We start from the raw sequence: 115,343 nt of genomic DNA on the forward strand, positions 1-115,343 counted from the left end.
AGTGGGCTATGCCACCACCGTATTATCCGTAAGGACGGTACGCTGATCGCCCAAGCAGATTTAACGTTTGTGCTATTGGAGCTAAAGGCTAATAAGGCCGCCGCTATTGAGGGTGATGTGCGTGAAACGCTGAGCGCATTAACGATCACAAAAGAGGCATTTAGCCTCTAAAAGGCTTTGCTGGGCTCTCTGGCTGCCCTTGGTGCTTTTGCGGTGGTATGATGGGGAATATTTGCGCGCCCAGATGCTGTGCCTTCATGGGCGGTATTTTTAAGCGCTTTCAACTCTCGCAGTGCCAAGGATCTGACTTTCATGGGTGACATCGCCAGAGAAATCTTGCCCGTCAATATTGAAGACGAGCTCAAACAGTCGTATCTCGACTATGCGATGAGTGTCATTATCGGTCGCGCGTTACCCGACGTACGTGACGGCCTGAAACCGGTTCACCGGCGTGTGCTGTTTGCCATGCATGAGCTAGGTAATGAGTGGAATAAACCGTATAAGAAGTCGGCGCGTGTCGTTGGCGATGTTATCGGTAAATACCACCCGCACGGTGATAGCGCGGTTTATGACACCATCGTTCGTATGGCTCAGCACTTTTCAATGCGTCATGTGCTGGTCGACGGTCAGGGTAACTTCGGTTCTATTGATGGGGATAACGCGGCTGCAATGCGTTATACCGAAGTGCGTATGTCGCGCCTTGCCCATGAACTACTGGCTGATCTTGAAAAAGATACCGTTGATTGGGTAGATAACTACGATGGCACCGAGCGTATCCCCGCCGTGCTGCCCACCAAAGTACCTAATCTGCTGATCAACGGCTCGTCTGGTATCGCTGTAGGCATGGCGACCAATATTCCACCGCATAACATGCGTGAAGTGATCGCCGGCTGTTTGGCGCTCATTGATGACTACACGCTGTCGGTGGATGACCTGATGGAGTACATCCCTGGTCCTGATTTCCCCACCGGCGCGATTATCAATGGCCGTGCGGGCATTTTGTCTGCGTACCGTACTGGCCGCGGGCGCATTTACGTGCGCGCCTGCCATACGATTGAGCATCACGATAAAACCGGTCGCGACCACATTATCATCACCGAGTTGCCGTATCAGGTGAACAAGGCGCGGTTGATTGAAAAAATCGCCGAGCTGGTGAAAGAGAAAAAAATTGAAGGCATCGCTGAGCTGCGCGATGAATCGGATAAAGACGGCCTGCGCGTGGTGATTGAAATCAAGCGCGGCGAGTCCGGCGAAGTAGTGGTCAATAACCTGTTCGCCCAGACGCAGTTACAAAACGTGTTCGGGATTAACATGGTGGCGCTTGAAAACGGCCAGCCGCGCACGCTGAATCTCAAAGAGATGCTTGAAGCCTTTATTCGCCACCGCCGCGAAGTGGTGACTCGGCGTACGCTTTATGAATTGAAAAAAGCGCGTGAGCGTGGCCATCTGCTTGAAGGTTTGGCTGTCGCTATCTCTAATATTGATGAAGTAATTGAGCTGATTAAGGCCTCGACCAACGCTGCAGAAGCGCGTGAAAAGCTGCTGGCTAAAACCTGGCCGCCTGGCCAGGTAACCGCGATGCTTGAGCGGGCGGGCGCTACGTCATGCAAGCCAGAAGAGCTAGACGAAGGGTTCGGCTTAAACACGGCAGCCACGTCGTATCGTCTGTCGCCTGCCCAGGCCCAGGCCATCCTTGAGCTGCGCCTGCATCGTTTGACGGGTCTTGAGACAGAGAAACTCCTTGATGAGTACCTGTCTATTCTGTCGAAAATTGCTGAGCTGACCGAGATTTTGGCCTCGGCAGATCGCTTGATGGAAGTTATTCGTGAAGAGCTGCACGCCGTACGTGATCAGTTTGCTGACGACCGTCGGACTGAAATTCAGGCCAGTCATCTAGATCTTTCGATTGAAGATTTGATTGCCGAAGAGGACATGGTTGTCACCGTGTCGCGCTCTGGCTATGCCAAGACGCAGCCGCTGTCTGATTATCAGGCGCAGCGTCGTGGTGGTCGCGGTAAGTCCGCAACGGCGATGAAAGATGAAGATGTCATCGAGCACCTGCTGGTGGCATCGACGCACGATACCGTGCTGCTGTTCTCTAACCGCGGCAAAGTGTATTGGCTGAAAGTGTACGAAATGCCGAATGCTAGCCGTGGTTCACGCGGTAAACCGCTGGTGAACATGCTGCCGCTAGAAGAAGGCGAGGCGGTAAACGCTATTCTGCCGGTGCGTGACTACGATCCCGAGCACTATATTTTCTTCGCGACGGCCAAAGGCACCGTGAAGCGCACGAGCCTTGAACAGTTCTCACGTCCGCGCAGCGTCGGTCTTATTGCGATTGATCTGGAAGAAGGTGATCGCCTTGTCGGTGCGGCAATTACCACGGGTGATGATCATGCCATGCTGTTGTCGTCTAATGGCAAGGCTATTCGCTTTGAAGAGGGCAATGCCCGCGCTATGGGTCGTACCGCACGTGGTGTACGCGGCATGCGCTTGGCGGGTGATGCGGAAGTCATCAGCCTGATTATTCCGAAGAGTCAGCAGATTGATGCTGAAGCAGATGCCGAAGGCGAAACGCAAGACGCTTCAGTTGAGAGCGCTGCGGCCGAAACCGCCGACGGTCAGATCTATATCATGACCGCCAGTGAAAATGGCTACGGCAAGCGTACGCGCCTTGAAGAGTTTCCGCTGCGTGGCCGCGGTGGTCAGGGTGTTATCGCCATGCAAACCAGCGAGCGTAATGGAGCACTAGTGGCGGCGATGCAGGTTTATGACAGCGATGAAATGATGCTGATCACAGACCGTGGAACGCTAGTGCGTACCCGCGTAGAAGAAGTTTCTACCACGTCGCGTAATACCCAGGGCGTGATGCTGATTCGCTTGGGTAAAGAAGAGAAGCTGGTCAAGACAGTCCGCGTTGATGAGCCGGAAGAAATCGGTGAGTCGGAAGAAGCTGATGAGCTTGGTGCTCTTGTCGAGGACGGTCTTGAACAAAACAGCCTTGAGCGTGCCGAGGCAGGCGAATCATCCGATGATGCACAGGAAACGGGGACTGATGACACGTCATTATAATTTCTGCGCAGGGCCCGCGGCCCTGCCAGTAGCCGTGCTTGAACGGGCGCGTGAAGAGCTGCTGGATTACCAAGGTCGTGGCCTTTCTGTTATGGAAATGAGCCACCGCAGCGATGAGTTTATTGCCATTGCAGAGCGTGCTGAGGCCGATTTTCGTCAGCTGCTGAATGTGCCTGAGAACTATAAAGTACTGTTTTTGCAAGGTGGCGCTAGCATGCAGTTTGCCATGCTGCCGATGAACTTGTTGGGCCAGGGCGGTAGCGCCAACTTTATTCAGACGGGTATCTGGGGCAAAAAAGCACTCTCTGAGGCTAAGCGCCTTGGTTTCGACTGCCATGTGTCGGCCAGCAGTGAGCTCAATGGACATACGGCGGTGCCCGCACGCGATAGCATCAAGCTGAGTGACGACGTAGGCTATCTGCATTACACCTCTAACGAAACAATTGGTGGCCTGGAGTTTGACTATACGCCTGACACGCAGCGGGCTGATGGCCGTCATGTGCCGTTGGTCTGCGATATGTCATCGAATATTCTCTCGGGGCCCATCGACGTTAGCGAGTTTGGCGTTATCTACGCCGGGGCACAGAAAAATATTGGTCCTGCCGGATTAACGCTCGCGGTCGTTCGTGACGATCTACTAGGCCAAGCTCAGGCGAATATTCCCTCTCTGTTTGACTATAAAATGCTGGCTGAAGCAGGGTCGATGGTGAATACCCCGCCGACCTACGCATGGTACTTGGCCGGTTTAGTTTTTCAGTGGCTTAAAGATGATGTTGGCGGTTTGGCCGCTATGGATGCTATGAACCAGCGTAAAGCCGACAAGCTATATGCTGCGATTGACGCCAGCGATTTTTATAGCAATCCCATTGCTAAGGCCAATCGCTCGCGGATGAATGTGCCTTTTGTATTGGCCGATGCAGCGCTGGATAAGGCGTTCTTACAACAAGCCGACACCGCAGGTTTGCTGAATTTAAAAGGCCACCGTAGCGTCGGTGGTATGCGTGCCAGCCTGTATAACGCGGTGCCTGAGTCTGCAGTAGATGCATTAATTGCATTTATGGCTGATTTCGAACAAACAAGGGGCTAAATCACCATGTCCAATTCGTCGATCAACTTAGACGAGTTTCGCCAGCGTATCGATCAGCTTGATAGCGAGATTCTAACGCTGATCAGCGAGCGCGCTAGCTGCGCTCAGCAGGTAGCCAACGTTAAGCTGGCTGAAGACAAGGACGCGGTGTTTTATCGCCCTGAGCGAGAGGCTCAGGTGCTGCGCCGCATTATGGCTTTGAACAAAGGGCCGCTCGATTCCGAAGAAATGGCGCGTCTGTTTCGCGAAATTATGTCGGCCTGCTTGGCATTAGAGCAGCCGGTTAAAGTGGCGTATTTAGGTCCTGAGGGTACGTTTACACAGCAGGCGGCACTTAAGCACTTTGGTGAAAGCGCCGTTAGTCTGCCAATGGCGGCTATCGATGAGGTGTTTCGCGAGGTAGAGGCGGGCGCCGTTCATTATGGCGTTGTGCCCGTGGAGAATTCCACTGAAGGTGTGGTCAACCACACCCTTGATACTTTTATGGACTCCTCGATCAAAATTTGTGGTGAGGTGGTGCTGCGTATTCATCATCACCTGCTGGTCAGTGAAACGACCCGCCGTGACAAAGTCTCGCGCATCTATTCACACCCCCAGTCATTCGGCCAGTGCCGTAAATGGCTGGATGCCCACTATCCCCATGCTGAGCGTGTGCCGGTGTCTTCTAATGCTGAAGCGGCAAAGCTGGTGAAAACTGAGTGGCACAGCGCGGCGATTGCTGGCGACATGGCGGCTAAACTTTATGGCCTAGAGCATATCGCCGAGAAGATTGAAGACCGCCCTGATAACTCCACGCGGTTTTTGATTATTGGTAATCAGGATGTGCCGATGGCTGGCGAGGACAAAACCTCCATTGTGGTTGCTATGCGCAACCAGCCGGGTACGTTGCACGCGCTGCTAGAGCCGTTCCATCGCCATCAAATTGACTTAACCCGCCTTGAAACGCGTCCTTCGCGTACTGGTGTTTGGAATTACGTCTTTTTCATTGATTTTAAAGGCCATCGTGATGAGCCACGCGTTGCCGCGGTGCTTGAAGAAGTACGGCTGCGTGCGGCTGACTTGCGGGTGCTAGGTTCTTATCCCATAGGCGTGCTGTGACATTGATGGCATCGGAACATCTCTGTCAGTCTGCATCTCATGAGTCGCGGTTGTTAATTGTTGGCTTAGGGTTAATTGGCGGTTCATTGGCATCCGCGCTTCGCGTGGCGGGTTTTCAGGGGCAGATAGTTGCCTGCGATCCTGATGAGCATGAGATCGCTCGCGGGATTGAAATGGGCTTGATCGATTCAGGTGGCACTTGTCTTGCTGAACAGGTGGAAGGGGCCTCTATGATCGTGCTGGCAGTGCCGGTGCTGGCCATGGAGAGCGTTATGGCTAACCTAGCCGATGCGCTGCCAAGGGCTGCCCCGAATGTCGTTATGACGGATGTCGGCAGTACTAAGGCAACCATTCGGGCCTGCGCGCTGCGTGTGTTTGGCAGAGTGCCGACTAACTTGGTGTTAGGCCACCCGATTGCAGGTTCAGAAAAAAGCGGTGTAGCAGCCGCAAACCCACAATTATATGTGGATCATAAAGTAATTCTGACACCAGAGCCTGACGTTGACCGCGATGCTTTGGATCGAGTCCGCAGGCTATGGCAAGACTGCGGTGCCGAGGTGGTGGAGATGGACGTTGAGCGCCATGACCAGGTATTGGCACGGACCAGCCACTTGCCGCATTTATTGGCATTTTCGCTAGTTGATACGCTTGCTCGTCAGGATGAGCGACTCGATATTTTTCGCTATGCGGCGGGTGGTTTTCGTGATTTTACGCGGATTGCGGGTAGCGATCCGGTCATGTGGCGAGATATTTTTATCGCCAATAAACACGCGGTATTGGCATCGCTAGATGATTTTGAAGCAGGGCTTGGGCGCCTTCGTCATGCGGTAGAGTCCGGTGATAGCGATGCGCTGATTGCCACCTTTGATCGCGCCAGCCATGCCCGGCACTATTTCGACTCTTTATTGAATAAAACCAGCTATCAGGCGGAATATCATATGCAACCACAAGGTAAGGTGACCTACCGTGTGCGGCCAGGCGGCCAAGCAAAAGGGCATTTGCGCGTGCCGGGCGATAAGTCTATGTCTCATCGCTCTATAATGCTGGGTGCGCTGGCGGAAGGTGTGACTGAAGTTAAAGGCTTTTTAGAGGGCGAAGATAGCTTAGCGACGCTGCAGGCATTTCGTGAAATGGGCGTGGCGATTGAGGGGCCGCAGCAGGGGAGAGTTACTATTCATGGCGTAGGCCTGCACGGTCTAAAGGCGCCTGCTGGGCCGCTATACGTGGGTAATTCCGGCACCGCTATGCGACTTTTTTCTGGTCTGCTGGCCGGTCAGGCATTCGACAGCGAGCTAACCGGCGATGAATCGCTAACTAAGCGGCCGATGGGGCGCGTAGCCGATCCGCTGCGCCTAATGGGAGCGACGATCGATACCGCTGAGGGCGGACGTCCGCCGCTCAAAATTCGCGGTGCCGCTGCGCTGAAAGGCATTCATTACGATATGCCTATGGCCAGTGCGCAGGTGAAGTCTTGCCTATTGTTAGCCGGATTGTACGCACAGGGCGAAACGCGAGTGCGTGAGCCTGCCCCCACGCGTGATCACACTGAGCGCATGCTTAACGGTTTCGGCTATGCGGTTTCTCGTGATGGCGATACGTGCTGGCTTCAGGGCGGCGGCAAGCTGTCCGCAGCTCCTATCGACGTGCCATCGGATATCTCTTCAGCGACGTTTTTCTTAGTCGCGGCGGCGATTACCCCAGAGGCTGATATTACCCTTGAGCACGTGGGCATTAACCCAACGCGCATAGGTGTGATTAATATCCTTACCTTGATGGGCGCTAATTTGCTGCTAGAGAATGAGCGCGAAGTGGGCGGCGAGCCGGTGGCGGATATACGCATTCGCTACGCACCGCTAAAGGGAATCGATATCCCCGTTGATCAAGTGCCGCTGGCGATTGACGAGTTTCCTGCGCTGTTTATTGCCGCTGCAAATGCAGAGGGCATAACGCGGCTTAGAGGGGCAGAAGAGCTGCGCGTTAAAGAATCAGATCGTATTCAGGCAATGGCGGATGGCCTTGCTACTCTAGGCGTTCAGCACACCGTAGTAGAAGACGGCATCGATATTACCGGTAATGGTAATGCGCAGGTCGCCAGCTATGGCGGTGGGCGCATTGATAGCCTGGGTGACCATCGTATTGCTATGGCCTTTGCGATCGCTTCGCTGCGCGCTGGTGATGACATTGTCATTGAAGACTGTGCCAACGTGGCCACCTCTTTCCCGGATTTTGTTGAGTTAGCCACGCGTATAGGCATGGGCATCAGCGTGGAGGGCGCGCATGAATGACCGTGTCCCCGTTCTGACGATTGATGGCCCCGGCGGTGCCGGTAAAGGCACTATCAGCTGTTTAGTAGCAGAGAGGTTGGGCTGGCATCTGCTAGATAGCGGTGCGCTTTATCGGTTAACGGCGCAGGCGGCCATTAATCATGATGTGGCCGCAGACGATGAAATTGCTTTAGCGCGTTTAGCTGAGCAGTTGGATGTTGCGTTCCCGATTGAGGATGGCCGGCCGCGAACAATGCTTGAAGGTGATGATGTCGGCCAAGTCATTCGCACCGAAGACGCCGGTGAGCGTGCTTCGCGGGTGGCCGCTTTGCCATTAGTGCGCCAAGCTCTCTTGCAACGCCAGCGTGATTTTTGTCAAGCGCCGGGGCTTGTGGCGGACGGTCGCGATATGGGAACGGTGGTCTTTCCTGATGCCCCGCTGAAGATTTTTTTAACGGCGAGCGCCGACGAACGCGCTCGCCGGCGCTATCTGCAGTTGCAGGAAGCCGGGGTGGATGCTAGTCTTCCGAGTCTTTTAAAGGAGATTCAGGCACGCGATGCACGTGATATGCAGCGCAGCGTGGCACCTCTCAAGCCGGCAGATGATGCCATAACGCTTGATACCACGCGTCTGAGCATACCGGAAGTGGTTGATCGACTGACCGAACTGCTAGCCCAACGTGGGCTTGTAAGCGGCGTGTGATTCTCCCTTGCGGCGCTTTTGGATAGGTGTCACGACGTGGCAGGGCACTAAACTCACATCGGTGAGCCCGGTCAGGTCTAACCAGCGTTAACACCCCCGAAGGCTGAGTGACATTAGGCCCGCACTTGCTGGTGGTGCGGAGAAGGCATTTATGCCTCAACAACGTAATTACGTAGGAACACCATGAGCGAAAGCTTTGCTGAGCTGTTTGAACAGTCTCTTAACGACATCAACATGGAGCCAGGCGCTATTGTCGCCGCTCAAGTTGTCGACATTGACGGTGACTGGGTTACTGTCAACGCTGGTCTGAAATCTGAAGGTCAGATCCCTGCATCACAGTTCCGCGATGAACACGGTAATCTGAACATCGCTATCGGTGACGACGTACATGTTGCACTTGAAGCCGTTGAAGATGGTTTCGGTGAAACGCGTCTGTCCCGTGAAAAAGCCAAGCGTGCAGAAGCTTGGAAGATTCTGGAAGCAGCCTTCGAGAAAGACGAAATCATCAAGGGCGTTATTAACGGTAAGGTTAAAGGCGGCTTTACGGTCGAAGTTGACTCTATCCGTGCCTTCTTGCCGGGTTCGTTGGTTGACGTTCGTCCAGTTCGCGATACTGCGCACCTGGAAAATAAAGAGCTAGACTTTAAAGTCATCAAGCTCGATCCGAAACGTAACAACGTTGTTGTATCTCGTCGTGCGGTTCTGGAAGCAGAGAACAGTGCTGAGCGCGAAGCGCTTCTGGCCACTCTGCAAGAAGGTCAGCAGATTAAAGGTATCGTTAAAAACCTGACAGACTACGGCGCTTTCGTAGACCTAGGTGGTGTTGACGGCCTGCTGCACATTACTGACATGGCGTGGAAGCGTATTAAGCACCCGTCTGAGATCGTTGCTGTTGGTGACGAGATTAACGTCAAAGTTCTGAAGTTTGACCGTGAGCGTAATCGCGTTTCACTGGGTCTGAAGCAGTTGGGCGAAGATCCGTGGGTCAATATCAAAGAGCGTTATCCGGAAAGCATGAAAGTGCACGCGGTCGTCACTAATCTGACTGACTACGGCTGCTTTGCTGAGCTGGAAGAAGGCGTTGAAGGTTTAGTTCACGTTTCTGAAATGGACTGGACTAACAAAAACATCCATCCGTCTAAAGTCGTTCAAGTGGGCGATGATGTTGACGTCATGGTGTTGGATATCGACGAAGAGCGTCGTCGTATTTCTCTGGGTATCAAGCAGTGTACTGCTAACCCGTGGGAAACTTTCAACACTGATTACAACAAGGGCGACCGTGTTTCAGGTACCATCAAGTCAATCACTGACTTCGGTATCTTCATCGGCCTTGAAGGTGGTATCGACGGTCTAGTTCACCTGTCTGATATTTCTTGGACTGATACTGGCGAAGAAGCCGTACGCAGCTTTAAGAAAGGCGACGAAGCTGAAGCCGTTATTTTGTCTATTGATCCAGAGCGTGAGCGTATCTCGCTGGGTATCAAGCAGATGGATTCAGACCCCGTTGCTGAGTATCTGTCAGTTAACGATAAGGGCAGCATCGTAACCGGTCGCGTCATTGAAGTTGATGCTAAAGAAGCTCAGGTTGAGCTGGCGACTGACGTTATTGCTGTGCTGAAGGCTTCTGAAATCAGTGCTGATCGCGTTGAAGATGCGCGTAATGTATTGAATGAAGGTGACAGCGTCGAAGCACGTATTGTTAGCGTTGATCGTAAGAGCCGTCAGATTAATCTGTCGGTTAAAGCGAAGGACCAAGACGATACGCGTCAGAACCTTAAAAAACTGCGTGATCAAGAGCCGGAAACTGCAGGTGGTCCGACCACTATCGGTGATCTAATCAAGCAGCAAATGGGCCAAGACTAATAGTATATTAGTTATTGGTTTGTAAAAGCGCCGCCCTTATGGGCGGCGCTTTTGTTTGTAATATATGAATTGTCGGGCTTTCATATTGATTGAAACTGGTTAGGGTTCAAGCTGATTAAAATGCTATAAGTTTTAAAAACGAATAGTAATTGAGTAAAAATCAACTAGACTGTTGTCAGTTAGCTATTTTACAGGAATAATGTCCTAGCATTCTGAACTAGTGGGTGCCAGTGTTGTAAAGTCTGCACCTAAGCCAGTTGGACCCTGTTCAGTTGGATATGATACTAAAGGAACCCCGATGTCATTACTTAACGAATATATTCAAAAAGAACAACAGCTAAAACAGCTGCAGGAAGACCTTCAGCGTCTAGAGGGCGATCAGCGGCTAAAAAGCGAATTAGAGTTCAAAGCTAAACTTGAAGCTCTGATGACAGAATTTGGAAAGCGCCCGAGTGACGTTATTGCATTGTTAGATCCTGCTGCTGAGCAACGTGGTGGTGCTAAAGTCACCGCAAGTGGCAATGCGCGTCGTAAGCGTCGTCTTAAAATTTATAAAAATCCTAAGACGGGCGAAGTAATCGAAACGCGTGGCGGCAATCACAAAGGCCTGCGTAGCTGGAAAGATGAGCATGGCGATGAAGCCGTTGAATCTTGGCTGGTACGCATGGAAGACTAAGCTATTTAGTCACCGGCATTTCTTTATAGAAATGCCGGTTTTTTATTGGCAACATACATGTTTATGCTTCAACCTCGTAAGAGTTATTCTAATCGCGCGTTAACTGTTTGCATCCAGCATGTATAGCTCAGTGCCAGCTGTGCCTCAATAGCTGTTTGTCAGTCTCTATGTAGAATGTTCTCCCGTGAAGGCTTTTTTGGGGGAGGGGGCGAAGGCTTTGTTACTGTGTGCGACGAGTGATCTATGGCGCGGTAAGGCATACAGCCGTTGTGAGTAGTGACTGGGTCTGAACTGTTTTTGACACCGCTTGAACTATGCAAAATAAGCATGGTCTTTGTCCCTACGGCGTAACTCATTTACGCTATATTAATGAGGTAAATGGCAGCAATATGGCGGTATGCGATAGCTGTATTTATCTTTTCTGTAAAGTACTTTGCTAGTGGTCGTTCTTATCGCTTTGGAAAATATGGCGATCATATCGTCATCCAGGCAAGTAGATGGTAATTAAATATTGCCTAATCGTTTCACGTGTTTGATATCTGCTTTAAAGAAAATGCTGCGTTGGTAGTCATATCAATCATTTCAAGCAAGGTGTAAATGAAACATCGATGAAATATCAAAAGGTTCAAAAGCAGTTAGATGAGCGCGATAAGCTGCGTAAATTTCGTGAGTTAGACGATGCTTTTGCGCAAGCATTGCGCCAGTTAGATGACCCCGATAGTGATTTCGATATTCCTACAGGGCCACCGGTACGATCGCTTGCAACGCTTGAACAAGATGATTTGGACGCGAAGCAGGAAGAGCAACAGCATGAGCAGGGGCGTATTTTTCAGCAGCGCTTTGAAGCATTGTTAAGCGAATATGATTTTACGCATTATGATTTAGCAGAACTGTCTGAGACGCTACTTTCCCATGGATTATGGCAACGAGACACGGTGCCTAGCGGTGAGCAGTCTTAAGTAAGGCGTGGGGAGTTACCCTGCGCTACCTGTAGCGATAAACGCGTATGCTCGGTAGAAATATTTCCTGTTCTATTTTCTCATCACGACGTCGAGCGCGAGTACGGGTTGTGGGGGGGTGTAGCGCAGGTAGATTAATGTGTGGCAGCCGCTGATTGTTATCGGGTACAAATATGGGCATAGCGGCATTTAATGCTTGTCTTGAATGTCCGTCTGCAAGCGGTTCGGTAAAAAATAAGTTTGCACGCATCAGCGGTGCCTGTGTTTGTACCTGAGCAAGGATCTCACTGCTTGGGATGCCCGCTAGTTGACGCAATTGGATGCGGATATGAGAGGCATCGGTATCTAGCTGTAATAGCTTATGTTCTGCTTCTTGTACCGTTAGTCGCTTAATGGAACGGCCGCTGCTATACCACGCAAAACGAACGCGTGAAACAGGTGCCTGTGCGATAGGTAGCTGCCGCCAACTTTGCTTAAGATGCAAGCGTGCTAGCCCGTTGCGTTGAAGCACCGCATCAACATGCGGGTGGCGCTTAGGTAGGCGGTTTTTAGCATCGCTGAGAGACTGTGGGTGAGCTTCTTTCGTGCGCTGTAGCAGTTCGCTAAATATTTTTTTAGCTTGATTGATAGCGCCTATCGCGGCAAGCAGCTCATCGTTCGCTGCCACTATAGAAATGTAATTGCGTGTTTCACGACCATCTTGATCCTGCCCATGCCACATATCGAACAGTGCTTCCCGCAGCCAGTGATGCGAAGGCGTCGTTTGATGAAAGACCCAAGTCGCCGGTGATTGTTGCTCGTATAGCGAGGCAGCGGTATCTATGGTGGCGAGTAAATAGTCAAACTGCTGCTCTAGTTTGAGCAGCAGTTGATAGGCGGCGGGTGACGCTGATCCTGGTTTATTGGTAGTCATGGTTAGTTACGTGGCTCGCTAAGGCCGCTTTGATTGACGTTTTTGTCTAAGAAAGGGGCGCATCTTTATCCGCTTGCGCTAACAGTGTTTCGATATCAGCTTCATCCATCGCCGATTCACCTGATATACGGTGTGATTCGTCGGCCCAGGCGCCTAAATCTAACAGCTGACAGCGTTTGCTGCAGAAAGGGCGATACGTACTTTCTGGTAGCCACTGAACGGGCTTGGCGCACTGTGGGCAGTTAACCTCGAGTGGGGAATCATTTGCAGGGCTAGCCATAAAAACTCCGTTTGCGGTAACAAATGCGATGGATCAGCAGTTAAGTAGCTGCCGGTAGGATGCATCAAGTCGTGCCACTTGCTTTCTCATGCTCGCGTGGTCACCACTGTTATCAATCACATCATCTGCCTTTGCTAGCCGTTGGTCGCGTGTAAGTTGGGCCGCGAGAATAGCACGCACCTGGCTTTCACTCACCCCATCTCGCATTAGCGTCCTGGATAGTTGCAGCGCTTGGGGCACATCAACAACGATGCAGCGGCTGACCAGCTCGCTTTGACCCGATTCAAACAGTAGCGGCGACACTAGCAGAACATACGGCGCGCCCTGGGATTTAAGCCGCTTCAAGTGCTCTAGAATACGCTCGCGTATTTTGGGGTGCGTGACTGATTCTAGCCACAGCCGTTGTTCTGGATCTTTAAATACAATGTCACGTAAAACGGCGCGATTGAGCGTGCCATCATCTTGGCAAATGATATGAGCACCAAAGCGATTTTTAATCGCGATCAGCGCGGGCTCCCCGGCGGCAACTACGTCTCTAGCAACATCGTCGGCATCAATCCAGGCGGCGCCAAACGTTTCAAAGGCACGAGCAACGGTAGACTTACCTGATCCAATCCCCCCGGTTAATCCGATAATCATTAGCGCCTCATATAGTGAAGTGTCAAATGGCTAAGTTTTAAATGGCTAAGTGTTAAATAATCATACTGACATATAGCGACATAAGCTCATCACCGACTAATAATGCTACCCAGCCCGCGAGCGCTAGGAATGGGCCGAAGGGTAGTGGCTTCCCACGCAAATGTGGCAAACAGGCTTGTGCGATGAGCCCTACCATAGCTCCAAGCCCTGCGGAAAGGATTAGCAACAGTGGTAAAAAGCTCCATCCCAGCCAAGCGCCAAGTGCTGCGAGTAGCTTGAAGTCGCCAAAGCCCATACCTTCTTTACCAGTGAGCAGTTTGAATAGCCAATAAAAACTCCACAGGATTAAGTAACCTGCCATTGCGCCAATGACGGCATCCGATAGCATAAACGGTTGGAAGATAAGCTGGAACAGCAACCCTGCCCATAGCAAGGGGATGGTGATTACGTCGGGTAGCAGCTGAGTGCGAAAGTCGATCACGGCGAGCGCCAGCAGCATCAGGCAGGCGGCATAAATAAACGCTGATTGTGCGTTTAGTCCGTGAAGCGATAACACCGCTAGGGCTAGTAGGCCGCCGGCTATTTCCACTAGGGGATATTGTAAGCTAATGCCGATTTTACACTCTGCGCAGCGCCCACGACGCTTTACCCAGCCGATAACAGGCAGATTGTCGTGCCAAGCAATAGGGGTTTCGCAGCGTGGACACATAGAGCCAGGTGTTGCTAAGTTAAAGCGCGTTGATTGTTCTTCATCTAGTTCAAGAGCTGCGCGAGCCTCGCTGCGCCAATGATGCATTAACATCACAGGCAGGCGTGTAATCACGATGTTGAGAAAACTACCCAGGCACAGCCCAACCATTAAAGTCAGTAGCCATACGATAAGCGAAGGGTGGTACATATCGCTCCTTAGCATTTTGAAATGATAGAACTTAGAGAGCAGAACCTAACTCGAAGATAGGTAAATACATCGAGACCACAACGCCACCTACCACAGCACCTAATATAACAATGATAATGGGTTCCATGAGCGACGTTAGCGCATCGACTTTATTATCGACGTCTTCCTCATAATAATCGGCGATACGATTAAGCATGGCGTCTAATGAGCCAGCCTCTTCCCCGACCCCTATCATTTGAATAGCAATAGGTGGAAAGCAGTTTGTCATACGCATAGAAAAATGTAACGGATGCCCGGTGGCGACATCCCGACGTGTTTGTAGCACCGCACGCTCATACACCTTATTGCCTGTGGCTCCGGCGCTTATATCTAGACCCTCGACCAGGGGGATGCCAGAAGCGAACGTCGTTGCTAAAGTGCGTGAAAAGCGCGCCAGGGCGGATTTGTGTGCAATATCGCCTATCACGGGTAAGTGAAGCAGCACTGTATGCATGCGGTAGGCAGCTCTTGGGGAACGCTGAATACTTATTTTGAGTAGCAGCACAGCGATACCCATCACGGCCAGCACTGCGAGCCAGTAGCGCTGAGCAAGCTCGGACAAATTCACTGTCATCTGCGTTAGTGCCGGTAGCTCCGCGCCAAAATTATGAAACATAGCCTCGAACTCGGGCACAACTTTGATTAACAGCAGCATGGTCACTGCAGTGCCAATCGCCAAAACGGTGCAGGGATACCACAGCGCTTTTTTAACACGCGCTTTCAACGACGCCACTTTTTCCTTGTAGGTGGCAACACGATCGAGCATTTGATCCAGCGCACCAGATTGTTCACCTGCATTTATTAAGTTAACAAACAGCCGATCAAAGTATTTTGGATGATGGGCTAAGGCGTCAGAAAAGCTAGAGCCTGACGAAATATCACTCATCAGCCGTTGCATGACGGCCACCATGGCAGGTTTCTTCAAGCTTTCAGTGACCACTTGAAGCGCTTGCAGTAAGGGAATGCCCGCTCGAATCATTGTTGCCATCTGGCGGGCAAATAGCGTGATGTCACTAGCGTTAATGCGGCTACTGCCGACTACGTTGCTTTTCTTGCTGATGCGCCTGATAACGATATCTTGCTTGCGCAATGCTGCGGCTATTTCAGCCTTATTGCTTCCTATCATTTCACCACTTAATGACCTGTCTTGAGGCCCTTTGCCGATCCATTTCCAGCGCGAAAGCTTAGTGGCACGAGTTGGGCGCAGGCGTGTCGTGTTGGCCATGCCTTACTCCTTGCTCACTCGGTGGATCTCTTCAAGGCTAGTAACACCCTGCATTACTTTTAATAAGCCGTTGCGATGAAGGCTGAGAAAGCCTTCTCGACGGGCCTGTTGATCGATATCCAGCGCGTTAGCATCACGCAGTATTAGCTGGCGAATGGCATCGGTGATAGGCACCACTTCATAAAGGCCGATACGACCTTTATAACCTTGCGTGCAGTGGCTGCAGCTGGCAGCTTTGTAGATAGGCGAGTGAAGAATTTCGTCATCACAGAAGCCTTGTTTACGTAATATCTCATGAGGAATTTCCGCAGGCTCTTTGCAATGTGGGCAAAGCTTGCGCGCCAAGCGTTGTGCAATGATGAGCGTAACCGCGCTAGCGATGTTAAATGATGAAATACCCATTTGAGCAAGCCGTGTGAGCGTTTCAGCAGCTGAGTTAGTGTGCACCGTCGATAGCACCAAGTGGCCTGTCTGCGCTGCTTTGACAGCAATATCAGCTGTTTCAAGATCTCGAATTTCACCGACCATGATTACGTCCGGATCTTGGCGCAAAAATGCCCGTAGGGAGCTTGCAAAATCAAGGCCTATTTTTGGTAGCACGCTTACCTGGTTGATACCGGGCACCTTGATTTCAACAGGGTCTTCTGCAGTACAAATATTGCGCTCAACTTTATTGAGAATATTAATACCGGTATAGAGCGAAACGGTTTTACCACTACCGGTAGGCCCTGTTACTAGGATCATGCCTTGAGGCTGGCTTAACGCTTGCTGATAGTGGTCACGCTGTTCATCGGCAAAGCCTAGCTGTTCGATGCTTAGCTGGGCGGTGTTGGGATCTAGAATTCGAAGCACTATCTTTTCACCATAGACCGTGGGCAGCGAATTAATCCTGAAGTCGAGAGCTCGCGTGCGCGACATATTGATTTTTAGTGAGCCATCCTGCGGCAGCCGTCGTTCTGAGATGTCTAAGCGCGCCATGACTTTTAAACGAGCAGCAATCCTTTTGCACAATGCTAGCGGAGGCTGTGCAACTTCAACGAGCAGTCCGTCTATGCGAAAGCGTACGCGATAAAGTGTTTCATAGGGCTCAAAATGAATGTCGGACGCGCCACGACGAACCGCATCCGACACGATGTTATTAACAAATCTTACAACGGGCGCATCATCACTGTCCTGAAAGGACTTTTCTAGGGGCCTTTCGTGATCCATGTGCTGCCTAGCCACAGTGTTTAAGTCGTTAATAGCTGCATCAATAGTATCCAGTTCATTTAGCGTGTCATCTTCATGCTCATCTAAACAAAGATAGCGATTAAGAGATGCAGAGATTTGATCTGCAGGTGCGAGTATGCATTCAATATTAAGTCCCGTGGCTATTTGCAGTTCATCCAGCGTTGTCAATGTCGATGGATAAGCGACCGCCACGATTAAATGCTGGCCATGGCGCGACAATGGAAAAGCTTGAAGGCGCTGCAGTAGCTTAGCTGGGCATTCAGATGCTGGTGGTAAGCTATTAATATTAACGTCATCAAGATTGATGATGGGAAGCCTATGCTCATAGCCCGCTATTACCGCTGCTTCGGCATTGTCAACCAGTCCGCTATCAATAACATGCTGAAAATAAGATATTTTTAGATTGTTTGCCTCTATTTCCATCGCGTCTGCTTGTGACTCCGTCAATAGCCCATGATGGACAAGGCGGCGTTTAGTATTAAAAGCGTCAGCGTTAGGCATAGAATGGCTTACCGTAGGCTTAATATATGACTGACTCATCTGAAAACCTATGTTAGATAGGCGTAAACGGATGCTTGTATCTTTCTTGGGCAGCTTAATCTGCCAGCTTAGCGCGATTTTTGATGATAATAATAGAGTGGTTTTAAATTAATTATCAGTTGTTTCTAGCTTGTAATATTAAATAAAATGAGCTATTTTTAATTTTTATAGCTCATTATAATTAGTTGTATATTTAATTTTATTAAAAAATATCAGGAGCTTAACTGTGCCATTATCATTAAGAGAAATGCGGGTAATCCGATGCAGTAATCAGCGCGGCTTCACGCTGATCGAACTGATGATCGTTGTGGCTATTATTGGGGTTTTGGCGTCCTTCGCGGTGCCCCAGTATCAGAACTATGTAGGGCGTGCGCAGGTGGGTGAGGCCTTGAGTTTAATGTCGCCTGTCAAAGCAGCTCTTTCTGAGTACCGTATAACGCACGGTGAATTTCCTGATGATAATGAGCAAGCAGGGCTCTCTGCGCCAGACCAGCTCTCGGGCAGATATGTTGCGCGTATTGATGTTTCACCAGAAGAGCCGGGCGTAACAGTAATCACAATGCAAGATAATTCGGTTGTTAGTGACTTAGCAGGTGGCACGCTAGTTTTTGATCCTAATGGGGAAGGTGGTGAGGGTATTAATTGGGAGTGCAGAGTGGGTGGTGACAACGAGATCGATCCTAAATTTTTGCCTTCTGAATGTCGTTGAATTCTTGAATTAAGGGTTAACACGATGGGTATAACGTTACGCTCAGATAAGAGGGGCTAGTCCGCGCTAAATATATTCATTAAAAGCTGATGCGACTCGAAAATTATCCCTTGTCAGCTTATGGTGTGTAGTTATATCCATTAGTCATCCTAAATAGGAGATTCAATGACTGACCACACGCTATCGTCGCGGCTCAAAATCGCCATTTCCATTGCTGAAGAAGCCGGCCAGATGATTGTTCGCGCTCGTGAGCAACAAGGTTTTTCACGGCGGATGAAAAAAGACAATGAACTGGTAACGGATGTTGATGTTGCCGTTGATCAACTTATTAGTAAGCGGTTAGAAGAGCACTTTCCAAGCGAAGCACGAATGAGTGAAGAACTCGCCCCAGAAAGCGCTGTGCATGTGGAAGCATCACATCTTTGGGTCGTAGATCCCATCGATGGCACGGTCAATTTTGCCCAGGGATTGCGTCACGTAGCAGTCTCAATAGGGTGGATGGAAGAGGGTATTGCCAAAGTGGGCGTTGTTCATGCGCCATTTTTAGGCGAAACCTTTAGTGCTGTAGAAGGTGGAGGCGCTTTTTGCAATGGTCAACCCATTCAGCCGAGCAATGCAGACTCGCTGATGCATACCTTGGTCGGTACAGGCTTTCCTTATCGTCATGAGTCGCGTAAACAGCTGCTAAAGCGTTTAGAAGCAGTGCTAATGCACTGCCAAGATCTTCGTCGCAATGGTGCGGCCGCGCTAGATTTATGCGATGTTGCCTGTGGACGCTTAGATGCCTATTACGAAAGTGTTTCGCCCTGGGATTTTGTTGCAGGATGGGTAATAGCACGAGAAGCGGGCGCACGAGTAGGGCACTTATACGAAGTGCCGTCAGCGGTGCCAGCTGATCTCTACTCAGAGCATTTGCTCGTGGCCGCGCCTGGCGTGTATGACGCCATGGCGTATCTTCTGCTTGAAGCTGATCAACGCGAGTGAAGAGGGTATGAAAGGTAACAGTGGGGTGTGACAAATACTTGAAAAGAAACGCTATAAGGGCTTTTCATTTGTTCACGAACCGGCTAGTATACGCACCGTCTTGAGGCAAAGATGTAAAGTCCAATAAAGACAGCGGAGCGTGGCGCAGCTTGGTAGCGCGTTGCAATGGGGTTGCAAAGGTCGCAGGTTCGAATCCTGTCGCTCCGACCAAATATTTTGAAAAACGCCGCTTAGGTTAAAACCGAGCGGCGTTTTTTTGTGTGTTTCGTATGGTCCGGAGCGAGTGCATTAGACCAGCCATTAGCTATTCATTAATGGTGAATACAGGAATCCGCATCAACGTTGCAAGCTGAGAGCGGTCTTGCAATAAGTCGGCAAGGGTATATTGATCTAATACGCTAAGAAATGCCGATAGCGCATCCGCCAATATGGGCCTCAATCGGCATGAGGGCGTTATCACACAGCTGTTATCGTCACGAAAACACTCGACCAACGCCATCTCGCTCTCAGTGTCACGAATCAACGCCCCTAAAGAAATTGTTTCTGGCTGTCGGCAAAGCAGCAACCCGCCATTTTTACCGCGTATTGCGGTGAGATACCCTTTTTGATTGAGCTCCTGGACGATTTTCATTAGATGATTGCTTGAGATGGAAAATGCCTCAGCAATTTCTTTGATCGTCGACCGTTCTTCTCCCTTAACCGCGAGATATAGCAGTACGCGAATTGAGTAATCGGTATAGCGAGTTAGGTGCATATACAAGCCATCAGCGCAAGAAAGGGCTCATTGTACGGCGTGCCAAGGCATGCTGAAACGATATTCACGATATGTTTACGCCTTGAGGAAAACTTGGTACCTTAAAGATGTATTTAAAATATATCTTATGAGGTGCTTATGTTGACTCCTGCGCAAGAAGGCATTATTCAAATGACTGCTCCTGTAGTGGCTGAGCATCTGAACGCCATTGCTCAGCGCTTTTATCCGCTTATGTTTGAACGCTACCCTCAGGTAAAACCATTATTTAACTCGACGCATCAAAAAAATGGCGGCCAGCCGCGCGCGCTAGCAGGCATGATCTTGGCCTATGTTCAACTGCGCCAGTCGCCGCAGAAAGCGCGTGAAACGTTAGAGATAGTGGTCAATAAACATGTAGCCTTGGATATTCAACCGGGTCAGTATCCAATTGTCGGTGAGTGTTTAATGGCGGCCATTGGAGAAGTACTCGGAGATGCCATTACGCCCGAAATAGCCGATGCATGGAGTGGGTTGTATCAGGAGCTGGCGAGTATCTTGATAGACATGGAAAAACAGCGCTATAACAGCTTTGAGCAACAGCCCGGTGGCTGGCGTGGCACGCGTCGTTTTCGTATTGCGCAAACCAAGCAGGAAAGCAGCGTTATTCGTTCGTTTATTCTAGAACCTGAAGACGGTCAGGAAGTCGCCGCCCATCTACCTGGGCAGTATATTGGTGTGAAGCTGTCTATCGACGGGGAGCCGGTTTATCGGCACTACAGCCTCTCAGATGTACCCAATGGCCACTCTTATCGGCTTTCCATAAAGCGCGAAGATTATGGTGTTGCTAGTCGACACTTTCACGATCAGCTGAGCGTCGGTGACATTATTGAGCTGCTGCCTCCCGCCGGTGAGTTGATCTTGGCCGGTGAGAACGAGCCGCTGCTTTTGATTAGCGGCGGCGTTGGTCAAACGCCCTTGCTGCCAATGGTTAAACAGGCGCTTAAGCAAGGAAGAAACGTCACCTACCTACATGCCGCATTAGATATTGAACATCACGCGTTTGCCGATGCTCTGGTTGAGCTGCGCACGTCCTACCCTGAGCAGCTAAATACGGTCATTATTTACGAAAACCAGGCGGGCGGTGATCATCAAGGTCGAATCAACAACGCGCTGCTAGCTAACTATTTGTCACCACAGGCTCGCTGCTATTTCGTTGGGCCGCATGCCTTTATGGCGCTGGTAAATCAAGAGTTAGAGCGGCTAGGTGTGCCGGCATCAATGCGCCACTTTGAACACTTTGGACCGGCTGAAGCGTTAAATGCGGCTTAAGTAACAAATGTTATGCCGCTGAGGTTAGTCAAATTAAGCCCTTTCTAGATAAGAAGTGATGCTTGCAGTGGCCATATTGCCGCTGCCCTTTGTCAGCACGTCCCAATAAATGTCCACGAAATGCCGCACTGAAGAAGGACTGGCAAACCCATGGAGGATGGCTTGTGTCGAAGAGACATTATATTGTTTAAAGTATGCAAACGGTTCACTAAAAAAACCAAGGGGTAGTGGTGAGTAGCGCTTTCCGTTAAGCTCCTCAGCAATTTTATCTGATGTTTTGAGGTGATTGTATGTGGAGCCTTGTCAGGCTGTCTGCCATATCACTATCGTTGTTGATGATAGCTGGTTGCTCAGATCCAAAAATTGATACTAGCTCCATGCCTGCGTCAGTCGTTTCTGTCGAAAACGTGCGTGAATCACTGCCTGTTTATAAACGAAACGATTTTGATAAAGCGCTGATCATCATTGCTACCGCGACCTTTGGTGGCATCGATATTCTTAATCCGCAGCGTATGAATGCCGCTGAGATTGCCGAGTTGGCTAATGCTCAAATGCATGGGCTGACGGGAGACGAAGTCATTAAGCGTGCTGATGAGATACTGCGAGAACGGCGCTCAAGAGAGCGCGAGCAAGCCATTCGAACATTGTCCCGCCTTCAAGAAAAGCAGGCGAAAGCAGCAAGCGATAAAGAGCAGCTAGCGCGTTTTAGCATTGATGAAGCTCGATTTTATATCAGCGAGAGTCCTTATGGCGCTCCCGAACCTGTTATTGAGCTTAAAATGACCAATGATACCGGCCAGGCCTTATCGCAGCTTTTCCTGAGGGGGGTGGTGATGAGTCCTGGCCGGGAAACGCCCTGGGTTGATGAAACCTTCTATTACATCATTGCCGGTGGCATTGAGGCGGGGGAGACCCAGTCGCTGAGTCTTGCGCCCAACCGGTTTGGGCCATGGGGAAACGTGGAGATTCCTGAAAGCGCGACGCTAACGATTAGCGTGGAAGGCGTGCGCGGCCAAGACGATCAGGCACTGTGGGATTCATCCGATTTGACGGATAGTGAAATAGACAGACTAGAGCGTTTGCGCGATCAATATGGAGATGCCATGGCATCCTCAGCAAAGTAGCGACTGAAAAAAATGCCAAAACGTTAAAAGCGCTATCGGTTGCCCGGTAGCGCTTTTTTTGATTGGTTAGAGCCTACATGCCGCCGTTACTTTCCTTCCATTTGATCCGCTAAAGCTGCGGCCATTGCCTCTTTCCATTCACCTTCGCTAAGACCCCAATGGGCCATTTCTGCTTGGTCTGCCTGCCCTTCAACAGCATTACGAAGTTTGTCGGTAGAGCTGCTTTCATAGCAATGTTTTGCGAAGTCTTTCGTTTTGCCACTATTAAGTTGATCAATCATCGGCATCGTGAATTCCTTTCAGCAGTGAATGAGTGAGTCGTACGCTCTTTAAGTCATTACGTTAGGGCTGATTTTTATAAATTGGTTCCCCTGCATGCCTGAACGCCCCGCGTTGGCACTATCGGATGACCAAGGTATCTACAAAAATTTTGCATGCGATGGCGGCAAGAAGCAGCATGATAAGGTTGTCAAACCAACGGTGAGGCAGACGTTTACCTAAGCTGGCGCCAAACGGCATAGTGATTAGCAGCACCATCAAGGCGATCATGCTGAGCATGAAACGTTCCCATGTGAGAATGCCAGTGGCAATGAGTGCCGGCAGTTGCACGCTGGTAATCGCGACAAAGAAAACCGATATTGAGCCAATAAACACGCGTCGTTCAAGCTGCATCGCATTAAGAAAAGTCACCGAAGCCGGTGCCGACATGCCTGCTGCTCCTTGAAGAATGCCTGCCATTAGCCCTGCAGGAATAACCACGCGTTTAGCTGTTTCAAAAGAGAGCGTGAAGTGGCGTCTGGTCAATTTAATGACCAGATACATGACAATCGCACAAGCCACCCCGAGTGACAGCATGTCGGGCGATAATATTACGAGCCCCCAGGTTCCCAATAGAATGCCCAGGCCGCCAGCGATAGAAAAAACGGCTAAAAAGCGAAGTGGCAATAAATCATGACGGTACTGCCATATCTGTAAGGCGTTACTAAACAGGTTTGGTGCAATCAGAATCGCGATAGCGAGCTGCACGTCGTACAGCATCGTGAGAATAGGTACGACAATAACCGGGACACCTGACCCTATCGCGCCTTTGACGATTCCAGCAATTAACAACGTAATAAACGCAATTAGCATGGGCGGGTCCGGTGATAGCTAAAAAGTCAGCCGCCTTACCTAGGCGGCTGAATGGTGAGTAGGCGGCAATTTGATTACACGCCCGGCTATTTCAACACATAGCAGGGCGTGTAGGGCTGCCCATCAAGCTTCATACGACCCTGAGCGACGAAGGAGGTCAATAGCTCATCTAGGCGGTGCATCAACTCAGGTTCAGCCGTCAGCTCGAAGGGGCCGTGGGCTTTAATTGCACGAATACCGGGTTCTTTTACGTTGCCGGCGACAATCCCTGAAAAAGCACGGCGTAGATTAGCCGCCAGCTCGTGAGTTGGCTGTTGGCGATGCAGTGCCAGGGCGCGCATTGCTTCATGGGTCGGTTCGAAGGGCGCTTGAAAGTCACGTGCAATCGTCAGGCGCCAGTTGTAGTAGAAAGCGTCCTGATGCGCGCGCCGGAATTCAGCAATCTCATCGATACCTTGACGCATGCTACGTGCAACGGCTACCGGATCACCGGTAATAATGGTGTAGTAGCGACGAATATCCTCGCCAAGGGTATAAACTAAAAACTCGTCTATTTTTTGGAAGTAGGCTGCCGAATCAGCCGGGCCGCTAAAAATTAGCGGGAAAGGAATATCTTTGTTGCTAGGATGCAGCAAAATGCCCAGCAAATAGAGAATCTCCTCTGCGGTACCCACGCCGCCAGGAAAAACGATTATGCCATGCCCTAAACGCACAAAGGCCTCTAAGCGCTTTTCAATATCCGGCATAACGACTAGTTCATTGACGATAGGATTAGGCGCTTCGGCCGCAATTATGCCGGGCTCTGAAATGCCTAAATAACGCCCTTCTTTACGTCGCTGTTTAGCATGAGCAACGTTTGCGCCTTTCATCGGCCCTTTCATGGCGCCAGGTCCGCAGCCGGTACAAATATCTAAATCGCGTAGGCCCAGGTGGTAACCGACATCTTTAGTGTATTCGTACTCTTCCCGCGAAATGGAGTGGCCGCCCCAGCAGACGACTAAACTTGGGTCGCGACCGGGCTTTAACGTGCCCGCTTTGCGTAGAATATGAAAAACCGCATTAGTGGTACCTTCCCCAGTGCTCAGGTCGAAGCGGTTATGGTGGTGAATCTCATTATAAACGTACACAATATCGCGAATGATCGACGACAGATGCTCACGAATGCCACGAATCATTCGGCCGTCGACAAATGCTTCTGCTGGTGCGTTAGTCAGCTTTAGGCGAATGCCGCGATCTTGTTGCAATACCTCAATATCGAAATCTTTGTAGGCTTCTAAAATAGCGAGGCTATCGTCGGTGGGATTGCCGCAATTCAGCACTGCCAGTGCACAGCGTCTTAGCAGGTCATGCAGACCGTTTTGAGACGTGTTATGGAGTCGATTTACTTCATGTTGAGAAAGTACTTCGAGGCTTCCCTCAGGGGAAATGATGCTCGAAAGGGTGGCGCGAGGTTGAACGTTTGCGGTCATTAGTGAGGCTGTCCATGATCGTTTGATAACTGCTTTATGCATACTATCACGCTCAAGCAGTGGGTACAGCGCAGCGGGAGCGTATCGCAGCTGTGCTATTATAAGCGTTATAAAGTGATGGCGACTAAAGAGCCTCTTGCTTAGTAAGGCTGTTTCGTAGAGGCCGTTTGTATAGATTTTTTTAAACACTGCCTTGTCAAAACTGTCTCAAAAAACTGTTCCCCCAAAACTGCTCCAAAAGACTGTTCCCAAGGCCATGGCGATTAACTATGTTTAATGCCCAGTATTTTCGTACCTTTATCACGCTTGTAGAAACAGGGAGTTTTACACGCACCGCGCACCGCTTAGAGATGACTCAGCCTGGCGTAAGCCAGCATGTTCGTAAGTTGGAGCGATACTTAAATAAAGAGCTGCTGGAACGTAAGGGGCGTAGCTTTACGCTCACCGAAACGGGCCGCCGAGCCTACGACTATGCCTTGAAGCTGTTTGCCGATCACGAGCAGTTCCGCCATGGTCTGGACGATGACTCTTTAGACAGCGGCGATTGCCGGATAGCATCCCCTGGAAGTGTCGGTCTGATGTTTTATCCGTTTATCTTAGGGCAGCAGCAAATGCATCCTAACTTAACGGTCAATTACAGCTTTGCCTTTAATCATGAAATTGTGAATGACCTTCTTGATGGGCGTTACGACATAGGGATTGTGACTGAGGCAATGAGCCATTCTGAGCTTGATTGCTCGCTTTGGCACCAGGAGCCGCTGTGCTTAGTCGTACCCGCTGATTTTGCTGGCAGTACCTTGTCAGATTTAATGGGTATTGGCTTTCTGAATTATTACGATGGCATCAACCATGCTAACGCGCTGCTACGCGCGAATTATCCGGATGAGTTTCGTTCGATGACGCATTTCCGGCATCAGGGTTTTACCAATGAAGTGAGCATGGTGTTAGATGCGGTCGCCAGGGGGCTGGGATTTACGGTGGTATCGAGGCTGGTGCTAGAAACCTCGCCCTGGCAGCGTCAGGTTAAAGAGCTTAATTTGCCAAATGCGGTCAATGAAGTGCTGTATCTATTACGTCGGCGTGACTCCGTTTTGCCAAAGCGCTATGAGAAGCTGTTGAACGGATTTCATGCTCAACGTTTGCAAGAAAAAACGCCCCTGTTGCCGTTGAATATCTCGGCATCAGAGGCGTTGTGATTAATCGACGTTACGACTCGCGGTATTCGTCGATGCTTGGGCAAGAGCAAATCAACTGGCGATCGCCAAAGACATTGTCGACGCGGTTAACGGCAGGCCAGTATTTAGCCGCCTGAACAGCAGGTGTCGGAAACGCTGCTAACTGGCGGTCATAAGGCCGCTGCCAGTCGTTATCCATAAGGTCCGCCTGCGTATGCGGTGCATTCACAAGCGGGTTATTATCCTGCGGCCACTCGCCACGCTCGACACGCGCAATCTCTTCCCGAATAGCAATCATCGCATCGCAGAAACGGTCGATTTCATACAGCGACTCAGACTCTGTCGGCTCAATCATCAGCGTGCCAGGCACAGGGAAAGACATAGTCGGTGCGTGGAAGCCATAGTCCATTAAGCGCTTAGCGATATCTTCTTCGCTAATCCCAGAGGCGCCTTTAAGCGGACGAATATCAATGATGCATTCGTGTGCCACTGTGCCATTCTTTCCGCGATAAAGAATAGGAAAGGATGTTTCTAAGCGCTTGGCAATGTAGTTGGCGTTGAGGATGGCAAGTTCGGTTGCTTCCCGCAGCCCGCGAGCGCCCATCATCTTAATATAAGCCCAGGAAATGGGCAGAATAGACGCGCTGCCGAAGGCTGCCGCGGAGACGGCGCCGCTATCCGCATTAACGCCGCTGATGGGCGTTACGACGTGGTTAGAGACATAGGGCGCAAGGTGCGCTTTAACGCCAATAGGCCCCATGCCCGGGCCGCCGCCACCGTGAGGAATACAGAAGGTTTTATGCAGGTTGAGGTGGGAAACATCGCCACCAAAATCACCGGGTCGCGTTAAACCTACTTGGGCATTCATGTTGGCGCCATCGATATACACCTGGCCACCGTTGTCATGAACAACGTCGCAGGCTTCCCGTACGCTCGTTTCAAACACGCCGTGCGTAGAAGGGTAGGTCAGCATAATGGCTGATAGCTGGTCGCGGTGTTGCTCGGCTTTAGCGCGCAGGTCCGCCATATCAATGTTGCCATTTTGGTCGCATTCAACCACCACCACCTTCATCTGCACCATGGCCGCTGAGGCAGGGTTGGTGCCGTGGGCAGAGCTAGGAATTAAGCAGACATCGCGATGGCTTTCACCCTGTGCGGCCTGGTAACGGCGAATGGCTACTAACCCTGCATATTCGCCCTGTGCACCGGAGTTTGGCTGCATCGAAAGATGGTCGTAGCCTGTCACTTCAACCAGGAAAGCCGAGAGTTCGTCGATCATCTGATGGTAGCCCGCCACTTGGTCGCGAGGCGCAAACGGGTGCAGGTGCGCAAACGATGGCCAGGAGACGGGGATCATTTCGCTGGTGGCGTTAAGCTTCATGGTGCAAGAGCCGAGCGGGATCATCGCGTGTGCTAGCGATAGATCCTTATTCTCAAGGCGCTTTAAGTAGCGAAGCATTTCAGTTTCACTGCGGTAGCGGCTAAACGTCGGGTGACTCAAAAAGTCACTTTCACGCTGGCAGCTAGAGGGAATGCCCGATAGGCCGCTTGCAATGACCTGCTCGTCTAGCACTGCGACAGAAAGGCCGTGCTCATCACCTAGCAAAACATCAAACAGCGTTGCTATATCGTGGGCCGTGGTTGTTTCATCCAGGCTGATGCCCACATCGCCATTGGCAAAGTAGTGTAGGTTAATGTCATGGGTCATGGCGCTGCCATGAATCTTGCCTGCATCAACGCCGGTTAAGCACAGCGTATCAAACCAGCTGCCATGGGCGAGCGACACACCGGCATGCTTAAGACCTTCGGCAAGTAACGTTGCCAAGCGGTGAACGCGACCGGCAATTTTACGTAGGCCTTCAGCACCGTGATAAGTGGCGTAGAAACCGGCGATATTGGCCAGCAGCGCCTGGGCAGTACAAATATTAGACGTTGCCTTTTCGCGACGAATATGCTGCTCGCGCGTTTGCATGGCCATGCGCAGTGCCGTATTACCACGGCTATCTTTAGACACTCCGATAATGCGTCCAGGAATGGAGCGTTTAAGTTTGTCGGAGGTGGCGAAGAACGCTGCGTGTGGGCCGCCAAAACCCATCGGCACGCCAAAGCGCTGTGAGTTGCCAACGACGATGTCGGCACCCAGCTGGCCGGGCTCTTTCAGCACCACAAGACTCAATAGATCGGTGGCAACGCAGGTCATAATATTGCGTTCAGCGGCCTGACTTATCAGCGGCGCAAGATCACGCACCTGACCACTTGCTGAGGGGTATTGAACCAATGCGCCGAACACATCATGCTGGGCTAAGTCTTCAGCGGCACCAACAATGAGTTCAAAGCCAAAAAACTCGGCGCGTGTTTTGACGACATCAAGCGTTTGTGGGAAAACGTCGTCGGCCACGAAAAAAGCGTTGGACTTGCTTTTTTTATTGCCACGTTTGCAAAGCGCCATGGCTTCGGCAGCGGCGGTTGCTTCGTCTAGTAGTGAAGCATTGGCAAGCTCCATGCCGGTTAAATCCATCACGACCTGCTGGAAATTTAGCAAGCCTTCAAGACGGCCTTGGGAGATCTCTGGCTGATAGGGCGTGTAAGCCGTATACCAGCCGGGATTTTCTAGCACGTTGCGCTGGATAACCGCGGGCATATGAGTGCCGTAATAGCCTTGGCCAATATAGCTTTTAACCACGCGATTTTGCCGCGCAAGCTGCGCTAAGTAATCGAGTGCTTCTGCTTCGCTGCGCGGATCGTCAAGCGCTAGCTCGCGCCCAAGGCGAATGTCACTTGGCACCGTTTGCTCAATTAAATCGTCCATGTCCTTCATGTTGAGCGCGTTTAGCATGCTAGATACGTCGTCGGCATTGGGGCCGTTATGACGTTTAATAAAAGCATCGTGATCGGCCAGCTCGGCCAGGCGGCGTGTTTCAAAAGACATGAGGTAGATTCCGGACGTTAGAAGAGAACCGTGCAGCGGCAAAAAGCGAAGAGCCCGCCAGAAACGGCAGGCTCTACTATCGTATTAGTCGTCAGCGCCAAGCGTTGCTTGATACGCATCTGCGTCTAGCAGGTCTTCGAGAGCCGCGTCATCAATGCGTACTTTCATGATCCAGCCGCCGTCATAAGGAGAGTCATTGACTGTTTCTGGAGAGTCTTCAAGCGCTTCATTGACATCGATGACCTCACCATTCACGGGTGAGTAAAGATCAGATGCCGCTTTGACAGACTCAATAACACCGAACTCCTGACCTTTCGTAAGCACTGCACCTACTTCAGGTAATTCGACAAAAACCACATCACCTAACGCTTGCTGAGCGTGATCGGTAATACCTATTGTGAGGGTGCCGTCTTGATGATCAAGCACCCACTCGTGACTTGCAGCATAACGAAGATTTGCGGGAAGGTTGCTCATGATAATTTCCTATATGAAGCGGTTTTCTGTATCTAAGCATACTAGCGCTTGTGGCTCGCCTTGGCGACTGTCAGTGGGTAGCCGGCAAACGAATAATGCTGCATGTTAACGTGTTTCCAATCGGAAACAAGTTTCTTGATCACTCCTTTGCGAGCTTGATCAGGACATGGTTTCGTTAGGAGCCCAGCATTGCACGCAGTTATAAAAAAAGCAGCATACGCTATGAGCAAGCGACATCACCCTATGAGCTGACTAAGTATATAGTGTAAAACATGCGTGATAACTCCGTGACAGCGGCATGTTTGATCGCCAAAGTGTTCTTACAGACAGTGCTTAGGAATAGTTCTTAAAAGCAGTTCTTAGAAACAGTTCTTAGAAGCAGTTCTTAGGATCGGCATTCCGTCTGTCATGTATAGCCAATAAATGCAACAAATCTAAGGGTGAGGAGAAGCGCGTGGAAATGTTAACAAACCTGTTAGGGGCCATTAATGGCGTGGTCTGGGGGCCGCTCATGCTGGTTCTGCTGCTGGGCGTGGGTATATACCTGCAGCTTGGCTTGAAACTGATACCGATCAGAAAACTCGGCATGGGCTTCAAACTAATGTGGGCTGGTCGTGAGTCCAAGGCAAGCGCTGATAAAGTCGCATCAAAAGGCGATGATGGAGAGATATCGCCTTTTGATGCTTTGATGACAGCGCTTTCTGCCACGATCGGGACCGGTAATATTGCCGGTGTGGCTACCGCCATTGCGCTAGGTGGCCCCGGCGCGGTTTTTTGGATGTGGATTACTGCATTAGTGGGTATGGCGACCAAGTTTGCTGAAGCAGTCTTGGCCGTTCGCTACCGTGAAACCGATAGCACAGGTTTCCACGTCGGCGGACCGATGTTTTATATCAAAAATGGCCTAGGCAAAAAGTGGCTGTGGTTAGGTGGCGTATTTGCTTTTTTTGGCGCTGTGGCAGCGTTTGGAATTGGTAATACTGTCCAGTCCAACTCCGTGGCAGATGCTATGGACATCACTTTCGGCGTACCTCACTGGCTGACGGGCGTCGTTATTATGGTATTGGCCGGTGCAGTGATTCTGGGTGGTATCAAACGTATTGCTAAAGTCGCCGGTAAACTGGTGCCGATTATGGGGATTGCCTACGTGGTGGCTGGCCTGCTGGTGTTGATTATCAACGCTGGTCAGATTGGCGAAGCATTTGGCTTGATCTTTTACTACGCCTTTAACCCGATGGCGGCGGCCGGTGGCTTTGCTGGCGCTGCTGTCATGGCAGCCATTCGTTTTGGTGTAGCCCGAGGCATCTTCTCTAATGAAGCAGGACTGGGTAGTGCACCTATTGCGCACGCAGCGGCAAAAACTAAAAACCCGGTACGCCAAGGGTTGATTGCCATGCTGGGTACCTTTATCGATACGATTATAGTGTGCACGATTACCGCATTGGTGATTTTGACCTCTACCGTGTGGATGGAGGGAGAGGCTGGCGCATCGCTGACCGCACTCTCATTTGATGCAGCGCTACCCGGGTATGGTAATCAGATCGTAGCGGTGGCGTTGGCTATTTTTGCCTTCACCACCATTCTTGGCTGGTCATTCTACGGGGAGAAATGTTGCCAATTCCTATTCGGAACCGGCTCTATCATGATCTATCGGGTGCTGTTTGTATTAGCGATCCCGCTAGGGGCTATTGCGCAGTTGACCTTTATCTGGCTAATGGCTGATACCTTTAATGCAATGATGGCGATCCCCAACTTGATTGCTCTAGCACTACTTTCACCAGTAGTCTTTAAACTGACCAAGGACTATTTTGACGGCAAAGACGTGTTGCCGGGTGAAGAGCTAGACCACGATCAATAATGCGCTAAGCGCTTGATGCGCTATTGAGTGCATGGTGTCAGTCATTACAGAGGCGGGAAGACACTTAGTCGGTGGCTTCCCGTTCTCTTTTAAGTGATCCATTTAAGTGATCCATTTAAGTGAGGAAGTCTCATGACAACGTTAAAGCAAACGCCGCTTCATGCATTACATTGTCGGCTAGGTGCAAAAATGGTGCCTTTTGCTGGTTACGATATGCCGGTGCAATATCCGCTGGGTGTTAAAAAAGAGCATGAACATACGCGCCATCAGTGCGGTCTGTTTGATGTTTCGCACATGGGGCAAATTCTGGTCTCAGGCGACAACGTAGCGCAGGCTCTTGAAACGCTGATACCCGCTGATCTCGTCGGACTGGAAAAGGGCGCTCAGCGCTATGGGATTTTCACCAGCGCTGAAGGCGGAATCATTGATGATTTGATGCTGGTGAATGCCGGTGATCATTTTTATCTTGTCGTTAACGCCGCCTGCAAAGATCAAGATTTGGCACATTTGCGGTTGAGTTTGTCAGCGACCCATACTATCGAGCCCTTAGAGCGCGGATTACTGGCGCTGCAGGGCCCGCTGGCACGTGATGTGATGCAGCGGCTTTGCCCCGAAGCTTGCGAGCTGGTGTTTATGCAGCACGGCCGCTTTATCATTGCAGGCCAGGAAGTGTGGGTTAGCCGTAGCGGCTATACCGGCGAGGATGGCTTTGAAATATCCGTCGCCGCCGATTTCTGCGAAGAGTTTGCTGAACGACTGCTTGCCGAGCCCGAGGTCGAGGCGATTGGGCTGGGCGCGCGTGACTCGCTGCGGTTAGAGGCGGGGCTGTGCCTCTATGGCCATGATATGGATATGCAAACCACGCCGATAGAGGCTGGGCTCATTTGGGCAATTGGCAAGCCGCGTCGTCATGGCGGGGAGCGTCCGGGTGGCTTCCCAGGTGCCGATGTGATTTTGCATCAAGTCGATACCAAAGATCATACCCGCAAGCGTGTAGGACTTTTGGCTGAAGGCCGGGCGCCGGTGCGCGAAGGTGCCCCATTGGTAGATGAGGCAGGCAATGACGTAGGAATAGTTACATCGGGTGGTTTTGGTCCCAGTATCGGTACGCCGGTTGCTATGGGCTATGTGAACCGCGAGCAGGAAGCCCCGCAAAGCGTTGTGTATGCGGTCGTGCGCGGTAAACAGCTGCCGATGGTGGTGACGCCCATGCCCTTTGTAAAAGCGGGCTATTATCGCGGTTAATAACAGCACGCCGCGCAAGGCGCTAGCATGTTTCTAGCGTCTTGCGCCGCGGATTAAAAGATAAGCTGGGCATAGCGACATTGAAACGTGTTCGCCGTCGCTTGGGAGTACGACGAATAAGCGCAGGCGCGAATACAGCTCAAAGGCGTTGCTTCGTTGTTAACCGCTGAATTAGTATGGCTGCATCTGTGATGCTTAGGAGTATCGACTTGTGTCCACCTCTCAGGGGACGCGTCGTCCCATCAAAACCCGTGACCATCGTTTCGCTCAACGTATTACTGTCTGGCTGAGTAAACGGCAGATCTCTCCCAATCAGATTTCCCTTGCGAGTATCGGCTTTGCAGCGTTCGCTGCTCTGATGTTGGTGTTTTGGCGCCATGCGGTAGGGGGTGCCGATTGGCTGCTGCCGATAATGGCTATTGCCGGTATTCAGGGGCGGCTGCTGTGCAATCTTTTCGATGGCATGGTCGCCATGGAAGGTGGCAAGTCAACGCCTTCTGGTGAGTTGTACAATGACATGCCTGACCGGCTTGCAGATACCTTGCTGCTTGTCGCCGCGGGCTATGCCGCCGCAAACTGGCAGCCAGCCGGTATTTGGATGGGCTGGCTGGCGGCTATGCTAGCGGTGGCAACGGCCTACGTTCGTGTGTTGGGTGCTTCTATGGGTGCGCCTATGCGCTTTCTCGGGCCTATGGCTAAGCAACACCGTATGGCGCTATTGACCGCCGCCTGCTTAGTTAGCGTATTGGAATCTTTTTGGTGGCCGAAGGGTGTCGCTATGTTTGTGGTGACGCTAGTGTTTGTTGTTGGCTGTACCTGGACGATTGCGCGCCGTACCCGCGCTATTCATTGCTATCTTGTGGATCAATCGCATGTTATCAGCAGCGATCCTGAGCGGGCGACAGAGCAGGGTGCGGATCATGTTTGAGATTGCACCCCATGCACGAACGGTCGTGCTTGCTGTGCTGGGGTTGCTGTGCGTGGCCAGTTTGTCTCGACTGTGGTTGGCGCAGCAGAACCCGACCCGGGATTATCAGGAGCTAAAGCTGCGTATTCGCTCCTGGTGGTGGATGATTGGTCTGCTATTTGTTGTGCTGATGCTCAATCGCCAAGCGGGAATTGTGTTCTTTGCATTTCTTAGCTATTTAGCACTTAAGGAATTCTTTTCGATTGTGCCGACCCGGCTCACCGATCGTCGCGTGTTGTTTTGGGCTTACCTGGCCATTCCGCTGCAGTATTTCTGGATATGGCATGACTGGTACGGCATGTTCAACGTGTTCGTACCTGTTTATGTATTTTTATTCCTGCCTGTACGGATGCTGCTGCTGGGTGACAATAATGGCTTTATCCGCTCAGCCGGTGTTATTCATTGGATGGTGATGCTAGCTGTTTACTGTATTAGCCACCTGGCCGCGCTATTAACACTGCCGGTGATAAATCATGCTGCAGGATATCTTGGCCCCGTTCTTTTTGTGATCTTTCTGACTCAGTTCAATGACGTATGCCAGTACATTTGGGGCAAACAGGTGGGTCGACGCAAGATTATTCCCTTAGTGAGCCCGAATAAGACCTGGGGAGGTTTTATTGGTGGCTGTGTCACGGTGACGCTTTGCTCGGGCATGATTGGTCCTTATCTAACGGGACTTTCCTGGCAACTGAGTTTGGTGGTTGGGGCGATGATTGCGGTGGCAGGCTTTTTTGGCGATGTCGTCATTTCTTCTGTCAAACGCGATCTAGGTATCAAGGACACGGGGCAGTTAATACCTGGTCACGGCGGCATTCTGGATCGACTCGATAGCATTATTTATACCGCGCCTATCTTCTTCCACTTCTATCGCTATTTTGCTTATTAAGGGAACCGCCATGAAACGCTGGCTGAAGATACTGTCTTTCATGCTTGTGGTTAGGCCTCTCATTATCATTGTTATTGGGCTTAATGTTTATCAACGCGAGCGGCTGCCTAAGCAAGGGCCGCATGTCATTATCGCCAATCACAATAGCCATCTTGATACGCTGGTGCTGATGAGCCTGTTTCCGTGGTCGCAGTTACACCGGGTTCGTCCTGTCGCGGCAGCGGATTACTTTCTCTCCAATCGCTGGCTGGCTTGGTTTTCGACGAACGTGCTCGATATTATCCCAGTGCATCGTGATGGCAGCGCTGAGCGCAAGGATTTACTGGCGGATTGCCAAACGGCACTGAAAGCTGGCGATATACTTATCCTATTCCCTGAAGGCAGCCGCGGTAAGCCTGAGTCGATGCAGCCAATGAAAAAAGGCGTTTATCACATGCTCAAGGAAACCCCGGAGATTGGTGTAACCCCGGTGCTACTAAGAGGCTTAGGGCGTGCGCTGCCCAAAGGCGAAGCATTACTGGTGCCACGTAATTGTGATGTGGCGGTGGGAGACAGCATCTATGCAGACCAGACGGCTGAGGGCTTCATGGGAGCAGTGGATGAGGCTTTTGTAGAGCTTAAAGCTCAGTGTCAGGGCAGTGCCTGGCTCGATGAAGGTTTATGAGCCACCGGCCAGGCTGTGTGTTTATATTCCGCTTGACTCGTCTATCTAAGTACCTGCCTAGGGTCGATAGGCTTGCCGCCTTGGCGTAAATCAAACAATAGGTCATAGCGCTGAGTCGAATCGCTTTGGCCTATTTCGCACAGTGCGTCACCGGCGCTGACCTGCTGTCCTACCTTAACCAAGATACGCTCACACAGGGCGTACACGCTTTGCAGATTATCGGCATGGTGCACGATGACCACCTCGCCTAGCTGGCGCATCCCGTTGGCAAAGCGAACCTCTCCTGGTGCCACGGACTGGGCGCGGGCACCGGCTTGAGTAGCCAACAACATGGGCTGTAGCGTGCCTCGGCTATCAGGGCCGAACCGGCGAACCACGCGATAATCTTCAAGCGGCCAGGGCCAGCGTCGTGCTGATGCGGGCAACGGCTGGCTGGGTGCACTGACGGCTGTCGGCGGGCTAGCGTTTGACGATCCGCCGCTTGAGCTCGCTGAGCTTCTCGTCGCCGTACTGCTTAGCGGTAGGCTAATGACTTGGCCTACTCGTAAGCTGGTAGCTGATGTGCCCGCGTTGGCACCCTGAATACGTCCACTGGTGGTGCCAAAATGCCGCGCGATGCTTGAAAAAGTATCACCGGGTCGAATTTGATAACGATAAGGCCCGCCGGAAGGCGCACGCTCTTGCTGAGTGGGAATCAATAGCCGCTGGCCGACTTCAAGGCGGCGTGCATCGACGCTTGGATTAAAGCGCTGCAGACGCTCTAGCGGTACGCTAGCTCTTGCGGCCAATTCCCCCAGGGTATCGCCACGGCGTACTTGCACCCAGTCGCCGCTGAGCTGGCTGGCGCTAGGTGCTGCTCCTTGAGACGACGATTGCGGGCCGCTGGCACAGCCGGTTAGCATCCCCGCAAACAGACAGCAGCCCAGTAGGGCTGTCAGTCGTGCGCGGTTCGGTCGTCCAGCAGGCCATCTTTTTCCAGCCAGAGTGCATTGATCCATGTGTGGAAGCGTTCCTTATGCTGCTTTTCGTCGTGGTGGTCTGGTGTGTTAACCCACAAAGGAATGTCTAGTTGCCGTGCGTATAGCGCAATGGGGGCTTCTTTACCGCACAAAAATCCCCAAAAAGTGGGCGACGAGTTGGTGTAGCTTATCGTCACATCTAGGATACCATCCAATTGGTTTCCTAGCAGGCTAAGTACCTGCGCCACACCGCCTGCCTTAGGGCGCAATAAGTGGCGATAAGCACTCTGCTGCGCTTCGCGTTTGGCGACGCTAAAGCGCGTACCCTCAACAAAGTTAAAAATGGCAATCGGAGTGTTGCGGGCCTGTTGGCACATACGCTCGGTCGCTGCACGATCAATGACGGCTAATTTAGGATTTTTGGCTATCTGCTCTCGACTAAATCGACGCATAAAAGGAAATTCTAGCGCCCAGAAAGCCATCCCGACGATAGGAATCCAAATTAATTGGCGCTTTAGAAAAAAGCGAGGCATTGGAATACGCCGGTGCAACGCCATAAGTAGCATGAAAATATCAGTCCAGCTGCGATGATTGGATATCACTAACCAGCTTTGTTGAGGGCTAAGGTGCTCGGGGATGCTGAAGTTTACGTCAGGTTGAAGCCAGTGACGCATCCACCATAAGTTACAGCCAATCCAGTTAAGCGCGACCGCATTTAAGCCACGCAACACGCGCTGCTTGAGCCGTTGCCCCGGCGTTATGATTTTCAGCAAGGTCAGTAGAATAAGAGGTACACCCCAAACCAGCGTGTTGAGCACCAGCAGCAGTGTGCTAACCAGCCCTTTTACAATAGGCATACCACGTTTCCTTAACGTCAGATCAATCGCTTATTAATCCTGAATGCTAAAGGATCAAAGCCACGCTGCCCAGCATTAACAGCAAGGTTAGCTTCTAGGAAACGGTTCTTTAGCCGTGAGGCGTCGATGGTGCCTGAACGGTTTCAAGTAATACGTTGCGCAGCGCATGGGCGGCGACTGATAGTTCTTGTTGAGTCAGTATGCCTACTTGGCAAGAAATGCCGGGCGCTGTGAATGGTATCGGGAGCACACCATTTCCATTACTTCTTCGTTGATGACATCGTGCACGGTAATATTGATTTTATAATATTGCTGGCGAAATCTAACCAGCGCAGCGGGTAGTAAATTATAGGCAAAGGCAGGCATTGCCGCGATGCTTAGACGGCCAAGCTGCAGCGTAAAGCGCTGACCCAGCCGCTCTTCGGTATTGTCCCACTGGGCAAGAAGGTGTTTGGATAGCGGTAGCAGCACTACGCAGTTTGCGTACTAGCGGCAATGTTGATTACTCAACCACAACAATGTGAGGCATAACAATGGCAGGTTTCGATAAGCGCGTATCTTCATATGAAGAGGCAATGGAAGGTATCGAAAACGGTATGACGGTGATCGCTGGCGGCTTTGGCCTATGCGGTATTCCAGAAAACCTCATTGCTGAAATTAAGCGACGTGGCGTTAATGACCTTACCGTGGTTTCCAATAACTGCGGTGTTGATGGCTTTGGCCTGGGGTTGCTCCTTGAAGAACGTCAAATCAGTAAGATTCTGGCTTCTTATGTCGGCGAGAATGCTCTATTTGAGCAACAAATGCTCAACGATGAGATTGAAGTGGTATTAACCCCTCAGGGCACCCTGGCAGAGAAAATGCGTGCAGGCGGGGCGGGTATTCCGGCGTTCTATACCGCGACGGGCTACGGCACGCCCATTGGAGATGGCAAGGAAGTACGTGAATTTAACGGTCGACACTATATTTTAGAAGAAGCGATTATTGGTGACTTCGCCATTGTGAAGGGCTGGAAGGCCGACCGCTATGGCAACGTTATGTATCGTCATACGGCGCAAAATTTTAATCCCATGGCCGCCACCGCAGGAAAAATCACCGTGGTGGAAGTTGAAGAAATCGTTGAGCCAGGTGAGCTTGAGCCTAGCCAGATCCATACGCCGGGCATTTATGTGGATCGGATTATCCAGGGCACGTTTGAAAAACGCATTGAAAAACGCACGGTGCGCAGCTAATCCGTTGGTTCTTTTAAAATATTTATTTTTCAAATGTCCTTTAGCTGCTCACTTATCGATTCAATAAAGAGGAAGTCACCATGGCGTTAACAAGAGAACAAATGGCTCAGCGTGTCGCACGTGAACTGGAAGATGGCTTTTACGTCAACTTGGGCATCGGTATTCCTACGCTAGTAGCCAACTATATTCCAGACGGTATCGACGTCATGCTGCAGTCTGAAAATGGTCTGTTGGGGATGGGCCGTTATCCCGCCGAAGACGAGCTTGATTCGGACATGATCAATGCGGGTAAAGAAACGGTAACGGCGCGCCCCGGCGCAGCGATTTTTTCTTCGGCAGAATCTTTTGCCATGATTCGCGGCGGTCACGTGGATCTGACCGTACTCGGCGCTTTTGAGGTTGATCAGGAGGGAAACATTGCGTCTTGGATGATTCCGGGCAAGCTGATCAAAGGCATGGGCGGTGCTATGGATCTGGTTGCTGGCGCGGATAATATTATTTGCACCATGACCCATGCATCTAAGCATGGCGAATCCAAACTGCTGACAAAATGTGAGCTACCCTTGACCGGTGCTGGGTGTATTAGCCGTGTTTTAACCGATCTGGCCTATCTTGAAATTAAAGACGGCGCTTTTATTCTCAAAGAGCGCGCCCCAGGTGTCAGCGTCGAAGAGATTGTTGAGAAAACGGCGGGCAAGCTGATCGTTCCAGACCACGTGCCCGAAATGACCTTTGACGCCGAATAATAAGCGGGTAGCTTACATTACTTGAATGGCGTAAGGCGGGCTCGCTAAGGGCGACGTCTACGCCATTTCGCAGCGGGTGTGATCAGGCAGAAGTACCTCAGCAATGCGGCCATGAGCGCTTTCAGTTTGCGTTTGAACCAGCGACAAGCCGCCTAGGCAAACCCGATGCTCATCGCCCTCGCCAAACACTACTTTTTGCGATGTTGTGGGGTAGAAGCGGTGGTCAAGCAGTGGCGAAATAGCAAAGACACCATTTTGATGCTCGTTTAAACCTGGCATGCCTAGCTCGTGGAGTTTTTGATCCAGAGCTATTAATGGCTCGCCCAGCTGCGTGCAATCAAAGCCTGCATGATGCAAGCGCGGGCCCATAACAGCCAGCCAAGCGGCAAGCGGATGAGCCGATAGCAACTGTTGATAAAGCTCCCACGATGGCATGGGCCAGGGCCTGCCACGGCACAGCAAATTGTGGCCTTTGCAGTCCTGTGGATGCGATTGCTGTACCAGCGCTTCGATCGCTTTGCGTGGAGCCTTTGATAGCGTGCCCATTTGTAGTTCGGCCAGTACCAGCCAACTGCCGCCATCGCTCGGCGCTAAAAGGCTAACCAGGAGGCCTTTGTCAGCCATTGCATAGCGGCCGATTGGTCGATACCCCATACGAGCCAAGCTTCCCGTTAGGGCAGTGGCGGCAAAAGGGCCATGATTAAGGGTCACTAACGTTAGGTAGTCGGCGGTGGTCGAGAGAGGCCAAAGCCTCAGCGCTCCGATGTCGGAATGCGTATGTATATAGTCAAGCCACAGCTGCTGAACAAACTCATTACGCTGCATGGTGAACTCCTTGCCCAAAAGCGGCGCACCCTAGCGTGAGCCGTTGAGTCACTGCTCATTATAGGCAAGTGCGAGAGGCAAGAGTTCAACGGGTATTAACGAACGTTTTAACGCTAAGCTTTTAAGACGGAGAACAAACTAGGTTAATGTCAATAATGTTAATATCAACAATGTTCCTGACAACAATGTTCCTGACAACAATGTTCATGGCAACAATGTTCATGGCAACAATGTTCATGGCAACAATGACCAGCGTTAACCAGCTAGCAGCTGTTTGTCGCGCACAAACTGGTCAAACTCCGTAAAGCCGCCAACATGTACCTGATCGACGAACACCTGAGGTACTGTATGGATAGGCTTACCCGCAGTTTTGGCAATATCTTCTTTTGTCACGCCTTCGGACGGCATGTCGACATAGCGGTAACCTTCAATTTTACCGGCCTTTTCTAAGTGTTCCGCGAGATGCTTTGCACGCACGCAGAAAGGGCATGACATTCGACCAAAAATAACCACAAACATAGATGGCACTCCTTTACGATAGGCTGGACAGGCTGCTAACAGGCAATAATTGCGTGATAAGTTGCCTTAGTTACGCGATAAATGAGCGCCTATTGTGACTGAGCCCAACGCTTTTCGCCAATAGACGCTCACTACGCTAGCTATAATTGACGGTTATCGGCCCGTAAGTACTCTGTAGTGATAAATGTCATCGCAATCAACCCTGACGAAAGGAAAATGCCTATGCCTTCTCAAGCGACTACCGCGCCGCGTGTTGCGTTGGTAACCGGTACTAGCAGTGGTATCGGTGCTGCTGTGGTGGAACATTTTTGCAAGCTAGGGCACCAGGTGCTCGCGGTAGATTTTAATCCAGCGGGAAAGGCTGTTGCGGAAAAAGCGGGCGCTGTGTTTTATGAAGCCGACCTGAGCAATCCGGATGCGTGCCGTGGGGCCGTAACTGAGGCGGTCAAGCGTTTTGGTAGTGTCGATATACTGGTCAATAATGCGGGTATTCAACATGTTGCCTCCATCGAGACGTTTCCCGAAGAGAAGTGGCACCAGATCATTGATTTAATGCTGACCGCACCATTTTTACTGACCCAGGCAGCATGGCCGCACATGCGAAAAAAGGGCTGGGGTCGAATTGTTAACGTAGCGTCAATCCATGCGCAGGTGGCATCGCCGGGAAAAGCGGCTTACACCAGTGCTAAGCACGGGATGATTGGTTTGACTAAGACGGCTGCGCTTGAAGGCGGGGAGCAAGGTATTACCGCAAATGCAGTTTGCCCAGCCTATGTGAAAACGCCGCTAGTGGATAATCAGATTGCCGACCAGGCCAAGCTGAATAACATGGATGAGCAGGATGTTGTCGAAAAAATAATGCTAAAACAGGCTGCGATAAAGCGCTTAATCGAGCCTGAAGAGGTTGCCCAGTTAATCGCTTATCTGGCCTCTGATGCGGCGGGCGCCGTCACCGGCTCCAGTTTTAATATTGATCTAGGCTGGACGGCGCACTAATCGCGCATAGCTTTCAGTCCGCTGCCAATCTTGCACGGTCGTCGGTGGTTAATCTAACGACGTACCGGGCGTTTTTGAAGCTTACGCTGAAGGGTGCGACGGTGCATGCCTAATGCCCGAGCGGTGGCAGATATATTGCCGTCGTGCTCTTGCAGCACTTTTTGAATATGTTCCCAAGTAATGCGGTTAATTGATGGAGGGTTGTCCGCCAGTTCAATGTCGGGATCACCGCTTTGGCGCTCAAAAGCAATCAATACATCGTCTGCATCCACCGGTTTACATAGGTAGTTTGCGGCGCCGAGCTTAATGGCTTCCACCGCCGTGGCAATGCTGGAATAACCGGTCAGCACGACGATGCGGCAATGGGGCGAGATAGCCAACAGTTCAGGCAGCAGCTTTAGGCCAGAACTATTTTCAAGCTTCAGGTCAAGAGTCGCCATGGTGGGCAAGTGCTGTGCGGCCATCGTAATCGCCTGCTCCGCATCGTGAGCAACAGTAACGCTATAGCCGCGCCGCGTGAGTGCGCGATTTAAGACATGACAAAACATTTCGTCGTCATCAATGATCAGCAGGCGTTGCTCTTGAGTTGGCATGATGTCCTTAATCCATTGCTGGAGATGCTTTAAGCGTGCGTCGATTAATTAGGCGCCGCGCAGCGAGGTAGCGTTACTTCTGTCAGCGTACCTCCTTCGGGGTGATTGTACAGGCTCACACCGCCGCCAAAGCGGTTGATGGTGGCATGCGTTAAAAATAAGCCGATCCCCATCCCTTTGCTTTTAGTAGAAACGAAGGTTTCGCCTAACTGGTCGGCAATCGACATGGCAACGCCGGGGCCATGGTCGCGAATATCAATCACCACATTATCGCCCTGCCAGTCTAGGCGGATCGCAACTTGGTCCGGGTTTGCATCAGCGGCGTTGTTGAGTAAGTTCATGAGCGCTTGGTCAAGAGTGGCATCGACCGCTAACCAGGGGCGCCCACGCTTCTCGGTCACGCTAAACAGGTGGTTCACGTCTGGCCGCAGCACTAGCCAGCGCTGTACCACTCCTGCTAGCCATGTTTCAGCATCAAGCACTTCAGGTTCAGCCATCCGCCGACGATCAGCATTTAGCACTAAATTTTGTAAGCGTGATTTGCATACGTCCACCTGCTGGCGTAGTAGCACGATGTCTTCATGTAGCACTGAGTTGGTAGGGGCGTCACCCTGCATTTCTTTGAGTAGAATGGCCATAGTAGACAGCGGTGTTCCCAGTTCATGCGCAGTGCCCGCGGCTTGAGTGGCCACCGCCAGAACCTGTTCGTTTCGCAGCGCGGCTTCACGCGTGCGCGACAGCGCTTGGTCACGGCTGCGCAGGGCGTGGGCCATTTTATAAATAAAGAAAGTCACGAGTCCTGCAGACAGGCCGAAATTAAGCCACATGCCAAGCACGTGCAGGTTAAGCAGATCGTCGCTATTAATATGCCCCAGTTGATGAATCGGATGATACAAAAACATTAAAAACGTATAGCCGGCCATCGAGCACGCGGCAATGATCCATGCATGGCGCCAAGGTAGGGTGGCTGCCGCAATGGTAATAGGCACTAAGTAATAATTAATAAAGGGGTTGGTAGAGCCACCCGAAAAGTAAAACAGCAGCGTCAAACCGGTGATGTCAGCGAGTAAGTGCAGTAGGTACTCAATATGCGTCACCGCTCGAGGGCGTCCCAGGCGCCACCAGGTGGCAATGTTGAGCGCGCCCATGGCAATGACTACGCCGACAACAGGAGTGACCGGTAAGTCGAAGGCCAGCAGTTCAACGCCGACAATGATGGCGATTAAAAAGCCTGTCCAGGTGATGCCACGTACCATGGTGAGTCTCACCAAGTTACGGTTGGGTGTGGACAGCGGAAGAGGAAGGGCGGTTTGCATGATACGTTTACTTCGTTTTGGCTTTTAAACCGTGAATGACAAACTTGATAAACAGCGTCATCACATAGGTTGCCCAGCCGGCAGAGGCCAGTATATTAAACAGCAGCATTTTAGGCGGCAGCCAGGCACTACTCAGCAAAGCAGCGAGCATAATGTGGAAGAACATTGCGAGTAAGAGCGGTAGTGCTAAAATATGTATCCACATATCGGTGCGCCGTTTGCGAATATGATAGCGGTGCAGTAAGTAGCGCAGTGGCCGGTGAGCCCAGCTAAAAACCACCAGAGCGCCGATCACCAACAGTATGGCAAGCGTGGGTTCAGTGCTGCCGATATGGACAGACAGCGAAATAGACCAGGCGAGACTAAGCCACATCAGTCCTTCTAGGCTGGCAATAATGTCTGCATAGCGACGCACGTTCTGCATAAACAATCCGATCCTTGCCGATAAACCTGCTTGTGAAAACAGTCAGTGTAAAAGTGTGGTCATGATACGACACTTGAGCAAGGCTGTGGGGGCTTGAAGAGTGGATTTATCCACACGGCTAATTGCGTATACTGTGCGTACCCTTGTTTTAGCGACTTTACTTCAGCACAGGACTTGCCATGGACACTGTAACTCTGACTCGCCCAGATGATTGGCATCTTCATTTACGTGACGATGGCGCATTAAAAGCCGTTGTAGGACATACCGCCGCTCAGATGGGGCGCGCGATCATTATGCCAAATCTAACGCCGCCGGTGACTACTACTATTCAAGCGCTTGAATACCGCCAGCGTATTTTAGAAGCCTTGCCAGTGGGTAGCACTTTCGAGCCTTTGATGGTGCTGTATCTCACCGATACCACGCCCCCCGAGGAGATCGAGCGTGCTGCACAAAGTGGTATTGTCAAAGCAGTGAAGCTTTATCCGGCTGGCGCAACGACCAATTCCGACTCTGGTGTCACCGATTTGGCGCACTGCGACGCAGCGATTGCGATGATGGTGAAGGTCGGTATGCCTTTGCTAGTGCATGGTGAAGTGACCGATGCGCAAATTGATATTTTTGACCGTGAAGCAGTGTTCATTGAGAAGGTTATGAAGCCGCTGCTGGAACGCCATCCGGCACTGAAGGTGGTGTTTGAGCATATTACTACCCAGCAGGCGGCAGAGTTTGTCGTTCAAGCGCCGGATAATGTGGCCGCCACTATTACGGTGCATCACCTGTTGTTTAATCGTAATAAAATGCTGGTGGGCGGTATTCGCCCGCATTATTATTGCCTGCCCATTTTGAAGCGTGAGCAGCATCGTCAGGCGCTGTTAAAAGCGGCCACGAGCGGTAGTCATAAGTTCTTTCTCGGCACCGATAGCGCACCGCATTCGCAGGATGCTAAAGAGTCAAGCTGTGGCTGTGCCGGTGCTTACACAGCGCCTGCAGCCATTGAGCTTTACGCAACGGCTTTTGACGAGATGAATGCGCTGGACAAGCTGGAAGGCTTTGCAAGCCTTAATGGCCCGCGTTTTTACGGCCTTTCGCCGAATGCTGACCGCATCACGCTGGAGCGGCGTGAGTGGCGTTTGCCTGAAAGCTATCCTTATGCGCAGGGCGAGCAAATTGTTCCGCTTTTAGCGGGCGAGACGCTTAGCTGGGCAGTCAAGGCGTAGGCTTAACCGTTATACCGTCGGCCACGCTGCCGACGGTAGAAGTGGCTTTAATCAGCGAGCGCTATATTGTTGCCGTTAATCGGCGTTGCCCAGCTGTTGAAGCATTTGATCGACCATGCGTGATGAGTGATCGGCCGCTACTTCTAAGAACTGATCAAATGAAAGATGGTTGTCACCGCTGCCAGGAATATCAGAAAGGGCACGAATGACCACAAACGGGCATTGATAAAGATGGCACGTTTGCCCAATGGCGGCGCCCTCCATCTCGACGGCCAGCATCGTAGGAAACTGAGCCCGAGTAGCTTCGACGCGCGCAGGGTCAGCCATAAAGGCGTCACCGGTAGCAATCAAACCTTCACGTACCTGAACCTCGCCTAGCGAGGCGATAGCGTTACGAGCAATACCGCGAAGCTGCGTATCAGCGAGGTAGGCGGCGGGCATGCCCGGCACCTGGCCTATTTCGTAGCCAAATACCACGGCATCAACGTCGTGATGGCGTACTTCTTCTGAAATGATGACATCGCCAATGGCTAAATCAGCAGCAAATCCGCCTGCTGAACCGGTGTTAATGACGGCATCGGGCTGATGGCGTTCGAGCAAAATTGCCGTACCTACCGCGGCGTTTACTTTGCCAATGCCCGATAACAGTACGATGACTTCAAGGCCATAGCGTTTGCCCGTATGAAATACAAAGCCTGCGTGTTCATAGCGTTGAGCGTCTTCTAGCTGGCTGACTAAGGCGTCAACCTCTTGCGCCATCGCGCCAATAATACCAATGCGCTTCACTGCACAATGCTCCTGAGTAAAAGGGGAATGCCGTCCTGGACGTCGTGATTACTGCGTTAGGTCGTGTTGCTCTGCCGCCTCTAGCGTGTTTTCAAGCAGCGTCGCTACCGTCATCGGGCCAACGCCGCCAGGCACCGGCGTGATGAAGCTTGCTCGTTCGGCTGCCACTGCGAAATCGATATCACCGATTAGCGTGCCGTTTTCTTGGCGGTTAATGCCTACATCAATGACGACAGCGCCAGGCTTTATCCATTCACCCTTAACCAGGCCCGGTTTGCCGACAGCCACAACTAATATGTCGGCGCGGCTGACGTGCTCGGCAAGGTTTTGCGTAAAGCGATGGCATACGGTCGTGGTGCAGCCCGCTAACATAAGTTCTAACGCCATTGGGCGACCAACGATATTAGATGCGCCCACCACGGTGGCATCTAGGCCGCGTAAGGCTATATCGCTTTGAGCGAGCAGCGTCATAATGCCTTTAGGGGTGCAGGGGCGTAGCGCAGGCATACGCTGCGCTAAACGACCGATGTTATACGGGTGAAAGCCATCAATATCTTTATCGGGTCGAATGCGCTCTAAGATAGGCCCAGCATCAAGATGCTTAGGCAGCGGTAGCTGCACCAATATGCCATCTATGTTCGGATCGCTATTGAGCTGGTCGACAAGCGCTTCTAACTCATGCTGTGACGTGTTGGTTGGCAGGGCGTGCTGAAGCGAGACAATACCGGCTTGCTCGCAGGCGCGATGCTTATTATTGACATAGACTTGAGAGGCGGGATCATCTCCAACCACAACAACGGCTAGTCCCGGTGCCCGTAAACCTGCTTGTCGGCGTGCGGCGACTTTTTCGGCAACCTGTTGGCGGACAGTAGCAGCGATGGATTTGCCATCGATTAGTTGGGCGGTCATGTTCTGGAATCCCTGTGGACGTTGATAAGGGTGACGTTAATAAGGGCTATGCATCGTCATGCTGATGTAACGGCACGCTTTTAAAGGCGGCAATTTTCGCATGCTAGGGCATCCAGGCAAAGCGACTTAACGAATAACCCGTTTAGTTGTTGACTTTAAATTTAAAAATAGTAATATATGCCTCGCTTGGACGGGCAAAGCGGTAGCGTCTAGGGTGATAGAATCGGGATGTAGCGCAGTCTGGTAGCGCGCCTGCTTTGGGAGCAGGATGTCGGGGGTTCGAATCCCTCCATCCCGACCACACCTAACGTGAAAGCTGATAGCTTGTTTTCTAAAGCATTGGTTGTGGTCTAGTGCTCATCAGTATTCTTATTTTTGGATGCTCTTTGTGCGCCCATAGCTCAACCGGATAGAGCAACGGCCTTCTAAGCCGTAGGTTGCGGGTTCGATTCCTGCTGGGCGTGCCACCGTATTCAGTGGTATTAACCTGTCAGAATCCTATCTTCAATCACGCTTGTTTTACGTAAGATTGTCTTTGGTGGGTGTAGCTCAGGGGTAGAGCCCCGGATTGTGATTCCGGTGGTCGTGGGTTCAAATCCCATCATCCACCCCAGTGACAATATTTGCGTTTTTAGGTTGTGGTGGGTGTAGCTCAGTGGTAGAGCCCCGGATTGTGATTCCGGTGGTCGTGGGTTCAAGCCCCATCATCCACCCCATTTCTATATTTTCCTTTCTTACTCTTACTCTTTTTTTTCTTGATGCCCTTAATTGGGTTTTTTGCGTTTCTGTTTTTCGATTTTTCGTCTTTTACATCAAGAGCAAAAATGCGCCGAGAAAAAATGATGTTGGCTAGCTTGTCTACAGTAGCAATAGCGATTCTCCATGCTTTGGTAGCATTAATTGCTAATTATGCGGGTTAAAAAAGAGTTTTAAGCTCTGTCAAAGCCCTTTGTTTAGTGATATTTTTCAATAAGTTATTTTTTAACCTCTGCTGGTAATAGTAATTCCTAATTCGCAAAGGGAGTGGATCGCGATGGCGCGTCAAACGGTTGTTTTGGGGGCAGGCATGGTGGGTGTCTGTATTGCCTGGCATCTGCGTCAGCGCGGGCATGATGTCACCCTGGTGGATCGCCTTGAGCCGGGTCGAGAAACTTCCTTTGGCAATGCCGGTATTATTCAGCGTGAAGCCGTCAGGCCTTATCCTTTCCCGCGTGATATTAAAACGCTGCTAAGCGTCTTGCCCAACCGCAGAGTAGATATTCGCTATCGCCTAGCGGGTATGATAAATGCCGCCTCTCCACTGTTGCGCTACTGGATGAACTCAGCTCCTAAGGCTTACCAAAAAATCGTGCCGGAGTACGCATCGTTGATCCAGTTGGCGCTCAAAACTCATGGGCCCATGATTGAGGCCGCTGGGGCAGAGCACCTAGTGCGCAGGGATGGGTGGCTTGAGCTCTACCGTACTCCTGAAAAGCTGGTGGCTCGATTAAAAGATGCCGAAGAGGCGAGACGCCTTTATGGCGTTCAATTTGAAGAATTGGATCGAGCAGCACTTATAGTCAAAGAGCCTGCGCTGAGCGGTAACATTGTGGGTGCAATTCACTGGCTTGACTCATGGACCGTGGCTGACCCTGGCGCTTTGGTGGCAGCGTACGCACAAGCGTTTAACCGCGACGGTGGGCGTATTGTGCAGGCGGATATTCAGTCGGTTCAGCAAATTGGTGATCGATGGCAGGTAAAAACGCCATCTGAAACGATTGAAGCAGATAATGTCGTCGTCGCGTTAGGCCCTTGGGCGGGTAATTGGCTAAAAGAACTGGGTTATCGCTTCCCCACCTTCGTGAAGCGTGGTTATCACATGCATTACGCCACGCAGACACCGGCTAAGCTCAATTACTGGTTAATGGATGCAGAGGTTGGCTACTTGCTTGCGCCAATGAATGCGGGTGTGCGGCTAACAACGGGGGCACAGCTGGATCGTTTAGAGGCGCTAGCCGATGCTAAGCAGCTCGATGCTGCAGAAAAAGTAGCCCGCAGCGTATTTCCGTTAGGCGAGCGACGTGATGAAGCTCCTTGGAAAGGCGCGCGGCCTTGTCTTCCCGACATGAAGCCGATTATTGGTCCTGCTCCGCGTCACCCCGGCCTATGGCTCGCTTTTGGCCATGGGCATCAAGGGTTTACCCTAGGTCCAGCCACGGGCCAGCTGCTGGCGGATATGATGGAAGGCAAAGAGACGGCTGTTGATATGGCGCCGTTTCGTGCAGACCGCTTCTAAACACCGGCGTTCAAGCATTGATTAGTGCCATGTCGGGTATTTATCGGTAAGTACTTCAAATAAGTATTTTAAAAACGCTGACTCTGTCAGCGTTTTTTTTGACCATCTATTAGGTGATGCGACCTTGACGCCACCCGCGACAACAGCAGTCTCCAGGCGGTACAATTAGCGCAATAGACATTGCTCAACGCGCGGTGATCGTTAAATAGAAGGCTGCGCTGAGACTACATATTTAAAGAGGCACAATGAAAGACACTCATTTAGCCCGTGAAGCTGAGCTTCGCAGGACATTCGCTATTATCTCGCACCCCGACGCCGGTAAAACCACGATCACCGAAAAAATGCTGCTGTTTGGAAACGCCATCCAGCTAGCCGGCTCGGTTAAGAGTAAGCGTAATGACCGCCACGCCACCTCGGACTGGATGAAAATGGAGCAGGAGCGGGGTATTTCAGTAACGACCTCGGTGATGCAGTTTCCTTACGGGGGGCGCATCGTCAATCTATTGGATACGCCCGGACACGAAGACTTCTCTGAAGATACCTACCGCACGCTAACGGCGGTCGACTCTGCGTTAATGATAATTGATGGTGCTAAAGGCGTTGAAGATCGCACCATCAAGCTGATGGAGGTATGTCGGCTACGTACCACACCGATCTTAACGTTTATCAATAAGATGGACCGCGATACCCGTGACCCTATTGAAGTCATGGATGAAGTAGAAACGGTTCTGAATATCCAGTGTGCGCCAATGACCTGGCCAATTGGTATGGGGCGTCACTTCAAGGGCGTTTATCATCTTTATAACGACGTCATCCATCTCTACACTCAGGGCCAGGGTAGCCGAATTCCTGATGATAAGCGCATTGAAGGCCTGCATAGCCCCGAGGTAGATGCGGCGCTGGGAGAAGAGCAGGCCGAAGAGCTGCGCATGGAAGTTGAGCTGGTTCGTGGCGCTTCTCATGAGTTTGATCTTGAGGCTTATCGCCGTGGCGATTTATCGCCCGTTTATTTCGGCACTGCTATGGGCAACTTTGGCGTGCGCGAAATGCTTGACGGTTTTGTTGAGTACGCACCGCCGCCCCAAGCGCATCAAACCGACACGCGTGACGTCATTGCGGATGATGATCGATTTACCGGCTTTGTGTTTAAGATTCAGGCCAACATGGATCCCAATCACCGGGACCGTATTGCCTTCTTGCGGGTATGTTCTGGCAAGTACGAAAAGAACATGAAGATGCGCCACGTGCGTACTGGTAAAGACGTTAAGATTGCCGATGCGCTGACGTTCATGGCTTCTGATCGCTCACACGTGGAAGAAGCTTGGCCCGGCGATATTATCGGTCTGCACAACCACGGGACTATTCAGATAGGCGATACGTTTACCGTTGGCGAAGATATGCGCTTTACCGGCATTCCTCACTTTGCTCCTGAACTCTTTAAGCGCGTGCGGTTAAAAGACCCTCTGAAGATGAAAGCACTTCAAAAAGGCTTGCAGCAGCTTTCTGAAGAAGGCGCAACGCAGGTCTTTATGCCGATGGATAATAACGATCTGATTCTCGGTGCCGTAGGTACTCTGCAGTTTGATGTTGTTGCCCATCGTCTGAAGGAAGAATACAAGGTCGACTGTCTGTACGAAGGGGTCAATGTACAAACGGCGCGCTGGATCTACTGTGAAGACGCCAAGAAGCTAGAAGAATTCAAGCGTAAGGCCAGCACCAACTTGGCGATCGATGGGGGGGGCTATCTGACCTACATTGCACCGACTCGGGTAAACCTTCAAATGACCCAAGAGCGTTGGCCAGACATCCGCTTTCAGCCTACGCGCGAGCACTAGTTTTTTATATGTCTATGCTGATTGATGCTCACTGCCATCTCGACTTCCCTCAGTTCGATCATGACCGAGCAGAGGTGTTTGAGGCCGCGAAGGCGGTGGGCGTTTCGCACTTTGTCATTCCTGGTACGACCCGAGAGCGCTGGCAGCATGTGCTGGCGCTGGCCGAGCGCGATGATACGTCGGCATGCGTGGGCTTGCATCCTTACTTTGTGGCGCAGCATCAGGAAGCGGACCTTGCCGCGCTTGATCAACTATTCATTAAGCATCCAGAAATCGTGGCGGTGGGCGAGTGCGGTATTGATGCTCGCTTTGAAGCGACTATTGATGCCCAATGGCACTACTTTGATGCTCAGTTAAGGCTGGCTCAGAAGCACTCTTTGCCTGTCGTGGTGCACTGTGTGCATGCTAATGACACCGTTGCTAAGCGCCTTGGTCAGTTTTCGCTGCCTAAAGCAGGTCTGATTCACGCTTTTTCAGGTTCAATTGAGCAAGCTCAGAAGTTTTTAGCGCTTGGTTTCAAGCTAGGCTTAGGTGGGGCAGTGACCTATGGGCGCGCCAAGCGATTACAGCGCATGGTAAAAGCACTACCCGATGACGCCTTTATGCTCGAAACCGATAGCCCCGATATGCCATTAAATGGCTGCCAGGGCATGCGCAATGAGCCAAGTAGGCTAGTCGATGTGTGCCGTGCGGTGGCGAGGCTGCGCGAGCAAACAGCCGAGCAGGTCGCGGGACAGACCAGTGCTGTCGCCGCAACGCTATTTGGGTTGCCGTGCATGCAGCCTTAGCTGTTAAGGCTGACCGCTAGCTGCTCGGGATCTACGCGTTCAATCGGGTAGGGCAGCGGTAAAAGGGTGGCGGGTAGTCCGGACAAAAAGATGGGTGTCATTTCTTCGGCGATTTTAGTGCTCATTACCGCCAGCAGCTCAATGCCACCTAGCGAGTCCGACGCACTGATCACCACTTCGCCTACCGATTTGTCGTCACTATTAACCAGGCTGGCGCCCGCTTCTGGCAGCGCTTTTGTCTCGACGCTGACGCGCATCAGGCGCTTTTTAACCTGGCCCCGGAAGTGTGCTCTCGCGACGACTTCTTGGCCGGTGTAGCAACCCTTTTTAAAGCTAATCCCGCCAAGCGCTTCCCAATTTATCATCTGGGGCAGGAAGTGATCCTGCTGAGCATCGGTTAGCCACGCTAAGCCACTGCGAATATCTTCAAGCTGCCAAGCATTGCGGCCCGCATCGTCATCTTGTAAGACCACGGTAGCGTCATTGTTGGCGTTGTCGAAACAGAATATAAAGCGCGGTGTCTCACCTAGGCACTGCAAACTTAGAGCCTGCTCGCTGTTAAAGTGGGTGCAGACGTTGTCGGGAAGCTGCAGCCCGAGCTGGTCCGCCAGTGCCTGAGCACCCTCGCTGGCACCGATGAAGGTTAGATGAGGCTGCATAATCAGTTCCGCACGATAAAAAGCAGCGAATTTTTTAAGATGACTGGCTAAGCTATCGACTAATGTTGTGCTCAGCAGCAGGCGGAAATGCTCATTGCTCAACCGCAGTAGTTGGGCATTAGCTAGCATTCGCCCTTTTGGCGTACAGAAACAGGTGAGTGGCGCAAAGCGTCCATCAGCCAGGCTGACCTGAGCGCTGGTTTGTCCTTGAAGGAATTTTTCTGCATCGACGCCTTTTACATCCAGTGCCGCTAAATGGGTTAGGCGGACGCAGCCAAGGGCGGGGGTTCTAGAGGGAACGGTCGCCATAAAAACTCCTAAAGAAAATGGTAAGGTGCCAGCGTATAAAATACGTACTGATATGCCGTTTAATGCGGGCGCAGGGCATCAATTGCAAGGCACTATTAGCGTGCTAAACTCTTCATTTGATATCAGCTTTACACAGTTTATCAGGTGTTGACCAACAGGTAAGGAAACGGTATGGCGCAACAATCATTAACATTTCAGCAAGTTAAAACGGTCGAACAGGTTAATAAAATCACCACGGCGCTTATGATGCTTGAAGGCGTTGACAGTGCTGAGGTGGGAAGGCACGGCGCCGACGTGGATGGCCGGGCAACGCGTCAAACGCTTATCAACGCGATTGAAAAACTTAAGCTGGGCGTAAAGGTTTCTTAATGCATATACCGATTACCATTATCAGTGAACGCAACAACGTTTTTAGGCAGCGCATTGAGGTCAATGGCTTAGAAGATATGTTTGCCGATGTGCCGGCCATTGTTGGCGGTGATGGTAGTGCACCGGATCCCCATGACTATTTTGATATTGCCTTAGGCACTTGCAAGGCGATCACAGTGTCGATGTACGCCAAGCGTAAAGAGTGGTCGCTTGAGGGAATTACCGTCACCGTGCAGCGAGATGATAGCCAGGAAAAAAAAGGTATCTATAAGTTAGATGTCGCATTAATGCTGCAGGGTATTGATGATCCTGATCAGCGCGCCAGGCTGGAAGATATAAGCCACCGTTGCCCCATCCAGCGCTTGATGACTGAGTCCACCGTCGAGATCGCCACGCGGCTTGTTTAGTTTGTTTTTAGCTAATTCCCCCTTGTTTTGGAGTCACGATGAGCAAAGCCTTTCGATTGCAGTCTAAATTTCAGCCTGCTGGCGATCAGCCCGCCGCTATTAAAGGGCTGATTAGTGGCCTGGAATCAGGGCTTGCCCATCAGACACTGCTCGGGGTTACGGGGTCGGGTAAAACCTTCACTATGGCGAATGTGGTTGAGCAGCAGCAGCGCCCAACGATTGTCATGGCGCCAAATAAGACGCTCGCTGCCCAGCTTTACGGTGAGTTTAAGTCTTTTTTTCCTGATAACGCGGTTGAGTATTTCGTCTCCTACTACGATTATTATCAGCCTGAAGCCTATGTGGCGGCATCCGATACGTTTATCGAGAAAGATGCGTCGATTAATGACCATATTGAGCAGATGCGTCTTTCAGCCACCAAGGCGCTGCTTGAGCGCCGTGATGCGCTAATTGTGGTGTCCGTGTCGGCTATTTACGGCCTGGGTGATCCCGAGCAATACCTGAAAATGCGCCTTCATTTCTCCCGCGGTGAACTGATTGACCAGCGCGCCTTTTTACGCCGCTTGGCCGAGCTACAGTACACCCGCAATGATATGGATTTCCGGCGCGGCACTTACCGAGTTCGTGGCGACGTCATCGATGTCTTCCCCGCTGATTCTGAAGAAGAGGCGGTGCGAATCGAGCTGTTCGACAATGAAATCGACACGATTCGCATGTTTGATCCGCTAACCGGTGCCGTCCATGGCGAGGTGGCGCGAATGACCATCTACCCAAAATCGCACTACGTTACGCCACGGGAAACGATTTTAGGCGCCATCGATGACATTAAAGAGGAGCTCAAAGAGCGTTTAGAGTGGATGCGCAAACACGAGCGGTTGGTGGAGGCCCAGCGTTTGGAGCAGCGCACGCTTTACGATATAGAAATGATGCTTGAACTCGGTTATTGCAACGGTATTGAAAACTACTCGCGCTACCTTTCCGGGCGTGCATCGGGCGAGCCGCCGCCGACCTTCTTCGACTATTTACCAGACGACGCACTGCTGTTTATCGATGAATCTCACGTCAGCGTGCCGCAGGTCGGTGGGATGTATAAAGGCGATCGTTCGCGTAAAGAAACACTGGTCGAGTACGGTTTTCGACTGCCCTCAGCGCTGGATAATCGGCCCATGAAGTTTGAAGAGTGGGAGGCGATTTCACCGCAGACTATTTTTGTCTCCGCCACCCCAGGCCGTTATGAAGCCGAGCACACCGGTCAGACGGTTGACCAAGTGGTACGTCCCACCGGACTGCTAGACCCTGAAATTGAGGTGCGCCCAGCCAGCACTCAGGTAGATGATCTGCTCTCGGAGATTGGACTGCGCACCGCCGTGGGTGAGCGCGTTTTGGTCACCACTCTTACCAAGCGTATGTCAGAAGATCTCACGGATTACTTTGATGAGCACGGCATTCGAGTGCGTTACTTACACTCTGACATCGACACTGTGGAGCGGGTAGAGATTATCCGCGATTTGCGCTTAGGTAAGTTTGACGTGCTAGTAGGTATAAACCTGTTACGCGAAGGTCTCGATATTCCGGAAGTATCGCTCGTGGCAATTTTGGATGCCGATAAAGAGGGCTTCTTGCGCTCTGAGCGCTCGTTGATACAGACCATCGGCCGCGCTGCCCGTAATGCTAATGGTAAAGCTATTTTGTACGGGGACCGTATTACGGACTCAATGCGCAAGGCCATTGATGAAACGGATAGGCGGCGCGCTAAGCAAACAGAGCATAACGAAGAGCATGGTATTACGCCGACAACGGTGACTCGTTCGGTCGCCGATATTCTTGAAGCGGCGCAAGCGCCTGGTAAGAAAAGCAGCCGCCGCCGCGGTAATGAGCGCAAAGTAGCTGAGTCAGCCGCTGACTATGATATCGCCAGTATGAGTAAGCAAGATCTCTTGGGTGCGATTAACAAGCTCGAAGATGCAATGTTTGAAGCAGCGCAAAATCTGGAGTTTGAAGAGGCGGCGCGTCTTCGCGACCAGCTGCATCAAATGAAGGAAAAACAGCTGGTATTGGGATAGGAGACGTATGCCGGAAGGGCCCGAAATTCGCCGTGCGGCAGACCGTGTACAGCAGCAGATAGGCGAGCGTGAGATAGACGCTGCTTGGTTTGCTTTCCCAGAGCTTGCTGAGCAGGCCGCGTCTCTTGTTGGTGCGCGTGTTACGCGGGTTGATACGTGGGGCAAGGCGATGTTGATCCGGTTTAGTGATCGGCGCGTGCTGTATTCGCACAACCAGCTGTACGGTGTTTGGAAGCAGCATGATGCCGATCAACCGCCTGACACAAAGCGCACGCTGCGCGTTAGATTGACGGCGCAAGGGCGTAGCGCAAGCCTTTACAGTGCCTCTGATATTTCCCTTTGGCACGAGGATAATCTCGCGCAGCATCCGTTTTTATCTCGGCTGGGGCCTGATTTGCTCAGCCAGGAAGTCACGGCTGGCGACGTCCAGCAACGTCTAAATCTTAAGCAGTTCCACAAACGTAGCTTAGGGGCGCTGTTGCTTGATCAGGGGTTGGTGGCAGGGTTGGGCAACTATCTGCGCTCGGAAATTTTGTTTTTTGCGCAGCTTTCTCCGAAAACGCGTCCGATAGATTTGTCGCCAGGGCAGCAGCAGATGTTGGCGAAGTGCATTATTGAAACCACGCTTCAAACGTACCAAACGGCAGGCATCACCAATTGTGATGCTTGGATTAAGCAGGCTAAGGTCGCCGGTGAGTCACGCAGTCAGTGGCGCTTTGCAGTATTTGATCGTGCCGGGCTGCAATGTCACCGTTGTGGCGAGGTCATCCAGCGAATCATGGTGGGTTCAAGACGGCTGTATCTATGCCCGCGCTGCCAGTCGAGTTAGTTTTTTAGGGTTTATACCGTTATCTTGAATGTTTGAATCTCTTTTTACAAACTGAACTACGTTGTCACTGGTATCGCTAGGGATGCTGCCGCGTGAGGGGCAATACGGTATACTTGGCCCACGCTAAGACGGCACTTTCGCAGTTGCGAAAGAAAGCCGCTGACTAGACGATAACCTAGGAGCTGTTAGTCCATGACCGTGATTCGCCAGGACGACGTTATTCAAAGCGTTGCCGATGCTCTGCAGTACATCTCTTACTATCATCCTAAAGATTTTATTGACGCCATGGCTGCCGCCTATGAGCGTGAAGAGAACCCCGCTGCGAAAGATGCCATTGCGCAAATTCTGATTAATTCACGCATGTGCGCCACAGGCCACCGTCCTATTTGTCAGGATACCGGTATTGTCACCGTGTTCGTTCATGTGGGTATGAACGTAACGTGGGAGGCGGACATGAGCTTGGACGACATGATCAACGAAGGTGTTCGTCGTGCTTACCTGTTGCCGGATAATATCCTGCGCGCCTCGGTACTGGCTGATCCAGACGGTAAGCGGGCCAACACCAAAGACAACACCCCGGCCATTATTCATCATTCGATTGTGCCTGGTGACAGCGTCGATATTCATGTGGCCGCGAAGGGTGGTGGCAGTGAGGCAAAATCCAAGTTTGCCATGCTGAATCCTTCAGATAGCGTGGTGGACTGGGTTATGGAGCAGCTGCCGAAGATGGGCGCCGGCTGGTGCCCGCCCGGTATGCTGGGCATTGGTATTGGCGGTACTGCTGAAAAAGCCATGCTAATTGCTAAAGAAGCGTTGCTTGATCCTATCGATATACAAGATTTACAGGCCCGTGGGCCGAGTAATCGTGCTGAGGAGCTGCGCCTAGAGTTGTTTGATAAGGTCAATAAGAGTGGTATTGGCGCGCAGGGTTTAGGTGGTTTAACCACGGTCTTGGATATTAAAGTGAGAGACTACCCAACTCACGCCGCTAACAAGCCGGTCGCGATTATTCCTAACTGTGCGGCTACTCGCCACGCTCACTTTACTCTGGACGGTTCAGGCCCTGCGGTGCTTGAAGCGCCGAAGCTGGAAGATTGGCCAGAAATTACTCGTGAAGCAGGCGAGAACGTCAAGCGTGTTAATCTTGACACCGTCACCCCAGCCGACGTCAAAACGTGGCAGCCGGGCGATACGCTATTGTTAAACGGAAAGCTGTTGACTGGCCGAGACGCCGCTCATAAGCGCATGATAGATATGTTGGCAAAAGGTGAGCCCTTGCCAGTGGATATGAAAGGGCGGTTTATCTACTACGTCGGGCCGGTTGATCCGATTGGCGACGAGGTGGTTGGACCAGCAGGACCCACCACGGCAACACGGATGGATAAATTTACTCGTACAATGCTGGAAGAAACAGGCTTGCTCGGCATGGTCGGTAAGGCAGAGCGTGGTCAAACAGCCATTGATGCCATCCGCGACAACGAAGCGGTTTATCTGATGGCCGTTGGCGGTTCGGCTTATCTCGTCGCACAGGCGATTAAAAAATCGCGGGTAGTTGGTTTCGAAGATCTGGGCATGGAGGCTATTTACGAATTTGAAGTTGAAGATATGCCTGTGACCGTTGCTGTGGATAGCCAGGGTACATCGGTGCATCAAACAGGACCGGCTAAGTGGAAAGAAATTATTGCTCAGTCTGCGTAGTAAAGAAGTATGGTTGATTAGGCTTTAAAACGAAAAGGGCCTCGCTTGTGGCGAGGCCCTTGCCTATATAAGGACGTAGCTATGGCCTCTTGGTTATTAGGGACCAGCATTTTATTGATACATCTGTTAGGCATCGTGTCGGCCATCATGGCGCTGATGTCTAGCCGCACCTCTCAAGGAGCGGTAGCGTGGATTATATCGCTGCTTACTTTTCCGTATGTTGCACTTCCAGCCTATTGGTTTTTTGGTCGACCGCGGTTCTACGGCTACGTATCGGCTCGCGGCCAGCGTGACACCGTACTGCGCCGGGTATTAGTTCGTTATCGAGCCAATGTGCAGCCCTACGTGGCGCCTTCAAGCAGTGCCGATATCCAGGCCGTTGAACAGCTGGCCATGATGCCATTGACGCGCGGTAATCAAGCGACGCTATTGGTCAACGGTCACGCCGCGTTTGAGAGCCTTTTTGACGGCATTGATCGCGCTGAAAACTATGTGTTGATACAGTTTTTTATCGTGCGCAACGACGCGCTGGGCCAGCGTTTGTTGAGTCATCTGCAGCGTGCGGTTAAGCGTGGCGTACGGGTTTATTTTCTTTATGATGAAGTGGGTAGCCGCAAATTAAACGAAGGCTATCTGGGCGATTTAACGCGTGAAGGCGCGTCAGTCAGTGCCTTTCGGTCATCGCGAGGGTTTAAACATCGATTTCAGCTCAACTTCCGTAACCACCGTAAAGTCACGGTAGTTGACGGGAAAGAGGGTTGGGTAGGTGGTTTAAACGTGGGTATTGAATACCTAGGTGAGGACCCGCGACACGGTGCCTGGCGCGACACGCATTTAAAGCTGCAAGGGCCCAGTGTGTTGGGCTTGCAGGAGGCCTTTTGGGAAGACTGGCACTGGGCAACGGACGAAGTGATTAGCCTGAACTGGATAGCCGATACGTCTACAGCAACCGACCATCATGTCGTCATAGTGCCTTCTGGTCCCGCTGACCGCCAGGACACTGCCAGCCTGTTAGTGCAGCAGGTTATTCATAGTGCGAAACATCGCCTGTGGGTCACTAGTCCTTATTTTGTACCCGATCAAGGCGTTCAGGATGCGTTGCGCTTAGCGGCGATGCGCGGTGTAGACGTGCGCGTGATGATTCCTGAGCGACCAGACCATTTATTAGTATTCTTGTCAGCATTTTCATTCCTGCCTGACATGTTAAGAGCGGGTGTTAAAATATACCGTTATCTTCCAGGATTTCTACATCAAAAAGTAATGCTTGTAGACGGTGAAGCAGCCACGGTAGGCACTATCAATTTAGATAATCGCTCGTTTCGATTAAATTTTGAAATCACCGCGTTTATACCTAGCCCAGAGTTTGCTGCCAGCGTCGCGGTGATGCTAGAAAATGATTTTGAACAGTGCCGCCGTGTAACAATGGATGAAATTAATCAGCGTTCAATGTGGATGAAAGTAGTTTCTCGGGCAGCTTACTTAACGGCTCCTGTCCAATAATGCAGGTACCTCTGATAATAAAAGCAGCTCTGCGTGGATGACGAGTAAAACAAGGAGTCATGGGTGAATCTTGAAACAAAATGGCTGGAGGATTTCGTGGCGCTTGCCGGCACACGCAGCTTCTCGGCCTCAGCACGCCAGCGACACGTTACACAGCCGGCTTTTAGTCGGCGTATTCGCGCGCTAGAGCAAGCTGTTGATGTAACTTTGGTAGATCGTTCCACAACGCCCGTTGGGTTAACGCCCGAAGGCCAACTTTTTTTAGTCACAGCGCGAAACCTTGTCGAACAGCTGAACGAATCGCTGAGCCATTTACGTGGTTTGTCTATTGCTAATGAAGCGTTAGATATCGTCGCGGCGCACTCTTTAGCGTTGAGTTTTTATCCACCGTGGATTTCTCGGTTACAAAAAGGCCTGGGGGAGCTGCCCACTCGTTTAGTGGCTATGAACGTAGGAGAGGCTATTCACGTATTGCGCGAGGGTAACTGCGATTTAATGCTCGCGTATTACGATCCTTTTGCCACTATGCAGCTAGATGCCGAAGTATTTCCCTCGTTCTCAATCGGCAAGGTCAATATGCTGCCCGTTTCGTTGCCAGACGAGCAGGGTAAGCCGCTATTTTCATTGCAGCATGACGCCTCCATCCCCTATCTCTCCTATACCCAAGCCGCATTTTTAGGCCGAACGGTACGCATGCTGCTCAAAAATGATCCGCTACGGATGAAGTTACGCACCGTTTATGAAACCGCCATGGCCGAAGGCCTGAAAGGAATGGTGTTACAGGGTGCTGGCGTGGCATGGATACCTGATTTTTGTATTCGCGAAGAGTTGAAAAGTGGGCGCTTGGTCAGAGCCGGTGAGCAACACTGGGATATACCGCTTGAGATCCGCCTATATCGCTGCTCGATGGTGCACAAGCCTGGTGTAGAGCGTTTATGGCGGCAGATGGTGAAGCTACCGCGGGACTTTCTGCAAGCATGAGCTTGGCCGTTACGGATGGCAGCAACGATGACATGTCACGTGTCAGAAAACTGCGTTAAACGTTGTGGTTCGGTATGCTATATACGTAGCATACCGATAAGCCTTACAAAACGCGTCTAAACGATTACATGGGAAGTGAATATGATTAAAAAAACGGCAACCTTCTGGTGGAATGTAATGCAAGATGCCGTTTCATTATGGCTAGAACGAAATGCGTTTAGCTATGCAGGCTCGCTCGCTTTTTATACGCTGTTCTCATTGGCACCTACTATTATCATTGCGGTGACGGTAATCGGCGTTGTATTAGGCGAAGAAGCTGCCCAAGGTCAAATAGTCGCGCAGCTGCAGGGTACGTTAGGAACCGATGCCGCGACGGCGATCGAACAAGCGGTCGCGCAGTCGCGCATTGAAGAGTCGGGGCTGTTGCCGACGGTGTTGGGGTTCATCGCGCTGATCGTGGGGGCCACGACCGTATTCGCGCAAATGCAATTTTCGCTTAACACGATATGGGGAGTGACGGCAAAGCCAACGTCTAATAGCGCCTTCGTGTTTATTAAAAACCGTCTGCTATCGCTTACGGTTGTCCTATCCATCGGGTTTATCCTGCTGGTGTCATTAGTTTTAGGAGTCGTGCTGCGTGGAGTGCTGCTAGCGACAGACAACTTACTGCCGTTTGCCAGTTTATTTACGACGTCTTTAGAATCGCTTATTTCAGTGGCCATGGTGACATTGCTATTTGCGACTATTTTTAAAGTACTGCCCGATGTCGTGCTGCGGTGGAAAGATGTATTTTTGGGGGCTGTTGTCACCGCGGTACTATTTACTATAGGTCGTAGCGTTATCGCTATTTACTTAGCGCATACCGCTACCGCTTCAACCTATGGCGCAGCAGGGTCTGTTGTGATGATTTTACTTTGGGTTTACTACAGCTCATTGATTTTACTGTTTGGTGCTGCCTTTACTCGGTCCTTGCTGTTGCGCCGCGGTCGAGCTCTGGTGCCAAGAAATAGCGCGGTGCTTATCAAACAAGAGTACGTTTAAATAGCCCGCAGTACAGCGCATTCACCTCAGGAGTGTGGCTCATCCAGGTTTTGTAATGACACCCTGGATGATCGCCACGCCCCTAGCGCCGTTAAGGCATCTCAGCCTCGTAAATGATTTTCAGGTGTTTTTCACTGAGATGTTTTCCATTCGCTAATATTGTTTGCCGTTAAACTCACAATGTTCTGTCTGGCTTCGGGTGTGACCCAGGCATTGTGTGGAGTGACAATCAAATTGAGCGGTTCGGCGAGCGCGTCAAGCAGTGGATGCCCGTTTCTGGGGGGTTCTGCCGGCAGTACGTCAACCGCCAGTCCGCCTAGTTTGCCGCTGCGTAGCGCGTCTAATGCAGCAACCTCGTCAATCATGCCGCCTCGGGCGCAGTTAATCAGTAGCAGCGATGGTTTGGCCTTAGCCAGGCGCTCCCGATTAATCAAATGCTTAGTAGCGTCGCTAAGCGGGCAATGCAAACTAATAACGTCAGCATCATCAAGCAGATCATCAAGGGACGGGCGTTTGTCGTTGGTCTCATTGCCTGGTCGGGCGGTAAAAGAGACGTTCATTCCGAACGCTTCCGCTAAACGAGCAACTTCAGAGCCCAGCTCTCCTTGCCCAACCATGACTAAATGTTTGCCTGAAAGCTGTAGCGTAGGATAGTCCTGCAGGCAGAAAAAATCGCTGCGCTGCCACTTACCTGCGGCCACGTCGCGCTGATAAAGGGGGAGGCGATTGGCTAGTGAGAGCATGAGCATTAAAGTGTGCTGCGAAACGCTGGCAGTGCCGTAAGCCGCTACGTTTTTGACCTCAATGTTATTAGCTTTAGCCGTCTCAAGGTCAATATTATTAAGCCCCGTTGCTAGTACACATATCAACCGCAGTTTGGGCAGCTGTTGCAACGTTTTTGCGTCTAGAACGACCTTATTTACAATCGCAATATCTGCGTCAGCAAGGCGTTCAGCCGCCTGTTGTGTCGAACTTTGCTCAAACACCTCAAGGTGAGAAACCGACTCACGAATGGCGGCTAAGTCAATCTGGGGGCCTAAGCTCTTAGCATCCAATATCACTGCGTGGGGCATTTTCTTATCTCCATAAACTGCCTTGGTCTGCATAACCTTGCTTGGCAGGGGTCACAAAAGGGTATAATGGCGGCGCTTGATCAACCGCAGCCTTGGAATTTATCCCGACTGGCCACATATTGGCAGCCCGGCAGCGTTTATTTTTGCTATTTTTCTGTCAGAAACACGTCTGTCAGAACTGAACCTGTCAGCGTTGAGCTTTATAAGGAGTCATCAACATGCCCATCTATGAATATGAGTGCAAGGCCTGCGGCCATCGTATGGAAAAACTGCAGAAGATTAGTGCTGATCCTTTAAAGGATTGTCCAGCGTGTCATAGCGATGGTTTGGCTCGCTTGGTATCCGCTGCAGGGTTTCGCTTGGCCGGCGGCGGTTGGTATGAAACTGATTTTAAAACGGGTAGCAAAAAGAATTTAGTCGCTGATGGCAAAACGGCATCGACAGATGCTGGCAAAACCAGTGATACCAGTGCTACCTCTAAGAGCGCTACTCCTACAGACAAGGGCGCCGCGGCATAGCCGAGGCTGCCAGGGTTGGGACGACCCGCGACACATTAATTGCCACGTAACAGAACAGGATTTGACATGCGCAGCCATTATTGCGGCCAGCTGAATGAAACTTTGGTGGATCAAACGGTTACGGTATGCGGATGGGTTCATCGCCGCCGTGACCACGGTGGAGTAATTTTCCTCGACATGCGCGACCGCGATGGTATCGCTCAGATCGTGGTCGACCCCGATACCGCCGATGCGTTCGCTCATGCGGACCGCGCTCGCAGCGAGTACGTCCTGCGCATTACAGGCCGTGTGCGGTTGCGTCCAGAAGGCACCCAAAATGCCAACATGCCGACGGGCATGATTGAAGTGTTAGCAAAAGATGTTGAAGTGCTCAACGCGGCAATTACGCCGCCTTTCATGCTTGATGAGCATGGGAAAGTGGGCGAAGAAGTGCGTTTAAAGTATCGCTATATCGATCTGCGTCGCCCTGACATGATTGAAAAACTGCGTCTGCGTTCACGTATTTCTCACAACGTTCGTGCCTACCTTGAAGGTCAGGGGTTTTTAGATATCGAAACCCCTGTGCTGACACGCGCCACACCAGAAGGGGCGCGTGACTATCTAGTGCCTAGCCGTACGCATGCCGGTAGCTTCTTTGCGTTGCCGCAGTCGCCTCAGCTGTTTAAGCAACTTTTGATGGTGGCCGGCTTTGATCGCTACTATCAAATTGCCAAATGTTTCCGTGATGAAGATTTACGTGCCGATCGTCAGCCTGAATTTACCCAGATTGATATTGAGGCATCGTTTGTAGATGAGAACGATATCATGGGGATTACTGAAACCATGATTCGCCAGCTGTTCCAAGAAGTGTTAAGCGCTGAGCTTCCTGAGTTCCCGCGGATGACGTGGCAGGAAGCGATGGATCGCTTTGGCTCTGATAAGCCAGACTTGCGCATCCCGCTTGAACTGACTGACGTTGATGACCTAATGCAGCAGGTCGATTTTAAAGTCTTTTCTGGTCCGGCCAGTGCCGATGATGGCCGCGTAGCGGCGCTCAAAGTGCCCGGCGGTGCTAAGCTCTCGCGTAAAGAGATTGATGAGTACACCAAGTTTGTTGGCATTTACGGTGCTAAGGGCTTGGCATGGATTAAGGTCAACGAGCGCGCTAAAGGGCTTGAGGGTCTGCAGTCACCGATCGTCAAGTTTATGGAAAATATCGTTGAAGAGCTGCTTGATCGCGTAGGCGCAGAAGATGGCGATATTATTTTCTTCGGTGCAGATAAAGCGCGTATCGTCAACGAAGCCATTGGAGCGCTGCGTGTCAAGCTGGGCGCTGACCTGGAGCTTTACACCCAGGAATGGGCGCCGCTTTGGGTTGTCGACTTCCCCATGTTTGAGGCCGATGACAGCGGTCGTTTAAGTCCGCTACACCATCCGTTTACGGCACCTTCGTGCACACCTGAGGAGCTCAAGGCTGATCCAGCTAAAGCGCTTTCGCGGGCTTATGACATGGTGCTTAATGGTACCGAGCTCGGTGGCGGCTCTATTCGTATTCATGACCAAGCCATGCAGAGCACCGTATTTGATATTCTTGGCATTGGTGAGGAAGAGGCCCAGGAGAAATTCGGCTTCTTGCTGGATGCGCTTCAATACGGCGCGCCCCCGCATGGTGGCTTAGCGTTCGGTCTGGACCGTTTGGTGATGCTGATGGTCGGTGCTAAGACTATTCGTGAAGTGATTGCTTTCCCGAAAACCCAAAGCGCGGCCTGCTTAATGACCAATGCGCCGGGTGAAGTCAGCCCAGAGCAGCTAAAAGACCTTCACATCCGCCTACGTCAAAAAGTTAAGGCGGAAACAGTCGCAGAATAAAGCGCCTGTACCGTTGACCAGCACCGACGCTACGGCGTCGGTGTTTTTGTATGCTGCTCTGATAGTTAGGCCTAATCCACTCGAGTAACGGTGTTATGGATGAGAGAAAGCCTGCTGTACCCATACGCATACTGGGCATTGATCCTGGCTCCCGCGTGACGGGTTACGGCGTTATTGATGTGATTGGCGTCAAGCCTTGCTACGTAGCGAGCGGCTGTATCCGCACCGCTGACGGCGCTTTAGAGCAACGCTTGGCACAAATTTATGCAGGACTCAGCGAAGTCGTCGGTTTGCACAAGCCTTCTCAAGTAGCTATTGAGCGTGTTTTTATGGCTAAAAATCCGGATTCAGCACTTAAACTGGGCCAAGCAAGAGGAGCCGCATTAGTCTGTATGGCAAATCACGGGTTAAGTCTTGCCGAGTATGCCGCACGACAAATCAAACAGTCGGTGACGGGCCAGGGTGGTGCGGATAAAGCTCAAGTGCAACATATGGTGACGGCTATTTTGCAGCTCTCGGCCACTCCGCAAGCAGATGCCGCCGATGCGCTTGCCATTGCGTTAACCCATGCCTACAGCGCAACGGGGCTTACTGGCACGGTGACGCGGGGTCGCAGCCGCTCTGCAGGGCGCTGGCGTCTTTAAATCGACAATATGTAAAGTCTTACTACTGGTCATCTGTACATAGTCACTTTATAGTAAACGGCTGTTTTTACTCTATCGTTTTCACCTGAGCGCGAGCGACTTTATGATTGGACGTCTGAGTGGCCAGTTACTGGCAAAGCAACCGCCTTGGATCGTGATCGACGTTCATGGCGTAGGTTACGAGCTAGAAACGTCAATGAACACGTTGGTAGCATTACCTGCAGTCGGGGAAAGCGTTTCGTTATTCACACATCTAACCATTCGTGACGACGCTCACCTGCTATACGGTTTTGGAAGAGAGCATGAGCGTGCTCTGTTTCGAGCACTGATAAAGGTCAACGGCGTGGGGCCTAAGCTGGCGTTAGCGATTTTGTCGGGCATGGACGAAGATGCCTTTATGCGCTGTGTCCGAGACGATGACAGTAAGGCGCTAACCAAGCTGCCAGGCGTGGGGAAAAAAACCGCCGAGCGGCTGATCATCGAAATGCGCGATCGCTTTCCAGAGTGGGAAGATGGTAGCAATGCATTACTGCCTCTTGAGGCTACCAATGGCCGGGGCTCTGCACGAGACAACCTCGCCGATGCGGAGGCCGCATTGGTAAGTTTGGGGTATAAACTCACCGAAGCATCAAAAATGTTGGCGGACATAGACTCTAATCAGTCGACGGAGGCGCTTATTAAAGCCGCGCTGACGCAACGTATGAATGGCTAGCCGTAAAGGTTGAGCATAGACCGTTGTTGAATTTACGATTAAAAAACGCACTTAAAAAATGCACTTGAAAAAAGAGCACTTATGTTAGAACACGATCGGCTGATCGCCGCTGAGCCTGAGCACGGTGAGGTGCGCATTGATTACGCAATTCGCCCCAAGCGGCTGGATGAGTATATTGGCCAGCCCCGCGTTCGCGAACAGCTGGAAATCTTCATTGGCGCCGCTCGGTTACGTGAAGAGAGCCTAGATCATACTCTGGTGTTCGGGCCGCCGGGGTTAGGTAAAACCACGCTGGCTCATATTATCGCCGCTGAGATGGGGGTGGGCATGAAGTCTACCTCCGGGCCAGTGCTTGAGCGTGCCGGCGACTTAGCCGCTATGCTGACCAATCTAGAGCCTGGCGACGTGCTTTTTATCGATGAAATTCACCGCCTTTCTCCCGTCGTCGAAGAAGTCTTATATCCCGCCATGGAAGATTTTCAGCTGGATATCATGATTGGTGAAGGCCCCGCTGCGCGTTCCATAAAGCTAGACCTTCCTCGTTTCACGTTGGTCGGCGCCACCACCCGTGCAGGATTATTAACCTCACCACTGCGCGATCGGTTTGGCATTGTTCAGCGTCTTGAATTTTACAATCTGGAAGAGCTTACCGAAATTGTTTCGCGCTCAGCGCGCCTACTCGGCGTAGAAACCAGCCACGAAGGAGCTATTGAAGTGGCGCGTCGTTCACGAGGAACGCCTCGTATAGCGAATCGCCTATTGCGCCGTGTGCGCGATTACGCCGAAATGAAGGGCAACGGTGTGGTTGATGTAGCAATCGCAGACGCAGCACTCAATATGCTCAATGTAGATCATCATGGGCTAGATCATATGGACCGGCGGCTCTTACTGGCTATGATCGATAAATTCGATGGCGGCCCGGTGGGTATTGATTCATTAGCCGCAGCGATTAGCGAGGAGCGAGACACCATAGAAGATGTGATTGAGCCTTATCTTATTCAGCAAGGTTTAATCATGCGTACACCTCGTGGGCGCGTCGTCACACGTCAGGCTTGGCTACACTTTGAGCGCGTTCCTCACGAACAGGCGTCCGACATGGAAGGGGAGCGACGCCCGTGAGTGTCTCTACCGCCGCTAGTTATCGCCTGCCGCTACGTGTTTATATGGAAGATACGGATGCAGGCGGCATTGTTTACTACGTTAATTATCTGAAGTTTATGGAGCGTGCGCGCAGTGAATGGTTACGCGAACTAGGCCTTAATCAGCAAACGCTGCTAGACGAAGGTACACAGCTAGTGGTATACCGCTTGGCCTGTGATTATGCAAAGCCTGCCTGTTTGGACGATGCGTTGGAAATTAGTGCACGGGTAACTAACGTCGGGCGCTGTCGGATGACCTTCGAGCAGCAAGTTTGGCGCGCTGAGGAACTCCTATGCACTGCCACAGTCGAGATAGCATGCTTGAGTAAAGAGCGTTTACGGCCAAAAGCTTGGCCACCCGCGCTTAAGATTTTGATACAGGCCTCTTAACCAAGAGGCCATTCACTGCGTCGGAAATACCGACCCTAATAGATTGATGAGGGCACCTGTGAACGATAACACCATGTCCATTCCCCACCTGATAATGAATGCCAGTACCGTCGTACAGCTGGTAATGCTGCTACTTGTGGTGGCGTCAATCCTCTCTTGGGTGGTGATTTTTCAGCGCAGCATAGCGCTGCGCCGTGCCAAGCAAGAATACAACCAATTTGAAGAGTCTTTTTGGTCCGGTGTCGACTTGAATGAGCTCTATCGAGAGATTCCAGTTGATGACCCTCGACACGGGGCTGAACACGTTTTCCAAGCTGGGTTTCGTGAATTCAACCGGCTAATGCCTAAAACGAGTGACGCTAGCACCGTGTTAGAGGGTGTACAGCGTAGTATGCGCGTGGCGTGGTCACGGGAAGAGGATCGCTTAACGCAGCACTTGGTCTTTCTAGCCACTGTTGCTTCTGCAAGCCCTTATATCGGTCTGTTCGGGACGGTCTGGGGTATCATGGGGTCATTTCAGGCACTGTCGTTGACCCAGCAGGCAACCTTGTCAACGGTTGCGCCATGGATTGCGGAAGCGCTGATTGCAACGGCGATGGGCCTGTTTGCCGCTATTCCAGCGGTTATTTTCTATAACCGTCTCTCTAATGACGCTTCTCGGTTGCTCGGCAAATATGAAGATTTTGCGGAAGAGTTTCACGCTATCTTGCACCGTAATCTGCAGGGTCGTGACAGCAAACCGAGCGCAAGTTAAGGGAGACGGCTATGCAAGGACCATTTAATCGTAGCGGTAAAAGCAAGCCGATGGGGGAGATTAACGTCGTCCCCTTTATCGACGTTATGCTGGTACTGCTGGTGATTTTCATGATCACTGCGCCTATGTTGACTCAGGGCGTGCAAGTTGAGCTGCCTCAGGTTTCGTCTCAGCCGATTGATGAGCAGGAAAATGATCCGATCATTATTTCGGTTGACAGTGACGGTGGTTACTTCATCACTCTCGGCGAGGACTCCACCTCAGTAACGCTCGATGAAATGTCCCAGCGCGTGGTGGCTATTTTGCAACGGCGTCCTGGAACACCGGTGATGGTGCGTGGCGACCGCAATGTGGCCTATGGCCAAATTGTTGTGCTTATGAGTACCCTCCAAGGTGCGGGGGTTGCCAACGTTGGGCTGCTTTCTGAGCCGCCGCAAGATGGGTAAGGGCAAAGCGTATATGGCAGGAAAGTCTTCTCACGACCCCCAAGATGTTGGCTATAAATGGCCCACCGTTTTGGCGATAGGCGTGCACGCTGCCATTGTGCTGTTTAGCTTGGTTAGCTTGCCCAGCCGAACGGCAGAGCCTGATAGCTCTTCGATTGTTCAGGCGACGTTAGTGAGTACGGAGACATTTACCGATCAAGCGCAGCAGGCAACGGATCAGCAGGCGGCCATGAGTGCGCCAGCTGACGCGCCTACAGAGCCTGATGCTCCCGATGAGCCTTCTGCAAGCGAGCAGCAAGCCGCCGCGGAGCAGCAGGCTGCTGAACAAGCCGCTGCAGAGGCGGCCGAGCAAGCAGCAGCAGAAGCGGCTCAACGCGCTTCTCAAGCTGAGGCTCAGGCATTAGAAGAAGCGCGCGAGGCGGCAGAAGCCGAAGCTCAGCGCCGTGCGGCAGAAGCGTCCGAGCAAGCTGAGCAGCAGGCAGCAGAGACAGCGGAGCATCAAGCTGAAGCAGAAGCCGCCGCAGAACGTCAGCGTGAAGTAGAAGATGCCCGACGCCAGCAGGAGGCGGCGGAGCAAAAGCGTGAGGAGGAAGCAGCCGCCGAAGCCGAGCGCGAGCAGGAAGCCGCGGAACAGCAGCGCGAAGAAGAAGAGGCCGCCGAAGCCGAGCGTCAACGCGAAGCGGCAGAGCAGCAGCGTAAAGAAGATGAGGCCGAAGCCGCACAAAAACGTGAAGCTGAAGAGGCGCGCCAGCGTGAGGAGCAAGAGGCCGAACGCGAGCGGGAAGCCGAAGCCCAGCGTCAGCGTGAGGCACAAGAGCAGCAGCGTCGTGAAGCTGAAGCAGAAGCGGAGCGTCAACGTCAGGCCGCGGAAGCAGCGGAGGCCGCCATGCAGCGCCAGCTAGCCGGTGAAGCCGAAGCAGCTGCCAATGCACAGCAGGCTGCGCAGGCGGCCAATAGCTTTATCAATATCGTTCGTCGTGCGGTTGAGCAGGCCTGGTTGATTCCGGCCGGTGCAAGTGATTCGATGAGTGCTACGCTACAGGTACGTCTTGGTCCATCGGGTGAACTGTTAGCAACGTCGATTGTGACATCAAGCGGCGATAGTGCTTTTGACAGGTCTGTCATGCAGGCCGTGGAACATGCTGCACCGTTTGGTGAATTGAGAGATTTACCAGCCGATCAGCAGCGTAATTTACGTCAGTTTAATCTGCGATTTACTCCGGGAGATGTTCGCTGATGCAAAGCTTGAGCAAAGTGTGGTTGTTCTGTGTGCTGCTGTTCGTCAGTAGTGCAGTGAGTGCCGACAACTTGACGATTGAAATTACTCGAGGTAGCGATCAGGCGCTACCCATTGGCGTGGTGCCGTTCGCAGGTTCAGACGGCATGCCCGAAGATGTCGCACAGATTGTGCAGGATGATCTTGAACGCAGTGGCTATTTTGCCCCGCTAGCACGTAGCGCTATGTTTGAGACGCCCAGCCAGTCTGACGATGTTCAGTTCGGCACATGGCATTCTCTTGATGTGCGCTACTTGGTCGTCGGCAGCGCGCAACCAACCGATGGTGGCTTTGAGCTGCAGTTTGAGCTCATGGACATTAGCGGTCAGCGTAGGATGATCGGTGAGACAGTCACCGTAAGAGGTAATGATCTTCGCGGTGCTGCTCACTATATTAGTGATCAAATCTTTGAAGAAATCACCGGCATCCGTGGTGCGTTCTCAACCAAAATTGCTTATGTGACTGCCCAAGGTATTGGCGATAATATGCAGTTTGGTTTGTACGTTGCCGATGCCGATGGGCGTCGCAGCGAGCAGGTATTGACCTCTGATGAGCCGATTATGTCACCATCATGGTCACCCGACGGTAGTAAGCTTGCCTACGTATCTTTTGAAACAGAGCGCCCTGCCATCTATATTCAAGATGTAGCAACCGGTCAGCGCGTTCAGGCAACGTCATTTGACGGCATTAACGGTGCACCTGCGTGGTCGCCAGATGGTCGTCGTATTGCGATGTCATTGTCTAAAGATGGCCAGCCCGAAATTTATATTATGGATGTCGGCAGCAGTTCAGTAGAGCGCATCACCAATAATAATAGTATTGATACTGAGCCAGCTTGGGCGCCAGACGGCCAGAGTCTGCTGTTTACCTCTGATCGCAGCAGTGGCCCACAGCTTTATCAGTATTCGATGGGCGGTGGTGAGGCTAAACGCCTGACATTTACCGGCAACTACAACGCTCGCGGTCGCTATTCTCCTGACGGCGAGCAGATATTCTTGATACATCGTTCTAGTCGCGGGTATCAAGTGGCACGGCAAGATTTAAGCGGCGATCGCTTAGTCGTATTGAGTGAATCAACAAGAGATGAATCTCCTAGTGTTGCGCCGAACGGGACCATGGTAATCTTCGCTACCCAAGAGGGTAATAGTGGGGTGCTAAGTGCTGTTTCTGCCGATGGACGCTCTTCATTTAGACTGCCATCAGCACAAGGTGATGTACGTGATCCAGCTTGGTCACCCTTCTTAAATTGATCGACTTAATTAACTAACATCGAAAATCGAAAATTTTAGTTTTCAGGCAAGGAGTCTGATTATGCAACTTAAACCGTTGGCTCGCTCATTAGCAGCAGTGCTATCTATCGTGGTAATCGCTGGCTGTTCCAGCACCGGCGGAACCCAAGATGGTGACTCGTACGGTAGCCAGGACGGCAGCACTACAGGTTCTAACACTTCCGGTACAGGCACAGGTAGCCAGTACGGTTCATCTACTGGTTCAGGCTCAGGTTCTGGTCAGCAAGCTGATTCGCGCATTCCGGAAGTGCGCACCATTTATTTCGATTTTGACCGTGACACGATCAAAAGCGAATATGAATCTGTAGTGATGGCCCATGCGCGTTACCTACGTGCCAACCCGAATGCACAAGTGGTTCTCCACGGGCATACGGACGAGCGCGGTACTCGCGAATACAACATGGCGCTAGGCGAGCGTCGTGCGGGAGCGGTAAAGCGTTTCTTAAACATCCAAGGTGTTTCCAATTCGCAAATGAGCGTTGTTAGCTATGGCGAAGAACGTCCGGCAGTGAGTGGTGAAGGCGAAAGCGCCTCTTCACAAAACCGTCGCGTTGTATTTAACTACTAAGTATTTAACTACGGTTGATTTCGGCGTGCTTATGGCACGCCGTTTTTCATCGATGGAGTTGTTATGAATCACAGTCTCAAACGTTACTTTGGGAGGCTGTGCGGTGCGGGAGCCTTAGTGCTCCCGCTGTCCGTATTGCCGTTAATTGCCGTAGCACAACAGCCGCTTGTCCAAGACCTTTCCAATGCTCCCAGCAATGGCTTTTATCAGCAGGCGCAGCGTGAAGAATCGTCTGGCGGCAATCTGGTGTTGTTTAATCAGGTGCAGGAACATCAGCAAGAACTTCAACAACTGCGGGGGCAAATAGAAGAATTACGCCACCAGCTAGAGCAGTTGCGTCGTCAATCTCAGCAGCAGTACCTGGATATTGAAGACCGGTTGATGAGCAGTGGCCCTACTCAGATTGAGCAGTCCACACCGGCCGTAGAGCCTGAAGCCGCTGAGCAAGTCGTGAATGCGCCTTCTACTAAAAATGTAAGTGAAGACGCGCAAGCTGATTACCAGGCAGCCTTTGCACACGTGCAAGCCCGGCGTTTTTCAGAAGCCATTGCAGCGTTTGAAGCCTTTGTTACTGATCACCCAGATACTAGCTTAACGGCTAACGGTCATTATTGGTTGGGTGAACTTTACGCCGCAGAAGGCGAGCTAGGGGAGGCCGACCAGTCCTTTAGCCGCGTTATCAATGATTATAGCGGCAGCAGTAAAGTGCCTGATGCTCTTTATAAGCTGGGTCTGGTCAAGGCGCGTCAAGGTGAAGCAGAAGGTAGTCGAGAGTTGCTTGAGCAAGTGCGTGACGACTACCCACAAAGCAGCGCCGCAGGTCTTGCGAACGACTTTTTACGCCAATCAGCCAGTTAACAACGTTTGCTTGAAGGAATCAGCATGAGCTGCAAGATCGACTATCAACCAGCGCCCAGCCTATTGGAAAATCGCATTGTGTTGGTAACCGGTGCAGGCGATGGAATTGGCCGCGCAGCCGCATTGAGCTATGCCCAGCATGGGGCGACCGTTATTTTGCTAGGACGCACTATTGCTAAGCTAGAGCGCGTTTATGATGAAATCGAAGCGGCAGGTGGGCCTCAGCCAGCCATTTTTCCGCTGAACTTTGAAGGTGCCACGCTTAAAGATTTTCATGATATGGCCAAAACGCTGGACAAAGAGTTCGGCCGTTTGGATGGCCTCTTGCACAACGCAGGGCTGTTAGGCCGTATCACACCGTTTGATCAGTACGATCCCGAGCTGTGGCAGCAAGTCATGCAGGTCAATATCAATGGCCCAATTTGGATGACCCAGGCGCTGCTGCCGTTATTGCAAGAGTCTGATGATGCCTCGGTAATCTTTACCTCTTCCAGTGTTGGTCGCAAAGGCCGTGCCTATTGGGGCGCTTATTCTGTCTCTAAGTTTGCCACTGAAGGGTTTGTCGACGTACTGGCCGATGAATTACAGAGCCAACCCAATATCCGCATTAACTCGCTGAATCCAGGTGCTACGCGCACTCAAATGCGCCGTTCTGCCTTCCCAGGTGAAGACCCGGCTGCGCTGCGCTCACCCGAAGCCATTATGCCGACCTACTTATGGTTAATGGGGCCTGACAGCACGGGAGTCAGCGGCCAGAAGCTAGATGCTCAGCCGCCGCGCATATAATAAATGTCTCGATGCCTGACGGCGCTTAGCGTTTAAATTCGCTTAGGGCATCGACGAGCGCTTCGCATTCTTCAAACCAGATGTCTGCAGGCCAGTCCTTATAGTTGTCCTCTTTGCTAATATAGCCATAGCCCACCGCTACCGCCGTCATTCCGGCTGCTACGGCGGCTTCTATATCGCGAACATGATCGCCAACATACCAGCACTGCTCCGGCTTAACGTTCAAGCGCTTGGCAGCTTCCCATAGTGGTTCAGGTGCCGGTTTTTTGACACTCAAGTCATCCGCGCATAGCAGCGCCCCTGGCTGTAAATTCAGCTTTTCGAGCAGTGGCAGGGTATATCGGCGCGGTTTATTGGTCACAATTCCCCACGGTTGCCCATTGCGATGCCAATCATTCAGCCAAACGTCCAAAGGCGAAAAAACTCGGCTATGAACAGCGACGGCCTGTTCGTACGCATCCAGTAAAAACTCTCGTGCCTGTATATGTTGTGACGAATCAATATCGAGCCCAAGCGCCAGCGTCACCAGCGCATTACCGCCGTTAGATACCTCACGGCGTATTACCTCAAACGGGAGTGGCGCTAAGCCATGATGGCTGCGCAACACGTTGGTGGCATTCGCCAAATCCGGTGCGGTATCGACGAGGGTGCCGTCTAGGTCAAAGAGAATCGCTTGCGGTGCTTGCTTCGTCATTTAACTGCTCACCTTGCGGCAGTACATCATGTAGTTGACCGAGACATCGTGGCTAGCCAAGCGATAGCAGCGTGTTAAAGGATTGTAGGTAAGTCCTGTTTGTTCACGCACTTCTAAGCCGCTGTTGCGCGACCAAGCGGCCATTTCTGACGGGCGAATAAATTTTGCATAGCTATGGGTGCCGCGGGGCAGCAGTTTGAGTACATATTCCGCCCCTAAAATGGCAAACGCATAGGATTTTGCGGTTCGATTTAGCGTCGAGAAAAATACATAGCCGCCCGGTCTTACAAGGGCACTGCAGGCTCTGATCACCGATGCGGGGTCGGGCACATGCTCAAGCATTTCCATGCAGGTAACCGCATCATAAAAGCCGGGCTGCTTGGCCGCCATGGCCTCTACGCTAATGTGCTGATAATCGACTTCAACGCCACGCTCTTGCGCATGCAGGCGGGCGACCGCTAGGGGGGCTTCACCCAAGTCAATGCCTGTCACCTTAGCCCCGCGATGTGCCATAGACTCGCTTAAAATGCCGCCGCCGCAGCCTACATCAAGGACTTTTTTCCCGGCTAGACCAGCGCGGGCATCAATAAAATCCAAGCGCAGCGGATTTATCTCGTGCAGCGGTTTAAATTCGCCCTGTTGGTCCCACCAGCGGCTCGCAAGTGCCTCAAATTTAGCGACTTCCGCTGCATCGACGTTGCCTTGATAGTGGTCAGCAGTGCTATCCTGTGGTGTCGCTTGCATAGTGTGGCTTCCGTTGTTATTGCACAGCTGGTGAAATAATTACACGCTGCCCAATCGTTATCGTCTAATGCGAGGTGGCATCCACCCGCGCCTTCAGTATTATGGACATTCTAACCACTCCTGTGTCGGAACGCATGAAAAGGACCTCTCTATGATTCGCAAGGCCGTGCTCCCCGTGGCTGGATTTGGCGCTCGCTGCTTGCACGCATCGAAGGCTATTCCCAAGGAGATGATTACGATTGTTGATAGACCTGTGATTCCATGAGCTGTTAGCCATGCTACGTATTTGCTACGCTCGCTTATGCTCGTCGTCATCTTGAGCTTGGAAAAGCTTTTCAAACGCTGCTGTCGCGTTACCACCTAGGAGAGTAATGCATGCGGGTGCTACTTTATGGAAGCGAATTAAGTGCCGCGACCGCCGCTGCCGCGTTAGCTTGGGTAGGCCATCAAGTGCAGTGGCTGCCACACGCGGACGCGCCCTGGTCTGCTCTTTCACAGGTCGACTGGCTACGGAGCGAACCTCAGTTGAGGGCGCACCTTGAGCAGGGCTTAGCGGAGGGCACGCTTCAAGTCATTGAGCAGCTGTCAGAAGCCGCTATCCCTGACGTTATCTGGTTAGCGTTATCACCTGCTCAACGCGGCGCTGCCAGCACGCTGCTTGAAGATCCGCTGTTAGCCGATCAGCATGGTATTGTACTGGTCAATAATTCGACCTTTCCGGTAGGGGAAACCGAGCGCCTGCATACGCTGATGGGCGCTCAGCACACCAGCGTAGCCCTTCCTGACACCTTAGAAGAAGGCCGTGCTTGGGATTCATTTACTCGCCCGACGAGGTGGCTGCTGGGTTGTGATGATGCCACCGGCGAGCAAGTGGCAAGAGAGCTTTTACGCGCGTTTAATCGGCGCAGCGAAGTATTTCAGTGCATGCCGCGCCGTGCCGCCGAGTTAACGAAGCTAGCCATTAATGGCATGCTGGCGACGCGCATTAGTTACATGAATGAAATAGCCGGTTTGGCGGATACGCTAGGCGTTGATGTTGAGCATGTTCGCCAAGGGATGGGTGCCGATTCTCGCATCGGTTTTGAATATCTGTATCCAGGCTGTGGTTTTGGTGGCCCTAGCTTCTCGCGTGACTTGATGCGCTTAGCCGATGTTCAGTTGCAGAGCGGCCGCTACTCAGCCCTGCTTGAGCAGGTAATGGACATCAACGAGCAGAAAAAAGAGACGCTGTTTCGTAAACTATGGTCGCACTTTGGTGGCGAGCTTGCGGGCAAAACAGTCGCGATTTGGGGCGCTGCCTTTAAGCCTGGTACCGCACGTATCGATCATGCCCCGGTGCTGACGCTGCTTGAGGCATTATGGGCCCAGGGCGTGACGGTTCAGTTGCATGACCCCGCCGCCGTCCCAGCGCTTCGGGCTTTTGTGGGTGAGCGCGATGACCTGCGTACGTTTACCCATGACCCCTATCAGGCGTGTGAAGGGGCCGACGTGTTGATGCTAGTCACAGAATGGAAAACGTATTGGAATCCTGACTGGCATCGGCTAGCGTCGTTATTAGACGCTAAGCTAGTACTAGACGGACGTAATATTTATGATCCTGAGTTCGTTGCCAGCTGTGGAATAATGTACCGGGGAATAGGCCGCCGTGCCGACCCGAAGACTCTTTGAGGAAATGTCATGCCAGACGCTAGCGCCTCCTCTCGTATTGTACCCGACGTGGATCAAAGCTTGACGACGCAACCTATACGCCATCGAAAAGGGCCGGCGCTCTGGCCGCTGTGGCTATTCATATTTTTGATCATGGGAGTCTTGATCGCAGCAGCGGCTGGACTTTGGTATGAGCGTGAACGATTGTTAGATGAACTGCGCGTGGTCAGCGGAGAGGTGTCCAATGTTCATGCCCGGCTTGATTCAGGCGACGGTGATGTGCAAGACACGATTACCTTTGTGCAGGCGCAAATGTCGACGCTGTTCCAAGAGCAAGAGCAGCTATCTGTTTCGCTTATTGATACTCGCGAAGAGCTGTACGGCCTGCTCACTAATAGTGATGATATGGTTTCAAGTGATTCGATTAATGCTCTCGCACAGCAGATAAAGCAGTTTCAAGAGCGGGCGGCGCTTCGCGATAGTCAGCTGATGGCGATTCGTGAATCGCTTAATACACTAGAGCAGACGGGTGTATCGGGTCGACAAAGTTTGGTTGAAGAAGTTGCCCATTTAGAGCAACTCACTGACCAGCGGCTTGAAGAACAGGATAGCCAGATCGACAGCGCTAGCCGCTCTTGGGAAGGGCAGTTGGCAGCGCAAAGAGACGAGTTCGCAACGCGATTCGACTCGTTTGAAGCAGCGATCGCTGATAGTGAAGACCCGGTTAACCAAGAAGCTTTGCAGGCATTAGAGCAACAGTGGAGCCAGCGCTTAGGTACACTTGAAAGCGATCTGCGCCAGGTGCGTCAAGCGCAGCTCGCCTTCAGTGCTCAGTTAGAAATGTTGCGTTAAAGAAAGAATGTTCTGACGTCGACACCCGTGATTTGCTAATGCATTAAATGGGTAGAACGATGAAGCCGCTGATATAGGTTAGGAAAAAAATGTATGGGAAGACAACAGCGATGGACTTCAGCTACAGGGCGAGTTTTTTTTGTAGCGCTACCACTTTTTTGTGCATCATCTGGGGCATTGGCCGTTGATGCGACCATTGAGGGGGTCACCGGAGAAGTCGATAAAAACATTAAAGCCTACTTACAGAATGTTGACGCCGAGCAATATACCGACGCTCGCTTAGAGGGCGAAGTGCGCCGCCGGACTCAAGAAGCCATGCGCGTATATGGTTACTATGAGCCAGAGATAACGCTGGAAAGAAACACCGATGACCGTGTGTGGCTGACCATTGAGCCGGGGCCGCAAGTAAAAGTCGAAACACTATCCGTTAACGTTGAAGGCGGTGCGAGAGATGACCCGCCTTTTCAAGATGCATTAGAGGCGTTTCCTCTTAAAGAGGGTGACGTATTACGCCATGCACCGTGGGATCGCCTTAGTGGTCAACTGTCCGGCCTAGCCATTGAGCGCGGGTATTTTGACTGGGGGTTTACCGACAAGCGCATGGAGGTTCGCCCGTACTTGCAAAGTGCTCGCTTGTACATGGATTTTGACAGCGGTGCGCGTTATCAATTTGGCCCCACCTCGATCAAGGGTAGTCATATTGAACTTGACCGGCTTCGCCGTATACAGCCCTTTGAGTCTGGCGATCCCTATTTGGCAGAAAATTTAGCGCTTTATAGTCAACGTCTCGCTGACACAGGCTGGTTCAGTTCTATTTCCGTGCGCCCACGTCTCGCAACCGCTCAGGAGTTAACGATTGCGCCTCCTGGCGATAGTGATCCTTGGTGGAGTGAGGCTACGCCCTCTCAACCGCAGCGCCCACGTTTGAGCAGTGCTGCCTTAGCCGGTGCACTCAGTATTAATAAACCCGATGATAAAGAGCTTCCTATTGATGTCAGCGTTGAACCTGCGGATCGCCATCAGTTTGAGGTAGGTATCGGTTTCGCCACCGATGTGGGCCCGCGCCTTCGCTTTGGCTGGGAACAGCCGTGGATCAATCGCTATGGCCATAGCCTTGACCACGATCTTTATTTATCTGCACCAGAGCAACGTTTCACCGGGGTATACGACATACCTCTTGAAAACCCGTTACGCGATAGCTACCGGCTTCAATACGGCGTTCGTAATCTTGATGACAACGATACTGAGTTGCTAGAAGGCACCGTGGAATTTGCGCGGCGCTGGCAGTTTGACAATGACTGGGTCCAGCTGCTGTACCTTCGCACCAGCTATGTAGACTTTGTGCAGGGCGGCGAGGCCGATAAAGTTTGGCTCTTCTATCCCGGTGTTCAGTGGACGCGTACCCGCACGCGGCCCCAGCGCTTCCCTCTATGGGGTGATCGTCAGCAGCTTTCGTTCGAATACTCAGACACCGTTTGGGGCTCGGATGCACAGTTTGCACGCATGACGGGGGATACGGAATGGATTCGTACCATCGGTAACGATAACCGCTTTTTAGCGCGCATCAGTGTAGGGGCGATAGAAACGGAAGACTTTGATAAGTTGCCTCCATCGCTACGCTTTTTTGCCGGCGGTGATCGCAGCGTACGCGGTTACTCCTATGAAAGCCTCTCTCCGCGTAATGATGAGGGGCGTCTACGGGGTGGTCAGCAAATGCTGACGTCGACACTGGAGTATCAGCGGCGTGTTACCGGCGACTGGTGGGCGGCCACGTTTGTTGATAATGGTGATGCCTTTGATGACTGGGCTCCCGATGATCTGAAAACCGGTGCGGGCGCAGGCGTACGCTGGATCTCGCCGGTGGGACCAATTCGCTTAGACATTGCCCATCCCTTTGACGATGAAGATGCTTTTCGCTTGCATTTTTCCATCGGACCGGAATTCTAGGAGAAAGACTTGTCACAGGTTGAATCATCTACTGCTGAACAGCGCCATGTGCTGTCTTCGAAATCTCGAATCTGGCTGTTGGTTTGGAGTCTGGTGCGTCTCGTTATCCTGCTGCCCATTTGGCTGTTTGGGCTTGTAGCGTTAATTCTGGGTACCGCGCTATCCCCATGGGGAACGGGCATGTTGCTTACACAAGGCGAGCAGCGCGATTTTTTCTCGTACGCCCATCATGAAGGCGGTTTACTCGATCATTTCGTGATTGAGGATTTTCAGCTAAGACTGGGTGAAACGCGCATTGGTATTGATGAGTTTGAATTGGCTTGGGCCGATGACTGCGTACTGTCAAAGCGCTTATGCATTGATACGCTTCGTGTTGTGGGGGCTGATATTCAGCTAGGAGCAGCCAGTGAGCAGGAGTCCCCTCCCAAAGAAGACAGTGCGCCGCTATCGATCCGCTTTCCCTTTCCTATCGAACTGCGCTCGTTACAGCTAGAGGATGTCAGCCTCCGACTTGCTGATGGCACCGAGGTATCTTGGCGCTCGTTAAATTCCTCAGCCGTTGCCGAAGGTAACGAGGTACGCCTCGCGCCAACGCATTTAGAGGCGCCTCGCGTCTATTTACCGCCATCCCCTGGCATTTTGTTAACCCAAGGCATAGATACGCCGCTTTATGGTGAGGCTATTGATGCTTCTATAGCGCTCCATCAGCCACAAAATGATGCAGTAGAAATCGCCGAATCAGTCGAACAACCGCTTGAAGCACGAGAGCGTCTTGTGCTGCCGGATATCACACTGCCCGTCAATGTTCAGATACCTGAATTTACCGTCAGTGATTTCCGCTTAGAAGGCGCCGTGGAATATAGTGTTGAGAGCCTTCGATTAGGGCTTTTAACTGACGGTAGCGACGTTGAAGTAACGCAGCTGTCGGTCGTGACCCAGGATGCCCAGGCAGAATTAACGGCAGAGACTACCCTGAGCGGCAACTATCCTTTAGCAGCCCGCTTAGATGTAGAGCTTTTCTTACCTGAACTGTTTCCAGAGCTGAACGGTGAAACGCTGACCCTGGTGCTGTCTGGCTCAATGGATGCGCTTGAGGCGCAGCTTGAGGCCGCCGGAGTGGTGAACGCTACACTTAGCGGGCAGATTGATGCGCTAGCACCCACGTTGCCTTTCCAGCTGCGCTTGCAAAGTGAGCAAGTGCAGTGGCCGTTGCTGGGTAATGAGACAGCCACTGCTTCTAACGAGGTTGCCGATACGCTTGAGGGCGGCGATGCCGTCGATCCTTATATCATCGACGATTTAGACCTACAGCTAACGGGTACTATTAGCGACTATAGTGCCCAGCTAGGTCTTTCTGTGCAGGGTCCCAGCGTTCCGCAAACCCAAGTTAACCTCAGGGGTCAAGGCGATCTTGAGCACTTCAGCTGGCAGCCTCTCACATTGGCCGTGGGCGATAGCACTTTGAGTAGCGAAGGTACCGTCAATTGGTTAGCACCGTTGCAGGTAGATGCGAGTGTGCGCTTGGATCAGTTTGACCCGGGGCTTTTTGTAGATCAATTAGACGGTAATTTAAATGGTGACATTGAGCTGTCAGTGCGCCAGATGGAGGATCAGTGGGCTATAAGCGTGCCCAATCTCGCCATTGATGGCGAGCTGCGCGACTATCCACTAACCCTGCAAGCTGCTTTTGACGCTAACAGTAATTTGGAAGTTGATATTGATGAACTGCTGTTCACTCAAGGCAATAATCGCATAGAAGCGGCAGGCCAAATCAGTGAAAAAGCGATGTCGTTGAATGCGGATATAGCCCTGCGCCAATTGCAAACGCTGTCACCGGATCTTGCCGGAACCTTAGTGGGTACACTGCAGGCAAGCGGTAGCTTTAACCAACCTCAATTAATTGCCAACTTGCAAGGTGACGCACTGCGCTTTGCTGAAAACCGTATTGAACAGCTTGAGCTAACCGCTGATGTGAAAGGGCTAGAAGATCCGCGGTTAGATGTTCAGTTAGCCATGACCAACGTATTAGCGGGTGGTCAATCACTGTCAGATATTACAGCGACGTTGTCCGGCCGTCTTTCGCAACATCAGTTAGAGCTGACGGTTCTGGGGCAAAATGATGCAGTATTAAGCCGTGCTTTGATCGCATTAGAAGGTCGCTTTAATCAGCAAAGTCAACAATATCAGGCACGTTTAACGCCCTTAGAAATTGATTCTGAAGCGGGCACCATCCGCCTCGAAGCGCCGCTAGATTTACGCTACAACCTTGCCGATGGTCAGGCTCGCTTGTCACCGTTTTGCTTGCGTCGTGAAGAAGGTGGCCTTGTGTGTTCTGAAGAGGTAATTACTGCCTCGGCGCAACAAGGTAATGCAACGCTGACGGTGCGTGAAGTTCCAATGGAGATGCTAGAGCCCTTTTTGCCCGAAGAGTGGCAGTTAGAAGGTGATACCACGGCGGATCTTGCCGCAAACTGGCGTCGGGGCGGCGCTCAATGGCAGGCGGATCTACGCATCTTAAGCGATGTGGCAATTACAGCGGTCAATGACTATGGCCAGCCAGTGCAATTGCCCAAAATCAGTTTAGATGCGCAAGTTGAGGCTAACCAGGCTCAAGCTGATGCGGACATTGCGCTGTCTCTCGCAGAGGCGGGTGATCTGAATTTTAACCTCTCGATTAACGATCCGTTAGGGCGCGGCGTGCTGAATGGGGAGCTGCGCGCCAATAATGTTTCGCTAGAACCTTATCGGCCGATGGTTGTGGGTATGGACCGCTTAGCCGGGGATTTGACGGGCAGCGTACAAATAACGGGAACGACCAGTCAGCCTGATTTACAGGGCCAGCTTGGGCTGCGCAGTATCCAAGTTAATGGCCCTGACATTCCGGTTGATGTTCAAGATGGTGAGCTCATTGTTTCATTCGATGGTGAGCAGGGCGATATTAATGGATTTCTAGCGGCTGAGCGCGGGCGTTTAGAAATAACCGGTGATGCTTATTGGCCAAGCGGCGATGACTGGCGTATTGGCGTGGACTTGAACGCCGTGAAGGAGCCAATCCTGATCGTATTGCCGCAGTTTGGTCGGCTGGAAGCCGCGCCGGATATTCGCGTGCGAGTGACGCCGGAAAGGCTGCAAGTAAGGGGCGATATCAATGTACCCTGGGCTCGCCTTGAAATTGGCGATATGCCGGCATCCGCAGTAACGCCCAGTGGCGATGAAGTGATTATTACCGAGCGCGAGGATCGCCAGGCGGAGATTGAAAGGCAGCGTGTTGCTGCCAGCGGTGAAGGTCCAAGTACGTCGGATGAGCTTGCAGCGACCGGTATGGAGCTCGATATACTGGTAACCCTGACCCTGGGTGGCGATATGCAGTTCGCGGCCTACGGTTTAAAATCAGGCCTTGGGGGATCGCTAGAAATTCGTCAAAGCGGCGGGGCATTGCAGCTGTTTGGTGATGTGAATCTGGTTGACGGTCGGTTCCAGGCTTTTGGGCAGGACCTGTTGATTCGTCGCGGAGAAATACTGTTCAGCGGTCCTCCTGGCCAGCCTAGGCTTGATTTCGAAGCGATTCGCAATCCGGATGTAACCGAGGACGATGTCATCGCTGGTCTGCGGGTAACGGGCAACGCCCAAGAACCTAATGTAGCGATATTCTCTGAGCCTGCGATGAATGAATCGAGCGCATTATCTTATCTTCTACGTGGCCGCGCGCCGGATGCTGCGGGTGGCGGTATTGATAGTGCTTTGACAACCGCGTTAATTGGCATGTCACTGGGGCGGACAGGCGGTGCAGTGGGCTCAATCGGCCAGGCTTTTGGTATTGATGACTTGTCCCTAGATACCACCGGCGCTGGTGACGATAGCCAAGTTGCCGTGAGTGGTCAGTTGACGGACGATCTTCGTATTAGTTACGGGGTAGGAATTTTCTCGCCAATTGCAGAACTAACCTTACGCTATACGCTTTTGCGTAATCTTTATTTGCAGGCCGTATCAGGCGCCAACCAAGCGGTGGATTTGATTTATACGTTTACCCGCTCTGGTAATCCTGAAATTCTCAAACAGCAATAAGTGAGGGCGATATGTCGCTATTTTCCAGCACTGTTTCAAGTACTGTTTCAAGTACTGTTTCAAGTACAGGCCGCGTATTGCCAGGCCGCGACGCCCCGATTGAAACGAGTGAAACACACACTATTAGTGGCCACTCGTTACATCCACCATTTCCCCAGGGCTATGAGGAAATAGTGCTGGGTATGGGATGCTTTTGGGGCGTAGAGCGGCTTTTTTGGCAGCTGCCTGGTGTCTACGTGACGGCAGCAGGCTACGCTGGAGGCGAAACTCCGAATCCGACTTACGACGAGACCTGCACAGGGCGCACTGGCCACACTGAAGTAGTGAGAGTGATCTTTGACCCTCAGCAAGTGACGCTTGAAACGATCTTGCAAGTATTTTGGGAGCAGCACGACCCTACTCAAGGGGACCGTCAGGGAAATGACACTGGCTCGCAGTATCGTTCAGCCATTTTCACAACGGGGGCTGCCCAGCAAGCGGCGGCTGAAAAGAGTGCCGCTGCTTTTCAACAGGCATTGAGTAACGCGGGTAAGGGGCGTATTACCACGGAAATTAAGCCGCTGGATGTTTTTTATTACGCTGAGGCTTATCACCAGCAGTACCTCGATAAAAACCCTAATGGCTACTGTGGCTTAAAGGGGACCGGCGTTACCTGCGCTATTAACTAAGTGAGTACTGTTTGAGCTAGAAACGCGCCTGTCGCAAGTGGCAGGCGCGGTAAGGGCGTTTAATCGCCTTGATGCAGGCGATCAATGCGATAAAGCGTTTCGACTTGCTCTAAGCCAGTGATAGTGCAGTTAAGGTCTTTGACACGGCCATCGCTTAATCCGTAGACCCACCCATGTACTGAGATATCCTGACCGCGCTGCCAGGCACGCTGCAAAATCTTAGTGCGACATAGACTATTAACCTGTGCTTTGACGTTAATTTCACACATACGGTCAATCTGATCCTCTATAGGAAGATGACTGAGAGCATTTCTATGCTGGTTGTACTGTTCGCGCACCGAGTGCAGCCAGTAATCGACGACGCCGCACTCGCCTCCGGTCATGGCCGCCTTAATGCCGCCACAGCCGTAGTGACCCACAATCATAATATGGCTAACTTTCAGCACGTCCACGGCAAACTGAACCACCGACAGAGCGTTCATGTCTGTATGGTGGAGTAAATTGGCTACGTTACGATGTACAAATACCTCCCCAGGCGGGAGCGCAATGATTTGGTTGGCTGGCACGCGGCTATCGGAACAACCAATCCACAAATAGTCAGGGTTTTGCTGACTGGAGAGGCGCTTAAAGTACTCAGGATCTTCCTCGCACATGCGCTCAGCCCAGGCACGATTATTATCCAGTAGCGTCGCAATAGCATCAGACATAGAGTCTCCATAATATTAAGTCGCTTGCAGCTTCAGATAATATGAAGCAATAGCAAGTATCAAATAGTAGCGGATGGTTTTAACCTTCTCTGAGAGCTAGGTCAACAAAGATAAGTTGCAATTGTTGGCATTAAAATTTTTCAATCGATAGGAGCAAACCATGGCAGACGTTTCCAAATACGACTACGACCTGCTGGTGATCGGCGCTGGTTCTGGCGGTGTGCGTGCCGCGCGAATGGCTGCAGCAACCGGCGCTAGCGTGGCAATTGCCGAAGATCGATACCTGGGCGGAACCTGTGTCAACGTTGGGTGCGTGCCTAAAAAACTCTACTCATATGCTGCGCATTTTCATGACAGTTTTGACGATGCAGCAGGGTTTGGCTGGCAGCTTCCCGGACCCGCGCATTTTGAGTGGGCGACCTTGCGCGACAATAAAATCAGCGAGATTAAACGTCTAAACGGTATTTATCAGCGCATGCTAGAAAGCGCTGGAGTTACTCTATTTAATGCCCGGGCACGGTTGGTCGATGCCCATACCGTAACGCTAAGCGGTGAGCATGGCGACACGTCAGTGACCGCACAAAAAATTCTGCTCGCCACCGGTGGCTGGCCTTGGGTTCCTACTTTTCCAGGCAGCGAATATGCCTTAGATTCAAATCAAATCTTTGACCTGGATACGTTTCCTAAGCGTTTTCTCGTGCTGGGTGGTGGCTATATTGCGGTTGAGTTTTCCAGCATCTTTAATGGGCTCGGAAGCGAGACGCACCTTGTTTATCGCGGTGAGCTATTCTTGAAAGGCTTTGATCAAGAGGTTCGCGAGTTCACCCGCACTGAAATGGAAAGAAAGGGCGTCAACCTTCACTTCAATACCAATATCGAACGCATTGAAGCGACCGACAATGTCTATAACGTCCACCTCACCAGCGGTGACATGCTTGAAGTCGATGTAGTGTTAGCCGCCACTGGGCGTAAAGCCAATATTGGCGATTTAGGGCTTGATCATCTTGGCTTGGCGTTGGATGAATCGGGAAAAGTGCCCGTTAATGAGCGTTTTGAAACGGATGTTCCCTCGGTGCTAGCACTGGGTGACTTAACGGCTGGGCCCGAATTAACGCCGGTGGCCCTGGCAGAAGCGATGCAGGTCGTTGATTATCACTTTTCAGACAGTGTGCCCAAGCCGTTAGATTACGCCACGATACCAACGGCTGTTTTTTGTCATCCTAATATCGGCACCGTGGGGCTTTCTGAAGAGGATGCGCGTGAAAAGTTTACTAATATCCGCGTCTACAGCACCGACTTTCGTGCCATGAAGCACACGCTTTCGGGTAGCCAAGAGCGTACCTTAATGAAGCTGGTAGTGGACGACGCGACCGATGTTGTTGTGGGCGCTCACATGGTCGGTGACGATGCCGGTGAACTCATCCAGGGAATTGCCATCGCGGTAAGGGCGGGGCTGACCAAGCAGGACTTTGACCGGACGGTGGGTATTCACCCAACCGGGGCAGAAGAGTTCGTTACGATGCGAACGCTGACACGCACGTAAGTCTCTTAAATTATATAAGTCGCTTGGATTATAAATGCGATTTTCTAGCGGCCTTGTATAACAAATAATTATGGAAATAGGGGCGGAGAATAATATGGTTTTTGAATTGCTCATAATCAGCTGTTATAATGGTCGTCAAATTCGCTACAGCAAAGCATAACTATGAGTACGCCGACGCAACCTTTTACTCCTTCTGCAGACCTTGCTAGGCCAACGGTCGCGGATGCCGTGGTAGGGCATGCAGAGACTCCATTATTTATACGTAAGCCGAATGCAGACGATGGCTGGGGCGTATATGAGCTGGTTAAAGCCTGCCCGCCGCTGGATGTCAATTCCGCCTATGCTTATTTGCTACTCGCCACTCAGTTTCGTGATACGTGTGCCGTAGCAACCAACGAAAGCGGTGAAATCGTTGGTTTCGTATCCGGCTATGTAAAAGACAATGCTCCCGACACATATTTTCTGTGGCAGGTGGCAGTTGGTGAAAAGGCACGTGGCACCGGGCTTGCTCGGCGCTTGGTGGAAGCCATCATGTCGCGTCCTGAGCTTGACGATGTACATCACTTGGAAACGACTATTACCCCCGATAACCAGGCTTCATGGGGGTTATTTCGCCGCCTAGCAGCACGCTGGCATGCGCCGCTTAACAGCCGCGAATACTTCTCTACTGAACAGCTTGGAGGAGAGCATGATCCGGAAAACTTGGTGCGTATCGGCCCGTTTCAAACAGGTCGAATCTAATACGCTGCTTTTATTAAAGTAAAAGCACGTTCTTAACATACTGTTTTCCCGCTCATGTTGCTCCGGGCTAAAGACGCCCTAAAGCAAAATGATCAACTAAGGAGGTCGCTAATGCAGACCCAGACACTTGAACGCATGGAATCCAACGTACGTACTTATTCACGCTCATTTCCGGTGGTGTTTACCAAAGCGCAAAATGCGCGTCTAACCGATGAGAATGGTCGTGAGTACATTGATTTTCTAGCCGGCGCGGGCACGCTCAATTACGGCCACAATAATCCGCACATGAAACAGGCGATGATTGATTACCTGGCCACTGATGGCGTTGTGCACGGTTTGGATATGTGGACTAATGCAAAACGTGATTATTTAGAAACACTGGAAGAGGTCATCTTCAAGCCACGTGGGCTTGAGTATAAAGTGCACTTGCCAGGTCCGACAGGCACTAATGCCGTAGAAGCTGCCATCCGTTTAGCGCGTGTTGCCAAGGGTCGCCACAATATTGTGACCTTCACCAACGGTTTCCATGGCGTCACCATGGGGGCGCTAGCAACCACCGGTAATCGTAAATTCCGTGAAGCAACCGGCGGCATACCCACTCAAGGCGCTAGCTTCCTGCCTTTTGATGGCTATATGGGTGAGCATACTGACACGCTTGATTATTTCGAAAAACTGCTCGGCGATAAGTCTGGTGGTCTAGATATTCCTGCCGGTGTCATTATTGAAACCGTGCAAGGCGAGGGCGGTATTAACGTGGCAGGCCTGGATTGGCTGAAACGTTTAGAAGGTATTTGTCGTGCCCACGACATCCTGCTAATTATTGATGACATCCAAGCAGGCTGCGGCCGTACCGGTAAGTTCTTTAGTTTTGAGCATGCCGGTATTACGCCCGACATTATTACCAATTCAAAATCACTTTCTGGTTTTGGCTTGCCGTTTGCGCATGTTCTTATGCGTCCTGAGCTGGATAAATGGAAACCGGGCCAATATAACGGTACGTTCCGTGGTTTTAGCTTAGCAATGGTAACGGCCACCGCTGCTCTTAAAAAATATTGGTCCGATGACACCTTTGAGCGTGATGTTCAGCGTAAAGGGCGTATTGTAGAAGAGCGTTTCCAAAAGCTGGCGGCGCTGCTAACAGAAAGCGGTATGCCGGCAACTGAACGCGGCCGCGGCCTGATGCGCGGGATTGACGTAGTGTCGGGTGATATCGCTGATAAGATTACCAGCAAAGCCTTCGAGAATGGCCTGGTGATTGAAACCAGCGGCCAAGATGGTGAAGTCGTTAAATGCCTTTGCCCGCTGACCATTACCGATGAAGATCTGCTGGAGGGTCTCGATATTCTTGAGATGTGTGTCAAGTCAGTGGCTGGAAAGTAAGCTGTTGTTACGTAAATTAAGACGATAGCAGTACGTTTTTTAATTGGGGATATAGTGGCTGGTAACCGCCAGTCACTTTGAAACGGAGTACTTTTATGATCGTTCGTAACCTTGAAGAAGCGCGTAAAACAGAACGTCTTGTGACCGCCGAAAACGGTAACTGGGACAGTACTCGCCTTATTTTAGCCAACGATAATGCAGGTTTCTCGTTCCACATTACCCGCATTTTCCCCGGTACTGAGACGCACATTCATTACAAAAACCATTACGAAGCGGTGTTTTGTTATGAAGGTGAAGGCGAAGTAGAAACTTTAGCCGATGGCAAAATTTGGCCGATCAAAGCAGGCGATGTCTACATGCTAGACCAGCACGATGAGCATCTGCTGCGTGGTAAAGAGAAAGGCATGACGGTTGCTTGTGTATTTACACCGCCGATTACCGGTAATGAAGTTCATCAAGAAGACGGCTCTTACACCGCTTCTGAATAAAATGCACCTGCTAGATAAAAGGTCCGTATTTAGGTAAGCGTCAGTATGAAATGGGAAAAGCAGCCTTGCTGAAGAGCAGGCTGCTTTTTTGTTAGTGAATAAATAAACGTTTATCAGCGATCAATTTTCTCAAATGCCAGGGTGATTTCGCCGAATGTCAGGCCAAATTTGCGCATAGCGGTACGATTGATTAAGCGGCCGTCTTGCTGCAGGTACATCCAGTCATCCATGGTGAAGGTTATCATCCGTCCACTGGCTTCAATTTCGAGTGGATAGCGCATATGGAAAGCATGGCCGTACTGACGGGCTTCGACGGGACCTTCAACATCGCTAGCTGTGCCGATCCAGTGGTGCTCGTCAATGCGCTTAAATGTCCAAACCCGGCGGTCGGTTTGACCATCTGAGAAGACAAAAGACTCGTCCAGCGTCAGCGTGTCATTTTCATAGCTGCCCTCGACATCAACGCTGAAACGTCGCTGTACCTCGCCTGAGTAATCCTGCACCATGCCCCAAGCGCGGGTAGTGCCGGTAAAGTATTCGGCGATATCCAGGCGCGGATCAGAATCTGCGTAGTCTTCAACATCAACGCCAGCACAGCCAACCAGTAAAAAAAGCAGTGTAAACAAGCCCAAGCGTAGTGATCGAACCATGTGGATGTTTCCTGTATGAAGCCTGATACGGGTGGTGGGCATATTTATCCAGCATAGAGTAGACGATCAAGCAAAGCACTAAACTTGGTTCACTATAGATCAGATGTTTAGCAGCTTTTTTTACATCAATTGCTAAAAAAATTTAAAGTAAATTCTAGAATAGTAACTGATTTGGTTTCCCTCATTTTATCGTATTTACACACCTAGATTTTATCGAACCCCTTTACTGTTTTGACGATACACGCTTTATGTCTGTGCCGAGCCGCTAGCTTTAATACAAAAATAATTCAAAAGTTTCTGACGGAACTATATAGTGAACCGGTCGAAACCGGCTCACTTAAGCGCCAGGATTCTACAGGTCTTTCACGATGCGAAGGGCATCATAAATTGCTGCGTGGGTATTTCGATGCGAAATAGCATCCCCAATCCTGAATAGCTGGAACTGTCCTTCGATAGCCACAGGCTGTGGTTTGCCTACAATCAGGTTCTCATAGTTGACGGCACCTTGATTGCTCGATAGCGGCTTCAACTCTTCGTAAAGATCTTCCATAGGTAAGGTGCCAAAGTTAACGACGACCTGATCCACGCGCCGCTCTTTGGCAACATTGGTGTAGTCACTGCTGACAGAGGCAACCAGCTCATTACCATCGCGTTTGATGCCTGTCAGGCGGAACGTCGGAGTGAATGTGGTATCCAGCACTTGTAACGTGCGCATATAGGGCACCAGGTTCATGGCCATGACTTCTGGCGCCAGGGCGCGGTCGGCTGTCATGTATTCGACCTTGCCGCCTGCTTTAGCAATAATCTCAGCGGCTTGCAGGGCGGTGTGGTCACCGGCATCGTCATAGACTAGTACGTTATTGCCTGGCGTTACATGTCCTGAAAGCAGATCCCAACCCGTAACTGCCAGCTCATTACCCTCTTTAAGCGCCTCTTCATTAGGCTGCCCACCCGTCGCCACAATGACCACGTCCGGCGATTCGCCGAGCACTTCATCCTGTTCGGCAAAGACATTGAAGTGGAACGTGACGCCCATTGCCTGACAGCGCTCGAAGCGCCAGTCGATAATACCCATCATTTCTCGGCGGCGCTCGCTCTGTGCCGTTAAGCGAACCTGCCCGCCGGGGGCATCTGCCGCTTCAAATACGACGACTTCATGTCCACGCTCAGCAGCTACGCGAGCGGCTTCCATCCCGCCTGGACCTGTGCCAATCACCACTACCTTACGTTTGGTATCAGCGGGGGGGATGGTATGCGGCATGGTGGTTTCGCGGCCGGTCGCGGCGTTATGAATACAGTACGCGGCGCCGCCCTGATAGATGCGGTCCAGGCAATAGTTGGCGCCCACGCAGGGGCGGATCTCCTCTTCCCGTCCCTCAATGACTTTCTTCATCAGGTGCGGGTCGGCCATATGGGCACGGGTCATGCCGATCATATCGACCTTGCCGGACGCAATTGCATGACGAGCCGTTGCAACATCCTGAATTTTGGCTCCATGGAAAGTGGGGAAATCGACCTCGCGCTTGATATCGCCAGCAAAATCCAGGTGGGGTGCGCTGGGCATGCCCTGGATCGGAATTACGTCCGTTAGACCCGGGTCGGTATCAATGTGCCCTTTGACGACATTGAGGAAATCTACCAGGCCACTGTCTTTCAATCGGTGAGAAATAGTCATGCCATCCCGGGCATCGAAGCCGCCAGGCAGGCATTCGTCACCTGTGTAGCGCACGCCAAGCAAGAACTTTTCGCCAACGCGCTCGCGAATGCACTGAAGCACTTCAAAGGTAAACCGGAGTCTATTTTCCAGGCTGCCTCCATAAGGCGCATCTAGCTCATTGGTTAATGGCGACCAGAACTGATCCATCAGATGGCCGTACGCTTGGATTTCCATGCCGTCCAAGCCCGCTGCGTACATGCGCTCGGCGGCATCGGTGTAATCCTTGATCAACCGTTCTATATCCCAAAGCTCGGCTTTTTTCGGGTAGGCGCGGTGGGAGGCTTCCCGACGATTGGATGCCGAAACGGTCGGTAGCCAATCACCTTTATCCCAGCGGGTACGGCGGCCCAAGTGCGTTAGCTGAATCATTACCGCCGTACCGTGTTCGTGGCATGCCTCGGTGAGATCGCGCATCCACGGCACCACTTCGTCTTTATACGCCAGGATATTGTTAAAAACCGGCGGACTGTCTCGGGAAACCGCCGCCGATCCGGCCGTCATGGTCAGGGCAATACCTGCCTTAGCACGTTCAACATGATAAGCCCGGTATAGTTCTTTAGGCATGCCATCTTCGGGGTAGGCCGGTTCGTGAGAGGTCAGCATTACCCGATTTTTCAGAGTTAAATGTTTTAGTTGTAACGGCTGTAGCAAAGGGTCGTTTTTCACGGTCGTCTTCCCTTGTTGTTTTGATGGTTGACACACGCTAGCCCTCTCTGTACGAGATTGTCAATATAATTGACAGTTATGTACATTAAGGTGACAGATTTCCTGATATGATCGACTTCATCAGCATGGCAAAGAGAAAAATACGTGAAAAATGGACGCGACACGATTAACCAAACGGCTTGGATTGATACTGCTTACGAGCTGCTGATTGCCTCGGGGGTCAGTGCCGTCAAGATCGTACCGTTAGCAAAGAAGTTAAAGACATCGCGAACCAGTTTTTACTGGTTATTTAAAGATCGCGAAGAGGTGCTTACTGCACTGCTACAGCGATGGGAGCGTCAAAATACACAGGCCGTCATTGAGCAATCGGAGAAATATGCGTCTTCTATCGTGGAAGCCACGCTCAATGTCTTTGATTGTTGGTTTGACCCGGCGGTATTTGATTCTGAGTTTGAGTACGCCATCAGAAGTTGGAGTCTGCAAGATCTCGCGGTTGCCAAGCGAGTTAGCCAGGCCGATAACCTACGCCTGCAAGCACTTCGAGAAATGTTTATTCGCTTTGGCTACGACTCATTGGAAGCCGATACCCGTGCGCGCACGGTTTATTTGATTCAGATTGGCTATATCTCGATGCATACCCAGGAGACCCAAGATACGCGGATCGGCCGAGTGGCTCAGTACATTAATATTTTTACCGGGCAGATGTGCGCCCATGCCGATCTTGAGCGATTTGCTGCGCGGCATAGAGCGAGGTTTACGCCCAAAGAGATGGCGGCACAACAGGAGATGACGGATGAAACCGATATTAACGCTCGGCATTATCGGGGGTAACGGCTGGTTAGGCAGTGCGTTGGGCCGCTCAGTGTTATCTAGCGGACTAATATCACCAAACCAGCTGGTGGTGACGGCCAGTCGAGAGCATAACCGCTATCAGGACTGGCCAGGAGTGATCTGTGTCGAGAGCGCTGACGCACTGCTTGAAGTTGCTGAGGTCGTCGTGGTGTCTGTGAGGCCTGAGCAGTTTTCCCTACTAACGCTTTCACTTGAAAATCGGCTGGTGATTTCGTTAATGGCCAAGGTGCCAATAGTCGCACTGGCTGCGGCAACGGGGAGCAATCGAATCGTGCGTGCCATGCCCAACGCAGCTGCGTCAGTAGGGCGCTCCTATACCCCTTGGTGCGCAATGCCAGGCTTGAGCGCGGAAGATTGCGCTTTCGTTCAGCGCCTGTTTTCTGCCTGTGGCGTAAGCGATGAAGTAGAAGATGAATCGCAAATCGATTATCTGACCGCGTTAACGGGCAGCGGCCCTGCTTTTCCTGCGCTCTTGGCTGATGCTCTGATACAGCATGCAATCACACAAGGAATTTCTCCAACAGTGGCCCAGCGCGGCGTACTGCAAACGCTGTCAGGCGCTAGTCAACTGATGCTGGATGAGAACGCGTCGCCTGCCGACATGGTGGCCCGCTTTTTAGATTATGGCGGAACCACTACTGAAGGGTTAAATGCCATGCTGCAGCATGGTTTCCGCGATGCGGTACAGGAAGGGATGAAGGCCGCCTACGGTGCAGTTAAGTGTTGACCAAATGACGCCTATAACAATAAACGCTTTAGCAAATGCCTAGCCATAAAACGCTTTCGACACGCTATAAAAAAGAAGAGATTATGAACCTCAACAGCAGCAATAAATTTCAGATAGTGGATTTTTCTTCAGGGCAACAGACTCAACGGCGATGGGGTTTATAGAAACTGAGGCTCAATGACGTCGCTCATGAATCACAAACCGCAGCGCTCTCTGGCCATTCCTTTTGGTTCGCTTAATATATATTATGTTAAATATAGTGTGCTGTTCATTATAGCTCATAGGATTTTGTCATGAATAACATCTTATTCGTTCATGCCAGCCCGCATGGTAAGTATGCGTTAGGCTATCGTCTGGCTGAAAAGATTCTGGCAGAGGAAATGCTCATAAATTCCAGAGTGAGTTTAATCGAACGTGATTTGCTAACCGCCCCTCTGTCGCCTCTGACCCACCGCTACGCCTCTGCGCTCGTTAGCTATAACATCGGCGACAGCCCCAATGCTGACCTGACAGAGTCAGAGCAAATGATTAGTGAGCTCGAGCAGAGTGATCGCTTGTTAATCGCAATGCCGATGCACAACTTCAGCGTACCGGCTGCGCTGAAACTTTGGATAGACCATGTGGTACGTATTAACCGTACGTTTATCGCCTCGGTTGAGGGCAAGCAGGGATTATTGCAAGATCGTCCGACCACCATTCTGGTGAGCGCTGGCGGCATCTTACAGGGAGGTAATCCGCAACCGGATTTTCTGACGCCTTACCTCACGCTTATTCTCAACACTATCGGCATTCAGGATATTCGCTTTGTGTATCTGCAGGGTTTAGCGTTTGGTGAGCCCGCTATCACTCAAGCATGGCATCAGGCGCAGGCCGCGCTGGTCGAGGTTGGCGTACTGACTAACCCGCTGCCATAACGTAAAGCCAGCTACTAGGATCGATGGCGAGCGACAAGTTCCGCCAACTGCTGATAACCCTCTTCGAGTGCAGGACTCGATAGATTGGTCACGCCCAAGAGCAACCCTTTGCGTGCTTTGGTTTGCGTGGCATACCAGGGTGACAGCGGTGCCGGTGCTAAGTTAAAGGCCTTCGCAGCCTCGGCAATAGCAACGTCGTCAACATCATCATCCAGGCTGAGCAACAGTGACAGGCCCGCTATATTCTTGGCTGAAACTGATGCGCTCATGAGCGCAAGCAGCGCATTCCGGCGCTGTATATACAAACGCTTCATACGCCGAATATGGCGTAAGTAATGGCCATCGCGCAGAAACTCCGCCACGGCGAGTTGGCTAGGCAGTCCAGACGCTGGCGATAAAGCGGCCGCCGTATCGCCAGCGCGCTCTGACAAGCTGGCCGGCACTACCATAAAACCTAGCCGCAAGCGTGGGCTGATGGTTTTACTGAACGTACCGATGTGGATCACCCTACCGTTTCGATCCAGCGAAGCCAGTGCCGGTGTTGCTTGGCCGCTTAGCTGCAGCTCGCTTAGATAATCATCTTCGATGATCCAGCCAGCCTTTTCTTGTGCCCATATTAGCAGTGCTTGGCGCCGGTCCAGCGACAGCTGTACACCCAAGGGGGCTTGCTGGCTTGGCGTCACAATCGCCAAACGGGCATCTGCTGCCAGCGCTATCCCTTGCTCAACACAAATCCCCTGATCATCCACTGGAACGGGAGCCGGGATATATCCTGCTAGCGATAAGGCGTGCCACGTCAGTGGATAGCCGGGGTTCTCAACCCACACTTGGCGTGAATCCAGTCGCAGCAAGTGCAATGCCAGGCCCAGCGCACCCGCATAACCATTGGTAATGATAATTTGGTCGGCAGAGCAGAGCAGTCCGCGGGAGACGGCTAGATAGGCAGCAATTTCTTTGCGTAAGACGTGCTCTCCGCGCGGGTCTGGATAACGTAGTGGCTCAGCCACCGCTTGTCGCGTACAGCGCAGCATGATGCGTGACCAATGCTTAAAGGGAAACCCGTCTTGTGCTGGCACGCCCACTTGAAACAGCTTGGGCGCGCTATCCAGATCCTGATAAAGCTCAGGCAGCGGCAAGCGCGAAGTCGCAGCGGTCACTTGTGGCGCCAAGGGGAGTACGGCGCTAACAAAAGTGCCGGCGGCCCCCTTTGAAAGGACGAGCTGATCATCGCTTAGCCGATCATAAGCCGTTTTAATGGTGCCTCGCGAAACGCCTAACTGCGCCGCAAGATCACGCCATGAAGGCAGCCGCGCGCCCTCATACAAATACCCCTGGCGAATGGCGTCAGCGATGCTTAAACGTATTTGCTCTGAAAGAGATTGCTCGCCTTGGCGATCAAGTGAAAAGCGAAGTATGCCCATAACGCCATGGTACATAAAAATCCGTCATTCTTGGTGCTTTTTTTAGACCATGGCGTCGCTCACAATCATATTACTTTTATCGGCCTGAACCTTTTCACTCATTCTTTAAATGAGCCCAGAACGACTGAACCCGACCCGGACAATTTGCCAAAAGGATCAAACCAATGCGGATAATAAACATGAAACTTTCCGTTGCGATACTGCTCGCCCTGTTGGTGGGCTATATGGGCTCAGTGCAAGCAGGCGATCAACAAACAACCGATCAAGTCTATGATCAGGATGCCGATGGCGAGCAGCGTGCCAAAACCGCTGGTGAGTCGCTAATAGGTCAACCTGGGCCCGAGCTGAGCGTTACCACGCTGGATGGTGACATCATTGATCTCAGCGCACTGTATGGCGTCAAGCCGGTGTATATTAAGTTCTGGGCAACCTGGTGTGTGCCCTGCCGTCAGCAAATGCCAGGATTTCAGGCATTCCAGGAAGCGCATGGTGATGACATTCAGGTCATCGCCGTGAACACCGGTTACGCTGACACCGAAGCGTCCGCACGTGAGTGCCGCGAGGAAATGGGTCTGACCATGCCTATCACGATAGATGATGGCACGCTGGCCGAAGCACTGAATCTGCGAGTCACCCCGCAGCACGTACTGATTGATCGCAGTGGTCACATCACTCACATTGGCCATCGTGACGATAAGGTATTGGAAGAGGCGCTACAGGCATTGCTGGAACCCACTGATCCAAGCTCAGCAACGACCGAAGGCGTTGCCGTCGGGGATATCGATGCCAGCGCCTTAACGGTGGGCGATACGGTTACGAACCTTAACGTCACAACGCGTGACGGCGATGCCATCGACCTATCCCAAGCAACGTCAGACAAGCCACTGGGTGTGGTGTTCTTTGCCACGTGGTGTGAGTCCTATCTTGCCGAGAGCCAGCCGGACACAGCCACCGCTTGCCAACGCGTACGCGAAACCGTCAACCAGCTGAGCGAAGATAACAACGTACAGTGGGTGGGCATTATTTCTGGCCTTTGGACCAAAGAGTCCGATGTCGAAAGCTATCTCGAGTCCACTGAGACGGCCATTCCCGTGCTGCTCGACGCAGACGGCGAGATACACCGTAGCTTCGGCATTCAACAGATACCAACCGTTGTGCTAATTGATGCCGACGGCAAGATAGCTGAAAAGCTTGGGCCACAAGACACCGCCTTAGCCGAAGCTGTCAAGCGTGTCAGCCAATAGCCCACCGCCATTTCGCGCAGGCCACGGCGCGGTATACCCTTTAATGGAGCCGCCCGTATCAAGCGGGCTGATAGCCAATGCCCCTATTCCTTTACCGCTACTGTGCCCTCTTTTGCCTGGTTTTAATGTTGACTCCTCAAGTCGGCGCAGCCCAAGGGTTTCCCGGCACCTCGGGCGAAGTGCTGATCAAGAGCAGCTTGGTCGCGGAAACGGATCAACCCGCTGCCGGTGCCTCTAGCACGTTAGCCGTTTTCATGGAGCCGCAATCCGGCTGGCATGGGTATTGGAAACAGCCGGGCAGTATTGGCCTGGCACCGCAGTTCGACTGGCAATTGCCGGATGGTGTCAGCGTGGGCGATGCCGCCTATCCGGTCCCACATACGCTGATGACCGGCGACCTGATGAATCATGTCTTTGAGCATCCTTACGCGCTATTGCTCCCTGTTGAAATAGATGCTTCGGTGGCGCCGGGGACCTCTCTACCAATCTCCGTCGTTTTCAACTACCTTGCTTGCCGCGCTGACGCCTGCGTTCCTGAACAATCAACGCTTGCCATTACGCTCACCGCAGGCGATGGCCACATTACGGATGAGCGCAAAGCGCGCTTCGATAAATGGCGCCAAGCACAACCCAGGCCTCTAGGCTCATCGGCCAGCTTCATGACGACCGACGATAGTCATTTACGTGTCAGCATCCCCCTTCCCGCTAGCGTGGCTCTGAACAATCCACACTTATTTGTTGCCACCGACAGCATAGTGGATCCCGCTTCTGAGCAGATATTCAGCCGTGAAGGCGATACGCTGATGGTAGAAACCAATCTGTCAAAATCCTGGCCAGCAGGGAGTCCGCCTGAGGGGTTTGAGGCGCTACTGTCATTGGGCACCGGCACCGGCATCGGCCTGGCATTCGTTGGTCATAGTGATAGCACGCCCGTGGCAAGTTCAGCCGCCGGCGTACAACGTAGCTCTACTTTACTACTGACAGCATTTTTCGGTGCCCTGCTAGGCGGTGTTCTGCTCAATATCATGCCCTGCGTTTTCCCGATCCTCAGCCTCAAAGTGCTTAGCCTTGCGCGTCTATCCGGTGGCGAGCGCGAAGCCCGGCGCGAGGCGTTAGCCTATACCGCCGGAGTGGTTGTCGTTTGCTTGATACTTGGCGCGGCCATTATTGCCCTGCGCGCAGCCGGCATTCACGTTGGCTGGGCATTTCAACTGCAAGACCCTCGGGTCATCGTGGTGCTGGCACTATTGACCGCAGCCATCGGTTTTAATCTGGCAGGCCTTTTTGAGCTGGGCTCCATCAATGCCGGTGGCAAGCTAGCAAGCCAGGACGGCGTCGCCGGTGCATTCTGGACAGGTGTACTGGCCGCCTTCGTCGCAACGCCCTGCTCCGGCCCCTTTATGGCCACGGCTCTTGGCGCAGCCTTGGTACTCCCCACGTTTGCCGCGCTGACAGTTTTCGCAGGTCTGGGCCTGGGCATTGCCCTGCCTTTTCTACTACTTGGTTTCGTGCCGATGCTGCGTCGTCGCCTTCCACGGCCTGGCCCTTGGCTTGCAAGTTTCCGGCATATCATGGCCATCCCCATGTTCCTAACCGCTTTAGCCTTGGCTTGGGTGCTTGGTCGCCAGCTCAATAACAACGGCATGATTGCGAGTCTCGCTCTGATCATGCTGCTGGCGATAGGGCTTTGGTTCACCGGACTGCGCCAACGAAATGCCAAGCGATTAAGCTGGCTTCCGGCAGTACTAGCAGCCGGGCTCGCGTTGACGGGAAGCATCCTCGTCCCTGGCTCCTTTGCCCAGCAAGATGAAGAGAGCAATGCGCTCACTCATATAGCTGAAAAACGCTCGCTCGACTTCGACGCGGGCCGTTTGGCCGAGCTTCGGCAACAAGAACACGCCATCTTCGTCTACTTTTCCGCAGACTGGTGCGTCACTTGTAAGATTAACGAACAGCGGGCCATCGATATACCCAGCACGCAGCAGGCATTTGAACAGGCGGATGTGATCACAATGAAGGGCGACTGGACCAATGGCGACCCCGCCATCACCGCTTTTTTGGAGCAGCATGGCCGCTCAGGAGTGCCTCTCTACTTATGGTACGGCCCAGGCGATACAGAGGCTGAAATTCTGTCACAGATTCTTGCGCCTAATGTTTTACCTGCGTTAGCAAGCAAATCTGGTTAACTCAGTCTCGTATCTGGCATAGTCGGTGGCGACGCCGACTCCTATAAGGCTTGGGATGAACAGCGCGTCTTTTCAAAAGAAAAAGCGCGCTGTTTGACGGGTAATTCTCGGTCACGCTAGCGGCCTCTAACGCAGTGCTATAATATCCACCGCCGGTTCACGCGGTGGCACATATTCAGCCATATGAACAAGCTTCATGGGTCGGCATATCTCTGATTCTGTTAATAACCTCGCTCTCTTGGGCCTCCTTGCTTCGATCAGATTCATGAGCTGTAGTCACTGCGCATAAGACACCCTAAGTAAAGTAGGTGTTGGAAAAACCTCAATGGCGTTGGACACTAGTCCCCCTTCTCCTTATCATCCTTCCACTTATTGTCCAAGGATATCACTCGTTATGCGCCCAGGTGTTTTGTGGCTAGTAGCTGGCTTGTCGCTCTCAATCGCAGGCTGTGCAGCAACCCAGCCGGAACCTAGTGGCCCGCCGCCGTTAAGTGAGGCGTCATTCAATTCACGTATCCTTGAGCTAGAAAGCCAGCTGATGCAGCAATGCGATGCTCGCTCTGAGCTACAGTCGCGTCAACTTGATGAGCAGCAGGTTTTAACCGCGGATGTGCGTGAAGTGGGCAGCCTTCTGCGCTACCTGCGCCAAGACGTACAGCAGTTGGAAGCACGCGATGACGAGCCCGTCATCATTCGCGAAGAATGTGAAGTCGATGAAAGCCTAACCACCAAAACGCTGCTGGGTCGCAGCGAATGGGTGGGTTTGCCCAGCATGGGGACTTATCTTAAAGCGCGGGTGGATTCCGGTGCTAATACGTCATCTTTGTCTGCATCCGATATCACGCGGTTTGAGCGCGATGGTGAAGACTGGGTACGTTTCAAACTGGCGCTCAATGAGGACGATATTGCCGTTGAAGCTCAGCGAGATGAATGGATTGAAGCGCCGATAGTTCGTCGAGTGCGCATTGTTCAAGCCTCTGGCGAAGAGTCACGCCCGGTTATCTCATTATTAATGACGCTGGGCCCGATACGTGAAAACGTTGATTTTACCCTCAATGATCGAACGCACCTTGATTATCCTGTGCTGCTTGGTCGGCGATTCTTGATGGATATCGCTTTGATCGATGTGGCCGATACGTTCTTGCACGATCGACCTGAGTTTCCAGGTGGCGAGTCACCCGATCAAGCTGCTGAAGATGAAGCGGTTGATGAAGACGACACCGAAGAGTAACTGATCTCCCTGGCGCTTTACCCTGAAAGGAATCTGCATGTCCCGGTTAATGTTTTATATTATTGTCGGCTTTTTATTGGTTGTTGGTATTGCGTCCAGCGTGCATCGCCATGTGCAGTTCGAAATCCCCTGGCTACCGGGTGAACAGCGCCAGGTATGGGAAATTGAGGCGGGCATTACCTTCAACGCTCAGAATGGGCCTGTGCAGGTCGATATGGCGCTGCCTTCCCATCAAGCAGGCTATCGAGTGTTAACCGAAAACACGGCTTCCTCAGGATACGGTCTTGCTTATCAGGCCGATGAGTTAGGTCGCACGGCACAGTGGACTATCCGTAACGCTGCGGGTAGCCAGCAGCTGTATTACTCGGTCCAGATGCTCGTATCTCAAGACGCACGCTCTCCGATCCAAACACCGCCCACATTAACTGCCGCCACGCCATGGGAAAGCCCCTATGATTCCGCTGCTAGCCAGCTAATTGAACAGGCCTGGGCGCGCAGCGCTAATAACGCTACCTTTGCACGTGAGCTTATTCGTGATCTTAACGGCGAACGTCAGGAAGAAAGTGCGCGGTTGCTGCTGTCACAAGAAGCCCCTGCAGCCCTGGTAGTACGCCTGCTTAATCAGTCCGGCGTATTAGCCCGTGAAGTCAGCGGTCTTATATTGGAGGACGGCCGTCGCCGTCAAACGCTAAGCAGCTGGATCCAAGTCTTTGCCGATGACGGCGAGCAATGGTCTATCTTCAATCCCGCTACCGGCGAGCAAGGCAAGCCTGATAACCTGCTGCTTTGGGAAACAGGCGGCCGAGCGGTGCTTGAAGTTCAAGGCGGCACGAATTCTCGGGTTTCATTCTCAATGATGACCCATGATCAGCCTGCATCCGCTGCGGTGCGTAATCATTACTCTGACGATACGCTGCTGAATTTCTCTATCCATAGCCTGCCATTAGAAGAGCAGGCGCTATTCCAGACTATCTTGCTTATCCCGATTGGTGCATTGATGGTGGTATTGTTGAGAGTGCTTGTGGGTCTTAAAACATCCGGTACCTTCATGCCGGTACTGATTGCCCTCGCTTTCATTCAAATCTCTCTTACCACTGGATTGATCGGCTTTTTGCTGATCGTTGCCATGGGCCTTATTATTCGTAACTACCTGTCCTATCTTAATTTACTGTTGGTAGCTAGGGTGTCGGCGGTCATCATTACGGTCATTGCGATTATCTCGATCTTTACCGTATTGGCCTACCGTATGGGGCTCAGCGCAGGGCTTACCATCACCTTCTTCCCGATGATTATTCTCGCTTGGACTATCGAGCGCATGTCGATTTTATGGGAGGAAGAAGGTCCAAAGCAGGTGTTAATTCAAGGTGGCGGTAGCTTGGTAACGGCTGTCCTTGCTTACTTGGCGATGAACAATCCTTGGGTACGCCATATCACGTTCAACTTCTTAGGTGTGCAGTTGATACTGATGGCACTGATTCTATTGCTGGGTAATTACACCGGTTATCGTTTGTTAGAGCTGCGCCGCTTTAAGCCAATCACTGACGACGAGAAGCTTTCATGAGTTGGTTGAAAAACTGGACCTGGCCAACGCGCCTGCGCGATAAAGGTATTATCGGTATGAATCGGCGCAATATTCGCTATATTGGCCGCTATAACCGTCGTCGCCTTTATCCGCTTGTCGATGACAAGCTCAAGACTAAGCTGTTGGCTCAGCAGTATGGAATAACCACGCCAGAACTGATCGGTACTGTGACCACTCAGTTTGGCGTGAAGCACATTAGTGAAATGTTGGCTGGGCACGGCGGGTTTGTCATCAAGCCTGCCAAAGGCAGCGGCGGTAAAGGCATACTGGTAATTGAGCATGTTGATGAAGACGGTTTCATCAAGCCCAGCGGTATGCGCCAGTCCATTACCGATATTGAGCGTCATGTCTCGAACATTCTCTCTGGCCTCTATTCACTGGGCGGCTCGCCTGATGTGGCCTTGATTGAAACGCTGATTAACTTCGATGAAAGCTTGATGGACTACACTTATGAAGGCGTGCCCGATATACGGGTGATTGTCTTCAAAGGCTATCCGGTGATGGCGATGATGCGCCTTTCTACTGCGGCATCCGATGGCAAAGCGAACCTCCACCAAGGTGCGGTGGGTGTTGGCTTAAACATTGCCACTGGCGCTGCACTGCGTGCCGTTCAATTTGATATGCCTTGTTTTAGCCATCCGGATACGGGGCACGACTTAGCAAGCTTAGTGGTTCCTCAGTGGGATACGTTGCTTCATTTAGCGGCAGGCTGTTATGAGATGACGGGACTAGGCTATCTAGGTACTGACATGGTGTTGGATCGCGAGCATGGTCCGATGCTGCTTGAGCTTAACGCTCGCCCTGGTCTTGCCATTCAAATGACCAATGGCGAAGGTTTGCGCCGCCGGCTTGATCTTATTGAGCAGCAGCCAGACAATGTGCCGACTATTGAGCGCGTGGCCTTTGCACAACATCATTTTGCGCGCCAGAGCGAATTAGTCGAAAGCAAAGACACCTCGTCTGCGAATGCGTAAACTAGGTCTATAAAAACTAGGTCTATAAACATTAGGTTCTAGTCGAAATTTGCGCTGTCAGCGTTCACTGAGTTGCCCATGACCCAAGCGAATACATTACTGCAGCAGGCTGAATCTCAGTGCCATATCCGTGGCGTGCGATTTACTCCCATTCGTCGGCGAGTATTGGAGTTAATTGCTGAAAATGGCGGTGGGCTGAAAGCTTATGATTTGCTTGATAAGCTTTCCACTGAGCATGCCGCGGCTCGACCGCCGACGGTTTATCGTGCCTTGGAGTTCTTGATTGATCAGGGGCTTGTCCACCGCATTGAATCTTTGAATGCCTACGTAGCCTGTGCCTGTCCTGAGCATGCTCACGGTTTTCAACTGCTGATCTGTCGTCAATGTGGCTATGTCGAAGAGCTGCATTTAGATGAAATCAGCGAGCAGCTCGTCGCGCTTGCTCAGCGGCAAGGCTTTAAGATCGAGCGCCAAACTATTGAACTACAGGGGCTTTGTCAGCGCTGTCGAGCCACTTCTTAATCGAATTGCTAGTGAGTATATTCAATGTCCCGTTTTGATCAGGTTGCGCCAAATACTCTCTTTAAGCAGTTAGAGGGAGCGTCACCTGACGATAGCCTACCTTCTGTTGCCGCCCTCCTCGCCGCTGTCAAATTCAATACTGATGGTTTGATTCCTGCCATTGCGCAGCAGCATGATTCAAAAGAAGTATTGATGATGGCCTGGATGAATCGCGCGGCATTAGAGGAGACGCTCTCGACTCATCGCGTTTGTTATTTCTCGCGCTCGCGGCAAACACTGTGGCGTAAAGGCGAGTCATCGGGTCAGCAGCAGCAGTTAGTATCCGCAGCACTGGATTGCGATGCTGACACACTCCTTCTGTACGTCGATCAAACGGGGCCTGCCTGCCACACCGGTCGTCGCAGCTGCTTCTATATTGCGATAGATAAAAATCAGGCCGTAATTACCAGTACGCCGTTAATTGACCCTGATCAACTGTACGGTAAAAAACACGAGTCTTAGCAATGGCAAGCTGGAAATCAGCACTGCGATCAGGCCCGCGCTGGGCGTTAATGAAAGTAATGATTGGCTTGGTGAGAGTCTATCAGTATACGCTTAGCCCGCTACTAGGCCCTCGCTGCCGTTTCTGGCCTAGCTGCTCATCTTACACAATTGAGGCTATTCAGGTGCACGGCCCCCTTGCCGGCGGCTGGATGGCAATTAAGCGTATCGTTAAATGCCATCCTGGCCACGCAGGCGGCATGGACCCTGTTCCTGGGGGGCGAAGTGAGCAACTTTGCCGCGAGGACGATGACTCATGCTGTGAGCACCCTCCCCGCTAAGCAATTCTTCTTACAGCTATTTTTGCTGCGCAACCAGATAAATTCTTTCTAGCATGGAGTGCAAGCCATTGCTGCGCGTGGGCGAAAGATGTTTATCCAACCCTAAGTCGGCCAAAAAGTGAGGCTCAGTAGCGCGAATTTCAGCCGCCGTTCGTTCACTGTAAATGCGCAGCAGTATCGCAATAAGGCCAGAGACAATGGCGGCATCCGACGTTGCTTTGAAAATCAGCTTATCGCCCTGCTCTTCATGGCGCATCCATACATTTGACTGGCAGCCTTGTATTTTAAGCTCCTCGATTTTCCATTCATCAGGGAAGTCAGTTAGCTGCTTGCCCATATCGATAATGTATTGATAGCGATCCATCCAATTATCGAATATCTCGAAATCTTCAATCAGCTCTTGCTGGGCCAACTCGGCGCTGGAAGTGCTCATGGTATGTCCTTCTAAATAGGGATTGCCTGCTTAAATGCTCTCATTTAGAGATTATCAACCTGCTTATTATAACGACTCAGCGGCGGCTTGAGGGAGTCATTGGTATCTGAATTACCGTGCGGGTGCGGTAATCGATGCCGTTGCTGCTCGCGATGCCACTCGTTGTCTTCACTATGCAAATAGCGTGAGGTTGTTTCTAAGCGAGCGTGGCGGGCGCTTTCCGCTAAATGCCTTAGGCTAATACCTGACTGGGCTTGGTGAGTGATAGAGGTATGTCGTAACCAGTGTGGTGTCGCCCGGCGCAGTGCGGCAACGTGCACAGGCTCGCCACCTTGATCTTCAAGCGCATCCGCCGCCTTTTGGAACGTGGCGCGAATCAGGCGATAAAGCTGGTTGTGGCCAAGGCCGCGTTGCCCATCCAGTGAGCGCAGCACCGGTGCTACAGCTTCCAGCTCGCTAGTCTGCTCAGGCAAGCCAATCGCTTGGCGCCATTGGTGCAGGCATGCCCGCATGTCATCAGGTAGCGGGATGCGCGCTACTTTGTTGCCTTTACCCACCACGGACCACCACCAGCGCCCTTCGCTGCGTTGAAAATCACCCATGCGGGCATCGGCCATTTCACTAATGCGTGGTGCAAGTAAATAGGCAAAGCCAAATATGAACTTTTGTCTTGCCTGTTCAAAATGAATGCGGCTATTTTTGCCGTTCTCTAACGGTATGTTCAGCCAGTGCCATAGCCACGCCCATAGCTCGCTTTCCAAATAGCGCTCAATGCGCGGGGTCTGATTGTTCAAGCGTCTTGATTTGTCGCGCATCAAGCGAAACGGGTTATGGCTAACCCAGCCTGCTTCCACCAGCCAGCTAAACATTCCTTGCAGTATGACTAAACTCTGGCGCCGGCTAGGTGGTGATAGCGGGCCGCGAAACGGGCGCCATGCTGGGTGCACGCGTGGCTTTGAAGGGCCAACCCACTGTTCGCTGGGCTGAGGATCGGCAAGAAATGCTTCAAAACGATGTAGCGTTTCACGATTTATATCAGGCAGCGTGAGCCCTTGGCTGCTTAACCAAAGCAATAGCCGCTCAGATTCACGCCGATACGCCTTAAACGTTTGGCTGCTATCTTCGTATTCCTTAAGCCATGCCATGACTGCCTGGGCATCATTTTTAGCAGCAATCCTGCCGCCAGCAGGCTCAGCTGTTAACACTTTGTTAAGCGTTATAAATTCTGCTTCGGCAAGAGGCTGTCTATCTGGCATTGAATAATCCCCTTCTCTTTGGCTATGCAATTGCTAGATGACTATGGGCAAAGTCTGCATCTATCGGTGTATAAATTCAAGATAATACGTGTAATCTTGAATTTATACACCGATAAATAAATAATATTACGTAAAATGTAATATGTAATAATTGCCTTTTATGTAAATTATCACGACAATAGGAATACGAATTTAGCTAAAAAGGAAAGCTCGATGGCCCGCAACGGCATTCAGTACAGCGATGTGCAGCAAGCCATAGATGTGCTGCTGACGCGTGGCGACAATCCCAGCGTACAGCGCATCCGCGATGTCTTAGGCACGGGTAGCTTTACGACAATTAGTGAGCACTTCAGGCTATGGCGCAACGAGCGCGAACAAAATCGCGATGTTCCCCCGCCCAAGGGCGTACCCGAAGCTGTGGTGACGGCGGCTAGTCAGCTATGGCAAGAAGCTCAAGAAGCCGCAAATCAAGCGCTAGTGCATTACCGCGAAGAAGCCAACCGACAGGTAGAGGCCGCGCAGCAGGCAGAACAAGAAGCCGGTCGACAAGCGGCGGATGCCGAGCAGCGTGAAAGCGCCCTCGCAGAACATCTACGTCACGTTGAGCAGCGCATGGAAGCGCTCAATCGTGAGTTGGCGGCCAGTCAGACAAACGAGCATCACTGGCAACAGCTAGCCCAAGCGGCGCGAGGTGAAGGCGTTCAGCTAAAACAAGCGCATCAGCAATTGGTGGTGCAGGCAGAAGAGAATGCGCATGCTCAGGCGGACGAGCTTAACCAGCAGCGTTCAGCCGCAGAGCAGCGTCTTGGACAAGAAGAGCAGCGCCACGAAGCCGCTGAGGACAGGCTTATGGCGATGCTAGATGCGGCACAGCAAACACGTACCCAGGAGGAAAAGGCGTTTCAAAAACGCCTTGCTCAGAGCCAGCAACGTATAGAGGCGCTAAGCGAAGAATTAAACGTTAAGCAGCAGGCCCTTCACCAAACGCAGCTAGATGCCGGTGAGCGAGAACAGCAGGTGAGCGAGCATGAGCAGCAAATCACCACGCTAACGAAGCAGCACCAAGCGTTAACGGAGCAGCTAAACCAGGCTCAAACAGCACTAAAGCAGCAGGCCCAGCAGCATGCGCAGAACGAGGCCGTGCTCCAACAAGAGTGGCAAGAAAAGCTTTGGAGCCGGATGGAGGCGTTACAGCAACAACTAACGGAGTTGCCAGCATCGCTTGCTGATAAAACGCCTCAATCAGGGTTACCAGAACGCTGATAGGCCATTTTGCTCCCATGCTCACGAAAACACCCAGCACAGGGGCTGGGTGTTTTGCTCAACAACGATAGATTATCAATAAATCAATGACAGCGGCTTCAGCCTATTGCTGCCATATTACTGATAATAGGCGTTGGTGGTATCAGAGTGGTCGGTGACGTCGCGGATGCCGGCAAGCTCCGGAATGCGCTCCATCAAGGTTTTCTCCACCCCATCTTTCAGCGTTAAATCAACCGCTGAGCAGCCCTGGCAGCCGCCGCCGAAAGCTAAGACCGCGTATTGCTGCTCGGTTAGCTCTATTAACTTTATCTCACCACCGTGTGCTGCCAGGCCGGGATTAATCTCGCTGTAAAGAACGTAGTTAATACGGTCTTCAAGCGGACTATCTGCGTTAACCTTGGGCATTTTGGCGTTCGGTGCTTTGATCGTCAGCTGGCCGCCCATGCGGTCCGCGTTAAAATCGACGACCGCCTCTTCCAGAAAGGCCAGGCTGTTCTTATCGAGAAAAACGTTTATTTTCGCGAGTTCCAGCGTGACATCGGTGGGTTCTTCTTCACCGGGGCGGCAGTAAGCCAGGCAGGTTTCCGCGTACGGCGTGCCCGGCTGGGTAATGAAGATGCGTACTGCAATACCTTCTACGTTTTGCTTTTCAAGCAACTCGGAGAGATATTCCTGAGCACTATCAGTGATATCGATACCTTGAGTATCGACGCTGGTGTTTTTTTCGCTAGTCGTGGTCATGAGGGGTGTCTTCCTCCCGTGGTAGTGGCTAAGCCTAATGACTGAACCACTTCACATGTCATTTGTTACTATGGTAAGCAAAACACCGCTCTGACACAATCCCGAGTAATTTAGTAGGCTATTTAAAAGACTACTTTTGTCGGTAGATGATCACCTGTCTGTCCCACCGGCATTGTCTGGCGGCTCCTAGAGGGGCCTTTTGTACTGCCTTTTGTTATCATTATGCGCCGCTTAACCACTGATGCTGCTTTTCCGACGATAACAACATCCCCTTTGACGACTGTGACGCTGGAGAATTCCCCCTGCCATGGCTGATAGTGCTTTGATCGCAACCCTCACGCAGCGCCTTACCCAACGCATCCTGATTCTGGACGGCGGCATGGGTACCATGCTGCAGAATGCCTCGCTGAGTGAGGAAGATTTTCGTGGAGAACGATTCAGCGATTGGCCCTCGGATCTCAAAGGCAATAACGATTTACTAGCGCTCACCTGCCCCGATTTAGTCACGCGAATTCATCGCGACTATCTTGAGGCCGGTGCTGATATTATTGAGACCAATACGTTCAACAGTACCCAGCTGTCACAATCTGATTACGGTATGGAAGCGCTGGTCGTAGAGCTTAACTACGAATCGGCACGCCTGGCGCGCCAGGTCTGCGATGCGGTCGCGGCTGAAACCGGCGTGCCCCGCTATGTTGCTGGCGTGCTAGGCCCTACGTCGCGCACGGCTTCTCTATCGCCAGATGTTAATGATCCCGCCAAGCGCAACGTAACCTTTGATGCGCTGCGCGAAAATTACTATGAGGCTGCTGAAGCACTTATTGCCGGCGGCGCTGACCTGATTATGATCGAAACGATCTTCGATACACTCAACGCAAAAGCGGCCATTTATGCGCTCGAAGAGCTATTCGATGATCGTGGTGAAAGACTGCCAGTGATGATTTCGGGCACCATCACAGACGCCTCTGGGCGCACGCTTTCGGGCCAAACCACCGAAGCGTTTTGGAACTCGGTGCGCCACGCTCAGCCGCTTTCCGTAGGACTAAACTGCGCGCTAGGTGCTGAGGAGCTGCGCCCTTATGTGGAGGAACTCTCCAAGAAGGCCGATACCTTCGTTTCGGCGCACCCCAATGCTGGGCTTCCCAACGAGTTTGGCGAGTATGATCAGACGGCTGAGGAGATGTCTGAGATTGTCAGTGAGTTCGCTGCCAGCGGCATGGTCAACATCATTGGCGGCTGCTGCGGTTCAACGCCAGACCATATTCGCGCCATTGCCGACTCCGTACGCCATATGGCGCCCCGCGTTGTTCCCGAGCTTAGCCATGCCTGCCGTTTATCAGGGCTTGAGCCGTTCAATATTCAAGCCGACTCGTTATTCGTTAACGTTGGCGAGCGTACTAACGTCACCGGTTCGGCACGTTTTAAGCGGTTGATTGTTGAAGAAGATTTTACCACGGCGTTAGAAGTCGCCCTTGAGCAGGTAGAGAACGGCGCTCAGGTGATTGATATCAACATGGACGAGGGCATGCTTGAATCTAAGGAAGCCATGGAGCGCTTTCTTAATCTAATTGCCGGTGAACCCGATATCGCCCGTGTGCCTATTATGATCGACTCCTCCAAGTGGGAGATCATCGAAGCAGGCCTGAAGTGCGTCCAAGGCAAGGCGGTCGTTAACTCCATTTCATTAAAAGAGGGAGAGGCCGCCTTCCGCGAACAGGCGACCAAATGCCGGCGTTTTGGCGCTGCTATCGTGGTAATGGCCTTTGATGAAGAAGGCCAGGCGGATACTTTTGCGCGTAAAACGGAAATTTGTCAGCGTGCCTATCGTTTACTGGTGGATGAGATTGGCTTCCCTGCTGAAGACATTATTTTTGATCCTAATATTTTTGCGATCGCGACAGGTATTGAAGAGCACAATAACTACGCGGTCGACTTTATTGAAGCTACTCAATGGATTCGTGACAACCTGCCCCACGCCATGATTTCAGGCGGCGTTTCCAACGTCTCGTTCTCGTTTCGCGGCAATAATGCGGTGCGCGAAGCGATTCACTCGGCGTTTCTCTATCATGCGATCCGCGCGGGTCTCAGCATGGGCATCGTCAATGCGGGCCAGCTAGCCGTTTACGACGACTTGCCTGCAGAGCTGCGCGATGCGGTTGAAGATGTGGTGTTAAACCGCCGCAGCGACGGTACTGAGCGCCTGCTCGATATTGCCGATAAGTTTAAAGGGGACGGTAGCGGCGGGCCCAAAAAAGAAGACCTTGAATGGCGTAGCTGGCCGGTCAATAAGCGTATTGAACACGCGCTTGTGAAAGGTATTACGGTTTATATAGAAGGCGATGCTGAAGAAGCTCGTAGTCAGGCCGAGCGCCCTATCGAAGTCATCGAAGGTCCGTTAATGGACGGTATGAATGTCGTTGGCGACCTCTTCGGCGACGGGAAAATGTTTTTGCCCCAGGTCGTTAAGTCCGCGCGGGTGATGAAGCAGGCAGTGGCTTATCTGATTCCTTTTATTGAAGCCGAAAAAAGCGAAAAGGTGAAAGCCAAAGGCAAGATCGTGATGGCGACGGTAAAAGGCGATGTTCACGATATTGGCAAAAACATTGTCGGCGTGGTGCTGCAGTGTAATAACTACGAAGTGATTGATCTTGGCGTGATGGTGCCCGCCGATAAAATTTTGCAGGCAGCGAAAGATCATAACGCCGATATTATCGGCCTTTCCGGTCTCATTACGCCGTCGCTGGATGAAATGGTTAGTGTGGCTAAAGAAATGCAGCGACGCGGCATGGATTTACCGCTGCTGATTGGTGGTGCAACGACATCTAAGGCCCACACAGCGGTCAAAATTGAGCCTCAATATGAGCACCCGGTCATTTATGTCACCGATGCCTCGCGCGCAGTAGGCGTCGCGGGGCGGCTGCTCTCTTCTGCTCAAAAGCCCACCTATGTGGCTGAAATTCGCGAAGAGTATGAAAAAGTTCGTGAGCGTAACGCTAAGCGCCGCCCTAAAGCGGCAGACCTCGATTATACCCAAGCACGCAAGCGACGCTTTCGCACTGACTGGAGCAACCATACGCCCGCTCAACCCACGATGGTCGGATTAAAAACATTCGATAACTATGATCTCGAAGAGCTTGTAGCGTTTATCGACTGGACGCCCTTCTTCATGAGCTGGCAGCTCGCGGGTAAGTATCCCAAGATTCTCAATGATGACGTTGTTGGTGAAGCTGCTCGTAACCTGTTTGAAGACGCGAAAAGCATGTTGCGCAAGCTAATCGATGAAAAGCGCGTGCAGGCACGGGGCGTTATCGGGCTTTGGCCTGCCAATAGCGTTGACGATGACGTGATTGAGGTTTATGCCGACGAGTCGCGCAGCGAGGTCGTTGAGCGCCTCCATCATATTCGCCAGCAAACCACAAAAGGCCGCGACGGCATTTGCTACAGCTTGGCTGACTTTATCGCCCCCAAGGAAAGCGGCAAAGCCGACTGGATTGGCGGCTTCGCGGTGACCGCCGGCCACGGTGTCGATGAGCTGTCTAAAGCCTATGGGGCGGCGGGTGACGACTATAACGCGATTATGGTCCAGGCATTAACGGATCGACTCGCAGAAGCTTTTGCCGAACGTATGCATGAGCGTGTACGTAAGGAGTTCTGGGGCTATGTGCCAGAAGAAGTGTTAGATAACGATGCGTTAATTGCTGAGAAATACCAGGGTATTCGCCCTGCTCCCGGCTACCCGGCCTGCCCTGACCATACTGAGAAAGCCACGCTGTTTAGAATGCTCAATGCGACTGAGAATACCGGCCTAGCATTAACTGAAAGCTTTGCTATGTGGCCTGCTGCCGCTGTTGCGGGCTGGTACTTTGCTCATCCGCAGTCCAAGTATTTCTCGACCGGCAAAATCACCCGTGACCAGGTTGAGGCAATCGCTGCCCGTAAGCCCATGCCGCTTGAGGAGATGGAGCGCTGGCTTTCACCGGTGCTTTCCTACGACCCAAGCTGATTGGCATCGATGGGTCTGTTTGTCACTCGCCGTCACGGTAAGGTAATTCGCCTAGCCCTGCCGATTATGTTGGGCATGCTGTCACAAAGCGTGCTCAACTTGATCGACGCGGCGCTTGTAGGACGGCTGGGTGAAGTCGCATTGGCCGGTGTTGGCGTTGGCGGCTACGCGATGTTTATGCTCACCGCTGTTGTCTTTGGCCTCTCCTCTAGCGTGCAGTCACAGACGGCTCAGCGCGCCGACGTATCTGCCACAGAACGCTACCATCCGCTGCAGTCAGGGTTAATGATAGGCGCTGCTGTGACGCTTCCGCTATCGATATTGGCATGGTGGCAGGCGCCTCTTTTAATTGGCTTTATCACCTCGGCGCTGGATGTACATGAGGTTGCCGTTAACTACTTCCGTTGGCGGGTCATCTCGTTACCGGCCATTGCGCTAACGCTATGTTTTCGTGGCTACTGGAATGGTCGCCAGCAGACGCAGCTTTATTTGCAGATTATTGTGGCGGTGCACCTGCTGAATGTCGTCGCGAGTGCGGGCCTGATCTACGGCGTTGCCGGCCTGCCGCAAATGGGGGCCAGCGGTGCCGGTGCAGGCACGACCCTATCGCTTTTTGTCGGCTTGGTAGTGTGGAGCCGGATTAGCTTGAAAAGTGCATTCAATACGCATTTTTTGACATGTCTGCCTAGCTTCGCCACGCTACGCTCAACGCTCGCATTAGCCATACCGCATTCTATCCAGCAGCTTTGGTTCGCTGCGGGCTATGCCGTTTTATTCTGGCTATTAAGTCAGCTAGGCACCGCTAGCGTTGCCGTTGGGCATGTCCTAATTAATCTATCGCTCCTGCTGATTTTACCGGGTGTCGGCATCGGCGTTGCTGCGATGAGCTTAGTGGGCGAAGCCCTAGGGCGAGATGCCCAGCGCGAAGCGCATCAGTGGGGTCTGGATGCGCTTCGCGTGGCCTGGTTGCTGCTGTTATTGTTGGCGCTGCCTATGCTGCTAATGCCTGAAAAGATACTTAGCGCCTTCTTTAGCAGCCCAGAACTCATCGCAATGGGCGCCGTGCCGCTTCAGCTAACCGGTGTGATGATCGTTATGGATGCGGCGGCGCTGGTGCTTGCTCAGGCGTTAATGGGCGCTGGCGCTCAACGTACTGTCATGATTCTAACCCTGGGTATGCAGTGGTTGTTTTTTCTACCGCTGGCCTGGTGGGTTGGTATTGGCTTAGGACATGGCCTATTGGGTGTATGGCTGGTGCAGTTATTATACCGGCTGGTTAACTCGATCGGATTTGTGTGGGTCTGGCAGCGCCGTCGCTGGGCCTCAATGGATTTTAAATAGCTTTTAGAACTAAAAAGATAATTATATATTCTTTTGTAGAATATGACGCCCGCGTTAAGGTGGTACTACGCTAACCCCCGTCTCAACGTGACCATTTCGCTTTTTAGCAGGATCGTGCCACATGTACCGTTATGATATTCACGACCAAACGCTGGTTGATGAGCGTGTCGCTCAGTTTCGCGACCAAATGGAACGCTATCGCGCTGGGCGTTTGGGCGAAGAAGAGTTCCGTCCGTTACGGTTGCAAAACGGCCTTTATATTCAACGGCATGCGCCAATGCTGCGCATTGCAATTCCCTATGGCATGCTGGCTGGCCATCAGCTGCGTGCCCTGGCTGAGATTACTCGCCGCTATGACCGTGGCTACGGCCATTTTACCACGCGTCAAAATTTACAGCTGAACTGGCCGGCTCTCGAAGATGTGCCGGATATCTTGGCCGATCTCGCCAAGGTTCAGATGCACGCGATTCAAACGAGCGGCAACTGCATTCGTAACACGACCAGCGATCAGTTCGCGGGTATCGCCAATGATGAAGTGGAAGATCCGCGCGCCTGGTGCGAACTAATCCGCCAGTGGTCTACCCTGCACCCCGAATTCGCTTATTTGCCCCGTAAGTTTAAAATCGCGGTTAGCGGTGCAGCGCAAGACCGCGCAGCGATTCAAGTGCATGATATTGGTCTGCGCTTTTGGTACAACGCCGAGGGTGAACTGCGCATTAAAGTATTGGCCGGTGGCGGCTTAGGCCGAACGCCCATGATTGCTGACGTAGTGCGTGAAGACCTGCCTTGGCAGCACTTGCTGACGTATCTGGAAGCCTGTGTACGGGTTTACAATCAGTTCGGCCGGCGCGACAACAAGTTCAAAGCGCGGATCAAAATTCTCGTTAAAGCGCTTGGGATTGATGAATTCCGCCGCCGGGTAGATGAAGAGTGGGCGCACTTAAAAGACGGCCCCCAAACGCTTAATCAAGCCGCTGTCGACGCCGCTAAAGACCACTTCCCTGAGCCTGATCGCCGTCCAGTAGCCGCCTCAGCCACTGAAGATTTTGATCGCCTGCGCGCGGATAATCGCAGTTTTGCGCGCTTTGTGACCAACAACGTCACTAATCACAAGGTGGCTGGTTATAAAGCGGTGACGTTGTCGCTTAAACGCCGAGAGCATGCCCCGGGTGACGTCACCGCTGATCAGATGGAAGCCGTCGCAGATTTGGCTGACCGCTACAGCTTTGGCGAAGTGCGCGTGACGCATGAACAGAACTTAGTGCTGTCCGATGTTCCTGTCGATGAAATGCAGGCGCTTTGGCAAGAGCTAGACGCGCTCGGCATGGCGAACCCTACGGTAGGAACGCTCAACGATATTATTTGCTGCCCAGGCGGCGACTACTGCAGCTTAGCCAACGCAGTGTCTATTCCTATCGCACAAGCGCTGCAGGAACGTTTTGAAGACCTGGATTTCTTGTATGACCTTGGCCCTCTGGATCTGAATATATCTGGCTGCATGAATGCCTGCGGGCATCACCATGTCGGCCATATCGGTATTTTGGGCGTCGATAAAAAGGGTGAAGAGTACTATCAGATATCGATTGGCGGTAACTCTACCGACGATGCCTCGCTGGGAAAAATTTTGGGCCCTTCATTCTTCCGCCAAGATGTACCTGACGTGGTCGAAAAAGTATTGGCGGTCTATGTGGACCAGCGCCATGAAGACGAGCGCTTCTTAGATACT

General features: G+C 51.9%; 104 protein-coding genes, 5 tRNA genes and 1 pseudogene (2 of these 110 running past the window's edge). 77 read left to right on the top strand and 33 right to left on the bottom strand.

What is annotated here, in order from left to right; genetic code table 11:
• The 9 genes from ACT3TF_RS11355 to ACT3TF_RS11395 form a co-directional block, all read left to right on the top strand.
• Positions 1-171, top strand: the final stretch of a protein-coding gene (locus ACT3TF_RS11355; protein ID WP_096282364.1) for an acyl-CoA thioesterase. 264 nt of this gene lie to the left of the window's left edge; only the last 171 of its 435 coding nucleotides appear in the window; its start codon lies beyond the left edge, outside the window; its stop codon occupies positions 169-171.
• 141 nt (positions 172-312) lie between these two features.
• Complete coding sequence (gene gyrA, locus ACT3TF_RS11360) at positions 313-3,072, top strand: DNA gyrase subunit A (protein WP_444672234.1); 2,760 nt, start codon at positions 313-315, stop codon at positions 3,070-3,072.
• Positions 3,056-4,159, top strand: a complete 1,104-nt coding sequence (serC, locus tag ACT3TF_RS11365) for a 3-phosphoserine/phosphohydroxythreonine transaminase (RefSeq protein WP_444672235.1) — start codon at positions 3,056-3,058, stop codon at positions 4,157-4,159. Before gyrA ends, serC begins: the two co-directional genes overlap by 17 nt.
• Positions 4,160-4,165: 6 nt before the next feature.
• Positions 4,166-5,257, top strand: coding sequence for a prephenate dehydratase (gene pheA / locus ACT3TF_RS11370; protein WP_096280211.1), 1,092 nt, complete (start codon positions 4,166-4,168; stop codon positions 5,255-5,257).
• Positions 5,258-5,262: 5 nt separating this feature from the next.
• On the top strand, positions 5,263-7,542 hold the full coding sequence (locus ACT3TF_RS11375) for a bifunctional prephenate dehydrogenase/3-phosphoshikimate 1-carboxyvinyltransferase (RefSeq protein WP_444672236.1): 2,280 nt from the start codon (positions 5,263-5,265) through the stop codon (positions 7,540-7,542).
• Positions 7,535-8,224 carry a (d)CMP kinase gene (cmk, locus tag ACT3TF_RS11380; RefSeq protein ID WP_444672237.1) on the top strand — a complete coding sequence of 230 codons (690 nt, stop codon included), beginning with the start codon at positions 7,535-7,537 and terminating at the stop codon, positions 8,222-8,224. The genes ACT3TF_RS11375 and cmk overlap by 8 nt, the downstream gene beginning before the upstream one ends.
• A gap of 183 nt (positions 8,225-8,407) precedes the next feature.
• Entirely contained in the window at positions 8,408-10,087 is a 1,680-nt protein-coding gene (gene rpsA / locus ACT3TF_RS11385; protein ID WP_235042212.1) for a 30S ribosomal protein S1, read from the top strand.
• A gap of 298 nt (positions 10,088-10,385) precedes the next feature.
• The gene (locus tag ACT3TF_RS11390; RefSeq protein ID WP_235042213.1) at positions 10,386-10,763 is read left to right on the top strand and encodes a histone-like nucleoid-structuring protein, MvaT/MvaU family; all 378 of its coding nucleotides are present in this window, start codon (positions 10,386-10,388) and stop codon (positions 10,761-10,763) included.
• A 608-nt stretch (positions 10,764-11,371) separates the two neighbouring features.
• A complete protein-coding gene (locus tag ACT3TF_RS11395; RefSeq protein ID WP_441684411.1) occupies positions 11,372-11,722 on the top strand; it encodes a hypothetical protein in 351 nt (116 codons plus the stop codon).
• A 25-nt stretch (positions 11,723-11,747) separates the two neighbouring features.
• On the opposite strand, the gene ACT3TF_RS11400 is transcribed toward ACT3TF_RS11395, so the two are convergent.
• The 6 genes from ACT3TF_RS11400 to pilB are packed head-to-tail and all read right to left on the bottom strand — an operon-like array spanning position 11,748 to position 17,486.
• Positions 11,748-12,635, bottom strand: a complete 888-nt coding sequence (locus ACT3TF_RS11400; RefSeq protein ID WP_441684410.1) for a DNA replication terminus site-binding protein — start codon at positions 12,633-12,635, stop codon at positions 11,748-11,750.
• Between the two features lie 46 nt (positions 12,636-12,681).
• Positions 12,682-12,915: a DNA gyrase inhibitor YacG gene (gene yacG / locus ACT3TF_RS11405; protein ID WP_096280201.1), complete on the bottom strand. Its 234-nt coding sequence runs from the start codon at positions 12,913-12,915 to the stop codon at positions 12,682-12,684.
• 33 nt (positions 12,916-12,948) lie between these two features.
• Positions 12,949-13,554, bottom strand: coding sequence for a dephospho-CoA kinase (coaE, locus tag ACT3TF_RS11410; protein WP_444625484.1), 606 nt, complete (start codon positions 13,552-13,554; stop codon positions 12,949-12,951).
• Between the two features lie 52 nt (positions 13,555-13,606).
• Entirely contained in the window at positions 13,607-14,452 is an 846-nt protein-coding gene (locus ACT3TF_RS11415) for a prepilin peptidase (protein ID WP_441684408.1), read from the bottom strand.
• Positions 14,453-14,483: 31 nt separating this feature from the next.
• On the bottom strand, positions 14,484-15,716 hold the full coding sequence (locus ACT3TF_RS11420) for a type II secretion system F family protein (RefSeq protein WP_444672238.1): 1,233 nt from the start codon (positions 15,714-15,716) through the stop codon (positions 14,484-14,486).
• A 3-nt stretch (positions 15,717-15,719) separates the two neighbouring features.
• Positions 15,720-17,486 (bottom strand): type IV-A pilus assembly ATPase PilB, encoded by a 1,767-nt coding sequence (gene pilB, locus ACT3TF_RS11425; RefSeq protein ID WP_444672239.1) that lies wholly within the window; start codon positions 17,484-17,486, stop codon positions 15,720-15,722.
• Between the two features lie 226 nt (positions 17,487-17,712).
• Between pilB and ACT3TF_RS11430 the strand changes: the two genes are divergently transcribed.
• The 3 genes from ACT3TF_RS11430 to ACT3TF_RS11440 all read left to right on the top strand — a co-directional run bounded on the left by ACT3TF_RS11430 (position 17,713) and on the right by ACT3TF_RS11440 (position 19,389).
• Positions 17,713-18,195 (top strand): pilin, encoded by a 483-nt coding sequence (locus ACT3TF_RS11430; RefSeq protein ID WP_444672240.1) that lies wholly within the window; start codon positions 17,713-17,715, stop codon positions 18,193-18,195.
• Positions 18,196-18,360: 165 nt separating this feature from the next.
• Positions 18,361-19,179, top strand: a complete 819-nt coding sequence (locus ACT3TF_RS11435) for an inositol monophosphatase family protein (protein WP_444672241.1) — start codon at positions 18,361-18,363, stop codon at positions 19,177-19,179.
• A 133-nt stretch (positions 19,180-19,312) separates the two neighbouring features.
• Positions 19,313-19,389: transfer RNA gene (locus tag ACT3TF_RS11440), tRNA-Pro, on the top strand.
• A 94-nt stretch (positions 19,390-19,483) separates the two neighbouring features.
• On the opposite strand, the gene ACT3TF_RS11445 is transcribed toward ACT3TF_RS11440, so the two are convergent.
• A complete protein-coding gene (locus ACT3TF_RS11445) occupies positions 19,484-19,933 on the bottom strand; it encodes an RrF2 family transcriptional regulator (protein WP_444625478.1) in 450 nt (149 codons plus the stop codon).
• 138 nt (positions 19,934-20,071) lie between these two features.
• Here ACT3TF_RS11445 and hmpA point away from each other — a divergent pair, with 138 nt between their 5' ends.
• Both hmpA and ACT3TF_RS11455 read left to right on the top strand, forming a co-directional pair.
• Positions 20,072-21,241: an NO-inducible flavohemoprotein gene (gene hmpA, locus ACT3TF_RS11450; protein ID WP_444672242.1), complete on the top strand. Its 1,170-nt coding sequence runs from the start codon at positions 20,072-20,074 to the stop codon at positions 21,239-21,241.
• A gap of 290 nt (positions 21,242-21,531) precedes the next feature.
• Positions 21,532-22,365, top strand: coding sequence for a DUF6694 family lipoprotein (locus ACT3TF_RS11455; RefSeq protein ID WP_441683742.1), 834 nt, complete (start codon positions 21,532-21,534; stop codon positions 22,363-22,365).
• Positions 22,366-22,451: 86 nt separating this feature from the next.
• Here the strand turns inward: ACT3TF_RS11455 and ACT3TF_RS11460 are convergent, their stop codons facing one another.
• The 3 genes from ACT3TF_RS11460 to ppnN all read right to left on the bottom strand — a co-directional run bounded on the left by ACT3TF_RS11460 (position 22,452) and on the right by ppnN (position 24,965).
• Positions 22,452-22,652: a hypothetical protein gene (locus ACT3TF_RS11460; RefSeq protein WP_235042223.1), complete on the bottom strand. Its 201-nt coding sequence runs from the start codon at positions 22,650-22,652 to the stop codon at positions 22,452-22,454.
• A 112-nt stretch (positions 22,653-22,764) separates the two neighbouring features.
• Positions 22,765-23,496: a sulfite exporter TauE/SafE family protein gene (locus tag ACT3TF_RS11465; RefSeq protein WP_444672243.1), complete on the bottom strand. Its 732-nt coding sequence runs from the start codon at positions 23,494-23,496 to the stop codon at positions 22,765-22,767.
• A gap of 86 nt (positions 23,497-23,582) precedes the next feature.
• Entirely contained in the window at positions 23,583-24,965 is a 1,383-nt protein-coding gene (gene ppnN, locus ACT3TF_RS11470) for a nucleotide 5'-monophosphate nucleosidase PpnN (RefSeq protein WP_441683738.1), read from the bottom strand.
• A gap of 269 nt (positions 24,966-25,234) precedes the next feature.
• On the opposite strand from ppnN, the gene ACT3TF_RS11475 reads away from it, so the two are divergent.
• Positions 25,235-26,161, top strand: coding sequence for a LysR family transcriptional regulator (locus ACT3TF_RS11475; protein WP_444672244.1), 927 nt, complete (start codon positions 25,235-25,237; stop codon positions 26,159-26,161).
• Positions 26,162-26,171: 10 nt separating this feature from the next.
• On the opposite strand, the gene gcvP is transcribed toward ACT3TF_RS11475, so the two are convergent.
• Both gcvP and gcvH read right to left on the bottom strand, forming a co-directional pair.
• Positions 26,172-29,069: an aminomethyl-transferring glycine dehydrogenase gene (gcvP, locus tag ACT3TF_RS11480; protein ID WP_444672245.1), complete on the bottom strand. Its 2,898-nt coding sequence runs from the start codon at positions 29,067-29,069 to the stop codon at positions 26,172-26,174.
• Positions 29,070-29,153: 84 nt separating this feature from the next.
• The gene (gene gcvH, locus ACT3TF_RS11485) at positions 29,154-29,543 is read right to left on the bottom strand and encodes a glycine cleavage system protein GcvH (protein WP_096280173.1); all 390 of its coding nucleotides are present in this window, start codon (positions 29,541-29,543) and stop codon (positions 29,154-29,156) included.
• A 454-nt stretch (positions 29,544-29,997) separates the two neighbouring features.
• Between gcvH and ACT3TF_RS11490 the strand changes: the two genes are divergently transcribed.
• The 5 genes from ACT3TF_RS11490 to ACT3TF_RS11510 all read left to right on the top strand — a co-directional run bounded on the left by ACT3TF_RS11490 (position 29,998) and on the right by ACT3TF_RS11510 (position 35,163).
• Complete coding sequence (locus ACT3TF_RS11490) at positions 29,998-31,401, top strand: alanine/glycine:cation symporter family protein (protein WP_441683730.1); 1,404 nt, start codon at positions 29,998-30,000, stop codon at positions 31,399-31,401.
• 132 nt (positions 31,402-31,533) lie between these two features.
• A complete protein-coding gene (gene gcvT, locus ACT3TF_RS11495) occupies positions 31,534-32,646 on the top strand; it encodes a glycine cleavage system aminomethyltransferase GcvT (RefSeq protein ID WP_444672246.1) in 1,113 nt (370 codons plus the stop codon).
• A 211-nt stretch (positions 32,647-32,857) separates the two neighbouring features.
• Positions 32,858-33,574: a CDP-alcohol phosphatidyltransferase family protein gene (locus tag ACT3TF_RS11500; protein ID WP_444672247.1), complete on the top strand. Its 717-nt coding sequence runs from the start codon at positions 32,858-32,860 to the stop codon at positions 33,572-33,574.
• A complete protein-coding gene (locus ACT3TF_RS11505; protein ID WP_096280165.1) occupies positions 33,567-34,499 on the top strand; it encodes a phosphatidate cytidylyltransferase in 933 nt (310 codons plus the stop codon). Before ACT3TF_RS11500 ends, ACT3TF_RS11505 begins: the two co-directional genes overlap by 8 nt.
• Positions 34,500-34,509: 10 nt before the next feature.
• Positions 34,510-35,163: a lysophospholipid acyltransferase family protein gene (locus ACT3TF_RS11510; RefSeq protein WP_096280163.1), complete on the top strand. Its 654-nt coding sequence runs from the start codon at positions 34,510-34,512 to the stop codon at positions 35,161-35,163.
• 41 nt (positions 35,164-35,204) lie between these two features.
• Here the strand turns inward: ACT3TF_RS11510 and ACT3TF_RS11515 are convergent, their stop codons facing one another.
• From ACT3TF_RS11515 to ACT3TF_RS11525, 3 genes are all read right to left on the bottom strand, one after another.
• The gene (locus ACT3TF_RS11515) at positions 35,205-36,065 is read right to left on the bottom strand and encodes a M23 family metallopeptidase (protein ID WP_096280161.1); all 861 of its coding nucleotides are present in this window, start codon (positions 36,063-36,065) and stop codon (positions 35,205-35,207) included.
• 32 nt (positions 36,066-36,097) lie between these two features.
• The gene (locus ACT3TF_RS11520) at positions 36,098-36,979 is read right to left on the bottom strand and encodes an acetyltransferase (protein WP_444625471.1); all 882 of its coding nucleotides are present in this window, start codon (positions 36,977-36,979) and stop codon (positions 36,098-36,100) included.
• 204 nt (positions 36,980-37,183) lie between these two features.
• Positions 37,184-37,450 (bottom strand): LysR substrate-binding domain-containing protein, encoded by a 267-nt coding sequence (locus tag ACT3TF_RS11525; protein ID WP_444672248.1) that lies wholly within the window; start codon positions 37,448-37,450, stop codon positions 37,184-37,186.
• A 62-nt stretch (positions 37,451-37,512) separates the two neighbouring features.
• Here ACT3TF_RS11525 and ACT3TF_RS11530 point away from each other — a divergent pair, with 62 nt between their 5' ends.
• The gene (locus ACT3TF_RS11530; protein WP_444625470.1) at positions 37,513-38,211 is read left to right on the top strand and encodes a CoA transferase subunit A; all 699 of its coding nucleotides are present in this window, start codon (positions 37,513-37,515) and stop codon (positions 38,209-38,211) included.
• A gap of 80 nt (positions 38,212-38,291) precedes the next feature.
• Positions 38,292-38,957: a CoA transferase subunit B gene (locus tag ACT3TF_RS11535; protein ID WP_444672249.1), complete on the top strand. Its 666-nt coding sequence runs from the start codon at positions 38,292-38,294 to the stop codon at positions 38,955-38,957.
• Between the two features lie 57 nt (positions 38,958-39,014).
• On the opposite strand, the gene ACT3TF_RS11540 is transcribed toward ACT3TF_RS11535, so the two are convergent.
• Positions 39,015-39,782 (bottom strand): DUF1338 domain-containing protein, encoded by a 768-nt coding sequence (locus ACT3TF_RS11540; RefSeq protein WP_444672250.1) that lies wholly within the window; start codon positions 39,780-39,782, stop codon positions 39,015-39,017.
• Positions 39,783-40,037: 255 nt separating this feature from the next.
• On the bottom strand, positions 40,038-40,301 hold the full coding sequence (locus ACT3TF_RS11545) for a GrxA family glutaredoxin (RefSeq protein ID WP_096280151.1): 264 nt from the start codon (positions 40,299-40,301) through the stop codon (positions 40,038-40,040).
• A gap of 222 nt (positions 40,302-40,523) precedes the next feature.
• Between ACT3TF_RS11545 and ACT3TF_RS11550 the strand changes: the two genes are divergently transcribed.
• Positions 40,524-41,297, top strand: coding sequence for a 3-hydroxybutyrate dehydrogenase (locus tag ACT3TF_RS11550; RefSeq protein ID WP_444672251.1), 774 nt, complete (start codon positions 40,524-40,526; stop codon positions 41,295-41,297).
• A gap of 53 nt (positions 41,298-41,350) precedes the next feature.
• Here the strand turns inward: ACT3TF_RS11550 and ACT3TF_RS11555 are convergent, their stop codons facing one another.
• Genes ACT3TF_RS11555 through ACT3TF_RS11565 form a run of 3 tightly spaced genes read right to left on the bottom strand, consistent with a single transcriptional unit; the run spans position 41,351 to position 43,630 of the window.
• Entirely contained in the window at positions 41,351-41,890 is a 540-nt protein-coding gene (locus ACT3TF_RS11555; RefSeq protein ID WP_096280147.1) for a response regulator transcription factor, read from the bottom strand.
• 44 nt (positions 41,891-41,934) lie between these two features.
• Positions 41,935-43,206 (bottom strand): ATP-binding protein, encoded by a 1,272-nt coding sequence (locus tag ACT3TF_RS11560; RefSeq protein ID WP_441683712.1) that lies wholly within the window; start codon positions 43,204-43,206, stop codon positions 41,935-41,937.
• Between the two features lie 7 nt (positions 43,207-43,213).
• The gene (locus ACT3TF_RS11565; protein ID WP_096280142.1) at positions 43,214-43,630 is read right to left on the bottom strand and encodes a hypothetical protein; all 417 of its coding nucleotides are present in this window, start codon (positions 43,628-43,630) and stop codon (positions 43,214-43,216) included.
• A gap of 179 nt (positions 43,631-43,809) precedes the next feature.
• Between ACT3TF_RS11565 and pyrC the strand changes: the two genes are divergently transcribed.
• Positions 43,810-44,847: a dihydroorotase gene (gene pyrC / locus ACT3TF_RS11570; protein WP_441683710.1), complete on the top strand. Its 1,038-nt coding sequence runs from the start codon at positions 43,810-43,812 to the stop codon at positions 44,845-44,847.
• Positions 44,848-44,922: 75 nt separating this feature from the next.
• On the opposite strand, the gene mtnN is transcribed toward pyrC, so the two are convergent.
• Together mtnN and folD are read right to left on the bottom strand one after the other, a co-directional pair.
• Positions 44,923-45,633, bottom strand: a complete 711-nt coding sequence (gene mtnN, locus ACT3TF_RS11575) for a 5'-methylthioadenosine/S-adenosylhomocysteine nucleosidase (RefSeq protein ID WP_096280138.1) — start codon at positions 45,631-45,633, stop codon at positions 44,923-44,925.
• Between the two features lie 48 nt (positions 45,634-45,681).
• Positions 45,682-46,542, bottom strand: coding sequence for a bifunctional methylenetetrahydrofolate dehydrogenase/methenyltetrahydrofolate cyclohydrolase FolD (gene folD / locus ACT3TF_RS11580; RefSeq protein WP_096280136.1), 861 nt, complete (start codon positions 46,540-46,542; stop codon positions 45,682-45,684).
• A 224-nt stretch (positions 46,543-46,766) separates the two neighbouring features.
• Here folD and ACT3TF_RS11585 point away from each other — a divergent pair.
• From ACT3TF_RS11585 to ACT3TF_RS11615, 7 genes are all read left to right on the top strand, one after another.
• Positions 46,767-46,843: transfer RNA gene (locus ACT3TF_RS11585), tRNA-Pro, on the top strand.
• A gap of 89 nt (positions 46,844-46,932) precedes the next feature.
• A tRNA-Arg gene (locus ACT3TF_RS11590) sits at positions 46,933-47,009 on the top strand.
• 71 nt (positions 47,010-47,080) lie between these two features.
• Positions 47,081-47,155 (top strand) — tRNA-His (locus ACT3TF_RS11595).
• A 28-nt stretch (positions 47,156-47,183) separates the two neighbouring features.
• Positions 47,184-47,258 (top strand) — tRNA-His (locus ACT3TF_RS11600).
• Between the two features lie 317 nt (positions 47,259-47,575).
• A complete protein-coding gene (locus ACT3TF_RS11605) occupies positions 47,576-48,817 on the top strand; it encodes an NAD(P)/FAD-dependent oxidoreductase (protein ID WP_096280133.1) in 1,242 nt (413 codons plus the stop codon).
• Between the two features lie 245 nt (positions 48,818-49,062).
• Positions 49,063-50,652, top strand: coding sequence for a peptide chain release factor 3 (locus ACT3TF_RS11610; RefSeq protein WP_441683707.1), 1,590 nt, complete (start codon positions 49,063-49,065; stop codon positions 50,650-50,652).
• Between the two features lie 14 nt (positions 50,653-50,666).
• Positions 50,667-51,440: a TatD family hydrolase gene (locus ACT3TF_RS11615; protein WP_444625463.1), complete on the top strand. Its 774-nt coding sequence runs from the start codon at positions 50,667-50,669 to the stop codon at positions 51,438-51,440.
• Here ACT3TF_RS11615 and ygfZ read toward each other — a convergent pair.
• Positions 51,437-52,408 (bottom strand): CAF17-like 4Fe-4S cluster assembly/insertion protein YgfZ, encoded by a 972-nt coding sequence (gene ygfZ / locus ACT3TF_RS11620; protein WP_444625462.1) that lies wholly within the window; start codon positions 52,406-52,408, stop codon positions 51,437-51,439. The two genes, ACT3TF_RS11615 and ygfZ, sit on opposite strands and share 4 nt — an antisense overlap.
• Before the next feature lie 171 nt (positions 52,409-52,579).
• Between ygfZ and ACT3TF_RS11625 the strand changes: the two genes are divergently transcribed.
• The 8 genes from ACT3TF_RS11625 to ACT3TF_RS11660 all read left to right on the top strand — a co-directional run bounded on the left by ACT3TF_RS11625 (position 52,580) and on the right by ACT3TF_RS11660 (position 61,296).
• A complete protein-coding gene (locus ACT3TF_RS11625; RefSeq protein WP_096280124.1) occupies positions 52,580-52,777 on the top strand; it encodes a hypothetical protein in 198 nt (65 codons plus the stop codon).
• Positions 52,777-53,184 (top strand): OsmC family protein, encoded by a 408-nt coding sequence (locus ACT3TF_RS11630; RefSeq protein ID WP_096280122.1) that lies wholly within the window; start codon positions 52,777-52,779, stop codon positions 53,182-53,184. The genes ACT3TF_RS11625 and ACT3TF_RS11630 overlap by 1 nt, the downstream gene beginning before the upstream one ends.
• Positions 53,185-53,222: 38 nt before the next feature.
• Positions 53,223-55,247, top strand: a complete 2,025-nt coding sequence (gene uvrB / locus ACT3TF_RS11635) for an excinuclease ABC subunit UvrB (protein WP_444672252.1) — start codon at positions 53,223-53,225, stop codon at positions 55,245-55,247.
• A gap of 7 nt (positions 55,248-55,254) precedes the next feature.
• Entirely contained in the window at positions 55,255-56,076 is an 822-nt protein-coding gene (gene nei / locus ACT3TF_RS11640) for an endonuclease VIII (RefSeq protein WP_444672253.1), read from the top strand.
• A gap of 192 nt (positions 56,077-56,268) precedes the next feature.
• Positions 56,269-57,774: a fumarate hydratase gene (locus ACT3TF_RS11645; RefSeq protein WP_096280115.1), complete on the top strand. Its 1,506-nt coding sequence runs from the start codon at positions 56,269-56,271 to the stop codon at positions 57,772-57,774.
• An 81-nt stretch (positions 57,775-57,855) separates the two neighbouring features.
• Complete coding sequence (cls, locus tag ACT3TF_RS11650) at positions 57,856-59,274, top strand: cardiolipin synthase (protein ID WP_444672254.1); 1,419 nt, start codon at positions 57,856-57,858, stop codon at positions 59,272-59,274.
• A 63-nt stretch (positions 59,275-59,337) separates the two neighbouring features.
• On the top strand, positions 59,338-60,255 hold the full coding sequence (locus ACT3TF_RS11655; protein ID WP_096280111.1) for a LysR substrate-binding domain-containing protein: 918 nt from the start codon (positions 59,338-59,340) through the stop codon (positions 60,253-60,255).
• 141 nt (positions 60,256-60,396) lie between these two features.
• On the top strand, positions 60,397-61,296 hold the full coding sequence (locus ACT3TF_RS11660; RefSeq protein ID WP_096280109.1) for a YihY/virulence factor BrkB family protein: 900 nt from the start codon (positions 60,397-60,399) through the stop codon (positions 61,294-61,296).
• A 131-nt stretch (positions 61,297-61,427) separates the two neighbouring features.
• Here the strand turns inward: ACT3TF_RS11660 and ACT3TF_RS11665 are convergent, their stop codons facing one another.
• Entirely contained in the window at positions 61,428-62,369 is a 942-nt protein-coding gene (locus tag ACT3TF_RS11665; protein WP_096280107.1) for a D-2-hydroxyacid dehydrogenase, read from the bottom strand.
• 218 nt (positions 62,370-62,587) lie between these two features.
• Here ACT3TF_RS11665 and ACT3TF_RS11670 point away from each other — a divergent pair, with 218 nt between their 5' ends.
• The 13 genes from ACT3TF_RS11670 (at position 62,588) to ACT3TF_RS11730 (ending at position 73,597) form a co-directional block, all read left to right on the top strand.
• Positions 62,588-62,887 (top strand): FmdB family zinc ribbon protein, encoded by a 300-nt coding sequence (locus ACT3TF_RS11670; RefSeq protein WP_096280105.1) that lies wholly within the window; start codon positions 62,588-62,590, stop codon positions 62,885-62,887.
• 66 nt (positions 62,888-62,953) lie between these two features.
• A complete protein-coding gene (aspS, locus tag ACT3TF_RS11675; RefSeq protein WP_096280103.1) occupies positions 62,954-64,735 on the top strand; it encodes an aspartate--tRNA ligase in 1,782 nt (593 codons plus the stop codon).
• 95 nt (positions 64,736-64,830) lie between these two features.
• Positions 64,831-65,379 carry a crossover junction endodeoxyribonuclease RuvC gene (gene ruvC / locus ACT3TF_RS11680; protein WP_096280101.1) on the top strand — a complete coding sequence of 183 codons (549 nt, stop codon included), beginning with the start codon at positions 64,831-64,833 and terminating at the stop codon, positions 65,377-65,379.
• Positions 65,380-65,482: 103 nt separating this feature from the next.
• Positions 65,483-66,091, top strand: a complete 609-nt coding sequence (ruvA, locus tag ACT3TF_RS11685) for a Holliday junction branch migration protein RuvA (protein ID WP_096280098.1) — start codon at positions 65,483-65,485, stop codon at positions 66,089-66,091.
• An 81-nt stretch (positions 66,092-66,172) separates the two neighbouring features.
• Positions 66,173-67,210: a Holliday junction branch migration DNA helicase RuvB gene (ruvB, locus tag ACT3TF_RS11690; RefSeq protein ID WP_096280096.1), complete on the top strand. Its 1,038-nt coding sequence runs from the start codon at positions 66,173-66,175 to the stop codon at positions 67,208-67,210.
• The gene (gene ybgC, locus ACT3TF_RS11695) at positions 67,207-67,620 is read left to right on the top strand and encodes a tol-pal system-associated acyl-CoA thioesterase (protein ID WP_255249100.1); all 414 of its coding nucleotides are present in this window, start codon (positions 67,207-67,209) and stop codon (positions 67,618-67,620) included. The genes ruvB and ybgC overlap by 4 nt, the downstream gene beginning before the upstream one ends.
• Before the next feature lie 58 nt (positions 67,621-67,678).
• Entirely contained in the window at positions 67,679-68,374 is a 696-nt protein-coding gene (gene tolQ, locus ACT3TF_RS11700) for a protein TolQ (protein WP_096280094.1), read from the top strand.
• Between the two features lie 11 nt (positions 68,375-68,385).
• A complete protein-coding gene (gene tolR, locus ACT3TF_RS11705) occupies positions 68,386-68,820 on the top strand; it encodes a protein TolR (RefSeq protein ID WP_096280092.1) in 435 nt (144 codons plus the stop codon).
• A complete protein-coding gene (gene tolA, locus ACT3TF_RS11710) occupies positions 68,813-70,057 on the top strand; it encodes a cell envelope integrity protein TolA (protein ID WP_444672279.1) in 1,245 nt (414 codons plus the stop codon). The genes tolR and tolA overlap by 8 nt, the downstream gene beginning before the upstream one ends.
• Positions 70,057-71,346 (top strand): Tol-Pal system beta propeller repeat protein TolB, encoded by a 1,290-nt coding sequence (gene tolB / locus ACT3TF_RS11715; RefSeq protein ID WP_096280088.1) that lies wholly within the window; start codon positions 70,057-70,059, stop codon positions 71,344-71,346. Before tolA ends, tolB begins: the two co-directional genes overlap by 1 nt.
• 61 nt (positions 71,347-71,407) lie before the next feature.
• Positions 71,408-71,953 (top strand): peptidoglycan-associated lipoprotein Pal, encoded by a 546-nt coding sequence (gene pal, locus ACT3TF_RS11720; RefSeq protein WP_096280086.1) that lies wholly within the window; start codon positions 71,408-71,410, stop codon positions 71,951-71,953.
• A 63-nt stretch (positions 71,954-72,016) separates the two neighbouring features.
• Complete coding sequence (gene ybgF, locus ACT3TF_RS11725) at positions 72,017-72,811, top strand: tol-pal system protein YbgF (RefSeq protein ID WP_096280084.1); 795 nt, start codon at positions 72,017-72,019, stop codon at positions 72,809-72,811.
• Positions 72,812-72,835: 24 nt separating this feature from the next.
• Entirely contained in the window at positions 72,836-73,597 is a 762-nt protein-coding gene (locus tag ACT3TF_RS11730; protein ID WP_096280082.1) for a YciK family oxidoreductase, read from the top strand.
• 25 nt (positions 73,598-73,622) lie between these two features.
• Here ACT3TF_RS11730 and ACT3TF_RS11735 read toward each other — a convergent pair whose 3' ends face one another.
• On the bottom strand, positions 73,623-74,291 hold the full coding sequence (locus ACT3TF_RS11735) for an HAD-IA family hydrolase (protein ID WP_096280080.1): 669 nt from the start codon (positions 74,289-74,291) through the stop codon (positions 73,623-73,625).
• Positions 74,292-75,035 carry a bifunctional 2-polyprenyl-6-hydroxyphenol methylase/3-demethylubiquinol 3-O-methyltransferase UbiG gene (gene ubiG / locus ACT3TF_RS11740; protein ID WP_444672255.1) on the bottom strand — a complete coding sequence of 248 codons (744 nt, stop codon included), beginning with the start codon at positions 75,033-75,035 and terminating at the stop codon, positions 74,292-74,294. It lies immediately after the preceding gene.
• Positions 75,036-75,186: 151 nt separating this feature from the next.
• Here ubiG and ACT3TF_RS11745 point away from each other — a divergent pair.
• From ACT3TF_RS11745 to msrA, 6 genes and pseudogenes are all read left to right on the top strand, one after another.
• Positions 75,187-75,294 (top strand): annotated as a pseudogene (locus ACT3TF_RS11745) (UTP--glucose-1-phosphate uridylyltransferase); the annotation flags it as partial.
• A 116-nt stretch (positions 75,295-75,410) separates the two neighbouring features.
• Positions 75,411-76,703, top strand: a complete 1,293-nt coding sequence (locus tag ACT3TF_RS11750) for a nucleotide sugar dehydrogenase (protein ID WP_096280075.1) — start codon at positions 75,411-75,413, stop codon at positions 76,701-76,703.
• 9 nt (positions 76,704-76,712) lie between these two features.
• Entirely contained in the window at positions 76,713-77,534 is an 822-nt protein-coding gene (locus ACT3TF_RS11755; protein ID WP_444672256.1) for a hypothetical protein, read from the top strand.
• A gap of 93 nt (positions 77,535-77,627) precedes the next feature.
• Positions 77,628-79,481: an autotransporter assembly complex protein TamA gene (gene tamA / locus ACT3TF_RS11760; protein WP_444672258.1), complete on the top strand. Its 1,854-nt coding sequence runs from the start codon at positions 77,628-77,630 to the stop codon at positions 79,479-79,481.
• 9 nt (positions 79,482-79,490) lie between these two features.
• The gene (gene tamB, locus ACT3TF_RS11765; RefSeq protein ID WP_444672259.1) at positions 79,491-83,546 is read left to right on the top strand and encodes an autotransporter assembly complex protein TamB; all 4,056 of its coding nucleotides are present in this window, start codon (positions 79,491-79,493) and stop codon (positions 83,544-83,546) included.
• Positions 83,547-83,557: 11 nt separating this feature from the next.
• Positions 83,558-84,214, top strand: a complete 657-nt coding sequence (msrA, locus tag ACT3TF_RS11770) for a peptide-methionine (S)-S-oxide reductase MsrA (RefSeq protein ID WP_444625451.1) — start codon at positions 83,558-83,560, stop codon at positions 84,212-84,214.
• A 59-nt stretch (positions 84,215-84,273) separates the two neighbouring features.
• Here msrA and can read toward each other — a convergent pair whose 3' ends face one another.
• Positions 84,274-84,921, bottom strand: a complete 648-nt coding sequence (can, locus tag ACT3TF_RS11775) for a carbonate dehydratase (protein ID WP_096280066.1) — start codon at positions 84,919-84,921, stop codon at positions 84,274-84,276.
• 160 nt (positions 84,922-85,081) lie between these two features.
• Here can and gorA point away from each other — a divergent pair, with 160 nt between their 5' ends.
• From gorA to ACT3TF_RS11795, 4 genes are all read left to right on the top strand, one after another.
• A complete protein-coding gene (gene gorA / locus ACT3TF_RS11780) occupies positions 85,082-86,464 on the top strand; it encodes a glutathione-disulfide reductase (RefSeq protein ID WP_444625450.1) in 1,383 nt (460 codons plus the stop codon).
• Between the two features lie 162 nt (positions 86,465-86,626).
• Entirely contained in the window at positions 86,627-87,205 is a 579-nt protein-coding gene (gene ectA, locus ACT3TF_RS11785) for a diaminobutyrate acetyltransferase (protein WP_096280063.1), read from the top strand.
• 111 nt (positions 87,206-87,316) lie between these two features.
• A complete protein-coding gene (gene ectB / locus ACT3TF_RS11790) occupies positions 87,317-88,585 on the top strand; it encodes a diaminobutyrate--2-oxoglutarate transaminase (RefSeq protein ID WP_096280061.1) in 1,269 nt (422 codons plus the stop codon).
• A gap of 95 nt (positions 88,586-88,680) precedes the next feature.
• Positions 88,681-89,073: an ectoine synthase gene (locus ACT3TF_RS11795; protein WP_096280059.1), complete on the top strand. Its 393-nt coding sequence runs from the start codon at positions 88,681-88,683 to the stop codon at positions 89,071-89,073.
• A gap of 113 nt (positions 89,074-89,186) precedes the next feature.
• Here ACT3TF_RS11795 and ACT3TF_RS11800 read toward each other — a convergent pair whose 3' ends face one another.
• Entirely contained in the window at positions 89,187-89,723 is a 537-nt protein-coding gene (locus ACT3TF_RS11800) for a DUF3833 domain-containing protein (protein WP_096280057.1), read from the bottom strand.
• Positions 89,724-90,075: 352 nt separating this feature from the next.
• Positions 90,076-92,106, bottom strand: coding sequence for an NADH:flavin oxidoreductase (locus tag ACT3TF_RS11805; RefSeq protein WP_096280055.1), 2,031 nt, complete (start codon positions 92,104-92,106; stop codon positions 90,076-90,078).
• Between the two features lie 144 nt (positions 92,107-92,250).
• On the opposite strand from ACT3TF_RS11805, the gene ACT3TF_RS11810 reads away from it, so the two are divergent.
• The 3 genes from ACT3TF_RS11810 to ACT3TF_RS11820 all read left to right on the top strand — a co-directional run bounded on the left by ACT3TF_RS11810 (position 92,251) and on the right by ACT3TF_RS11820 (position 94,599).
• Entirely contained in the window at positions 92,251-92,937 is a 687-nt protein-coding gene (locus ACT3TF_RS11810; RefSeq protein ID WP_096280053.1) for a TetR/AcrR family transcriptional regulator, read from the top strand.
• Complete coding sequence (locus tag ACT3TF_RS11815; protein ID WP_096280051.1) at positions 92,900-93,685, top strand: pyrroline-5-carboxylate reductase family protein; 786 nt, start codon at positions 92,900-92,902, stop codon at positions 93,683-93,685. The genes ACT3TF_RS11810 and ACT3TF_RS11815 overlap by 38 nt, the downstream gene beginning before the upstream one ends.
• Before the next feature lie 293 nt (positions 93,686-93,978).
• Positions 93,979-94,599 (top strand): FMN-dependent NADH-azoreductase, encoded by a 621-nt coding sequence (locus ACT3TF_RS11820; RefSeq protein WP_096280049.1) that lies wholly within the window; start codon positions 93,979-93,981, stop codon positions 94,597-94,599.
• 14 nt (positions 94,600-94,613) lie between these two features.
• Here the strand turns inward: ACT3TF_RS11820 and pdxR are convergent, their stop codons facing one another.
• On the bottom strand, positions 94,614-96,035 hold the full coding sequence (gene pdxR, locus ACT3TF_RS11825; RefSeq protein WP_444672260.1) for a MocR-like pyridoxine biosynthesis transcription factor PdxR: 1,422 nt from the start codon (positions 96,033-96,035) through the stop codon (positions 94,614-94,616).
• A gap of 164 nt (positions 96,036-96,199) precedes the next feature.
• On the opposite strand from pdxR, the gene ACT3TF_RS11830 reads away from it, so the two are divergent.
• The 8 genes from ACT3TF_RS11830 to yidD all read left to right on the top strand — a co-directional run bounded on the left by ACT3TF_RS11830 (position 96,200) and on the right by yidD (position 104,580).
• The gene (locus tag ACT3TF_RS11830; protein WP_444672261.1) at positions 96,200-97,264 is read left to right on the top strand and encodes a TlpA family protein disulfide reductase; all 1,065 of its coding nucleotides are present in this window, start codon (positions 96,200-96,202) and stop codon (positions 97,262-97,264) included.
• A gap of 125 nt (positions 97,265-97,389) precedes the next feature.
• Positions 97,390-99,450 carry a protein-disulfide reductase DsbD family protein gene (locus ACT3TF_RS11835; protein WP_444672262.1) on the top strand — a complete coding sequence of 687 codons (2,061 nt, stop codon included), beginning with the start codon at positions 97,390-97,392 and terminating at the stop codon, positions 99,448-99,450.
• A 394-nt stretch (positions 99,451-99,844) separates the two neighbouring features.
• Positions 99,845-100,681, top strand: coding sequence for an ATP-dependent zinc protease family protein (locus ACT3TF_RS11840; RefSeq protein ID WP_096280044.1), 837 nt, complete (start codon positions 99,845-99,847; stop codon positions 100,679-100,681).
• Positions 100,682-100,718: 37 nt separating this feature from the next.
• Complete coding sequence (locus ACT3TF_RS11845; RefSeq protein WP_441683666.1) at positions 100,719-102,242, top strand: inactive transglutaminase family protein; 1,524 nt, start codon at positions 100,719-100,721, stop codon at positions 102,240-102,242.
• A complete protein-coding gene (locus tag ACT3TF_RS11850; RefSeq protein ID WP_096280039.1) occupies positions 102,239-103,237 on the top strand; it encodes an alpha-L-glutamate ligase-like protein in 999 nt (332 codons plus the stop codon). Before ACT3TF_RS11845 ends, ACT3TF_RS11850 begins: the two co-directional genes overlap by 4 nt.
• A gap of 78 nt (positions 103,238-103,315) precedes the next feature.
• Positions 103,316-103,759 (top strand): Fur family transcriptional regulator, encoded by a 444-nt coding sequence (locus ACT3TF_RS11855; protein WP_096280037.1) that lies wholly within the window; start codon positions 103,316-103,318, stop codon positions 103,757-103,759.
• A 24-nt stretch (positions 103,760-103,783) separates the two neighbouring features.
• Complete coding sequence (gene hisI, locus ACT3TF_RS11860) at positions 103,784-104,260, top strand: phosphoribosyl-AMP cyclohydrolase (RefSeq protein ID WP_444625442.1); 477 nt, start codon at positions 103,784-103,786, stop codon at positions 104,258-104,260.
• Between the two features lie 2 nt (positions 104,261-104,262).
• Positions 104,263-104,580: a membrane protein insertion efficiency factor YidD gene (gene yidD, locus ACT3TF_RS11865; protein ID WP_193063180.1), complete on the top strand. Its 318-nt coding sequence runs from the start codon at positions 104,263-104,265 to the stop codon at positions 104,578-104,580.
• 16 nt (positions 104,581-104,596) lie between these two features.
• Here the strand turns inward: yidD and ACT3TF_RS11870 are convergent, their stop codons facing one another.
• Together ACT3TF_RS11870 and ACT3TF_RS11875 are read right to left on the bottom strand one after the other, a co-directional pair.
• Entirely contained in the window at positions 104,597-105,013 is a 417-nt protein-coding gene (locus ACT3TF_RS11870; protein WP_444672263.1) for a SufE family protein, read from the bottom strand.
• Positions 105,014-105,057: 44 nt separating this feature from the next.
• Positions 105,058-106,269, bottom strand: coding sequence for a tyrosine-type recombinase/integrase (locus ACT3TF_RS11875; protein WP_444672264.1), 1,212 nt, complete (start codon positions 106,267-106,269; stop codon positions 105,058-105,060).
• A 213-nt stretch (positions 106,270-106,482) separates the two neighbouring features.
• On the opposite strand from ACT3TF_RS11875, the gene ACT3TF_RS11880 reads away from it, so the two are divergent.
• Complete coding sequence (locus ACT3TF_RS11880) at positions 106,483-107,532, top strand: DNA-binding protein (protein ID WP_444672265.1); 1,050 nt, start codon at positions 106,483-106,485, stop codon at positions 107,530-107,532.
• A gap of 117 nt (positions 107,533-107,649) precedes the next feature.
• Here the strand turns inward: ACT3TF_RS11880 and nfuA are convergent, their stop codons facing one another.
• Positions 107,650-108,273 (bottom strand): Fe-S biogenesis protein NfuA, encoded by a 624-nt coding sequence (nfuA, locus tag ACT3TF_RS11885; RefSeq protein WP_441683657.1) that lies wholly within the window; start codon positions 108,271-108,273, stop codon positions 107,650-107,652.
• A 307-nt stretch (positions 108,274-108,580) separates the two neighbouring features.
• Between nfuA and metH the strand changes: the two genes are divergently transcribed.
• From metH to ACT3TF_RS11900, 3 genes are all read left to right on the top strand, one after another.
• A complete protein-coding gene (metH, locus tag ACT3TF_RS11890; protein WP_444672267.1) occupies positions 108,581-112,276 on the top strand; it encodes a methionine synthase in 3,696 nt (1,231 codons plus the stop codon).
• Between the two features lie 9 nt (positions 112,277-112,285).
• Positions 112,286-113,617, top strand: coding sequence for an MATE family efflux transporter (locus tag ACT3TF_RS11895; protein ID WP_441683653.1), 1,332 nt, complete (start codon positions 112,286-112,288; stop codon positions 113,615-113,617).
• 121 nt (positions 113,618-113,738) lie between these two features.
• Positions 113,739-115,343, top strand: the 5' portion of a protein-coding gene (locus tag ACT3TF_RS11900) for a nitrite/sulfite reductase (protein ID WP_193063177.1). Its footprint extends 51 nt past the window's final position; the window shows 1,605 of its 1,656 coding nt (coding positions 1-1,605); its start codon is at positions 113,739-113,741; its stop codon lies beyond the right edge, outside the window.

It is taken from the genome of Halomonas sp. AOP25-F1-15 (genome assembly GCF_052378675.1).
Lineage (GTDB): Bacteria > Pseudomonadota > Gammaproteobacteria > Pseudomonadales > Halomonadaceae > Vreelandella > Vreelandella casei.

Excerpts from the sequence above, each read along its gene's own strand:
- gyrA (WP_444672234.1), top strand. The coding sequence starts at position 313 with ATGGGTGACATCGCCAGAGAAATCTTGCCCGTCAATATTGAAGACGAG.
- serC (WP_444672235.1), top strand. The coding sequence starts at position 3,056 with ATGACACGTCATTATAATTTCTGCGCAGGGCCCGCGGCCCTGCCAGTA.
- pheA (WP_096280211.1), top strand. The coding sequence starts at position 4,166 with ATGTCCAATTCGTCGATCAACTTAGACGAGTTTCGCCAGCGTATCGAT.
- ACT3TF_RS11375 (WP_444672236.1), top strand. The coding sequence starts at position 5,263 with ATGGCATCGGAACATCTCTGTCAGTCTGCATCTCATGAGTCGCGGTTG.
- cmk (WP_444672237.1), top strand. The coding sequence starts at position 7,535 with ATGAATGACCGTGTCCCCGTTCTGACGATTGATGGCCCCGGCGGTGCC.
- rpsA (WP_235042212.1), top strand. The coding sequence starts at position 8,408 with ATGAGCGAAAGCTTTGCTGAGCTGTTTGAACAGTCTCTTAACGACATC.
- ACT3TF_RS11390 (WP_235042213.1), top strand. The coding sequence starts at position 10,386 with ATGTCATTACTTAACGAATATATTCAAAAAGAACAACAGCTAAAACAG.
- ACT3TF_RS11395 (WP_441684411.1), top strand. The coding sequence starts at position 11,372 with ATGAAATATCAAAAGGTTCAAAAGCAGTTAGATGAGCGCGATAAGCTG.
- ACT3TF_RS11400 (WP_441684410.1), bottom strand. The coding sequence starts at position 12,635 with ATGACTACCAATAAACCAGGATCAGCGTCACCCGCCGCCTATCAACTG.
- yacG (WP_096280201.1), bottom strand. The coding sequence starts at position 12,915 with ATGGCTAGCCCTGCAAATGATTCCCCACTCGAGGTTAACTGCCCACAG.
- coaE (WP_444625484.1), bottom strand. The coding sequence starts at position 13,554 with ATGATTATCGGATTAACCGGGGGGATTGGATCAGGTAAGTCTACCGTT.
- ACT3TF_RS11415 (WP_441684408.1), bottom strand. The coding sequence starts at position 14,452 with ATGTACCACCCTTCGCTTATCGTATGGCTACTGACTTTAATGGTTGGG.
- ACT3TF_RS11420 (WP_444672238.1), bottom strand. The coding sequence starts at position 15,716 with ATGGCCAACACGACACGCCTGCGCCCAACTCGTGCCACTAAGCTTTCG.
- pilB (WP_444672239.1), bottom strand. The coding sequence starts at position 17,486 with ATGAGTCAGTCATATATTAAGCCTACGGTAAGCCATTCTATGCCTAAC.
- ACT3TF_RS11435 (WP_444672241.1), top strand. The coding sequence starts at position 18,361 with ATGACTGACCACACGCTATCGTCGCGGCTCAAAATCGCCATTTCCATT.
- ACT3TF_RS11445 (WP_444625478.1), bottom strand. The coding sequence starts at position 19,933 with ATGCACCTAACTCGCTATACCGATTACTCAATTCGCGTACTGCTATAT.
- hmpA (WP_444672242.1), top strand. The coding sequence starts at position 20,072 with ATGTTGACTCCTGCGCAAGAAGGCATTATTCAAATGACTGCTCCTGTA.
- ACT3TF_RS11455 (WP_441683742.1), top strand. The coding sequence starts at position 21,532 with ATGTGGAGCCTTGTCAGGCTGTCTGCCATATCACTATCGTTGTTGATG.
- ACT3TF_RS11460 (WP_235042223.1), bottom strand. The coding sequence starts at position 22,652 with ATGCCGATGATTGATCAACTTAATAGTGGCAAAACGAAAGACTTCGCA.
- ACT3TF_RS11465 (WP_444672243.1), bottom strand. The coding sequence starts at position 23,496 with ATGCTAATTGCGTTTATTACGTTGTTAATTGCTGGAATCGTCAAAGGC.
- ppnN (WP_441683738.1), bottom strand. The coding sequence starts at position 24,965 with ATGACCGCAAACGTTCAACCTCGCGCCACCCTTTCGAGCATCATTTCC.
- ACT3TF_RS11475 (WP_444672244.1), top strand. The coding sequence starts at position 25,235 with ATGTTTAATGCCCAGTATTTTCGTACCTTTATCACGCTTGTAGAAACA.
- gcvP (WP_444672245.1), bottom strand. The coding sequence starts at position 29,069 with ATGTCTTTTGAAACACGCCGCCTGGCCGAGCTGGCCGATCACGATGCT.
- gcvH (WP_096280173.1), bottom strand. The coding sequence starts at position 29,543 with ATGAGCAACCTTCCCGCAAATCTTCGTTATGCTGCAAGTCACGAGTGG.
- gcvT (WP_444672246.1), top strand. The coding sequence starts at position 31,534 with ATGACAACGTTAAAGCAAACGCCGCTTCATGCATTACATTGTCGGCTA.
- ACT3TF_RS11505 (WP_096280165.1), top strand. The coding sequence starts at position 33,567 with ATGTTTGAGATTGCACCCCATGCACGAACGGTCGTGCTTGCTGTGCTG.
- ACT3TF_RS11510 (WP_096280163.1), top strand. The coding sequence starts at position 34,510 with ATGAAACGCTGGCTGAAGATACTGTCTTTCATGCTTGTGGTTAGGCCT.
- ACT3TF_RS11515 (WP_096280161.1), bottom strand. The coding sequence starts at position 36,065 with ATGCTAACCGGCTGTGCCAGCGGCCCGCAATCGTCGTCTCAAGGAGCA.
- ACT3TF_RS11520 (WP_444625471.1), bottom strand. The coding sequence starts at position 36,979 with ATGCCTATTGTAAAAGGGCTGGTTAGCACACTGCTGCTGGTGCTCAAC.
- ACT3TF_RS11530 (WP_444625470.1), top strand. The coding sequence starts at position 37,513 with ATGGCAGGTTTCGATAAGCGCGTATCTTCATATGAAGAGGCAATGGAA.
- ACT3TF_RS11535 (WP_444672249.1), top strand. The coding sequence starts at position 38,292 with ATGGCGTTAACAAGAGAACAAATGGCTCAGCGTGTCGCACGTGAACTG.
- ACT3TF_RS11540 (WP_444672250.1), bottom strand. The coding sequence starts at position 39,782 with ATGCAGCGTAATGAGTTTGTTCAGCAGCTGTGGCTTGACTATATACAT.
- ACT3TF_RS11545 (WP_096280151.1), bottom strand. The coding sequence starts at position 40,301 with ATGTTTGTGGTTATTTTTGGTCGAATGTCATGCCCTTTCTGCGTGCGT.
- ACT3TF_RS11550 (WP_444672251.1), top strand. The coding sequence starts at position 40,524 with ATGCCTTCTCAAGCGACTACCGCGCCGCGTGTTGCGTTGGTAACCGGT.
- ACT3TF_RS11555 (WP_096280147.1), bottom strand. The coding sequence starts at position 41,890 with ATGCCAACTCAAGAGCAACGCCTGCTGATCATTGATGACGACGAAATG.
- ACT3TF_RS11560 (WP_441683712.1), bottom strand. The coding sequence starts at position 43,206 with ATGCAAACCGCCCTTCCTCTTCCGCTGTCCACACCCAACCGTAACTTG.
- ACT3TF_RS11565 (WP_096280142.1), bottom strand. The coding sequence starts at position 43,630 with ATGCAGAACGTGCGTCGCTATGCAGACATTATTGCCAGCCTAGAAGGA.
- pyrC (WP_441683710.1), top strand. The coding sequence starts at position 43,810 with ATGGACACTGTAACTCTGACTCGCCCAGATGATTGGCATCTTCATTTA.
- folD (WP_096280136.1), bottom strand. The coding sequence starts at position 46,542 with ATGACCGCCCAACTAATCGATGGCAAATCCATCGCTGCTACTGTCCGC.
- ACT3TF_RS11605 (WP_096280133.1), top strand. The coding sequence starts at position 47,576 with ATGGCGCGTCAAACGGTTGTTTTGGGGGCAGGCATGGTGGGTGTCTGT.
- ACT3TF_RS11610 (WP_441683707.1), top strand. The coding sequence starts at position 49,063 with ATGAAAGACACTCATTTAGCCCGTGAAGCTGAGCTTCGCAGGACATTC.
- ACT3TF_RS11615 (WP_444625463.1), top strand. The coding sequence starts at position 50,667 with ATGCTGATTGATGCTCACTGCCATCTCGACTTCCCTCAGTTCGATCAT.
- ygfZ (WP_444625462.1), bottom strand. The coding sequence starts at position 52,408 with ATGGCGACCGTTCCCTCTAGAACCCCCGCCCTTGGCTGCGTCCGCCTA.
- ACT3TF_RS11625 (WP_096280124.1), top strand. The coding sequence starts at position 52,580 with ATGGCGCAACAATCATTAACATTTCAGCAAGTTAAAACGGTCGAACAG.
- ACT3TF_RS11630 (WP_096280122.1), top strand. The coding sequence starts at position 52,777 with ATGCATATACCGATTACCATTATCAGTGAACGCAACAACGTTTTTAGG.
- uvrB (WP_444672252.1), top strand. The coding sequence starts at position 53,223 with ATGAGCAAAGCCTTTCGATTGCAGTCTAAATTTCAGCCTGCTGGCGAT.
- nei (WP_444672253.1), top strand. The coding sequence starts at position 55,255 with ATGCCGGAAGGGCCCGAAATTCGCCGTGCGGCAGACCGTGTACAGCAG.
- ACT3TF_RS11645 (WP_096280115.1), top strand. The coding sequence starts at position 56,269 with ATGACCGTGATTCGCCAGGACGACGTTATTCAAAGCGTTGCCGATGCT.
- cls (WP_444672254.1), top strand. The coding sequence starts at position 57,856 with ATGGCCTCTTGGTTATTAGGGACCAGCATTTTATTGATACATCTGTTA.
- ACT3TF_RS11660 (WP_096280109.1), top strand. The coding sequence starts at position 60,397 with ATGATTAAAAAAACGGCAACCTTCTGGTGGAATGTAATGCAAGATGCC.
- ACT3TF_RS11665 (WP_096280107.1), bottom strand. The coding sequence starts at position 62,369 with ATGCCCCACGCAGTGATATTGGATGCTAAGAGCTTAGGCCCCCAGATT.
- ACT3TF_RS11670 (WP_096280105.1), top strand. The coding sequence starts at position 62,588 with ATGCCCATCTATGAATATGAGTGCAAGGCCTGCGGCCATCGTATGGAA.
- aspS (WP_096280103.1), top strand. The coding sequence starts at position 62,954 with ATGCGCAGCCATTATTGCGGCCAGCTGAATGAAACTTTGGTGGATCAA.
- ruvC (WP_096280101.1), top strand. The coding sequence starts at position 64,831 with ATGGATGAGAGAAAGCCTGCTGTACCCATACGCATACTGGGCATTGAT.
- ruvA (WP_096280098.1), top strand. The coding sequence starts at position 65,483 with ATGATTGGACGTCTGAGTGGCCAGTTACTGGCAAAGCAACCGCCTTGG.
- ruvB (WP_096280096.1), top strand. The coding sequence starts at position 66,173 with ATGTTAGAACACGATCGGCTGATCGCCGCTGAGCCTGAGCACGGTGAG.
- tolR (WP_096280092.1), top strand. The coding sequence starts at position 68,386 with ATGCAAGGACCATTTAATCGTAGCGGTAAAAGCAAGCCGATGGGGGAG.
- tolA (WP_444672279.1), top strand. The coding sequence starts at position 68,813 with ATGGGTAAGGGCAAAGCGTATATGGCAGGAAAGTCTTCTCACGACCCC.
- tolB (WP_096280088.1), top strand. The coding sequence starts at position 70,057 with ATGCAAAGCTTGAGCAAAGTGTGGTTGTTCTGTGTGCTGCTGTTCGTC.
- pal (WP_096280086.1), top strand. The coding sequence starts at position 71,408 with ATGCAACTTAAACCGTTGGCTCGCTCATTAGCAGCAGTGCTATCTATC.
- ybgF (WP_096280084.1), top strand. The coding sequence starts at position 72,017 with ATGAATCACAGTCTCAAACGTTACTTTGGGAGGCTGTGCGGTGCGGGA.
- ACT3TF_RS11730 (WP_096280082.1), top strand. The coding sequence starts at position 72,836 with ATGAGCTGCAAGATCGACTATCAACCAGCGCCCAGCCTATTGGAAAAT.
- ACT3TF_RS11735 (WP_096280080.1), bottom strand. The coding sequence starts at position 74,291 with ATGACGAAGCAAGCACCGCAAGCGATTCTCTTTGACCTAGACGGCACC.
- ubiG (WP_444672255.1), bottom strand. The coding sequence starts at position 75,035 with ATGCAAGCGACACCACAGGATAGCACTGCTGACCACTATCAAGGCAAC.
- ACT3TF_RS11750 (WP_096280075.1), top strand. The coding sequence starts at position 75,411 with ATGCGGGTGCTACTTTATGGAAGCGAATTAAGTGCCGCGACCGCCGCT.
- ACT3TF_RS11755 (WP_444672256.1), top strand. The coding sequence starts at position 76,713 with ATGCCAGACGCTAGCGCCTCCTCTCGTATTGTACCCGACGTGGATCAA.
- tamA (WP_444672258.1), top strand. The coding sequence starts at position 77,628 with ATGGGAAGACAACAGCGATGGACTTCAGCTACAGGGCGAGTTTTTTTT.
- msrA (WP_444625451.1), top strand. The coding sequence starts at position 83,558 with ATGTCGCTATTTTCCAGCACTGTTTCAAGTACTGTTTCAAGTACTGTT.
- can (WP_096280066.1), bottom strand. The coding sequence starts at position 84,921 with ATGTCTGATGCTATTGCGACGCTACTGGATAATAATCGTGCCTGGGCT.
- gorA (WP_444625450.1), top strand. The coding sequence starts at position 85,082 with ATGGCAGACGTTTCCAAATACGACTACGACCTGCTGGTGATCGGCGCT.
- ectA (WP_096280063.1), top strand. The coding sequence starts at position 86,627 with ATGAGTACGCCGACGCAACCTTTTACTCCTTCTGCAGACCTTGCTAGG.
- ectB (WP_096280061.1), top strand. The coding sequence starts at position 87,317 with ATGCAGACCCAGACACTTGAACGCATGGAATCCAACGTACGTACTTAT.
- ACT3TF_RS11795 (WP_096280059.1), top strand. The coding sequence starts at position 88,681 with ATGATCGTTCGTAACCTTGAAGAAGCGCGTAAAACAGAACGTCTTGTG.
- ACT3TF_RS11800 (WP_096280057.1), bottom strand. The coding sequence starts at position 89,723 with ATGGTTCGATCACTACGCTTGGGCTTGTTTACACTGCTTTTTTTACTG.
- ACT3TF_RS11815 (WP_096280051.1), top strand. The coding sequence starts at position 92,900 with ATGAAACCGATATTAACGCTCGGCATTATCGGGGGTAACGGCTGGTTA.
- ACT3TF_RS11820 (WP_096280049.1), top strand. The coding sequence starts at position 93,979 with ATGAATAACATCTTATTCGTTCATGCCAGCCCGCATGGTAAGTATGCG.
- pdxR (WP_444672260.1), bottom strand. The coding sequence starts at position 96,035 with ATGTACCATGGCGTTATGGGCATACTTCGCTTTTCACTTGATCGCCAA.
- ACT3TF_RS11830 (WP_444672261.1), top strand. The coding sequence starts at position 96,200 with ATGAAACTTTCCGTTGCGATACTGCTCGCCCTGTTGGTGGGCTATATG.
- ACT3TF_RS11835 (WP_444672262.1), top strand. The coding sequence starts at position 97,390 with ATGTTGACTCCTCAAGTCGGCGCAGCCCAAGGGTTTCCCGGCACCTCG.
- ACT3TF_RS11840 (WP_096280044.1), top strand. The coding sequence starts at position 99,845 with ATGCGCCCAGGTGTTTTGTGGCTAGTAGCTGGCTTGTCGCTCTCAATC.
- ACT3TF_RS11845 (WP_441683666.1), top strand. The coding sequence starts at position 100,719 with ATGTCCCGGTTAATGTTTTATATTATTGTCGGCTTTTTATTGGTTGTT.
- ACT3TF_RS11850 (WP_096280039.1), top strand. The coding sequence starts at position 102,239 with ATGAGTTGGTTGAAAAACTGGACCTGGCCAACGCGCCTGCGCGATAAA.
- ACT3TF_RS11855 (WP_096280037.1), top strand. The coding sequence starts at position 103,316 with ATGACCCAAGCGAATACATTACTGCAGCAGGCTGAATCTCAGTGCCAT.
- hisI (WP_444625442.1), top strand. The coding sequence starts at position 103,784 with ATGTCCCGTTTTGATCAGGTTGCGCCAAATACTCTCTTTAAGCAGTTA.
- yidD (WP_193063180.1), top strand. The coding sequence starts at position 104,263 with ATGGCAAGCTGGAAATCAGCACTGCGATCAGGCCCGCGCTGGGCGTTA.
- ACT3TF_RS11870 (WP_444672263.1), bottom strand. The coding sequence starts at position 105,013 with ATGAGCACTTCCAGCGCCGAGTTGGCCCAGCAAGAGCTGATTGAAGAT.
- ACT3TF_RS11875 (WP_444672264.1), bottom strand. The coding sequence starts at position 106,269 with ATGCCAGATAGACAGCCTCTTGCCGAAGCAGAATTTATAACGCTTAAC.
- ACT3TF_RS11880 (WP_444672265.1), top strand. The coding sequence starts at position 106,483 with ATGGCCCGCAACGGCATTCAGTACAGCGATGTGCAGCAAGCCATAGAT.
- nfuA (WP_441683657.1), bottom strand. The coding sequence starts at position 108,273 with ATGACCACGACTAGCGAAAAAAACACCAGCGTCGATACTCAAGGTATC.
- metH (WP_444672267.1), top strand. The coding sequence starts at position 108,581 with ATGGCTGATAGTGCTTTGATCGCAACCCTCACGCAGCGCCTTACCCAA.
- ACT3TF_RS11895 (WP_441683653.1), top strand. The coding sequence starts at position 112,286 with ATGGGTCTGTTTGTCACTCGCCGTCACGGTAAGGTAATTCGCCTAGCC.